This is a genomic window from Leekyejoonella antrihumi (assembly GCF_007845645.1).
GTDB classification, from domain to species: domain Bacteria; phylum Actinomycetota; class Actinomycetes; order Actinomycetales; family Dermatophilaceae; genus Leekyejoonella; species Leekyejoonella antrihumi.
Map to the genome: position 1 here is coordinate 56,131 of NZ_VCQV01000006.1, position 113,576 is coordinate 169,706.

The following is a 113,576-nucleotide window of genomic DNA, read 5'->3' on the forward strand; positions in this document are numbered from 1 at the left end:
GTCGGTCGTCGGTCGCGGCGCAGGTCAGCCGTCCGCTCGTCCAGCCTCCGTCGGATGGCCTGCAGGACAATGCCGAATGACCGATGAGCCGCTGGTGCCGCGCACCCGGTGCGCCCCGGACGAGTGGCTGGACACCCTGACCAGACTGCACGACGAGGGCTTCACCTTCTTCGACTTCTTGAGCGCGGTGGACCAGACCGATCAGGACGAGGATCCCGGATTCGACGTCGTGGCCCACCTCTACGCCTACGAGGCGGACGGGGTGCGCGAGGTGCTGGCCAGCACGCGGGTGCCCGATGGGCAGCCGGTCCGCAGCCTCACCGCGGTATGGCGTGGCGCCGCCTGGCACGAGCGGGAGACCCACGAGATGTTCGGCATCGACTTCGAGGAGTTCGATGACCGCACCGGCCTGGGGATGCGGCCGCTGCTGCTGCCGGACGGATTCGAGGGCACCCCGCTGCGCAAGTCGTTCATGCTCGCCGCGCGCGCGAGCAAACCGTGGCCGGGCGCAAAGGACCCATCAGACTCGCACGTCGGCGCGGCGAAGAAGGCCGGCCGGCCGGCGCGCCCGCGGCGCAAGCTGCTGCCGCCCGGTGTCCCTCCGGAGAGCTGGGGACCCCGATGAGCCACGACGTCGTCGAGGTCGTGCTGCGCGCGGTGTGCGTGCTCGCGGCGTTTCTGGTGCTGCCCCTGGTCGTCGGGCAGACCGAGCACAAGGTGATGGCACACATGCAGGGGCGGCTGGGGCCGATGTATCCGGGTGGGTTCCACGGCTGGGCCCAGCTGGTGGCCGACGGCGTGAAGTTCGCCCAGAAGGAGGACATCGTCCCGATCGCCGCCGACAAACGGGTCTTCCGACTGGCACCGGCCCTCGGCATCGTGGCCTACCTGCTGGCGCTCGCGGTCATCCCGCTGGACGCGCACGTCTTCGGCGCCAACGTCGACGACGGGCTGATCTGGGCGATCGCCGTCACCGGCATCGGCACCGTGGGCACCCTGATGGCCGGCTGGTCCAGCGGCAACAAGTACGCGCTCATCGGTGCGATGCGCAGCGCCGCTCAGCTCCTGTCATACGAGCTGCCGCTGATCCTGTCCTGCGCGTCGTTCGCGATCGCGGCCGGTTCGCTGTCGCTGGTCGGCATCGCGCACGCCTGGACGCCGTGGTGGCTGCTGTGGCAGCTGCCCGGCGCGATCGTCTTCCTGGTCGCCGCGACGGCCGAGCTTCAGCGGGTGCCGTTCGACGCGCCGGTGGCCGACTCCGAGGTCGTCATGGGGCCGTACACGGAGTACACCGGCCTGCGGTTCGCGTTCTTCCTGCTGGCGGAGTATGCCGGGATCGTCGTCATGTCCCTGCTGCTGGCTGTGCTCTACCTCGGCGGCTGGACCGGCCCGTTCGACGGGTACCTCGGCTGGTTGTGGACGCTGCTCAAGGGCTTCCTCTTCGCGCTGATCATCATCTGGATGCGGGTGTCCTGGCCGAGACTGCGCGAGGACCAGCTGCAACGGGTGGCCTGGCTCGGGCTGGTGCCGCTGGCGCTGTTGCAGCTGGCGATCACCGCCGTCGGCGTCGTGCTGACGGCCTGACCGGGCCGTCGAAGCTGACACCACGCGGCACGAGGCTCGATATCCTGAAGCGACTGGTTGTCCCGTGCAATCACTTTGAGGAGTGGCCATGCCCCGCACCCGAGTCCACAACATGCTCATCTCGCTCGACGGCTACGCCGCGGGCGAGCAGGTGACGTTCGATGCCCCGATCGGCGGTGCCGACCGACTCTTCGACTGGTTCGACGGCAGGGCAATCCATGGGGTCGACCAGGCGGACGACCCGATCACGCTGGATCGTGCCCTGACCAGTATGTGGGGCCAGGGCATCGGCGCCGAGATCATGGGGCGGCGCAAGTTCGGTCCGCAGACCGGCGACTGGCCCGACGATGGGTGGCGCGGCTGGTGGGGCGAGGAGCCACCGTTTCACACCCCGGTCTTCGTCATGAGCCACCATCCACAGGCCACGATGGAGTTCTCGGACGGGACCAGCTTCCACTTTGTCGACGGGACGCCGCAGGAGGTCCTCGACCTGGCGCAGCGGGCCGCCGGTGATCTGGACGTCCGAATCGGCGGAGGGCCCTCGACCCTGCGCCAGTTCCTTCAGGCCGATCTGGTCGACTTCATGCACCTGGCCATCGTGCCGATCACGCTCGGCCGCGGCGTGCGCCTATGGGAGGGCCTCCGCGGCATCGAGGGCCGTTTCACCGTCGAGACCGTCGTCTCGCCCAGCGGCCTCACGCATCAGTTCTGGAACAAGAACAACTGATCGTCAACCCGCGTCGAGATCGCAATATCACGCCCCAAACCCCTGGAATGGGGCGGAAAATTGCGATCTCGACGCGGCGTAGCCCGGCCGTCGAAGGACCTCCCCGGGAACGGCAGAGCCGTCAGGGAGTCGACCTGGGAGCGGAACCGGCCGTTGCCAGTTCGACGGGCAGCTCGGGCCCGGTCGGCCGGAAGTGGTCGGCATACGTGTCGGCAGCGCCGAGCCGGTGCTAGGTCTGACCAGCCAGGGACGATACGGTTCCACCTGCGGAGCAAAGCTCGAGCGAACGGAACGCGATGTCACGGCCCGACCAGCACAAGCACGGCCTCGTTCCGGGTCTGGTGAAGGGCATGGCGACCACGGCCCGGACGATGACCTCGCACGCCCACACCCAGGAGTACCCGGACGTCAAGCCGGAGCTGCCCCCGCGCTCGCGTGGCGTGATCGCGCTGCTTGCCGAGAACTGCACCTCCTGCATGCTCTGTGCCCGCGAGTGCCCCGACTGGTGCATCTACATCGACTCCCACAAGGAGACGATCCCGGCCGGGCCCGAGGGCGGCCGCGACCGGCAGCAGAACGTCCTCGACCGGTTCGCCATCGACTTCAGCCTGTGCATGTACTGCGGCATCTGCATCGAGGTCTGCCCCTTCGATGCGCTCTTCTGGAGCCCCGAGTTCGAGTATGCCGAGACGGACATTCGCGACATGCTGCACGAGAAGGACCGACTGGGGGAGTGGATGGCCACGGTCCCGCCGCCGCCCGCGACGGATCCGGGGGCCCAGTGACGACGCATGACGTCTTCTTCACGATCGTCGGAGTGATCTGCGCGGCCAGCGCGCTGCTCTCGGTCACCACCAAGCACCTGGTCCATGCCGCCCTGTGGCTGATGGTCGCCCTCGTCGCGCTTTCCGGGTGCTACCTGGTGCTCGGAGCCGAGCTGGTCGCTCTGGTGAACCTACTGATCTACGTGGGCGCAATTGTCGTGCTCGTGCTGTTCGCCCTGATGCTGACCCGTGCACCGATCGGCAGGAGTCATGAGCACGACACCAGCTTGGCCCAGCGCGCCGCCTCGATGGTGCTGTGCGCCGCCACGACGGCGCTGCTCGCGGCCGTGCTGATCAGTGGTCTGGGCAATAACGCGGTGAGGGTGTCGGCCGGCAGCACCCACACCCTGAGCGTCCAGCTGTTCGGCACCTGGGTCTGGCCCTTCGAGATGCTGTCACTGCTGCTGGTGGCCGCCCTGGTCGGAGCCCTGGCGGTGTCCCGACTGCCGAACGCCGCCATCGCACGGACCGAGAGTGGTGAGGGGTCGTGATCCACCTGTCGCTGCCGCTGGCGCTGGTCGCCGCCCTCTTCGGGATCGGCCTCTACGGGGTGGTTGCCCGCCGCAATGCCGTCCTCGTGCTGATCGGCGTCGAGCTGATGCTGTCCGCCGCGGGCCTGCTGTTCGTCACCGCTGGAACGACCATGCACGACCCGATGCGCGGCGGCCAGGTGCTCACCATCTTCCTGATCACCATCGCCGCGGCGGAGATCAGTGTGGCGCTCGCCGTGGTGGTGGCGGTCTTCCGCGCCCGCGGTGACATCGACATGGCTCGCGCGGGGGAGGACGAGTGATCACCCCACAAAGTCACTCGCTGCGCTCGCTACTTTGCGGGGGCCCCGAATGATCACCCCACAAAGTCACTCGCTGCGCTCGCTACTTTGCGGGGGCCCCGAATGATCACCCCACAAAGTCACTCGCTGCGCTCGCTACTTTGCGGGGGCCCCGAATGATCACCACCGGGTCGATCCAGCCGAGCCTCCTGGTCGTTGCCTTCCCAGCAGCAGTCGGGGTGCTGACCCTGCTGCTCGTGCGACGCAGCCGCCGGGCGGCCTACGCCATCGCCGCGCTGGGTGGCCTGCTCGGTCTGCTCAGTGCGGTCTGGCTGCTGAGCCAGCAGATGACCGGCGATGCCGCACCGTCTCCACGCACGATCGGTGCCCTGCCGACCGGCGGATCCTTCGCGATGCCGCTGCATCTGCAGATCGACGCGCTCACCGTGATCGTGGCGACCGCGGTCGCCCTCGTGTCATTGGTGATCCAACTGTTCACCCGCTGGTATCTCGCGGACGATCCGCGCTACCGCGTCTTCGCCGCCACCGTCGGACTGTTCACCGCCGCGATGCAGCTGGTCGTGCTGTCCGGCGACGTGCTGCTCATCATCGTCGGCTGGGAGCTGATGGGCTGGTGCTCCTATCTGCTGATCGGTCACGAGTCGGACCGGGAGAAGGCCCGGCGCGCGGCCTACAAGGCGTTCCTGGTCACGCGATTCGCCGACGCGCCGTTCTTCATCGGGCTGATCGCGCTCGCGGTCGGAGCGCACAGCACGTCGATCCCCGCGATCATCGCGCACTGGAGCACTCCTGGGCATGCGACCGCACTGTCCGCCGCACTGATCTGCGTGATCTGCGGGGTCGCCGGCAAGTCCGCCCAGGTCCCCTTCCAGGACTGGCTGCCCGACGCCATGGAGGGCCCCACCCCGGCGTCGGCACTCATCCACGCTGCCACGATGGTCGCCGCCGGCACCGTGGTCCTCTCGCGGATCGTGCCGCTGCTGGAGCAGTCCGATCCGGCCCGCTACGTGCTGGTCGTCGTGGCCTCGATCTCGACAGTGCTGGCCGGTGTGCTGGCCTTCTTGCAGAACGACCTCAAGCGGCTTCTCGCCTGGTCGACGGTGTCCCAGGTCGGCCTGATGCTGCTTGCGCTGTCGATCCTGCCGCCGGGCGCGACCCCCGATCTGGCGATCATGCACCTGCTGTCCCACGCGATGTTCAAGGCACTGCTCTTCCTGGCGATCGGGTGGCTGTCCGTGCTCGTCGGCGGCACCGTCGTCCCACGGATGTCCGGAGCGCTGCGGCGGCACCCTTCCGCGGACACCATGATGGCCGTGGGCCTGCTCGCGCTGGCCGGGGTGCCACCTCTGTCCGGGTTCGTGTCCAAGGACCTGATCGTCGACGAGGCAGCCCACCGAGGGGCAGCCGGCGACGGCGTCGCCCGCATCGGGTTCGTGGCCATCGTGGTCATGGTGGCGTTGACCGCGGCCTACTGCATGCGGGCCTGGCTGATCCTCGACCACCGCACCATCGCCGAACGGCGTCAGGCAGCCCAGACGATCGAGGACTCGCACGCGGTCCAGGAGGTCGGCATCCTGGAGATGCTCGAGACCTCCGCCCCGGTCGACGCGCGCGGACATGAGATCCGTCCCGTCGAGCCGGGGCCCGAGGCGGCGGTGGACGAGCTCGAGGTGGAGGAGGCGGAGGCCGCTCGCCGGCCACCCCGGCCGGGCCGGAGCGCACGATGGGGGCTCGCCACGCTGACTCTGCTCTCGGTCGTCGGGGGCGGGCTGGCCCTCGCACCCGTGATCGACGTCGACTGGTCGAACGTCAACGGCTGGCTGATCGCCGCGACCCTGCTGCTCATGGCGGCGGTCGCTCTGCTGGTGCGGGTGATGTCGCTCGGCACGATCTTCGGGGACGCCGCTGCGCGCGTGCCACAGGCCGTGCGCAACAGCGGCCTGCGCGGGTTCGGTGCCGACACGGCCTACGTCAACCTCGTCGGCCGCCCGGTGCTCGCCCTGGCCAGATCCGTCGCGGCGCTCGACGACCTGCTGGATCGCGGGGTGCGCGATCTGGCCTCGGATGCCTGGTCACTGAGTCTGCGCGGCCTGGCCGCACACAACCGGCGACCGACGACCGGTCTGCTCGCCCTGACCACCGGCCTGGTCGTTGTCGGCGTGCTGGGGGTGGCCCTGTGGTAGCCAGCCTGTTGATTGCACCACTCGTGCCGATCCTGGCCGGCATCGCGCTGATCGCCGGTGATCGTGCGTCTCGCGTGCCCGGCCGGCACACGACCTACGCCATCGCGCTGTGCGCCGCCGTCATCGGGGCGCTGGCGACCGGGTACGCCGTGTTTGCCCGTCCCGTGCTCAACGTCCAGTGGGTGCCCGCAATCGGGATGCGTCTACACCTCTCGGTGGACGGCATCAGCGCCCCGCTGCTCGTGCTGACCGCTGTCCTCGGTTTCCTCGTCGTGCTGCACGGTCGCCATGAGCAGCCGGGCGGTGGGACGCCCGGCACCTACTTCGGCTGTCTGCTGCTGGTGACCGGAGGCGCGCTGGCGACCTTCCTCGCGCAGGACGCGATCTCGTTCTTCCTCGCGTTCGAGCTGGTGCTCGTGCCGATGTGGGTGCTGATCCATCGGTTCGGAGACCCGCACCAGCCGGCCGAGCGTGCCCGAGCCGCAGCAATGTTCATTCTCTACACCGTGCTCGGCTCAACGCTGATGCTGGTGGGCATCCTTGCGCTGGTCTTCGCGAGCGGCACCTCCGACCTGGTCGCGCTCGGCCATGGCACCCACCTGTCCCAGGGCACCCAGACGGCGATCGCCGCGGTCCTGCTGATCGGGCTGGCGATCAAGGTGCCGATGTGGCCGCTGCACTCGTGGCTCCCACGGGCGCACACCGTCGCGCCGACCGCCGGGTCGGTCCTGCTTGCCGCCGTGCTGCTGAAGATGGGCACCTACGGCATCGTCCGCCTGGTCGTCGCACCGCTGCCGCTGGGCATGGCGCGACTGGCGCCGGTGGTCGGCACGCTGGCGGTTGTCGGCATCCTGTGGGGCGGGCTGGTGTGCCTGGTCGAACGCAGCCTCAAGCGACTGATCGCCTGGTCTTCGGTGGCGCACATGGGCTTCGTCATGCTCGGGATTGCCAGCGGCACCGCGCTCGGGCTCCAGGCGGCGCTGTTCGGCAACATCGCCCACGGCGTCATCTCCGCGCTGCTGTTCACCGTGGTCGGCGGGCTCAAGCAACGTTGGGGAGGCGACGATCTGCACGTGGTGCGTGACGCGTTGCGCGATGTCAGTCCACGTCTCGGATTTGCCCTCGTCGTAGGGTTTGCCGCATCCCTTGGGCTGCCCGGCCTCGCCGGCTTCTGGGGTGAGGTGCTGGCAATGTTCTCCGCATGGGGCGCGGCCGACGATCAGCCCGGCGGTTGGTTCAAGGGGCTGGCGGCCGCGGCCGCGGTCGGCACGGTCCTCGCCGCGGGCTACTCCCTGCGCGTGCTTCGACTGGTGTGGGTCGGAGGCGCCGACAAGGCCAACCATGTCCACCCCGCGCACGCCGGCGAACCGCTGCCCGCCGCGAATTCACCTGCGACAACCGTGCAGCGATTCGCCGACGCGCACGGGCCCGAGTGGATCGTCGTCGGCATTCTGGTCGCTGCAGTCGTGGCGATCGGCGTCGACCCGGTGCCCGTGCTGCATACGACGGACGCCGCCGTGGCGCGAATCTTCGCGGGGGTCACTCGATGAGCGTGACCTACAACTGGGCGCTGCTCGCACCGGTCGCGGTTCCGGCGCTCGGCGCCGTGCTGCTGCTGGTGATCGACCTGTGCCTGCCACGCCTCGGCAGGCTGCACTGGATCCTGGCCGCGATCATCCTGCTGGCCGGGGCGGCCTTCGCGGTCCCGCTCGCGCTGCCCGGTGCCGACAGTCCACGGCGCACGCTGTGTCTGCCGAACAAGGACTGCCTCTACCTGGTCGATCACGTAGGTGTGGGGCTGCAGCTGGCGGCCCTGGTGTCGGCGGCCGTCGTGGCCCTGTTGGCGTTCCCCATCAAGGTCCCCGGAGAACGGGCGCCGGTGCTGGGCGCGCTGGTCCTGACGGCCGCCGCGGGAGCCTCCGGAGTCGCGGCGGCCGGCGACCTGGGGTCCTGGCTGGTGATGCTCGAGGTCGCGACCCTGCCCACGGTCGTCCTGGTTGCGCTGCGGGCCCGACGCGCGGCGATCGATGGGGCGCTGTCCCTGCTGACCGTGTCCTTGGTCTCCTTCGCGATCCTCGCGATGGGCGCCGCCATGTGGTTCGCCGCGACGGGTGGCGGGCTGCTCAACGGTGGCGGACTTCTGCAGGCCGCAAAGACACCCGACTCGCACCGCATCCTGGTGCTCGCGATGATGTTCATCATCGCGGGACTTGCGTTCAAGCTGTCGCTGGCACCGTTCCACTCCTGGACCCCCGAGGCCGTAGGCGGCGCGTCGACCCCGATCGGCGCCTATCTGGTGGTGACCTCCAAGGTGGCCGCGCTCGCGGCACTGCTGGTGATGGTGCGCTCGATGAACGTCCTCGGGAACCCGGTGCTCGGGGTCCTGGGTGTGTTGGCGGCGGTGTCGATGACACTGGGCAACGTCATGGCGCTGCGTGAGCAGTCGACGCTGCGCTTCCTCGCCTGGTCGACCGTCGCGCAAGCGGGCTGGGTGGTGCTGCCACTTGCGACCGTCTCCTCCACGTCGTTGCGCTCGGCCGCGGGATACCTGGTGGTCTACTCGCTCGCGACGCTGGTGGCCTTTGCAGTGGTCACGGCCATCGCGCACGCGGACGGCCGCGGCGCGGCAACGCGACTGCGGTCCTTCGGAGGGCTGCTGCGTCGACGGCCGGTGCTGGGCGCGGCACTCGGCCTGGCCCTCCTGGTGCTCGCTGGCCTGCCCCCGGGCGTGGTCGGCCTCGTCGCGAAGGTGCTGGCCCTGTCGCCGGTCGCCGGAAACCGGCTCTGGGTGCTCGCAGTCGTCGCGGCCCTCAACGCCATGCTGGGCGTGGCGGTCTACCTGCGCTGGCTGCGGATCATTCTTGGTGAACGCCAGGAGCCGGTCGCGCGGGGGCGGATCCACCCGGTGCACACCGGTCTGGTGCTGGCCGGACTCGCGGGCCTCGTGGTGACCAGCTTCGCCCCGCAGCTGCTGCTCAGCATCGTGGGCGGATGACCCTTACCTCCGGAACAACACGTGATCGGTACGCGTTCCTCGGGTATGCACAGGCACTTCAACGGGCTCAAGACGACGGCGCTGTTTGCCGGCATCTGGGTCATCCTCCTGGCGATCGGCGCCCTGGTGGCCGGTGGACGGTTCATCTGGATCTTCGCGCTGATCGGCGTCGGTACGACCGCCTACGGCTACTGGAACAGCGACAAGCTCGCGATCCGCGCCATGAAGGCCTACCCCGTCAGTGAGGCGCAGGCGCCGGCGATGTACCGCATTGTGCGGGAGTTGTCGACGAAGGCCGGCAAGCCGATGCCGGGGCTGTTCATCTCGCCGACCCAGGCACCGAACGCGTTCGCGACGGGGCGCAGCCCCTCGCACGCGGCCGTCTGCTGCACCGAGGGCATCCTCGGCCTCATCGACGAGCGTGAGCTGCGAGCCGTCCTCGGCCATGAGCTGATGCACGTCTACAACCGCGACATCCTGACCTCCTCGGTCGCCGCGGCGCTGGCCGGCATCATCACCTCGGTCGGGCAGATGCTGATGTTCACCGGAATGTTCGGTGGTTTTGGCGGTGGCAACGAGGATGACCGGCCGAACCCGATCGCCATGCTGGCGATGGCGTTTCTCGCGCCGCTGGCGGCCAGCATGATCCAGATGGCGATCAGCCGGACCCGTGAGTTCGACGCGGACGAGGACGGGTCGAAGCTCACCGGCGACCCGCTGGCGCTTGCGTCCGCGCTGCGCAAGCTCGAGGCCGGGGTGGCCAAGGCGCCGCTTGCGCCGGAGCCGAAGGTGGTCAATGCCAGTCACATGATGATCGCCAACCCGTTCCGGGCGCAGGACGTGTCACGGATGTTCTCCACCCACCCTCCGACGGCCGAGCGGATCGCCCGGCTGGAGGATATGGTCAAGCACCCCGGCAAGCGCTGATCGGAGCGGTGCTGCGAGCGGCAAGCTCGGCCGCGCTGCGGCGGTGCTGCTTCCGGGACACCTGCTCGAGTACCTGCGTGAGGAGCGCTACGCCGACGGCGGGCGCTACGTGCTGACCACACCGAACTGCCGGTGGCACATCCTGAGGCTCATGGTTCTGATCGCCGCTACCGGCCACTTCCGGTGGCTCTGGCTGTGTTTCGCCCCCCAAGATCACCTACCTTGCGTGGTGGCGAGCGCCGGTCGCTTCGACGGCAAGCTGACCTGGCAAAGTGTGCTCATGGCCATTTTGCAGCGAAGTGAGGCGCAGCAGCGCTCGTCACTGATCGACGTCACCGCATACGACATCGCGCTGGATCTCGATCGGGGACCGGACACCTTCGAGTCCGTCAGCACCATCACCTTCACCAGTCGGACGCCGGGCGGCTCAACCTTCTTGGACGTGAAGGCGAGTGCAGTCGAGTCGATCACGATGAACGGCAGCAGCATCGATCCCGCTCGGGTCTCCGATGAGCGCCTCACACTTGCGGATCTGGCCGCTGACAACACCGTCGTCGTGCGCGCCACCATGAGCTACGGCCGCGACGGGCAGGGACTGCACCGCAGCGTCGACAACGCCGACGGCAAGGCCTACATCTATGGGATGTCGTTCCTGGACGCCGGCCCGCAGATCTTCGCGTGCTTCGACCAACCCGATCTGAAGGCACCCTATGACGTGCGCGTGCGCGCCCCGAAGGGCTGGATGGTGGCGGGCAATGGTGCCGCGACGCAGACAGCACCGGGGGAGTGGACACTGGCCACGACGAAGCCGATGGCGACCTACTACATGACGGTCTGCGCTGGGCCGTATGCAACCGTGGCCGATGAGCACGACGGCATCCCGCTGCGGATCCATGCGCGGGCATCTCTCGGGCGGCAGCTGATCGAGCAGGCCGAGGACCTCTTCCGCGTGACGAAGCAGGGATTCGACTACTACCACGGCCTGTTCGGGATCCGGTATCCCTGGGGTGAGTACCACCAGTTCTTCGTGCCGGAGTTCAACGCCGGAGCGATGGAGAATCCAGGCTGTGTGACGTTGCGCGACCAGTACATCTTCCGGGGGCGGGCGAGCCAGCAGGAGCTGCTGACGCGTGCCAACACCGTCACCCATGAGATGGCGCACATGTGGTTCGGCGACCTGGTCACCATGAAGTGGTGGGACGACCTGTGGCTCAACGAGTCCTTCGCGGAGTACATGGCGCACCGCACCTGTGTGGAGGCGACGGAATACACGGGGGCCTGGGTCGACATGGGCATCGTGCGCAAGAACTGGGGGTATGCGGCGGACCGGGCCCCATCCACCCACCCGGTCGCCGGATCGCCTGCGCCGGACTCGGATTCCGCCCTGGCGAACTTTGACGGGATATCCTACGCAAAGGGTGCCTCCGCACTGCGTCAGCTGGTCGCCTACGTCGGGGACGAGGCATTCCTGGCAGGAGTGCGAGACCATCTCGAGACACATGCCTACGGCAATGCGACGTTTGCCCAGTTCCTTGCGTCGATGGAGAAGTCCAGTGGCCGCCCGCTCGACACGTGGGCACACGCCTGGCTCGGCACGCCCGGAGCGGACAGGCTGGCCCTCGACATCGGCAGCGTGGAGGACAACATCGTGTCCGCGGTGCTGACTCGACGCACCCCCGAGCCGTACCCCGCGGAGCGACCGCACGTGCTCGAGGTAGCGGGGTTCACCGATGGTGCACCGGTGTGGCGCGAACGGATCGAGCTATCCGCGAGTGAGCAGCGGATCGACTCGCTGGTCGGGCAGACGTTGCCGAAGGTCGTGGTTCCGAATGTCTCGGACCTCACCTGGGCGACCGTCGTCTTCGACGATGGCACGCTCGACCAGCTGCCGGACCAGCTCCCGGGGATCAGGGACGACGATGCTCGCCAGGTCATCTGGTCCGGGCTGCTCGGTGGCATGGCACACGGCACCGTCGACCCCCGCACGGTGCTGGACGTCTTTGTCGCCGCATGGCCGACCGAGGACCACCAGTCCATCATCGCGACCGTTGCCGACATGGTGCGCAGCTCACTACCCGGCTTGTTTCTGCCGCCAGAGGAGTCGGATGATGCGGTTGCCGCGCTCGGTGGCGCCGCACAACGCATGCTCGATCGCCTGGATCCCGCGACGACCTCGGTGATTCCGGCGGCCCGTCTGCTCGTGTCGACCAGCACGGACGAGGCCCGGCTGGGCCGGTGGATGGCCGGCGAGGACCTGCCGACGGTCCTCGAGGGTGACCAGGACTTCCGGTGGGCGGCGACGCGGCGACTTGCGTCGCTCGACCTCATCGGAGACGCGCAGATCGACGCGCAGCTGGAGCAGGACAACACCATGTCCGGTGTGCTCGCCGCCTTGTCGGCAAAGGCCTACCGCCCGGTGCCATCGGCGAAGGCATGGGCGTGGAGCCAGCTGACCACGGACACGACACTGTCTGCCTATCAGGCGCTCGCGATCGCCAGCACGTTCTTCCGCAGCACCGATCTCGAGGTTGTCCGTCCCTACCAGGAGCGGTACTTCACGCAGATCCCACCGCTTGCGGACCACCTTGGTGAGTTCGCGGTCGCGAGGATTGCCACGGCATGTTTCCCCCTGACTCTCGTGGAGACCTCGACCGTGCAGGCCGCGAATCAGGCCGTCGCCCACGAGACCATGACGGCGGGCGTACGCCGATCGATGACCGACCAGCTGTCGGTTCTGCAAGAGGCGCTGCGCTCGCGTCGGCTCTTCCCGAAGGTCGCCTGAGATGGCCGTTCAGTGGAGCGTGTTCGTCGCGCCGGTGGGAGCGGCCGGGAGCCCGTGGATCTCCGAGTCGCCAGCGGACGTCCTGCGCACAGCGTCGATCGGCAAGATGCTGCTGCTGGGGCACGTCGCCGACTGCATCACCCGCGGCAGCCTTCGCGCAGATCAGCCGATTACGCGGCTGGAAGAAGACTTCATCCGCGACTCGGGTCTGTGGCATGTGCTCGATCAGGACACACTCGACCTGGCCGACGCGTGCCGGCTGATCGGTGCAGTGAGCGACAACCTTGCTACCAACGCGGTCCTGCGGACGGTGGGCCTGAACCGGGTGAAGGAGTATGCCGATCGGCTCGGCGCGGCGCCGATGGAGCTGCTCGACAAGGTGCGGACCCATCGCGACACCGCCACGGCTCCAGGCGCTGCGGAGACGCTTTCGCTGGCGAGTGCGCAGTCGCTGTGGCGGATGCAGGTTGCCATCCATGAGCGGCGCGTCGACCCGATGGTGGCCCAGTGGCTGTCACTGGGCACCGACCTGTCGATGGTTGCCTCGGCATTCGACCTGGATCCGCTGGCACACAACGAGATCGGCCTGACCGAGCCGCTGCCGTGGTCACTGGTCAACAAGACCGGCACCGACGACGGTGTACGTGGCGACACCGGCCTCGTGACACGCGACGGTGTGACGGTGGCGTATGCCGCTGTGGCCAACTGGACACCGGGCGCGCGTGAAGACCCGGACCGCGCGACGGTGATGACGCGAATGCGTGCCATCGGCAACGACATCCGAACACGACTGAACAGTTGAAACGCCTCACCCCGATACTCGATCAGCGGTTGGAGGCGGGTCTTCTCGACGGACCGTTGGTCGAGTAGGTGAGCCGTATCGAGGTCTGGTGACGGGTGCGCTACAGAAGACCCCGCTGTGCAGCGATCGCGGCTGCCTCGGTGCGAGTGGACGCCCCGAGCTTGCCGAGAATGTTGGAGACATGCACGCTTGCGGTCTTCGTGCTGATATAGAGTTTGGCGGCAATCTGCCCATTGGTGCGGCCCTCGACCAGGAGAGCGAGGACGTCGCGCTCGCGCGGCGTGAGTTGTGTCGTGTCACCGGACCCGTTGCCGCGAGGATGACTGGTGAGGGCGGCAACCAGGCCGCGCGCGCCGAGGGAGCGTGCCTCGGCCAGCGCCGCGGCGGCAACCTCACGTGCCCGCGAACGATGTCCGGAAGCGGCAAGCAACTCGGCAAGCCGCGCACGAGTCCGGGCTGCGTCATACCGCAGACCCAGAGTGTCGAAGATCTGCACGGCCTCCTGCGTGCAGTTCAGGGCCTCGGTGGGAGGAGATGCTGTGCCGTGCCACTCGAAACGTGCGTGCTCGGCCCGCGCCCTGCACAACCACGCCTGAGACTCGAGACCGAGCGATCGTGAGGATGACCGCAGCGCGATGACGCGCTCGACGTCGCCCATCAGGTCGGCGACCCGTGCGGTGTAGTCAGCGGGCCGTGCTTGCCGCGCGAGGACTGCGGTGGCGAGGAAGCCGATGATCTCCGCACTCAAGCGGATCTGTGCGTCAAAGGCGTTGAGCTGGAGCGAGGCCTGAAGCGCCGACACCAACTCGTCATACGACCGAAGCATCGCGGAGAGGTCTCCGCGTTCACCATGCACGAGTATGCAGATCGAGCCGGTGTGAACCGCGATGAACATGTCGCGCGTCCACATCGGTTGCAACGCCTGTGCCTCGGTGAGGGCGACCGCAGAACCGCCCCGGTGATGCAGCAGTGTCGCTCGGCAGGACCTCACCAGAGCGGACAAGAGCTCTGAGATGCGCAGTGGGCCGACCTCGAGCAGCCGGTCGGCCTGGTCCCATTCACCGGTGAGAATCGAGTAGTAGGCCGACAGGATGCGAGCGTCGAACGCGAATGGACCAGTCGGGAAGTGCTGAGCCACAGCACGGTCGACCGCCTCCGCCATGACACGTGCTGCCTCACCAGGCTTGTCCGCTCGCGCGAGCACAGTCGCCAGCTGATGGAGTGCGCGCACTTCGGCCGCGACGTCGCCGGTGGCTCGGGCCTGCTCGACCACCTCAGACAGGCTCGCGCGGGATGCGTCCGCGTCACCGGCAAAGTCATCGAGGAGGGCCAGCGTCGTGGTCGCGTTGGCAACCACGCGCGGCAGCTCCAGCTCGCGGGCCAGCCGCAGGGCTTCGGTCGCGGCGAGTGCTGACTGGTCGAGCGCTCTCTCGGACAGGAGCGCGCGTGCCCGGACGGCATGGAGAAACGCGAGTGTCATGTCGGGAGAGTGCTTCTCGAGGTCGCGGATTGATCTGTCAACAGCAGAGAGTGACAGATCGCGCACGTCCGCGATCAGCTCCGCTTCGAGGATCCGCGCCGCGAGCTTGGCCCGCTCAAAGATGTCATCCGATGACTCGGAATATGCCGCACGCAGCACCTCAGCAGCGCGGTGCGGGTCGCCCGCGGTCATGAGCGCGCTGCCGGCGCGGAGCGCAAGCGTCACGGGTGAGATCGCTGCATCGGTGGTAGGAGCCTCGGCCAGCAGGGCCAGCGCATTCTCGTAGTGCTGCGCCGCATCGGCCGGACCGGACGATGCCATCGCCTCGTCGCCCGCGGCGATGGAGGCACGGAGTGCCAGGTCACTCATCCCGGCCGCGCGCGCATGACCGGCCAGCGCCGCTGCTGCACCTGTGTGCGAGCTCTGCTGCCATGCCTCGGCATACCGACGATGTAGCCGGACGCGTTCGCCCGGGAGGAGGTCGTCTGCCACGGCCTCCGCGAGCAGTGCATGGCGGAACGCGTAGCCGCCCGAGGACGTGGTGTGGAAGATGTGGTGCTCGATAATGGACCGGAGCGCCTGGTCGAGCTCGGTGTCACTGAGGTCGACGACTCTGCGCAAGAGGTCATGCGAGATGAACTGTCCAGCGGCCGATGCGGCACGGACGACGGTGCGCGCATTCTCGTCGAGCGAATCGATGCGCAGGAGCAGCAGATCGGCCAGCTCGTCGGGTATGCCGGTCTGGTCCAGGCCGGCGACCGCGAGGAGCTCCTCGGCGAAGAAGGGGTTCCCGCCGGAGCGGGCGATGATGCGGTCGATGTGCAGCGATCCGAGGTCGGGCGCGAGGGTCTGCAGCAGATTGGTGACCTCGGTGTCGGTGAGGGGGCCCAGCGCAATACGGTGCACGGCCGGTAGCCGGGTCCACTCGGCCAGGTTGCGCCGCAGGGGATGCTTGCGGAAGAGGTCGTCGCTTCGGTAGGACGCGATCAGCGAGACCGGGCCGCGAAATCCGATCGTGAAGAGGTAGGTCAGTAGCTCACGGGTCGATCGATCGGCCCAGTGGGCATCCTCGATGACGACCAGCAGGCGCTCAGAGTCGGCGATGTGCTCCAGGTAGGAGTGGACCGATGCGAAGAAGGCGGACGGGTCCTGCATCGTGGCCGTGTCATCGACGGGGCCGGAGCGTGGCCCGGACGGAAGCAGCGGTGCGAGCAGCGGCCACGTTGCGCGGACGTTGTCGGCCTCGGCGCTGCCTTCCTGCACGAGTCGCCGGAGGATCTCGGATACGGGGAGGTAGGGTGCGCTGCTCTCCCCAAGGTCGAGGCAGTGGCCGAGGGCCACCACCCGTCCGGCAGCATTGGCGCGCAGCATGACCTCCGCCAGGAGGCGTGTCTTGCCGACTCCGGCGTCGCCTCCTACAAGTGTGATGGACGGCGAGTCTCCGCTCACCGCGCGAGTGATGAGCGCTTCCAGCACTTCGGCGCGCCCGATGAACGGGTGCGAGGGCGATGGCAGGGCGGGCACCCCGCCATCATCCCCCGGATCAGTGGGCCGTTGCACACCGAATACTGGGTTCCTCGCGCGACTCGTGGTGCGTGATCTGCCGGACGCGCGCACCGAGGGAGCGGGTGGCCCGGCTCCATCCGGCGGCGGCCATGTCCTCGGCGACCCGTTCGCGCCGGTAGTCAACCTGGGCTTGCACGTACTGCGTGGTCAGCGGGTTCATGGTGACTCCTCAATGACAATTGTGGTGATGTCATTCAGACTCGTCGCCTGAGGTAGTCGCAGACATCGGGCAGATGCCGCATCTTTGCTCGCATCCACCGTCTTAGGCTCGTTACGGTCTTAGCCGGGTCCCCGATCAGATGCGGGTGCTGGAGGAGCGGCCGACCGGAGCGAGTGATCGGACCGTCGCGCCATCGACCAACCGTTCGCGTTGGGCCGGGTCCACCGCCGCACGGGCAGCCGTCATCGCCAGGCCGAAGGCGCCGTCTAGTATCGCGTCGTCGGCTGACTGGGAGGTGCCGTAGGTCGCGAAGGCCGCCGTGTGCGGCCGCGCGTCGGCGACGTCGTAGCCGAGCAGCGGGTGGATGGTGGGCACCAGGTGCGAGACGTTGCCCATGTCCGTGGAGGCGACCGCGGCATCCGACAGCTCGACCGTGCGGCCACGAGCGATCATGGCATCCCGGTAGAACGTGGCCAGGGTCGCGTCCTGGCGAAGGTCGGCGAAGTCGTTGCCGACCGACGTGATGTCCATGGTGCAACCGGTGGCGATCGCACCCGCCTGCAGACAGGCGCGGACCCGCGCCTGGATGACCTGCAGGGCGTCCACGGAGGGCGAGCGCATCTCGATCGATGCTCTGGCCAGTTCTGGGATCACGTTGACCGCGCTACCACCTTCGGTTGTGATGGTGGAGACCACGGACTGCGGTGGGAGCTGTTGTCGGGCAAGCCCGATGGCCGTTTGGGCGATCACCAGGGCATCCAGGGCGTTGACACCACGCTCGGGTGCCGCAGCGGCATGCGATGCCGTCCCCGTGAAGGTGACATTCCACATGCACAGGGCCAAGGAGCGGCCGCCGACGGTGTCGTGGTGCGATGCGTGCGCCATCATGGCCAGAGCCGCGTCGTCGAAGTGCCCACTGTTGATCAGCGTGACCTTGCCCCCAAAGGTCTCCTCCGCAGGAGTGCCGAGCACCTTGACGCTGAGGTCCAGCTCGTCCGTGAGCGAGCCCAGTGACAGTGCCGCGCCGATGGCTGCAGCGGCGTTCACATTGTGTCCGCAGGCATGCCCGATGCCCGGCAGCGCGTCGTACTCGACACAGACCGTCACGACCATCGGCGACCGGCCCATTCGATAGCAGAACGAGGTCGGCAGATCCGTCGGCGTCTCCTCTCGTTCGAAGCCTGCATCACCCAGAAGGCGAGAGATGCGCTGCGCCGCTCGAACCTCCTCGCCACCCAGCTCCGGGTCGGCATGCAGGGCGTGGCTCAGCCCGACCAGTAGCGGCCGATGCTCCTCGAGGTGGGCGCCAACCCGCTCCAGCACGTCGCAGGGCACGCCGACAATGCCCGTCACGCGCTCACCTCGGCGGTCGAGGCGAGGACGGGTCGGGTATAACGCGTGGCGATCAGCGCGGCAACCAGGGCGGCCGCAGCGAGCGTCGTCCAGATCGCGACGAAGCCGTGCGACGTGATGTCCCCGCCCGAGAGGAACGCGGAGGAGAGCAGCTTGACGACGGCAGCACCCACGGCGATCCCAACCGAGAGCGCGAGTTCGTTGATGCCTGCTGCGGTCGCGGTGAGCGCGGGCTCCACCCCTTCCACGGCAAGGGCGCGAGTAGAGGCCTGGTAGATCCCGAGGCCGATGCCGAAGAGTGCGAGTCCCACGCAATATCCAGGCAAGGACTGGTGCAGCAGCGCCATGGCGGCGAAGGCGAGGCACAGCATCAGCCCCGCGCCGACCAGGGTGATGCGCTCGCCGACCTGTCGCAGCAGCCGGGTGGTCAGCATGGACGCCAGGAAGGACGTCAGAGACACGATGAGAAACAGTGAGGCGATCTGTAACGAGCTGAGGCCGAACCCGTAGCCGGCCTTGTTCGAGTCCGAGTAGAGGAAGATCGCATTGGAGCTGATGTAGCTGATTGACGCGAACCCGAAGAAGAACGTCGCGCCGGAGATCACGCGCACCTGTCGGATCTGGAACATCGCGAGATTGACGAAGGTGCGGCGCTGGGTCGAGTCCCATCGGATCCACACCGCGAGCAGCGCGAGCCCCAGTAGGCCCGAGCCGATGGTGCGCACGTCGGTCCATCCCCAGTCGGGCCCCATCGAGATGGCAGTGACGAATCCGATCAGACCCAGTGAGCAGGCCAGCAGCGGGACGATCGCCAGTCGCTCGTGGGTGGGGGTGTCGACGTCGGGCATCAGAACAACCAGGACGAGCGCTGCCACGGCGAACGGCACAGCAACCCAGAATCCCTTGGTGGGCGTGTTCATCCCGACGACGCCGGCGAGGAGGCCTCCCGTCCCGACCGTGACCATCAGCATGGCGATCATCGAGCTGACGCCGATGCGCATGTGGCTGGGGCTGGCCGTCCGCAGGATTCCCATCATCAGCGGGATGAAGCCGACGACGCTGGTGAGCAGGACGACGCCGATCATGATGGTCCACAGCGTGGGGAACATGGCCATGAGGAATACGCCGACGGCGACCACCAGGATGCTTCCTCGAAGGACCGGGCGATAGCCGAAGGAGTCGCCCATTCTGGAGATGATCGGGGTCAGCACCGCGAAGCCGACCTGGGACAGCAGGAAGATGCCGTTGATCGTCGAGTCGTTGATCTTCAGGACCGGTCCCAACGCCGGCAGAATCGGGTTGATGTACCCCTGGGTGATGCCGCTGAGCGCCTCGATCAGGGCCATCGCCACGATGACCGTGCCGATGCTGCGGGTGGTTGGCATTCGTACGGCGCTAGGCGTGTCCGTCACCATCGCGATCCTCACTCTCGTTCGGTCCGGCCGGTGCCGGTCGGATGCCTGCCCACGGTAGAGTGACGGCCGTCACAAACAAGAAAATCGTTTGAAACGGTGATGAAGAGAGTATTAATGGAAGAATCGTCCATTTTATCCGAGCTGGATCTGGCAATCATCAATGCACTGCAGATCCGGCCGCGCGGCGAGTGGGCCCGCATCGGGTCCGCCCTCGGCGTCACCGGGGCGACCGCGGCGCGGCACTGGGCACGACTGCGAAGCGAGCGCCTCGCCTGGATAGCCACCGTGCCCGGCCCTCAGTTCGCCGACAACGGCCATGCTGCGCACGTGTTCCTCTCGGCTGCACCCCGCGCCCACGAGACCCTGGCCGAGCGACTGTGCGCGGAACCGGCTGCGGCCACCGTCGCGCTGGTGACTGGTGGCCACGACTTCCGTATCGACTGCTTCTCCGGCACCCATGAAGATCTGAGTCGGACCATCTCTGAACGGTTTGCGTCCCTTCCGGGCGTGACCCGCACCGAGACGGCCTTTGTAACTCGAGTCCACCGGCAGAGCTCGTTGTGGCGCAGCGGCGTGCTCGACAAGCAGCAGTCCGCCTCCGTGGCGGCCGCATCGCAGACGGCGCTCCCACGGCGCACGACGGTCGACGAGATCGACTCAGCTCTCCTCGATGTTCTGGCGGGCGATGGGCGTCTCAGCTGGGCGGAGCTTGCCGCAGCGTGCGATGTCTCGCCGCAGACGGCTCGCCGGCGCGTCGAGCAGCATCTAGCCTCCGGGTATCTAGTGCTGCGCTGCGAGTTCGCAGGCTCCGCAGGCCAGCCGACTCGGGAGGCAAGCCTGATCCTCAGCGTTCCTGCGCGACATCTGGAGGAGGCCGGCCGCTATGTGGCGAGCCTGCCGAACTGTCGCATCAGTGTGCAGACCCTCAGCGTTCACAACCTTGTCGCGACCTTCTGGGTGCACGACCTCAGTGAGATTCACGCCTACGAAAGGGAGATCGAGGCACGTGCTCCGGGCACAGCGGTCCTGTCCCGGAGCGTGACCTTGCGCACCTACAAGCGAGTCGGGCACATCCTGGATCGCGAGGGACGTAGCGCCGGGCGGGTCCCGCTGTCGATGTGGGAGCCGCCACCTGTCGAGACCGGATAGTGCCGCTCAAGTGAACTGTTGGCGCAGCACTCGCTTCAACACCTTGTGCGACGGGCCAAGCGGCAGATCGTGCACAATCTCGACCCGTCGAGGGTACTTGTGCTTGCCCAGACGCTCACGCGACCACGCGATCAGCTCGTCGGCATCCACCTCGGAGCCCTCCCGGGGCACCACCACCGCGAGGATCTCCTCGCCGCGCTCGGCATCGGGTATGCCGATCACCGAGACCTGGGCGACCGCGTCGTGTCGACTCAGCGTCTCCTCGACCTCGCGGGGATAGACATTGAAGCCTCCGCGGATGATCAGATCCTTGGTGCGGTCGACGATCGAGATGAACCCGTCCGAGTCCTTGATCCCGATGTCGCCGGTGCGGAACCAGCCGTCCTGCAACACTTTGGCGGTGGCTTCTGGGTTGTCGAGGTACCCGGCGAAGATGTGATGCCCGCGCAGGACCACCTCGCCTCGCTCGCCGGTGGGCAGCAGTTCGATCCGGTCGGGCGTCTCGGGATCGGCGATCTCCGCCTCCGTTCCCCACACCGGGTGCCCGACAGTGCCGGCACGAGTGCCGAACGCCGGCTGGTTCGTCGTGGCGGTCGGGGACGTCTCGGAAAGGCCGTAACCCTCATAGATCTTGGCATTGAATTGGTGCTCGAATCCTTCGAGCACCGCGACCGGCAGCGATGCACCGCCGGAACACGTCCAGCGCAGCTGGGGCAGCTCCTCGGTGGCCGACTCGGCCGCATGCAGCAGCTGCACGAACATCGTCGGGACGCCGAAGAACAGGGTGATCCGCTCCCGGCGCATCAGGTCGATGGCGGCCGCTGCGTCGAAACGCGGCTGCAGCACGAGCGTTCCGCCGATCCGGAAGACACCATTGAGCGCAACCGACTGCCCAAAGATATGGAAGAGCGGCAGCGACCCCAGGGTGATGTCGTCGTGGCGGACGTCCTGGCAGTCGAAGGCGTTCACGGTCGCGTTCAGCACCAGGTTGAGGTGCGTCAGGACGGCGCCCTTGGGTCTTCCGGTGGTGCCGCTGGTGTAGAAGATCACCGCAGGGTCCTCGGGTGCCCTGCTCGTATAGGTCTGCACGGGCTCGTGGTCGTCCGCGAATCCAACGATCGAGGCGTCCTCGACACCCGCTGAGTTCGCAGCACCGCGTGCGGCATCGGTCAGGGCGGGATGATGCAGCAGCAGGGTGGCTCCTGAGTTCTCCAGCAGGTAGGCCGCCTCCTGAGGCTGGAGCAGCGTCGGCACCGGAATGACGACCGCGCCCAGCGCCTGCACGCCGTAGTAGGCGAGCACGAACTCGATCACATTCGGTGCCATGATCGCCACGCGGTCGCCCGCACCCACTCCACGAGCCTGCAACCCGCCGGCATACCGGCGCGCGAGATCCCACGTCTGCGCGTAGGTCAGTCGCCGATCACCTTCAATGACAGCCGTCTTGGTCGGGTATCGGCGGGCAGGCTCGGCCAGGACGGACGCGAGCGACAGCGTGGCGGTGAGCGTCACGGCACAACCACGGTCACTGTCTCGGCGACGCACGCCGGTCGGTCGCTGCCGTCGAGCTCGACAGTGACCTTGAAGACGCACTGCACGCCCTTGGGCCCGGGCGTCACCTCGGTGACCTCGACCCCGGCTCGCACCCGCGAGCCGACCAGCACCGGGGTGGGGAAGCGAACCTTGTTGGAGCCGTAGTTGATGCCCATGCTGACGCCTTCGACCTTGTAGACCTCCCACGCCAGCATCGGGATCATCGAGAGCGTCAGGTAGCCGTGCACAATGGTGCCGCCGAACGGGCCGGACTTGGCCTTCTCCGGGTCGACGTGGATCCACTGGTGGTCGCCGGTGGCATCGGCGAATGTGTTGACCTGATCCTGCGTGATCTGGTGCCACTCGCTGTAGCCGAGGTGCTCGCCGACGGCCGACTGCAGATCTTCAACGCCGTTGAATGTCCTCATGGAAGGCTCCTCAGTCCTTTGGTCCACCGGCGACGTAGAGCACCTGGCCGCTGACGAATCCGGCTTCCTCACTGCAGAAGAACGATGCGGCGGCGGCGATGTCCTCCGGCTCGCCTGCACGGGCCACCGGGATCTGGGTGGCCGCAGCCTTCTTGAACTCCTCGAACTCCATACCGACGCGCTCCGCGGTCGCCTTCGTCATGTCGGTGGCGATGAACCCGGGAGCAATGGAGTTGGCGGTCACACCGAACTTGCCGAGCTCGATGGCCAGCGTCTTGGTGAAACCCTGCAGGCCGGCCTTCGCCGCGGAGTAGTTGACCTGGCCGCGGTTGCCCTGTGCGGAGGTGCTCGACAGGTTGACGATCCGGCCGTACTTCTCCTTCGTCATGTACTTCTGAGCCGCACGGGTCATCAGGAAGCTGCCGCGGAGGTGGACATTCATCACCGTGTCCCAGTCATCGGCGGACATCTTGAAGATGAGGTTGTCGCGCAGGACGCCGGCGTTGTTGACGAGCACCGTCGGCGCACCCAGCTCGGAGGCCACGCGGTCGACGGCAGCGCCCACTGCGTCCTCGTTGCTGACGTCACAACCCACGGCGAGCGCCTTGCCGCCGGCCTCGGTGATCTGGTCGACGACCGCCTGGCAGGCCTTCTCGTCGAGATCGAGCACGGCAACCGCCATGCCGTCGGTGGCCAGACGCTTGGCCACGGCTGCGCCGATACCTCGTGCGGATCCAGTCACGATGGCGGTGCGGGAGATCTGGTCGGACACGTTGACTCCTTAGGAAGGTTGGTTGTCACTCAATGTAGTTGGGGTCTCTCACCGGTCGGTGAGAGGGCGGGCAGCGTCGAGCTTCGCCTGAAGGCTCTGCATTCCGCTCAGCCACTTGTCCGTGTGCGTGGCGCGGTAGCGGTAGTAGTCGGCGACCTGCGGGTGTGGCAGGACGAGAAAGGTCTCCCGCTCGACGGCATCGACCAAGGCCTGCGCGACATCCGAGGGTTGCAGGGCGCCATCGGCGGAGATGATGGCTGCTGCTGCCTCATCGATGCCGGCCAGCATGTCTGTCTGCACGCCCTGCGGACACACGGCATGCACCTTGATGCCGTGCGCGCCGTAGGTCGCGGCGAGCCATTCGGCGTAGGCCACCGCGCCGTGCTTGGTCACGGCATACGTGGGGCTGCCGAGCACCGTGAGCAGGCCGGCCGCCGACGCCGTCACGATGAAGCGTCCGCTGCCCCGCTCGAGCCATCGCGGGATCAGCAGGCGGGCGGCGCGAGCATGCGCCAGGACGTTGACCTGCCAGGACAGGTCCCACGACGCTTCGTCTGCGTGGAGTCCTTGGCCGGCGTCCACTCCGGCGTTGCCGATCCATACATCGATGTCGCCGAGGTGCTCTGTCGCACGATCGACCAGCTGCCGGATGCCCTCGGATGTGGAGCAGTCTCCCTGCACTGCAATGGCATTCGTACGTTCTGCAACCGACCGCAGCCCTTCTGGCTTCAGGTCCGCGAGGACCAGCCGAGCGCCCTCCGCCGCCAGGCGGTCGGCATACGCCGCGCCGATGCCCTGGGCCGCTCCCGTAATCACGACCCCTGCGCCGTCCCAGGTGCTGTCAGAGTCCGTGCCCCTTCTCGGCAGTTCCTCGTGCTCCGCTGCGGCCGCGTGCTCGCGAGCTTGCCCGCAACCTGCGCTGCGCCCTTCGTCACAGTCCGAGGTCACGACCGATCAGCTCCTTCATGATCTCGTTCGACCCCGCCCAGATCTTCGTCACCCGAGCATCGCGCCAGGCTCGCGCGACGCGGTACTCGTTCATGAACCCGTAGCCGCCGTAGAGCTGCACGCAGTCGTCGAGCACGTCGTTCTGCACCTCGGCGGAGAACCACTTCGCCTTCGCCGCGTCGATCGGCGTGAGCGTGCCCTCGGCGTGGGCCTCGATGCAGTCGTCGACGTAGGCCTCGGCGACCTCGATGCGGGTGACCATCTCGGCGAGCTTGAACTTGTTGTGCTGGAAGGAGCCGATGGACTGACCGAAGGCCTTGCGCTCCTTCACGTACTCCAGCGTCTCCAGCAGGATCGCCTTCGCGTGGGCCACGTTGGAGACCGCCGCACCGACCCGCTCCTGGGGGAGTCGCTGCATCATCGAGATGAATCCCATGCCCTCCTCACCCAGCCGGTTGGTGTCGGGCACGCGGACGTTGTCGAAGAACAGCTCGGCGGTGTCGGACTCCTCCTGGCCCACCTTGTCGAGCTTCCGGCCGCGGCTGAAGCCCGCCATACCGTCCTCGATCATGAAGAGGGTGATGCCCTTTGCACCCTTGCTCGGGTCGGTGCGGGTCGCCACGATGACCAGGTCCGCCTGGAACCCGTTGGTGATGAACGTTTTCGAGCCGTTGATAATCCAGTCGTCACCATCTCGGACGCCTGTCGTCTTGAGGGCAGCGAGGTCGGAGCCGCCGGACGGCTCAGTCATCGCGATGGCGCAGATCTTTTCACCCGTCGCCATGCCGGGCAGCCAGCGCTGCTTCTGCTCGTCGGTGCCGAGATCGATGATGTAGGGCGGGCAGACGTCGGAGTGGATGCCGAAGCAGGAGGACGTCGCCGCGTTGAAGGCGGACATCTCCTCGGCCAGCACGGCGTTGAAACGGTAGTCGGGGGAGCCGGCGCCGCCGAACTCCTCCGGGATCTCCAGTCCGAGCAGCCCCTTGGATCCGGCCTCGAGCCAGATCTCTCGTTCGATCGCCTTCGCCTTGAGCATCTGCTCGGCGTGCGGCTGCAACGTGCGCTGCACGAACTCACGCGCGGTCGAGCGGAGGGCCTCATGGTCCTCGGTGTAGATGTTGCGGGGCATGGAGGAGCCTTTCGACGTCGGACTGACTAAGCGCTTGCTTAGCGTCGCATCATGCGGCATGCTCGTCAATACCTGGCGGCGGGGACGTCCGCGGCCGTGCCCGACGTAGGAGTGGTGCTGGTGACCGAGCGCACTGAGAAGGGCGAGCTGGACTCTGCCCGTGCCCGGTTGCTCGAGGCTGCCCGGGATGCCTTTGCGGACAAGGGATTTTTCGGCACGACGACGCGTGACATCTCCGCCGCGGCGGGCATGAGTCCGGCAGCGGTCTATGTGCATCACCGGTCCAAGGAGGCGATGCTCTATGAGATCTCGCTGACCGGCCATCGTGACATCCTCCAGCGCATCCGAGCGGTACCGACGAAGGACCCGGCCCTGGCCCTGCGCGAGATGGTGCGGCAGTTCGTGCTCTCCCATGCCGAAGGGCACACGACGGCGCGAGTGGTCAACTATGAGCTGGGCGCGCTGTCCGCAGAGCACCGGGCCGAGATAGACGGACTGCGTCATGAGATCCAGGCGTCCTTCCGTGACTTGATTGCCGCCGGCGCGCGTGCCGGTGTCTTCGGGTGCGACGACATCGGGATGACGGCCAACGCGATCATGGGGATGGGCATCGACGTCGCCCGCTGGTATCACGATCCTTCGGCAGGCTCAGGACGGCGCGGCGGATCGTGGTCTCCCGGGCAGGTGGCCGAGCACCACGCACGGATGGCACTCCATATGGTCTCCGCGCACTGACCCGCAACGCTGGACGAGTAGCTCGCCTCCCGCCGACCCGCAGCCGGTCGAGTAGCTCGCGAGCCGACGCCCCGTCCCGCTGGTCGAGTAGCTCGCGAGGCGCCACCCCGTCCCGCTGGTCGAGTAGCTCGCGAGGCGCCACCCCGTCCCGCTGGTCGAGTAGCTCGCGAGGCGCCAGCCGAGCGGCGTATCGAGGCCCGGCAACCACCGACCTCAACCCGGCACGGATGGTCGAATCACCCTGCCCCACACCGCAACACCACCGATAAGCGATGCCCTTAAGCTGTTGACCTCAAACATTTGTTCGACATGTGATGGGTATGGAGTTCAGGGACGACGACCAGCAGCCACGGCGGGGAGACGCATTCACCCCACCGGACTCCGGCAGCCCCCGGCAATGGCTCACTGACCGCGCCCCGCACCTCGAACCGGGACAGGCCTCCCGGATCGTGACCGCGGCAGACGCGATCAACCAGCCCCGGAACGCCCCGGTGCGGGCCGCGCTGGATGCCGGCGAGATCAGCACCCGGGCCCTGATCGTCGCGCTCCGCGAGGTCGACAAGGCCCACCCGGTACTACCCGGCGCGTCCCGCCTGCAGGTGCTGGGCTACTACCTCGCGGTCGCCCACGACGGGACCAGCGCCGACCTGAAAGCCGTCACCGAACGAATCGTCGCGGTCTTCGCCGACGAGAAGGCACCCGTCGACGAAGTCAAAGCCCGCACCATGGAGTCACTGCGCTGGCACGACCTCCCCGGCGGAATGACCCGCATCGAGGGCGAGCTCTCCCCCGGCAACGCCGCGATCTTCGCCTCCGCCATCGAGACCCTGGCCTCACCCCGACACACCAACCACACCGACACCCACACCAGCACCGACACCGGTGACGTCACCAACCACGACGACGTGGAAGATCCCGCTCCGGCGGATCTGGGGTCCCCGGGCAAGCGCCGCGCGGACGCGGTGGGTGGGGGTACCCCCGCACGAAGCGAAGCGAGGCGGGGGAAGACCGGCCCGCACCCTGGTGCGAGGCCCACCACGCGATCCCTGGTGGGTCGGTGGCCACAGCGACCTAATCCAATGGGACGTTGTTGTGCTCACGACATCACCACCTAGTCCACGCCAACGGATACCTACCGATGGGGGTACCGCCCGCACGGAGCGAAGCGAGGCGGGGGAGATCAGCGCAACCCAAGTGACCTGGGACCTGACCACCGACCGAATGCCGACCCAGCCACTGCACCCGGACGACCCCCTGACCCACGGCCCCGGCGCACCACCAGACCACGCCCAAACCGCCTAACCCCCAGCACACGGCAGTCACACCAAGCTCGTGGTGTGACTGCCCCTGCGCGTCACCAGGCTTCGACCCTCCCCGCGCTACGCGCTCGTCTATTGACCGTCATCCTGAACGACGACGTTGGGGCTGGGTAACGGGGATTCACGAGCATGCCGTTCGGACGCCCCTGGCACCGTCGATCCTGCACCGACACTCCGGGGCGCGCCGAGGCCGTCGCTCGCATCGACTGGTGCATCAGCCAGTACGCCTTCGGCGTGATCACCGGCGAGGGCGGCGTCGCTAAGACCGTCGCCATCCGCGCGGCGACCGCCGCCCTGGACGCCTCCCGGCACGTGACCATCTACCTACGCAACCCATCGGTCGGCGTGCGCGGCATGCTGCACCACATCGTGGCCACCCTCGGGCACGTGACCAGCTGCTACACCGCGGCGCTGGCACCTCAGGCAGCCGAGGCCCTCGCCGCACTCGACCAGCGCATCGCGGTGCGCTACGCGATCGCCGGGATGCGCCCTACCGAGACCGGTGACTACATCACCCACCACCTGGGGCTCGCCGGACGGACCGACACCCTGTTCAGAGCGGACGCGATCACCCTGATCGACAACGCCTCCCACGGCTACCCGAGAGCGGTCAACAGCCTCGCCGTCAACGCCCTGACCGCCGCGTTCGCCAAGAACAGCACCATCGTCGACGAGAAGGCCGCGCGCGTTGCCATCACCGAGACCGGAGCCGACTAACCAGCCCAACCGTCACCACGCCGAGCACCCCGTCACCGCGCCGATCAAGGCCCCGCCCGCAACCCGCGGGCGGCGGAAACCGCGTCAGGTGCGAAGGGGCTTGGTGGCGCGGATGATTGCGGCGTGCATGCCGGGGGCGGCCTCGTGGGTGAACTCGACATTGGTGTCGACGAAGCCGGCCTCGGCAAGCCCGGTCAGGTACTCGGACCGCGACAGCGCGCCGGCGATGCAGCCGACATAGGAGCCACGCTCGCTGCGTTGTGCCGGCGTGACATCGTCCGCCGCGACCACGTCGGAGATCCCGATCCTCCCGCCAGAGACCAGGACTCGGAACATCTCAGCCAGCACGGCCGGCTTGTCGGTCGACAGGTTGATCACGCAGTTGGAGATGACCACGTCCACGGACCCATTCGGCAACGGCACGTCCTCGATGGTCCCCTTGAGGAACTCCACATTGGTTGCTCCGGACTTCGAGGCGTTGGCACGTGCCAGGTCGAGCATCTCATCGGTCATGTCGACGCCGTAGGCGAATCCGGACTCACCGACGCGTCGAGCCGAGAGCAGCACATCGATCCCGCCACCGGAACCGAGATCGAGCACTCGTTCTCCGGGGTGCAGGTCGGCGACCGCGGTCGGGTTGCCACAGCCAAGGCTTGCCGCCAGCGCCTCGGCAGGCAGCTCGTCCTGGTGGTCGACGCCATACAGGCCGGCACCGAACGCATTTTCCACCTCGACGTCAGCGGCGCCGCTGCAGCAGGAACTGGTGCCGCACTGGTCGATGATGTCCAGCTGGGTGTTGCCGGCGCCTTCCTGGACAGCCATTGCGGCCTGCGCATAGCGAACCCGGACCTGCTCGCGCAGAGCCGACCCGCTCACTTCTGTTGGGTCCGACATCCCCTGCTCCTTGCATATCGAAGGATATCAATGTATTGACCATCGCCGATTGATCGATGACTGTCAATGGGTGTGGCAGGATTGAGGCATGTCCACCGAGTTGTCGCTGCTTATGGATGCTGCGCTGGATGCGTGCTGCTCACCGGTCACGGGTGGCGTCCTTGACGCCGAGGCAGCCGAGCGGCTGGCCCACATCTTCAAGGCGCTCGGGGACCCCACGCGAGTCCGGTTGCTGTCCCTGATTGCAGCGCAGTCCGGAGGGGAGGCCTGCATCTGCGACCTCACGGAGCCGGTAGGGCTGTCCCAGCCGACCGTGTCCCACCATATGAAGCTGCTCGCGGACGCCGGACTGGTCGTTCGCGAACAACGTGGCCGGTGGGCGTTCTATCGCGTCGCCGACGACACGCTGGCGGCGCTCAGTCAGGCCCTCGTGCCGCCGGCTCCAGTCGCTCGATGACCTGCGACCTTGCCAGGTGGTCCACAACGCCGACCACGCACCTCCCAAGACAGGGACGCAGATGACCGCAAGCACGCCACACCGGGCCGTCCTGCTCATCGGCGCATCTCGGGGTCTCGGTCTCGCGATCACCGAGGAATATCTCAGGCGCGGGGCGAGCGTCGTTGCGACTGTGCGGGGGCCGGTCCACACCCCACTGCACGACCTGCGGGCCGGCTACGCCGACCGGCTCGAGATCGAAACGGTCGACATCACCGAGGTAGATCGGGTGGCGGGCCTGCGGGACCGATTGGCCGGACGCAAGTTCGACCTGCTGTTCGTCAATGCCGGTGTCACCAATGACGAGCAGGAGACTCCGGCCGATGTCAGCACCGATGAGTTCACCCGCCTCATGGTCACCAACGCGCTCAGCCCCATGCGTGTCATCGAGAGACTTGGCGACCTGGTGCCGCCGACCGGCACGATTGCGATCATGTCATCAGGTCAGGGGAGCGTGACCAACAACGAGCGCGGCGGCTTCGAGATCTACCGTGCCAGCAAGGCCGCGCTCAACCAGCTGATGCGCGGCTATGCCGCTCGGCATCGCGATGACTCGCGCACGCTGCTGCTGATGGCGCCGGGCTGGGTGCAGACAAGGCTCGGCGGGCCGCGCGCGAGGCTCACGATCGACGAGAGCACTCCCAAGCTCGTTCGGACCGTCGATGCCCAACATGGCACTGGCGGCCTTCAGTTCCTCGACTATCTCGGTCGCACCATCGCCTGGTGAACGGGCGAAAGTGCAATGACCGCACTCAGCGGTAGTTGGTGAACTGCAGCGCGAGGTCGAGGTCGGTCTCACGCAGCATCTGCTGCACCTGCTGCAGATCGTCGCGGGACTTGGAGGTCACGCGCAGCTCATCGCCCTCGATGCGCGCCTTGACCGACTTGGGCCCCTCGTCGCGGATGATCTTGGAGATCTTCTTGGCGTTCTCCTGGCTGATGCCGTCCTTGAGGCTGGCCTCCAGGCGGTACTCCTTGCCGGAGAGCTTGGGCTCGCCGTCACCCGCCAGGTCGAGGACCTTCAGCGACACCTTCCGCTTGACCAGCTTGGTCTGGAACACGTCGAGGACGGCGAGCGTGCGCTCCGGCGTGCTCGCCTTCATCAGAATGTTCTCGCCGGACCACTCGATCGAGGCCCCGACGCCACGGAAGTCGTACCGCGTGGAGATCTCCTTGGCCGCCTGGCCGAGGGCATTGCTGACCTCCTGCTTGTCGACCTTGCTGACGACGTCGAATGACGAATCGGCCATGGCATGCACTCCTTTTCCTGCTGTGGCGAAGACCTTCCTCGAGCGAGTATGCCGGACGACCGGGCGGTCTCTCGAGCGGCGTCAGACCGACGCGATTGGAGCGACCGGCCGCATCTTGTTATTCTTCTCGCGCACACCATGCCAGGTTGCCCGAGCGGCCAATGGGAACGGACTGTAAATCCGTCGCGAAAGCTTCGAAGGTTCGAATCCTTCACCTGGCACCACGTGCGAAGAGCGGGCCCGACGCCGTTGGTGGCGGGCCCGCTCTTGTTGTCAGCAGGTCAGCAGATCAACTTGGCCAGGTGGCGAGGGCAGCAGCGAGCGCGTCCTGCCAGGCGCGGATCTGTGGACCATCCCCGGGATGGTCCAGCACGCTGTACGCCGGTCGCGGCGCGGGCCGAGGAAACGCGGCCGTCGTGGTCGGCTCCACCCGGGAGGGGTCGAGGCCGCGCAGTCGGAAGATCTCCTGGGTGAACTCGCACCAGCTGACGCTTCCGGTGCTGGTCGCGTGGTAGTAGCCACCGGGTGCCTCGCCATCGGCGAGCTGCAGCACCGATTCGGCGACGTCCCGGGTCCAGGTGGGTTGCCCGACCTGGTCATCAACCACGGAGAGGGTCTCGTGTGCAGTCGCCAGCCGCAGCATCGTGCTGACAAAGCTGGAGCCGTGCGCGCCGTAGAGCCAGGCAGTCCGTACGATGCACGCACCGGGATGGGCCGCGCGCACGGCCCACTCGCCCGCGGCCTTCGTCCGGCCGTATGCGGACCGCGGCGCCTGGGGTGCGTCGACCGGGTAGGGCGACGTCGCGTGGCCGTCGAAGACGTAGTCGGTCGACAGGTGCACCAGTGGCAGATTCGCCCGGGCGCAGGCCCGCGCCACGTTGTGGGCGCCAACCGCGTTGAGCGTGAACGCATCCGGCTCGTGGGTTTCGGCATCGTCGACAGCGGTCCAGGCAGCCAGGTTGACGACGACGTCGACGTCAGCGAGCCGATCCTGCAGACAGTCGGGCTCGCGGATGTCGCACTCGGACGACCGAGGGGTCACCACGTGCCGACCCGCCGAGCGCAGCACGTCCTGCAGGTCTGTGCCGAGCATCCCGTGCCCGCCGAGCAGCAGCCAGGTGTGCATCTGGTTCCTCATCTGGAGGCGATGATCTGTTGGCCCGCGTACCGCTGCTCCGCGGCGGCCTTCTGCGGGCGCCACCAGGGTTCATTCGCCCGGTACCAGTCGATGGTGGCCGCGAGGCCGGAGCCGAAATCGGGATAGCGCGGCGTCCAGCCGAGCTCTGTGCGCAGGCGGGTGGAGTCGATCGCGTAGCGCCGGTCGTGGCCCGATCGGTCGGTGACGTGGTCGAAGTCGTCCGGGGCCCGCCCCATGTGCCGCAGGATGTCGCGGACCACCGCAAGATTGCTGCGCTCGCCGTCGGCGCCGATGAGATAGGTCTGACCGACCTCGCCCCTGTCGATGATGGTCCAGACGGCTTCGTTGTGGTCGTCGACGTGGATCCAGTCACGCACGTTGAGCCCGTCGCCGTAGAGCTTCGGGCGGCCGCCGTCCAGGATGGTGGTGATCTGCCGGGGGATGAACTTCTCCACGTGCTGGCGCGGCCCGTAGTTGTTCGAACAGTTCGACAGGGTTGCCCGGACACCGAAGGAACGCACCCACGCCCGCACGAGCAGGTCGCTGCCGGCCTTTGTCGACGAGTAGGGGCTGGACGGGTTGTAGGCGGTGTTCTCGGTGAAGCGTTGCTCATCGTCCAGCTCGAGGTCGCCATAGACCTCATCGGTGGAGATGTGGTGATAGCGCACGTCGTGCCGTCGGACTGCCTCGAGCAGCGTGAAGGTGCCAATCAGGTTGGTGCGGACGAACGGCGACGGATCGTCGAGTGAGTTGTCGTTGTGCGACTCGGCGGCGAAATGCACGACGACGTCGGCCTCCGCGACCAGCGGGTCGACGACGGCTGCGTCGGCGATGTCGCCCTCGATGACTCGCACCCTGTCGAGCCCGGCAAGCGAAGCGTGGTTGCCGGCATACGTAAAGGCGTCGAGCACCGTGATCTCTGTGTCAGCACGGTTCTTTCGGGTCAGATGAACGAAGTTGCTGCCGATGAAGCCGGCCCCGCCGGTCACAAGAAGTCGCACGGGTTGACCCTATTGCGTCCTAGGCGCGCAGTACACGCCGATAGGGTGTTTCGAATGAAAGGGATAGTGCTCGCCGGCGGCTCCGGCACGCGGCTGCATCCGATCACTCGAGGCATCAGCAAGCAGCTCATGCCGATCTATGACAAGCCGATGATCTACTACCCGCTGTCGACGCTCATGATGGCGGGCATCCGCGAGATCCTCGTCATCACCACCCCGGACGACAGCGCCCAGTTCCGTGGGCTGCTCGGCGACGGGTCGCAGTGGGGGGTCGAGCTGACCTACGCCGTGCAGAAGTCGCCGGACGGCTTGGCGCAGGCCTTCGTCATCGGCGCGGGCTTCATCGGATCGGACAGTGTGGCCCTGGTCCTGGGCGACAACATCTTCTTCGGTGCGGGCGTCGGGACGGCCCTGCACGGGAACGCCAGTCTGCGTGGCGGGCTGGTCTTCGCGCACCACGTCACCAATCCCACCACTTACGGCGTGGTCGAGTTCGATGCGGACGGCGTCGCTCTGTCGATCGAGGAGAAGCCGGAGCACCCGAAGTCGGCGTATGCCGTGCCGGGGCTCTACTTCTACGACAACGAGGTCGTGTCCATCGCCCGGGAGCTGCGGCCCAGCGTCCGTGGCGAGCTGGAGATCACCGACGTCAACAACCACTATCTGCGCCGCGGGGACCTGCGGGTCAAGGTGCTGCCGCGAGGTACCGCCTGGTTCGACACCGGCACGTTCCAGGGACTGATGTCGGCGACCCAGTTCGTGTATGCGGTGGAGCAGCAGCAGTCACTGATGGTCGGCTGCGTGGAGGAGATCGCCTGGCGCAGCGGCTGGATCAGTGACGATGTGATGGCGGCGCATGGGGACGCACTGGCCAAGAGCGGGTACGGCGACTACCTTCACCAGGTGCTGCGCGAGCGGGTCTACTGATGGAGATCTCGCCGCTGTCGATCTCTGGGGCGTTCGTCGTCACGCCGCGCCAGTTCCCGGATGAGCGAGGGGTATTCCTCGAAGGATTTCGCGTCGATCACCTGGCGGAGGCGATCGGGCACAATCTGCAGGTCATGCAGGACAACATCTCGGTGTCGGCTCGTGGCACCGTGCGCGGTGTGCACTTCGCCGACGTGCCTCCCGGACAGGCGAAGTACATCACCGCGGTGCATGGCGCGCTCATGGACTACGTGGTGGACCTACGCGTCGGGTCGCCCACGTTCGGCCGGTGGGAGTCGGTGCTGCTGGACACCACCACCCGGCGCGCGGTGTATCTCGCCGAGGGACTGGGCCACGCGTTCTGTGCCCTGGAGGATGACACAACGGCACTTTACCTGTGCTCGACGGCCTACAACCCGCAGCGCGAGCACGGCGTGAATCCGTTGGATCCGGACCTCGGACTGACCTTCCCGGAGGGCATCACGCCACTGCTGTCGCCCAAGGACGAGGCGGCTGCGAGTTTGGCGCAGGCCCGCGACGACGGGCTGTTGCCGAGCTGGCAGGTGTGCCGCGAGTTCGAGCGGTCCCTGCGGTCGGGGTAAGGATTTGGTCGCAGGAGACGCGTCCGGCTATTCTTGATCCTCGTGTGTGGCTCTGCCCTGCCTGCGCAGCGATGAGCGATCAGCGCTTCGATGCGGATGCACCAGACCACCACGCGCCCTCGCCGGGCAGTCGTCGCATCGCCAGTTTGCCAAAGTAGCCCCGATCCGGGACTCCAGTGGCCGACTGATGCGGCGGAAGTGCGGGGGAGGGCGCCGGATCGACACACCCGACCTCGGGGGTAACACCCGGGGGTTCCTGCGAAGTAACGAAATGGACTTCGTGGGGTGCTCGAACCGGTCATAACCCAAGGAGCTGGTGCACGGCGGCGACGCCGGAGCCAGCAGACAAGACTCGACATCAGACGGAGACCAGGTTGCCTACCATCAACCAGCTCGTCCGAAAGGGTCGGCAGGACAAGACCACCAAGGTCGCCACGCCGGCACTCAAGGGCAGCCCCCAGCGACGCGGAGTTTGCACCCGCGTCTACACCACGACCCCGAAGAAGCCGAACTCGGCGCTGCGCAAGGTGGCCCGCGTTCGGCTGACCTCCGGCATCGAGGTCACGGCCTACATCCCCGGCGTGGGTCACAACCTGCAGGAGCACTCGATCGTGCTCGTCCGTGGTGGCCGTGTGCGCGACCTGCCGGGTGTGCGCTACAAGATCATCCGCGGCTCTCTCGACACCCAGGGTGTCAAGGGTCGTCAGCAGTCCCGTTCCCGTTACGGCGCGAAGAAGGAGAAGAAGTAATGCCTCGCAAGGGCCCCGCTCCGAAGCGCCCCCTCGTCGTAGACCCGGTCTACGGTTCTCCGCTGGTCACTCAGCTGGTCAACAAGATCCTGCTCGATGGCAAGAAGTCCATCGCCGAGCGCATCGTCTACGGCGCCCTGGAGGGCTGCCGTGAGAAGACCGGCACCGACCCGGTCGTCACGTTGAAGCGCGGACTGGACAACATCAAGCCGTCCCTCGAGGTCAAGAGCCGCCGCGTCGGCGGTGCGACCTACCAGGTGCCGATCGAGGTCAAGCCGGGCCGCGCGACCACGCTGTCGCTGCGCTGGCTGGTGGGCTACTCGCGTCAGCGTCGTGAGAAGACGATGACCGAGCGGCTCATGAACGAGATCCTCGACGCGTCCAACGGTCTGGGTGCCGCGGTCAAACGCCGCGAGGACACCCACAAGATGGCCGAGTCCAACCGGGCCTTCGCTCACTACCGCTGGTGAACCGCCGCCGTCCTGGGTGCAACGCACAGCGGTGCACCCAGGCGGCACATCTCGCGTAATGCGAGGTGGCGCACCAGCCCCAAGCTCACTATTCAGCACACGAACGAGACGAGAGAGACACCGTGGCACTCGACGTCCTGACGGACCTCACCAAGGTCCGCAACATCGGCATCATGGCGCACATCGATGCCGGCAAGACGACGACGACTGAGCGCATCCTGTTCTACACCGGGATCAACTACAAGATCGGCGAGACGCACGACGGCGCCTCGACCATGGACTGGATGGAGCAGGAGCAGGAGCGCGGCATCACCATCACGTCGGCCGCGACGACCACTTTCTGGAAAGAGCACCAGATCAACATCATCGACACTCCCGGACACGTGGACTTCACGGTCGAGGTGGAGCGCTCGCTGCGCGTCCTGGACGGCGCCGTTGCCGTCTTCGACGGCAAGGAGGGTGTCGAGCCTCAGTCCGAGACCGTCTGGCGTCAGGCCGACAAGTACGGCGTGCCGCGCATCTGCTTCGTCAACAAGATGGACAAGCTCGGTGCCGACTTCTATTACACCGTGCAGACGATCATCGACCGCCTCGGGGCAACCCCCATGGTGCTCCAGCTGCCGATCGGCTCCGAGTCCGACTTCATCGGCGTCGTGGACCTGCTGCGGATGAAGGCTCTGGTCTGGCGCGGCGAGACCAAGCTGGGCGAGGACTACGAGGTCGAGGACATCCCCGCGGACCTGCAGGCGAAGGCCGAGGAGTACCGCAACGTCCTCGTCGAGAAGGTTGCCGAGTCCGACGAGGAACTGCTGGAGAAGTATCTCGGTGGCGAGGAGCTCACCATCGATGAGCTCAAGTCCGGCATCCGCCAGCTGACGCTGGCCGGCGAGGTCAACCCGGTGATGTGTGGCACGGCGTTCAAGAACAAGGGCGTCCAGCCGATGCTCGACGCGGTGCTCGACTACCTTCCCAGCCCCCTGGACGTGCCGCCGATGATCGGCCACAAGCCGGGCGACGAGGAGGTCGAGGTCATCCGGAAGCCGAGCGAGGACGAGCCGTTCTCGGCGCTGGCGTTCAAGGTTGCCACCCACCCGTTCTTCGGCACGCTGACCTACGTGCGGGTCTACTCCGGCCGCCTGGCGACCGGTGCGCAGGTCATCAACACGACCAAGGGCCGCAAGGAGCGCATCGGCAAGCTCTTCCAGATGCACTCCAACAAGGAGAACCCGGTCGACCACGCCTCGGCGGGTCACATCTACGCGTTCATCGGGCTGAAGGACACCACGACCGGTGACACCCTGTCCGACCCGAACCAGCAGGTCGTGCTGGAGTCGATGACGTTCCCGGAGCCCGTCATCCACGTGGCGATCGAGCCGAAGACCAAGGGCGACCAGGAGAAGCTCTCCCTGGCCATCCAGAAGCTCGCGCAGGAGGACCCGACCTTCACCGTTCGTCAGGACGAGGAGACCGGCCAGACCGTCATCGGCGGTATGGGCGAGCTGCACCTCGACATCCTGGTGGACCGGATGAAGCGGGAGTTCAAGGTCGAGGCCAACGTCGGTGCACCGCAGGTCGCTTACCGCGAGACGATCCGTCGCAAGGTCGAGAAGTACGACTACACCCACAAGAAGCAGACCGGTGGTTCGGGTCAGTTCGCCAAGGTGCAGGTGACCATCGAGCCGCTGGACACCAGCGAGGGTGAGCTCTACGAGTTCGTCAACGCCGTCACCGGTGGTCGCATCCCGCGGGAGTACATCCCGTCGGTCGACCAGGGTATGCAGGAGGCCATGCAACTCGGCGTCCTGGCCGGATACCCCCTCGTGGGTGTCAAGGCGACGTTGCTTGACGGTGCCTACCACGACGTCGACTCCTCGGAGATGGCGTTCAAGATCGCCGGTTCGATGGTGCTCAAGGAGACCGTCCGCAAGGCGGACCCCGCACTGCTCGAGCCGATGATGGCCGTCGAGGTTCGTACACCCGAGGACTACATGGGTGACGTGATCGGCGACATCAATGCCCGCCGTGGCCACATTCAGGCCATGGAGGACATCAGCGGCGCCAAGATCGTTCGGGCGATCGTGCCGCTGTCCGAGATGTTCGGGTACGTTGGCGACCTGCGAAGCAAAACGCAGGGCCGTGCCAACTACACGATGCAGTTCGACTCGTACGCCGAGGTTCCCCGGAGCATCGCGGACGAGATCATCAAGAAGATCCGGGGCGAGTGACGCGGGTAGACTCCCGTCGGTCCACCCGTTAGTCCCATATATAAGAAATCCGAAAACGCCGACCCGTGCCTTCAAGAGGAAGTCTGCGGCGGTTAGTAACGACAAGTCCTGAGGAGGACCCCCAGTGGCGAAGGCGAAGTTCGAGCGGACGAAGCCGCACGTCAACATCGGCACCATCGGTCACATTGACCACGGTAAGACGACGCTGACGGCTGCGATCTCGAAGACCCTGCACGACCGGCTTCCGGAGCTCAACCCGGGCTCCAAGGCGTTCGACGGAATCGACAACGCGCCGGAGGAGAAGCAGCGCGGTATCACGATCTCCATCTCGCACATCGAGTACCAGACGGAGCAGCGTCACTACGCGCACGTTGACTGCCCCGGTCACGCCGACTACGTCAAGAACATGATCACCGGCGCTGCCCAGATGGACGGCGCGATCCTCGTGGTCGCCGCGACCGACGGCCCCATGCCGCAGACGAAGGAGCACGTGCTCCTGGCTCGCCAGGTTGGCGTGCCCTACATCGTCGTGGCGCTCAACAAGGCCGACATGGTCGACGACGAGGAGATCATGGAGCTCGTCGAGATGGAGGTCCGCGAGCTGCTGTCCGACTACGAGTTCCCGGGCGATGACCTGCCGGTCGTCAAGATCTCGGCGCTGAAGGCGCTCGAGGGTGACGAGAAGTGGGCCGACTCGATCATGGAGCTCATGGCGGCCGTGGACGAGAGCATCCCGTCCCCGGAGCGCGACGTCGAGAAGCCGTTCCTGATGCCCGTCGAGGACGTCTTCACGATCACCGGTCGCGGCACCGTCGTCACCGGTCGTATCGAGCGCGGTGTGCTGAAGGTGAACGAGGAGGTCGAGATCGTCGGCCTGCGCCACGAGGCGGCCCCGGCCAAGACCACCGTGACGAGCATCGAGATGTTCAACAAGATGCTGGACACCGGCCAGGCCGGTGACAACGCGGCGCTGCTGCTGCGTGGCATCAAGCGTGAGGACGTCGAGCGCGGCCAGGTCATCGCCAAGCCGGGCACCACGACGCCGCACACCAACTTCGAGGGCAGCGTCTACATCCTGTCCAAGGACGAGGGTGGCCGGCACACGCCGTTCTACGACAACTACCGTCCGCAGTTCTACTTCCGTACGACGGACGTGACTGGTGTCGTGACGCTGCCCGAGGGTACCGAGATGGTCATGCCCGGTGACAACACCGACATGGCGGTTGAGCTCATCAACCCGATCGCCATGGAGGACGGGCTGAAGTTCGCGATCCGTGAGGGTGGCCGCACCGTCGGCGCCGGTCGGGTCACCAAGATCCTCAAGTAGTAGTAACTCCCGCTTCCGCAAGGAAGCGCTAGGAGGGCCCCGAGTCTGCGGACTCGGGGCCCTTTTGTGCGCGAGACTCCCCGACGAGAGTGCGCGGCCATGCGCAAGGATGTCCCGGTGATACAAGACAGGTATGCCGCGCCGTTGCCGGTGCGTGGGCGACGGGTTGTCGTAGTTGGGGCGGGGCCGGCCACGCTGGGACAGGTTTCCGCACTGGTCGACGCGGGTGCAGTGGTGTCGGTGGTCGCCGGGCAGGCGGCCGCCGCGATCGACGACCTCGCCGACCGCGGCGTGATCACCTGGCATGAGCGCGAGTGGCACCCGGATGACCTTGTCGACACATGGCTGGTCATTGCCGCCGTGGACGACGACCGGCTCGTGCATGAGTGCGAGACACGACGGCTGTGGTGCCTGCCCGTGTATCCGGTCGCGACTCCGAGCGGTCAGCCGTCGACGCAGGGCCGCGTGACGCTCGTCGGCGGGGGCCCGGGCGATCCCGACCTGCTGACCGTCGGAGGTATGGCGGCGCTCCGGTCGGCCGACGTGGTGGTCGTGGACCGCCTGGCACCGCTCGCGGTACTGGCGGACCTCCCGAAGGCCCCGACGGTCATTGATGTCTCAAAGATTCCGGGCGGACGGTCAACGTCTCAGGAGCGCATCAATGCGCTGCTCGTCGAGCACGCCGAACGCGGCGCCCAGGTCGTGCGCCTCAAGGGAGGCGACAGCTTCGTGTTCGGGCGCGGGGGCGAAGAGGTCATCGCCTGCGCGAAGGCCGGTGTGCCCGTTCGGGTCATCCCCGGAGTCACCTCCGCGGTGGCGGCCCCGGAACTGGCCGGCATACCGGTGACGCACCGGGGCCTGAGCCAGGGCTTCACCGTCGTGTCGGGGCACCTGCCGCCCGGGCACCCGGACTCGACCATCGACTACGGCGCGCTGGCGCGCGGCGGCACGACCCTGGTGCTGCTGATGGCCGTCGCCAACCTGCAGGCGATCTCTGTGGCGCTGATCGACGGTGGCCTGTCGCCGGCGACGCCTTGCGCGGTGGTGGCCGACGCGGCGATGGCGTCGCAGCGCAGCATACGGTCGACACTCGATCAGGTTGCCGCGGACGCGAGTGCGGCGGCAGTGGTTGCGCCGGCGGTCACGGTCATCGGAGACGTGGCTGCTCTCATCTCCGACGCGGGGGCGGGGGCCGCCGACGTCCTGGCCCGGTAAGCCACCCGCGTCGAGTCAGCGGGGTCCGGAGGGGATGAAGGGGGCACCGGCCGGCACGCCGTGCCTGACCAGGTCGACCAGGGCGTCCACGTCTACGTGCTGCTCCAGCAGGTCGGCCAGTCGGTCGATCCGCGTCAGTCTCGCGGCCGCGAACGACAGCTGGGGGTCGGGCCGGAAGCTGCGGCGGCCGACCTGCCCCGCCACCTCGGTGAGGAACGCCCGGCGGAAGCCGTCGCTCTCCAGCACGCCGTGCCACATCGTCCCGTAGACCGTGTGGTTGCGTGCCCCGTCGAGGAACGGCTCCGCGTGAGCGCCGCGCCGGATCCGGCCGTGGTGGATGAGATAGCCGGTGGCCTCCGTGCCCAGCTCGACGCCCTCGACGAGCCGAAGTGTCTTCTGGGCCTCGAACGTCGTGCTGACGTCGAGCAGTCCGAGACCGGTGACCCCCGCCCTCGATTCACCCTCCACTCCGTCGGCGTCGCTGATGGCGCTGCCAAGCATCTGGCATCCCCCGCAGATGCCGAGGACCGGCCGGCCGGCGCGCGCATGTGCCCGGATGGCACGGTCCAGACCGCGGGAGCGCAGCCAGCCCAGGTCCTTCACCGTGGCGCGAGTGCCGGGAATCACGATCAGGTCGACGTCCACCAGCCCGGCCGGACCGCGCACGAAGGAGACGTCGACGTCCGGCTCGAGCGTGAGCGCGTCGATGTCGGTGAAGTTGCTGATTCGGGGCAGCAGCATCACCGCCACGCGTAACGCGCCCGAGTGGTCTTCGGGTCGTCTCGGGCGCGAGTCGAGCGCAAGGGCATCCTCCGAGTCCAGCCACATCCCGTCGGCCCAGGGGACCACGCCGTAGGTCGGCCGGCCGGTGAGCGCCCGCAGCCGATCCAGCCCGGGTGTGAGCAGGGTCGGGTCACCCCGAAAGCGGTTGATCAAGAATCCTGTGACCAGCCGCTGGTCCGCCTCGTCCAGCACCGCCAGCGAGCCGTAGAGCGAGGCGAACACGCCGCCCCGGTCGATGTCGCCCACGACGATGGTCGGGATCGAGCCGTGTTGGGCAAGGCCGAGGTTCACGTAGTCCCAGGGCCTCAGGTTGATCTCGGCGATGCCGCCGGCTCCTTCGCAGATCACCGCGTCGAAGCGTGTGCTCAGGTCGTCGAACGCGGCAAACGCAGCATCGCGCAGGTGCGCCCGGCCGCCGGCATACTCCTGTGCCTCCAGGCGTCCGGCCGCCTCGCCCATGACGACGACCTGACTGCGCAGGTCGCTGCTGGGCTTGAGCAGCACGGGGTTCATGGCCGGCTCCGGCGTCGCGCCGGCGGCCACCGCCTGGATCCACTGAGCCCGGCCGATCTCCGCGCCGGCCCGCGTGACCATGGAGTTGTTCGACATGTTCTGGGCCTTGAACGGCGCCACCCGCATCCCGCGTCGCGCCAGCGCGCGGCAGATCGCGGTGGTGATGACGGTCTTTCCGGCATCGGAGGTCGTCCCGGCGACCAGCAGGCTGTGCGACACGTGATGAGGGTATCCGGCAACGTTCCCGCTCACCCCTCCGTCACGCGTGGGATGCAGTGGATGCGTTGGCCATAGCGCGCGGAACCACCGCATCCTGAAACGGCCGCGCCGGTGCTGCAGTGGATGCGTTGGCCATAGCGCGCGGAACCACTGCATCCTGAACGGCCGCGCCGGTGCTGCAGTGGATACGTTGGCTATAGCGCGCGGAACCACTGCATGGCGTGGTGCCGCGAGTTATACAAGAGGCATTGTGTATAGCTGGGAGCGCGCCTAGCGTCGTCGTCATGCCACGCAGACCTGCCGACGAACGGCACGCCGACTCGCGGCCGACCACCGCTGCTGACGAGACCACGGCGCTGATCGATGACCTGGTCGCGCTGCACCATCCGACCCGGCGGATGCTCTATGACGCGCTGCTGGTCCACGGGCCGATGCCGGTAGGCCAGATCGCCGAGCTGACCGGGCTGGCCGTCGGAAGCGTCAGTCATCACCTGAAGCCCTTGCATCGCACCGGCTTCATCGAGCCCGCACCCGATCTCGCACGAGACACCCGGGAGTCCTGGTGGCGCCACGTGCCGCGCCGGTTGTCCTGGAGCAGCGACGACTACGAGCCGGGCACGGCAGCACACCAGGTGACCGAGACCGCGGAGCAGCTCAACACGTCCTACAACCACCGAGCCCGGCGCCAATGGCAGGCGGACCGACAGCACCTGCCGCAACCCTGGCGCACGTTGGGTCTCGCCAGTGACTCGCTGGTCATGGCGACGCCGGAGCAGTTTCGCGGGCTGGGTGCTCGTCTGGAGGACCTGTTGAAGACCTGGCGGCAGGAGTGCCTCGAGGATGAGAAGGCGCACCCGGACGCCGACCGCAGGCCGGTGAGATTCGTCGGCACTGCCTTCCCGAGCGGACCAGTTCGCCCAGGACCCCGGTCGTGAACGCCGCTGCCTCCACCGATCTCGCGGAACCGGTGCTCATCGATCGGGACCCGCCGCCGATCTCCCGCGACCGGATGATTCTCGCCTGGCTCGGGGTCGTGACGGTGTCGTATGCCGGGGACGCGGCCTGGCTGGTAGCCCTCGCCTGGACGGCGGTGCGGCACCTGGACCCCACCATCGCCGGGCTCGTGGTGGCGATCGGCACAGCGCCTCAGGCGTTGCTGATGCTGGTCGGCGGGGTCGTCGCGGATCGGTTCGACCCCCGCCGGGTGCTGGCTCTCGGCGCAGTGGGGCAGGGGCTGACGCTGGTCGTGGGCGCGACGCTCTGGCCGGCCCGGACGCAAAGTGCCGGGGTGCTCTTCGGCATCGCGCTGGCCTTTGGCGTCGCGGCCGGTCTGACCCTGCCATCGCTGAACACGCTGCGGCGGCAGATTGTGCGCGCGGAGGACCTGACGACCTTGAGCGGCTGGACCCAGGTCGCCGGCCGACTGGCTCGGCTGCTCGGCGCACCGGTCGGAGCCTTCCTGGTGGCTCGCGCCGGTCTGGCCGTGGTGATGCTGGTTGACGCCGCGACGTTCGCGGCTGTCGCCCTGGTGATGTGGCGAGTGGTGCGGCCGAGATATCGGCTGCCCAAGGGCGTGGGGCAACCGCACTGGTTTGCCAGCCTGCGCGACGGACTGCACTACCTGGCCACAACGCCCGTCGCGCGGACCTTCGTGATCGGGCTGTCCAGCCTGAATGTCTTCGTCAGCCCGGTCATCGGCATCGGTGTGGCCCTGAGCGTCAACGGCTCGCACTGGTCGTCGACCTGGCTGGGCTGGGCGGAGGCCGCTTTCGCCGCAGGTGCGATCGGCGGCTCGATGCTCGGCATCCGGTGGCGGCCGCCCCGGATGGCCGCCGCAGGTTTTCGAGCGCTGATCGTGCAGGGCGCCGCAATCGCCCTGGTCGGAGTGAGCAGCCGAGGCACCCTGCTGGGCGCCATGCTGCTGCTCGGCCTGACGGCAGGGCTGGCCAGCGTGTGGCTGTCGTCGACCTTCCTGCTGGCGATCGCGCCCAGCCATCTCGGGCGGGTCTCGTCCGTCAACAACCTCGGGGACCTGATGCTGCTGCCGCTGGTCACACCGGCTTTCGCGGCCTGCGCGCAGCTGGCCTCGGTGCTCGCGGCCACCGTCACCTGCGGCGCCGCGATGGCCCTGCTCTGCGCCGTGTTCGCGATGCGACCTGAGATCAGGTCGTTGCGGCAACCCTGAAACAATGAGGCCGCGGGACCCCGCGCACTCAGTCCAGAGTTGAGAGGCCAATGTGTCATCGTCCGAGCTGTCCGCCCTGTCTCCTGCCGATCTGACCACCTTCGTGGCGACCCAGCGCACCGCCTACGACGCGCTGAAGGCCAAGGAGCTGAAGCTGGATCTCACTCGCGGCAAGCCGTCGGCTGCGCAGCTGGACCTGTCGGAAGAGCTGCTGTCGCTGCCCAACGGTCACACGTCCGCCGCCGGCACCGACGTGCGCAACTACGGCGGCCTGGAAGGTCTGCCGGAGCTGCGCGAGATCTTCGCGGAGCTGCTGGGCGTCGAGCCGTCGCAGATCATCGCCGGCGGCAACGCCAGCCTGACGCTGATGTCCAACACGCTGATCAACGCTCTGCTGCACGGCGCCGTGGACTCCGAACGTCCCTGGTCGCAGGAGGAGACGATCAAGTTCGTCTGCCCGGTTCCTGGCTACGACCGCCACTTCGCCCTGCTGGAGTCACTCGGCATCGAGATGGTGACCGTGCCGATGACCGACGACGGTCCGGACCCGGTGGCCACGGCCGCCCTGGTCAAGGACGACCCGAGCATCAAGGGCATGTGGATCGTGCCGACGTATGCCAACCCGGCCGGCTCGGTGTGCACCCAGGAGGTGGCCGCCGCGCTGACCTCGATGCCCACGGCCGCACCGGACTTCAAGATCTTCTGGGACAACGCCTACGCGCTGCACCACCTGACCGCCGCCGAGACCAAGAGCGCCGACGTGCTGTCCCTTGCCACCGCGGCCGGCAACCCGCACCGACCGGTGATCTTCGCCTCGACCTCGAAGATCACCTTCGCCGGGTCCGGGGTCGCCTTCCTCGCCGGCTCCGTCGACACCATCGCGTGGTACCTCAAGCACCTCTCGAAGTCCTCCATCGGCCCGGACAAGGTCAACCATCTGCGGCACGTGCAGTTCTTCAAGGACGCGGCCGGTGTGCGCGCTCACATGGACAAGCACCGCGCCATCATCGCCCCGAAGTTTGCCGAGGTGCAGCGGGCGCTGACGGACGGCCTCGAAGGGCGCGGGATCGCGGAGTGGACCAAGCCCGCGGGCGGGTACTTCGTCAGTCTCGATGTGCTTGACGGCACGGCATCCCGGGTGGTCGAGCTCGCCAAGGGGGTCGGCGTTGCGCTCACTCCTGCCGGTGCGTCCTTCCCGCACGGCGATGACCCGCGTGATCGCAACATCCGTCTCGCCCCGACGATGCCCCCATTGAGCGAGGTTGCCGCAGCGATGGAGGTCGTGGTCACCTGCGTGCTGCTGGCCGCGGGGGAGAAGCTCACCAGCGGCCTGTGAGCCGGCCCACATAGGACGTGGTCGACCATCGGGTCACAGATGTGGGAATCTGACCCCATGACCCTGTCCAGCACGCCCGAGGCGACTCCGGTCTTCTTCCTGGCCGGAGGCACCGGTATCTCCGCGGAGACACTGGGCAACACCATCCTCCAGCAGTTTCCCAGCGTGCACTTCGTGCGTCAGAAGATCCCCTTCGTGACAACCGTGGAGCAGGCGCGCAAGGTGGTCGCCACGTTGGACGCGGCCAAGACGGAGACCGTGACGCCCCTGGTCTTCTCCACCGTCGCCGTGGAGGATGTGCGCGCCGAGCTGGCCACGACCGAGTGCGCCATGATCGACCTCTTCGGTTCTCACCTGTCCACGGTGGAACGCATCCTGCACGTGAACGCCGTCCGGCTCTCCGGCAGCGCCCACGGGGTGGGCGACCCCGGCGAGTACGACGCCCGGATGAAGGCCATCGAGTTCGCGATGGAGCACGACGACGGTCAGAGTATGCGGGCGATCCACCGCGCGGATCTGATCCTCACCGCGCCGTCGCGATGCGGCAAGACGCCGACCACGATGTATCTCGCGTTACAGCACGGGCTCCTGGTGGCCAACTACCCACTGGTCGAGGAGGACTTCGACACCACTCAGCTCCCGGCGCCGATTCGCGACCTGAGCGACAGGTGCTTCGGCATCCTGTCCACGCCTGCCAGACTGAGCCAGGTGCGCAACGAACGCCGACCCGGCACGCGATATGCGTCCCTCGCGCAGTGCCAGTACGAGCTGCGGCGCGCCGAGGCACTCTTCCATGCGCACCGCATACCGTCCATCAACTCTGCCGCGATGTCGGTCGAGGAGATGGCCGCCGTCATCATTGAGACTCGAAAGCTGAAAACAGCTCACTGAGCACGAAGATCCTTGAAAGGACCTGCAATGACCAACAACGTCGAGTGGTTTGCCGACCTCGGCCTCGATGACGTCGAGACCGTGGGCGGCAAGAACGCGTCGCTGGGCGAGATGGTGCAGCACCTGTCTGCGGCGGGGGTGCGCGTCCCGAACGGTTTTGCGACCACGGCGGCGGCCTATCGCCGGTTCCTTTCCGAGACGGGCCTTGCCGACACCATCAACGCGCGGCTCGATGAGCTGGATGTCGACGATGTGCAGGAGCTGGCGAGGGTAGGCCGGGAGATCCGTGCCGAGGTCGAGCAGCGGCCGTTCCCGCCGGACCTGGAGAGCGACATCCGTTCGGCCTATGAACAGCTGGTCGGCGATCAGTCCCCGTCCGAGGTGTCCTGGGCCGTACGCTCCAGCGCTACTGCAGAGGACCTGCCCGATGCGTCCTTTGCCGGGCAGCAGGAGACCTTCTTGAATGTCAACGGCATCGACAACATCCTGCAGGCGATCAAGTTGGTCTTCGCCTCCCTCTACAACGACCGGGCGATTGCCTACCGCGTACACAGCAACTTCGATCACGCATCAGTGGCGCTGTCCGCCGGCATCCAGCGGATGGTGCGGTCGGACATCGGTGCGTCCGGCGTGATGTTCACGATCGACACCGAATCGGGGTTCGCCGACTCGGTGTTCATCACCTCGAGCTACGGGCTGGGCGAAGCCGTCGTGCAGGGTGCGGTCAACCCCGACGAGTTCTACGTCTACAAGCCGGCGCTGCGCGCGGGGCGGCCCGCGATCCTCAAACGCGGAATCGGCAGCAAGGCCACCAAGATGGTCTACACCGATGACCCCTCCATCGGGAACACCATCCACTTCGTCGACGTCGACGAGGCAGACCGGCGGCGCCTCAGCCTCACCGATGACGAGGTCGAGGAGCTGGCCCGGCACGCGCTGGCGATCGAGGAGCACTACGGCCGGCCCATGGACATCGAATGGGGTCGGGACGGCACGGACGGCAAAATCTATGTCCTGCAGGCCCGCCCGGAGACCGTGAAGTCTCGCCAGGGTGGGTCGCGGCTCGAGCGCTACGTTCTGGGCTCGCGCGGGCAGATCATCATCGAGGGGCGCGCCATCGGCCAGAAGATCGGTGCCGGCGCGGTGCGCAAGATGACCTCCATCGAGTCGATGCACGAGTTCGTGCCGGGCGAGGTGCTGGTCGCCGACATGACCGACCCGGACTGGGAGCCGATCATGAAGCGCGCCAGCGCGATCATCACCGACCGGGGCGGACGCACCTGCCACGCGGCGATCATCGCCCGCGAGCTCGGCATACCGGCCGTCGTCGGCACGGGCAACGCGACCAAGGTGCTCGAGGTCGGTGCCGACGTCACCGTGTCCTGCGCCGAGGGCGACACCGGGTTCGTCTATGCGGGCAAGCTGGACTTCGAGGTCCAGGAGACTGCGCTCGACGCGATGCCGGAGATCCCGGTGAAGATCATGATGAACGTCGGCACGCCGGAGCAGGCGTTCGAGTTCGCGCGACTGCCCAACAAGGGGATCGGGCTGGCTCGGCTGGAGTTCATCATCAACCGGCAGATCGGCATCCACCCCCGAGCCCTGCTCGAGCTGGATGACCAGGAGCCGGAGATCAAGGCGCAGATCGGGGAGCTGATCTCGGGGTATGCGAGCCCTCGTGAGTTCTTCGTCAACCGCGTCGCCGAGGGGGTCGCCACCCTGGCCGCCGCCTTTGCGCCGGAGCCGGTCATCGTGCGGATGTCCGACTTCAAGTCCAACGAGTACGCCGGCATGGTCGGCGGTGAGCGCTACGAGCCCGACGAGGAGAACCCGATGCTCGGCTACCGCGGAGCCTCGCGGTATCTCTCGGAGAACTTCGCCGAGTGCTTTGCCATGGAGTGCGAGGCCCTGCGGTTCGTGCGGGAGCAGCAGGGACTGACCAATGTGAAGGTCATGATCCCCTTCGTGCGTACCATCACCGAGGCCAAAGGAGTGCTCGACCTGCTGGCCAAGAACGGGCTGAAGCGCGGCGAGAACGGCCTGCAGGTCATCATGATGTGCGAGGTCCCCTCCAACGCCGTAGCGGCCGAGGAGTTCCTGGAGTACTTCGACGGGTTCTCGATCGGCTCCAACGACATGACCCAGCTGACCCTGGGGTTGGACCGGGACTCGTCGCTGGTCGCGGCCGGCTTCGACGAGCGCGACCCAGCGGTCAAGAAGATGCTGACGATGGCCATCCAGGCCTGCCGCAAGCAGGGCAAGTACGTCGGCATCTGCGGGCAGGGGCCCAGCGACCACCCGGATCTTGCGGACTGGCTGCTGGACCAGGGCATCGAGTCGATGTCCCTCAACCCCGACACCGTCGTCGAGACCTGGCTGCGCCTGGCTAAGCGGGTCGCGGCCAAGAAGGACGCCAAGGCCTGAGCGGCCACACCGCCGAGAGGCATACTTAGGCATCGAGAGGTCCACAAAATGTGTGGACCTCTCGATGTGTATGTGGGCCTCTCGGCACCAGGTGAGCGGCAACGTGACGCAGATCGCGTGGCCCCGTCCGGGCTCGATTTGGACCAGCTGGCACCTCTCTGGCACACTGATCAGGTTGCTTGACGCGCGCTGGTGACGCATGTGCCCGAAGACTCGGGTCCATACGTCATGGGCGCCGCTCCGGAACCACCGGCGCTTGATCGCTCACGGTCGGCGCCAAGGATTCGGAAAGTTCAAGCCCTGGTCCCTTCGGGGTGCGCAGGACAACCACTCGGATGAATCGTTCGGGTGTGCCGTGAGGCACACACGACACACCCGAACGCGGGGGTCGGATGCGGACCGTGGGGGGAGCAGCCATAGACAGCAAATTGATGTACGGCGAGAGAGAGACGCACGCGAATGGCGGGACAGAAGATCCGCATCCGGCTTAAGTCGTATGACCACGAGGTCATCGACAGCTCGGCGCGCAAAATTGTCGACACGGTGACTCGTGCCGGTGCAACGGTGGTCGGCCCGGTGCCGCTCCCCACGGAGAAGAACGTTTTCTGCGTGATCCGTTCACCGCACAAGTACAAGGACAGCCGCGAGCACTTCGAGATGCGCACGCACAAGCGACTGATCGACATCGTCGACCCCACTCCCAAGGCGGTTGACTCGCTCATGCGTCTGGACCTGCCGGCCGACGTCAACATCGAGATCAAGCTCTGATCGCGAAGGGCGGAATGACTCACAATGACTCACACAACTGAGCGCCCCGTGAAGGGCGTCCTGGGCGAGAAGCTCGGCATGACCCAGGTCTGGGATGCCGACAACCGTCTCATCCCGGTCACCGTCATCCAGGCCGGCCCCTGCGTCGTCACCCAGCTGCGCGGCGACGACGACGGCTACCACGCGGTCCAGATCGCCTACGGTGCGATCGACCCGCGCAAGGTCAACAAGCCGATGACCGGCCACTTCGAGAAGGCCGGGGTCACCCCGCGCCGCCACCTCGCGGAGATCCGCACCGCCGATGCCTCGTCCTACGAGCTCGGCCAGGAGATCACCGTCGAGACCTTCGAGGCCGGCCAGTCGATCGACGTTGCCGGTCGGACCAAGGGCAAGGGTTTCGCCGGTGTCATGAAGCGGCACGGCTTCCACGGCGTCAGCTCCTCGCACGGTTCGCACAAGAACCACCGCAAGCCGGGCTCGATCGGTGGCTGCGCCACCCCGGGCCGCGTGTTCAAGGGCATGCGTATGGCCGGCCGCATGGGCGGCGTGCGCCAGACCACCCAGAACCTCACGATTCACGCCGTGGTTGCTGACAAGGGCCTGCTGCTCGTCAAGGGTGCCGTTCCCGGCCCCAAGGGCGGTCTCGTTCTGGTCCGCACGGCTGCCAAGGGAGCCTGAGCGACATGACGACTGTTGACATCTTGAGCCCGTCCGGGTCGAAGGAGGGGACCGTTGAGCTCCCCGCCGAGATCTTCGACGTGCCGACCAATGTGCCGCTGATCCACCAGGTTGTGGTGGCCCAGCTCGCAGCGGCCCGTCAGGGCACGCACTCGACCAAGACTCGCGGCGAGGTTCGCGGCGGTGGCCGAAAGCCGTTCCGGCAGAAGGGCACCGGCCGCGCCCGCCAGGGTTCGACCCGCGCACCTCAGTACAACGGTGGTGGCATCGTGCACGGCCCCGTGCCGCGCGACTACAGCCAGCGCACGCCCAAGAAGATGAAGGCGGCCGCCCTGCGCGGTGCCCTCTCGGATCGGGCCCGCCACGGCCGCATTCACGTGCTGACCGGTGTCGTCGAAGGCGAGAAGCCGTCCACGCGCTCGGCTTCCGGCGTGCTGAGCGGCCTCACCGAGCGCCGCAACCTGCTGGTTGTGCTGGAACGGGACGACAACGTCTCGGCGTTGAGTGTGCGCAACCTCTCGGACGTCCACGTTCTCGAGGCAGGCCAGCTCAACACCTACGACGTGCTGTGCGCCGATGACGTGGTCTTCACGCAGGCCGCGCTGGAGCGATTCCTCAGCACGGTGAACAAGCCCGGCCAGAAGGCCGCTGCAGGCGTAGCGACCGACGGCGCCGACTCCGCCGAGCCGCTGGCCGACGGCAGCTCGCCGGACGCCGCAACGTTCACCGTCAAGGGCAACAAGGACTCGATGAAGTACCACGTGCCCGGTTCGCGTTGGTTCGACGCGACTGTCGCCGAGGTCTGGTTCACGACGGCACAGGCCGCCGAGACGGCCGGCTTCGCGCCGGCCGGTGGCGCCGCCGCACAGCAGGTCAAGGAGGACGACAAGTGAGCAGCATCCAGAGCACCTCGGTGAAGGACCCGCGCGACATTTTGATCGCGCCGGTCGTCTCCGAGAAGTCCTACGGTCTGCTCGACGAGGGGAAGTACACCTTCATCGTCGACCCGCGGGCCAACAAGACCGAGATCAAGATCGCTGTGGAAAAGATCTTCGACGTCAAGGTCGAGTCGGTCCACACGATGAACCGCAAGGGCAAGACACGTCGCACCCGCTTCGGCATGGGTAAGCGCAAGGACACCAAGCGCGCGATCGTCTCCCTCAAGGAAGGCTCGATCGACATCTTCGGCACGGTGGGCTGAAGGTCGGGCGACAGGACTTAAGGACAGACAATGGGTATCCGCAAATACAAGCCGACGACGCCTGGTCGCCGCGGCTCGAGCGTGGCCGACTTCGTCGAGATCACACGCTCGACGCCGGAGAAGTCGCTGGTGCGTCCGATCAACAAGACCGGCGGTCGCAACGCCTCCGGTCGGATCACGACGCGGCACATCGGTGGTGGCCACAAGCGCGCCTACCGGGTGATCGACTTCCGTCGTGCCGACAAGGACGGGGTCAACGCCAAGGTCGCACACATCGAGTACGACCCGAACCGCACCGCGCGCATTGCGCTGCTGCACTACGCCGACGGCGAGAAGCGCTACATCATCGCGCCGACCAAGCTGCAGCAGGGCGACACGATCGAGAACGGTTCGTCCGCCGACATCAAGCCCGGCAACAACCTGCCGCTGCGCAACATCCCGACCGGTACGGTCATCCACTGCATCGAGCTGCGGCCCGGTGGCGGTGCGAAGATCGCCCGCTCGGCCGGTGCGCGCGTGCAGTTGGTTGCCAAGGACGGCCCCTACGCCCAGCTGCGTATGCCGTCCGGCGAGATCCGCAACGTCGACGCGCGCTGCCGCGCGACCGTCGGCGAAGTGGGTAACGCCGAGCAGAGCAACATCAACTGGGGTAAGGCCGGCCGCATGCGGTGGAAGGGCAAGCGCCCGACCGTCCGTGGTGTCGTGATGAACCCGGTTGACCACCCGCACGGTGGTGGCGAGGGCAAGACCTCTGGTGGTCGACACCCGGTCAGCCCGTGGGGTCAGCCCGAGGGCCGCACCCGTCGCCCGAACAAGCAGAGCGACAAGCTCATCGTGCGTCGCCGGCGTACTGGAAAGAAGCGGTAGAACATGCCACGTAGCCTGAAAAAGGGTCCCTTCGTCGACGATCACCTGGTCAAGAAGGTTGACGCCCAGAACGAAGCCGGCACCAAGAACGTCATCAAGACCTGGTCCCGCCGGTCGATGATCACTCCGGACATGCTTGGCCACACGCTGGCCGTGCACGACGGCCGCAAGCACGTTCCGGTCTTCGTGACCGAGTCGATGGTCGGCCACAAGCTCGGTGAGTTCGCACCGACCCGGACCTTCAAGGGTCACGAGAAGGACGACCGGAAGGGCCGCCGCCGCTGACGCGGGGGAGTGAGGACTCATGGCAAAAGAGACAGTTGAAGGGACAGCGATGGAAGCCAAGGCGCAGGCGCGGTATGTCCGCGTGACGCCGCAGAAGGCTCGCCGTGTCGTGGACTTGATCCGCGGCAAGCAGGCCGCCGAGGCGATCTCCCTGCTCACGTTCGCGCCGCAGAGTGCGAGCGAGCCGGTGCTGAAGGTGCTGAACAGCGCCATTGCCAACGCTCGTGTGCGGGCCGACAAGCTGGGCGTGGCGTTCGACGAGCGCACGCTGCGGATCAACGAGGCCTTCGTCGACGAAGGCCCGACAATGAAGCGTTTCCGCCCACGGGCGCAGGGCCGTGCGAGCCAGATTCTGAAGCGCACGAGCCACATCACCGTTCATGTGACACAGCCGGAGCGAAAGGACGGTGGCCGCTGATGGGTCAGAAGGTCAACCCGAATGGTTTCCGTCTCGGCATCACGACCGAGCACAAGAGTCGCTGGTTCGCTGACAGCAGCAAGCCCGGTCAGCGATACCGCGACTACGTCAAGGAAGACGTTGCGATCCGCAAGCTCATGTCCACGGGCATGGAGCGCGCCGGCATCAGCCGTGTCGAGATCGAGCGGACCCGGGATCGGGTGCGGGTGGACATCCACACCGCACGTCCGGGAATCGTCATCGGTCGCCGTGGCGCCGAGGCCGACCGGCTGCGCGGAGAACTCGAGAAGCTCACTGCCAAGCAGGTGCAGCTGAACATCCTCGAGGTCAAGAACCCCGAGGCGGACGCTCAGTTGGTTGCGCAGGGCATTGCCGAGCAGCTCTCCGCTCGAGTGTCCTACCGGCGCGCGATGCGCAAGGGTATGCAGTCTGCGAACCGAGCCGGTGCCAAGGGTATTCGGGTCATGGTGTCCGGTCGTCTGGGCGGCGCCGAGATGAGCCGCACCGACTTCTATCGCGAGGGTCGGGTGCCGCTGCACACGCTGCGCGCCAACATCGACTACGGCTTCTACGAGGCTCGCACGACCTTCGGCCGCATCGGCGTAAAGGTCTGGATCTACAAGGGCGACCTGACGGCGAAGGAGCTTGCCCGCGAGCAGGCTGCTGCACCGTCGCGCCCCGCGCGAGGCCGTCGTGACGAGCGCGGTGGTGGCCGAGGTGGCGACCGTGGGGCCCCCCGTGGCCGTCGTGACGCCGCCCCGCGCGATGCCGAGAGCACCGCCGCTCCGGCAACCGCGGCGCCCGCTGAGCAAGCACCGGCCGCGGCCGAGAGCAGCGCGCAGGGAGGTAACGCCTGATGTTGATTCCTCGTCGCGTCAAGCACCGCAAGCAGCACCACCCGAAGCGCGGTGGTATGTCCAAGGGCGGCAACACGGTGGCGTTCGGTGACTTCGGCATCCAGGCTCTGGAGCCGGCCTACGTCACGAACCGCCAGATCGAGGCCGCTCGTATCGCGATGACCCGCTACATGAAGCGTGGCGGGAAGGTCTGGATCAACATCTACCCGGACCGCCCGCTGACCAAGAAGCCGGCAGAGACCCGGATGGGCTCCGGTAAGGGCTCACCCGAGTGGTGGATCGCCAACGTCAAGCCCGGCCGGGTCATGTTCGAGCTGTCGGGTGTCTCCGAAGAAGTTGCACGCGAGGCCCTGCGCCTGGCGATGCACAAGCTGCCGATGAAGTGCCGCTTCATCGCGCGTGAAGGTGGTGACTTCTGATGGCTACTGGTTCCAAGGACCTGATGCCACAGCAGCTGCGTGAGCTCGACAACGACGCACTCGCGGCCGAGGTGACGAAGGCGAAGCAGGAGCTGTTCAACCTGCGTTTCCAGTCGGCGACCGGCCAGCTCGAGAACAACTCGCGTCTGCGCGCCGTGCGCAAGGACATCGCGCGCCTCTACACGGAGATGCGCGAGCGCGAGCTGGGTATCGGCCGCGCCGGGTCCACCGACGAGAAGAAGGTGGGCTGACCATGAACGACAGCAAGACGGAGCACGCAGTGGACCAGAACGCCATCGACCGCAACCATCGCAAGACGCTGCGCGGCTATGTCGTCAGCGACAAGATGGACAAGACCGTCGTGGTCGAGGTCGAGGACCACGTCAAGCACGCGCTCTACGGCAAGGTCATGCGTCGCACCAGCAAGGTCCAGGCTCATGACGAGGAGAACTCGGCCGGTATCGGCGACCTCGTCCGACTGATGGAGACCCGCCCGCTGTCCGCGCGCAAGCGCTGGCGCCTGGTGGAGATCGTCGAGCGCGCCAAGTAGACCAACCGGTATGAAGTGACTTCCGTCACGAGTACCGCAATTCGACCATCATCCCCTTGGGGTCCCCGCGAAATGCCGAGCGAGGGACGAGCGAGGACCTCGCGGGGTAAGAGTTCCGCAAGGCTTGGGCTCTGGCCTGAGAACCAGTGAGACAGGAGAAGAACTGTGATCCAGCAGGAGTCGCGACTTCGTGTCGCCGACAACACCGGTGCCAAGGAGATCCTTTGCATCCGTGTGCTCGGCGGCTCGGGCCGTCGCTACGCCGGCATCGGTGACACCATTGTGGCGACCGTCAAGGACGCCATTCCGGGTGGCAACGTCAAGAAGGGCGACGTCGTCAAGGCCGTCATCGTCCGCACCCGCAAGGAGAGGCGTCGCGCTGACGGCAGCTACATCCGTTTCGATGAGAACGCGGCCGTGATCCTCAAGAGCGACGGTGACCCACGTGGCACCCGCATCTTCGGCCCGGTGGGCCGTGAGCTGCGCGAGAAGCGCTTCATGAAGATCATCTCGCTTGCTCCGGAGGTGCTCTGACCCATGGCAACGAAGAGTCCGAAGATGAAGATCAAGAAGAACGACCTGGTGCAGGTCATCAGCGGCCGCTCGCAGCAGAACGGCGGCGACAAGGGCAAGCAGGGCAAGGTTATTGCGGTGTTTCCCGAGAACCAGCGGGTGCTGGTCGAGGGCATCAACCGGATCACCAAGCACGTGCGGGCCGGTCAGCCCGGCGGTGGCTCCGGCGGTATCGAGGTCACTGAGGCACCGATCCACGTCAGCAACGTGGCCGTTGTCGATCCGGAGGACGGCAAGCCGACCCGGATCAGGATCCGCACCGAGACCGTCGACCGCGACGGCCGCTCCAAGACCGTCCGGACCCGTGTGTCCGCCCGTTCCGGGAAGGACCTGTGATGACAACGCAGACCACCGCAACCGCACCCCGCCTGAAGTCGCGTTACCAGGAGGAGATCAAGGCTGCTCTGCAGTCCGAGTTCGCCTTCGGCAATGTGATGCAGGTGCCGTCGGTGACCAAGGTCGTCGTGAACATGGGCGTCGGTGATGCGGCGCGTGACTCGAAACTGATCGAGGGCGCGATCCGCGACCTGGCGGCCATCACCGGTCAGAAGCCCGCAACGACCCGGGCCCGCAAGGCCATCGCCCAGTTCAAGCTGCGCGAGGGTATGCCGATCGGTGCGCACACGACGCTGCGCGGCGACCGCATGTGGGAGTTCCTGGACCGCCTGGTGTCCGTGGCGCTGCCGCGGATCCGCGACTTCCGGGGCCTGTCGCCCAAGCAGTTCGATGGGCACGGCAACTACACGTTCGGTCTCACGGAGCAGTCGATGTTCTATGAGATCGATCAGGACAAGATCGACCGCGTCCGCGGTATGGACATCACGGTCGTCACCACCGCGAGCAACGACGACGAGGGCCGCGCACTGCTGCGCCACCTCGGCTTCCCGTTCAAGGAGAACTGACCGTGGCTAAGACCGCACTGATCAACAAGGCCAACCGCAAGCCCAAGTTTGCGGTGCGTGGCTACACGCGCTGCCAGCGCTGTGGCCGCCCGCACTCGGTCTACCGCAAGTTCGGCCTGTGCCGTATCTGCCTGCGGGAGATGGCGCACCGGGGCGAGTTGCCCGGTGTCACCAAGAGCAGCTGGTAGATACCCCACGAAGTTCTCCGCTCGTGGCTCGCTCGAATACTTCGCGAGGGCCCGAGTCGAGGAACTCACCGAATCGAAATCTCACACTAACTACACCGTAGGTCGGTCCACGAGACCGTGAACTGAAACCCCGGTGAGGGAGCAGGCAAGCCCAATGACCATGACCGACCCGATTGCGGACATGCTGACGCGAGTACGGAACGCCAACTCGGCGCACCACGACTCAACGTCAATGCCGTACTCGAAGCTCAAGTCTCATATCGCAGAGATCCTCCAGGCGGAGGGCTACATCGGTGGCTTTCACGTGGAGGAGGCGGAGGTCGGCAAGAAGCTGACCGTCGACCTGAAGTACGGCCCGAACCGGGAGCGCTCCATTGCGGGTGTGCGCCGGATCTCGAAGCCGGGACTGCGGGTCTACGCCAAGTCGACCAACCTGCCCAGGGTGCTCGGTGGCCTTGGCGTGGCAATTTTGTCCACTTCGTCCGGCCTGCTGACTGACCGGCAGGCGGCCGACAAGGGTGTTGGCGGGGAAGTCCTCGCCTTCATCTGGTGACCAGGAACAAGTAAGGAGATCCACGATGTCACGTATCGGACGTCTTCCGGTTCCTGTGCCCAGCGGTGTCGATGTCACGATCGACGGCCAGTCCGTTGCGGTCAAGGGACCGAAGGGTGAGCTGTCGCTGACGGTTCCGTCGCCCATTGCCGTCGCCCGGAGCGAGAATGACACCATTGCGGTGTCTCGCCCCTCCGACGACCGTGAGGCGCGCAGTCGGCACGGCCTGACCCGCACACTCATCAACAACATGGTCATCGGTGTCACCGAGGGCTACACCAAGAAGCTGGAGATCCACGGCACCGGTTACCGCGTGACCGCGAAGGGCTCGGACCTGGAGTTCGCTCTGGGCTATAGCCACTCGATCCTGATCAAGGCGCCCGAAGGCATCTCGTTCGCGGTAGAGAACCCGACCCACTTCTCGGTCTCGGGCATCGACAAGCAGCAGGTCGGAGAGGTCTCGGCCAACATCCGCAAGCTGCGTCGTCCCGACCCGTACAAGGCCAAGGGCGTGCGCTACGAGGGTGAGCACATCCGCCGCAAGGTCGGAAAGGCTGGTAAGTAAGCCATGGCAAAGATCATTAAGCGCGCGAAGGGCAAGTCCGCCGCACGAGGCCGTCGCCACCTGCGCCTGCGTAAGCGGGTGTCGGGCACGACGCAGCGGCCGCGTCTGGTCGTCAACCGTTCGGCCCGCCACGTCTTCGTCCAGGTGATCGATGACACCGTCGGCAAGACGGTGGCCTCGGCCTCCACGATGGAAGCGGACCTGCGGGCCCTGGACGGCGACAAGACGGCGAAGGCCCAGAAGGTCGGCGAGCTCGTCGCTGCTCGCGCAAAGGCGGCCGGCGTGGACACCGTGGTCTTCGACCGCGGTGGCAACCGGTATGCAGGTCGCGTCGCGGCCATCGCCGACGGTGCCCGCGAGGGTGGCCTGACCCTGTGATGACCCCGGTCGAGATGAACATTCCCGAGAAGATGAGGAACCACTGATGCCTGGACCCCAGCGTCGTGGCGCCGCTGGCCAGGCCAGCGGCACCAGCAACGACAACAAGTCGAACGACGGCCGCTCCGGCGGCCGCTCCGGCGGTCGCGGTGGCCGCGACAACCGTCGTGGTGGTGACGACCGCAACCAGTATCTGGAGCGCGTCGTCGCGATCAATCGTGTCTCCAAGGTCGTCCAGGGTGGGCGTCGATTCAGCTTCACGGCGCTCGTGGTCGTCGGCGACGGTGACGGCACCGTCGGCGTCGGGTACGGCAAGGCCAAGGAAGTGCCGTCGGCCATCGCCAAGGGCGTCGAGGAGGCGAAGAAGAACTTCTTCCGCGTTCCGATGATCCAGGGCACCATCCCGCACCCGGTGCAGGGTGAGGCCGCCGCGGGCGTCGTGCTGATGCGTCCGGCAAGCCCCGGTACCGGTGTGATCGCCGGTGGTTCGGTGCGCGCCGTGCTGGAGTGCGCGGGTATCCGCGACATCCTGTCCAAGTCGCTCGGCTCGAGCAACTCGATCAACGTCGTTCACGCGGCGGTCGCGGCCCTCAAGGGCCTCGAGCGTCCCGAGGCCGTGGCAGCACGCCGTGGCCTTCCGCTGGACCGCGTTGCACCGATCCAGATGCAGCGGGCGATGGCCGAGGGCGCAGCCGAGAAGGCAGGTGCGTGATGTCCCTGAAAGTCACGCAGATCCGTTCAGACATCGGTGGCAAGCCGCAGCACCGTGAGACCTTGCGTTCGCTCGGGCTCAAGCGCATCGGCCACACCGTCGTGAAGGAGGACCGCCCGGAGTTCCGGGGTATGGTCCGCGCGGTTGCCCACCTGGTGACCGTTGAGGAGGTTGACTGATGAGCGAGAAGCGGGAGCACGCACTCAAGGTGCACCACCTGCGTCCGGCCCCCGGAGCCAAGACCGCCAAGACCCGTGTGGGTCGCGGCGAGGGCTCCAAGGGTAAGACTGCGGGCCGGGGCACCAAGGGTACGAAGGCGCGTTACCAGGTGCCGGCGAACTTCGAGGGTGGCCAGACACCGCTGCACATGCGGCTGCCGAAGATGCGGGGCTTCAAGAACCCGTTCAAGATCGAGTACCAGGTCGTGAACCTGGACAAGATCTCGGCGCTGTTCCCCGATGGGGGACAGGTGACCGCGTCGGAGCTCGTCGCCAGGGGCGCGGTTCGCAAGGGCCAGCCGGTGAAGGTGCTCGGGACCGGTGAGCTGACCGTGAAGGTCGAGGTGACCGCGGCCAAGTTCTCGGCCACGGCCAAGGAGAAGATCGAGGCTGCGGGCGGTTCCATCACCGTGTTGTGATGGACGCCGACCAGGCTGCTTGACCAAACGCCCCGGGCGAGAGGGACCGACAGGGTCCCACCCGCCCGGGGCTGACGTCATCCAGGTAAAGTTCTGCACGACGCCCCGGTCGGGTCGGCATACGGCTCAGCCCGACCGCTGGTGACCGTGATCCGGTCCGCCAGCACATATTCGCCGCGCGCCCACGTGGCACCAGGAGGAGTAGTTGCTAACCGCCTTCGGTCGCGCTTTCAAGACGCCTGAACTGCGCAACAAGATCCTGTTCACTCTCGGGGTCATGGCCCTGTTCCGTCTTGGCTCCCAGCTGCCCACACCCGGCATCTCCTACTCCCTGGTGCAGCACTGTCAAAAGGGTGCGACCGGGTCGGGCCAGAGCCTGCTCGGGCTGGCGAACCTCTTCTCCGGCGGCGCACTGCTGCAGCTGTCGGTGTTCGCGCTGGGGATCATGCCCTACATCACCTCGAGCATCATCGTGCAGCTGCTCACCGTGGTCATTCCACGGTTCGAGGAGCTGAAGAAGGAGGGACAGTCCGGCCAGACGAAGATGACGCAGTACACGCGTTATCTGACGATCGGCCTGGCGCTCCTGCAGTCCTCGACCTTGGTTGCCGTGGTGCGTGCCCGCCCGTCGACGCTGATCGGTGGCAGCTCGTCGTCCTGCCCGACGGTGATGCCCAACAACGACCTGCTGCACGTCGCGATCATGGTGCTGGTGCTGACGGCGGGCACCGGACTGATCATGTGGCTGGGCGAGCAGGTGACCGAGCACGGTGTCGGCAACGGCATGTCGCTGCTGATCCTTACGGCGATCGCTGCGCGGGTGCCCGGCTCGGTCTGGGCCATCCACGACCGCGGCTGGGGCACCTTCTTGCTGGTGCTGGCCATCGGCCTGGCGATCATCGTTGCGGTGGTCTTCGTCGAGAACTCCTACCGGATGATCCCGGTGCAGTACGCCAAGCGGATGATCGGCCGGCGGATGTACGGCGGTACGTCGACCTACATACCGCTCAAGGTCAACATGGCGAACGTGATCCCGATCATCTTCGCCTCCTCGCTGATCGCACTGCCGATGATGGTGGCGCAGTACATGCAGCCGCAGAACGGGAAGCCGGCCCCGGGATGGGTCATCTGGGTGACGAACAACCTGGCGCAGGGTGACAGCAAGAGCTACATGCTCATCTATACGGTGCTGGTGCTGTTCTTCACGTTCTTCTACGTGCAGATCACCTATCAGCCCGACGAGGTCGCGGACAACCTGAAGCAGGCCGGATCGTTCATCCCCGGAGTGCGGGCGGGCAAGGCCACGGCCCAGTACCTGGCTTACGTCCTGAACCGCATCACCGTGGTCGGCGCGATCTATCTATCGGTGCTGGCACTGATCCCGCTGGTCGCACTCGGTATTGTGGGGGCCAACACCAACTTCCCGTTCGGCGGGGCGTCGATCATTATTCTGGTTGGTGTCGGCCTGGAGACGGTCAAGCAGATCGACTCCAAGCTTCAGCAGCACCACTACGAAGGGTTCCTTCAATGACCCCACGAAGTTCTCGCTCGTCCCTCGCTCGATACTTCGCGGGGCCTCCGGCATTGGCTGCTGGGGTCCGCGTTCTGCCCGACCTTGCAGGAGTTTTCGCATGCGTCTGATCATTCTTGGACCTCCCGGAGCCGGAAAGGGCACGCAGGCGGAGCAGATCGCCGCGTCCCGCTCGATCCCGCACATCTCCACCGGAGACATCTTTCGGGAGAACATCAAGGATGAGACGCCCCTGGGGCTCGAGGTGAAGCACATCCTGGACGCCGGTGGCTACGTCACCGACGACATCACCAACAAGATCGTTGCCGACCGGCTGCACGCGAAGGACTGCGCTGCCGGGTTCCTGCTCGACGGATACCCGCGCACCACGGCGCAGGTGGAGGCGCTGGACTCCGTCCTCGCGGCCGACGGGCACCGGATCGACGCGGTGATCGAGCTGGCGGTCCCCGAGGACGAGCTCGTGCGGCGACTGCTGGCCCGCGCCGAGACCAGTGATCGCAGCGACGACACCGAGCATGTCATCCGAGAGCGTCAGGCGCTCTATCGTCGCGAGACTGCACCCCTCACCGACATCTACGGCTCCCGCGGTGCGGTTCACCAGATCGACGGTCTGGGCACGGTTGAGGAGGTCAGCAAGCGCGTGCTGTCCGCGCTCGACGAGGTGGCTGACGGCGTCGACGCCTGAACCGTCGGATGTTTTCTCGCAAGGAGCGGCTGGAGCTCAAGACCCCCGATCAGATCCTGGCGATGCGCCGTGCGGGACTGGTGGTGGGCCGGTGCCTGCAGGAGGTCCGCGACGGCATCCGGGACGGTATGACGACCGGCCGGCTCGACCGGCTGGGCGAAACCTTCATCCGGGACCAGGGCGCGACCCCCTCGTTCCTCGGGTATTCAGGCTTCCCGGGATCGTTGTGCATCAGCGTGAACGACGAGGTCGTGCGCGGCATACCGGGGGAGCGGGTGCTGCAGGACGGCGACCTCGTGTCGATCGACTGCGGCGCGATCGTGCAGGGCTGGCACGGGGATGCGGCGCTCACGACGGTGGTCGGTGGTGACGGTGCCGCGCGGCCGCAGGACCTGCTGCTGTCCGCGGCGACCCGGGACGCCATGTGGGCGGGCATCGGCGCCTTCCGCCCCGGGACGGGGGTTTATCAGATCGGTGGCGTGATCGAAGACGCCCTGATGGCTGCCGAGCAGGACCTGCGTGAGCGTGGCGGGGCGGGCACCCCGGTGCACTTCGGCATCGTGGACGGCTACACCGGTCACGGCATCGGCGCCGAGATGCACATGGAGCCCACCGTGTTCAATGAGCGGGTGCGCCCCAAGGGTCCGCAGATCAAGGTGGGAGCGACCGTCGCGATCGAGCCCATGGTCACTCTTGGCACCCACGAGACCCATGAGCTGGCTGATGACTGGACGGTCGTCACGGACGACGGTGCCCGGGCGGCGCACTGGGAGCACACCGTGGCGGCCACCGAGCACGGGCTCTGGGTGCTGACCGCAATCGACGGTGGCCGCGAGCGGCTGACCGCTGCCGGCCTACCCTTCGGCCCGCTCGACTGACCTTCGCTGCTCCGTCGAGGACAACCGAGCCGGTCGCCACCTTGAGTTCGATCGGGGTGAGAGGTTAGCCTGTCCTAAAGTTGGTGTAGTGAGGCTTGCCTCAGTCGTTCGGAAGGTGGGTATGTCGATCGGAACCCTGCGCTTGCACGAACGGCACGCGCGCGTGACCCCTGCGGCCCGTCAACCGGGCGCAGAGGGTCGACTGGCCGACCTCCGCAAGGGCATGACCGCCGAGATCGTCGACCTCGATCTCGCGCTCGGCGACAGCACCGCCCGCCGGCTCTTCGACCTGGGCTTTGTGCCCGGTGCCCGGGTGAGTGTGCTGCGAAAGGCGCCCATGGGCGACCCGGTGATCTTGCAGGTGGCCGGCTACGAGGTTGCCCTGCGCAAGGCGCAGACGCAGAGCGTCCGGGTGCGACGCCTCTCGTGAGCGCCCACCGCAGCACAGTTGCCGCGGCGGTCACCGGCCAGGCCCGGCTGGCGCTGGTCGGCAGCCCGAACTCGGGCAAGACCACGTTGTTCAACGCCCTGACCGGGTTGCGCACGAAGACGGGCAACTACCCGGGAGTGACCGTTGCACGGTATGAGGGTGTAGCGCGAGCCGGCGGCCACGACCTGGTCATCGAGGATCTGCCGGGGACCTACAGCCTGGCGCCGATCAGCCCGGACGAGCAGGTCGTCGCCGATGTGCTCGACCCGGACAACGCCAACATCACGACGCCCGATGCCGTCCTGGTGACTCTCGACGCGACGACACTGGGCCGATCGCTGGGTCTGCTGGCCCAGGTGCTGCAGACCGGGCTACCCGTCTGTGTCGTGCTCACCTTCACCGATGAGCTGGCCCGACGCGGCGGCACCCTCGACGTCCCGGCGCTGCAGCGGGCGCTTGGCGTGCCGGTGGTCTCGGTGACCTGCGGGTCTCGCGTCGACCTCGGACAGCTGCAACGGCTGCTGGCCGACTCGGCGGACTGGCAGCGGCCCGTCATCGCGCCCCCGACGGAGCCCACGGCCGCGCACGCCTGGGTCAAGTCGCTGACCCTGCGGGCCTGCTACACGGTGCCCGTGGCCGATCGACGCACGCAGCGCATCGACGCAGTGCTGTTGCATCCCGTCTGGGGGACCCTGGTCTTCTTCGCGACGATGTTCGCGTTCTTCCAGATCATCTTTACGGTCGCCGCCCCGCTCCAGGACGGCGTGCAGAGCGGATTCAGCTGGCTGGGCACACTGGTCGCCGATCATGTCTCCAACCCGTTGCTTGCCGGCTTCCTCGGCAATGCGCTCATCGGTGGGGTGGGCAGCGTGCTCACCTTCGTGCCGCAGATCGCGCTGCTGTTCTTGATGATCTCGCTGCTGGAGGGGACCGGGTACCTCTCCCGGGCGGCATTCTTGATGGACCGGTTGATGGCACAGGTCGGCCTGGAGGGGCGGGCCTTCGTCGCGCTGCTGTCCTCCTTGGCCTGCGCCATCCCGGGAATCATGGCGACGCGCTCACTGCCGTCCGCGAGGGACCGGTTCGCCACAATGATGAGCGCGCCGCTGATGACCTGCTCGGCCCGGTTGACGGTCTACGTGCTGCTGATCGGCATCCTGGTCAACCCCGACGCGAGCGTGGGGCCGTTCGGGGCACAGGGCGTGGTCATGTTCACGCTGTACCTCGTCGGCGCACTCTCGGCGATGGCCACGGCGTGGGTGTTCAAGGCGGTCAGCAGCCGCGGTGGGCCGGCGCTGCCGTTCTACATGGAGATGCCGTCCTACCGCCTGCCCCGTGCGCGGTCGATCGCCCTGTCGGTGTGGGACTCCTGCCGGGGCTTCCTGCGCAAGGTCGGGCGGATCATCCTGGTGGTGACCGTGGTGCTGTGGCTGCTGCTGAACCTGCCCATGCGGGGTGACGCACAGCTGCGCTCGGCCGGCGTCAACCCGGCCGACAAGCCGGCGGCGGCGACGTCCTACGTGCTCGACCACAGCTACGCGGCCAACGTCGGGCACGCCGTCGAACCGGCCTTCGAGCCACTGGGATTCGACTGGCGGATCAACATCGGAGTGCTGGCATCCCTGTCGGCGCGAGAGGTCTTCGTGGCCACGCTCGGGCAGGTGGCCGCAGCCGAGAACCCCGATCAGCCCACGAAGGTTCTGCAGCAGATGACATATACCGACGGGCCGCATCAGGGCAAGAAGCTGTTCACCCCGGCAACCACCGCCGCCCTGCTGGTCTTCTTCCTCTACGCGCTGCAGTGCATGTCGACCATCGGGGTCATGCGCAGGGAGACCGGTGGCTGGCGATGGCCGGCCGTCGCCTTCGGCTACATGTTCGTCCTGGCCTGGACCATGGCACTGCTCACTCACGTCATCGTGGGGGCGCTGACGTGAACCCGGCGCCGGTCCCCATGCACCCGGAGGCCACGCTCGACCCCGCGGTGATGCGCTGGATCATTCCGGCGGGGACGCTGCCGGTCGTGGGCGAGATCGCCGACGTGCCGGCGCCGCTGGGTGACCTGTGGTCCTCGGGCCGGATTGCCTCGATCACGGTGGAGACCCGAGCGGTCCTCATCGGCCTCCCGGGGGAGCGCAGCTGGGCGCTCGAGGGCGCCCAGGTACGGGACGCCCTGGCGAGCGCCCTGCAGGAGCCGCACCGGTGGCAGTCCGTCGAGGTGGTGACCGAGGACGACATGTTGCGCGCCGCGCTCCAAGACGTCCTGAACGGCGGGGCCGGTGACTACATCCGCTCGCACGGGGGCGAGGTGGCCATCGTCGCTGCCCAGGACCGTCGGGCGCGGGTGCGGATGTCCGGTGCCTGCTCACACTGTCCGGCGGCCGGCTTCACCTTGCACTCTCGGCTCGAGTCGGAGCTGCGCGAAAGATTTCCCCAGCTCGTTGAGCTGTGCGCGGAGGAGGACCCGGGCGGGTCCGGGCGCGCCCGCCGGCCCACCTGGCTCGCCTGGCATCGCGCCGGCTCCTGACCTGTCGATCCGGGGCGGTCGGCGCACCCGATTTGGGCGCAATGGTGCGGGGCGGTAGGCTAGTGCTTCGGTTCACGAGCGTCTTGTGACGTCCGAGCATCTACTCCTCGCAGACCGGTCGGACCTCCACTTTATTTTGGGGTGTCCCACTCGGGGTGATGAGTCTGTGCCGGCGCGGGATCTGGCGAACCGAACCCAGGCGAAAGTCAACAGGACTTTGGCTGAATCAGCAGGTTGTGGAGGATATGGCCAAGAAGGACGGTGTCATCGAGATCGAGGGCACGATCGTTGAGGCGCTCCCGAACGCAATGTTTCGGGTGGAGCTGACCAACGGTCACAAGGTGCTCGCGCACATCTCGGGCAAGATGCGGCAGCACTACATCCGAATCCTCCCAGAGGACCGGGTCGTGGTGGAGCTGAGCCCGTATGACCTGACCCGTGGCCGCATCGTTTTCCGCCACCGCTGACGCAAGAGAACACCGCCCATCAGCTCCGCCCAGTGGGTGGGGCCCGACTTCAAGACAGTAGGCAGATGAAGGTCCAGCCGAGCGTCAAGAAGATCTGCGACAAGTGCAAGGTGATCCGCCGTAACGGTCGGGTCATGGTGATCTGCGAGAACGCCCGCCACAAGCAGCGGCAGGGCTGAGCACGCTCCACCAGCACGAATCGCGTCTTCCAACAGGCGCACAGATAGTCATCATCCGCAGCACCCGGCCCCTGGGCGACCAGGACGTCACCTTCGGTTCGAAGGCCGAAGACCCGCAGGAGCCACTCCGGCTCGACACGGGACTGGTGCCTGCACCACACCTTCGAGAAGATTCAGGAGATTCGCCGCTATGGCACGTCTGATCGGTGTCGACCTACCGCGCGAGAAGCGCGTCGAGGTCGCCCTTACGTACATCTTTGGGGTGGGTCGTACCCGCGCCCACGAGACGCTGGCTGCAACCGGCGTCAACCCGGACACCCGTGTCCGTGACCTCAGCGAGGAGGAGCTGGTCCAGCTCCGAGACCACCTGGAGGCCAGTTTCCGCCTCGAGGGTGACCTTCGCCGTGAGGTGGCCGCCGACATTCGCCGCAAGGTGGAGATCGGCTCTTACCAGGGTCTGCGCCACCGCCGAGGACTGCCCGTCCACGGCCAGCGCACCAAGACCAATGCGCGCACCCGCAAGGGCCCGAAGCGCACGGTCGCAGGCCGTAAGAAGGCCAAGTAGTCCGCTGACCAGCAACCGCTGGTCACTCTCGGTGATCCGACGAGCAGGCCGGATTGCACAACCTCATTCGCTGAGTTCAACAAGGAGTTACAGCTATGCCTCCCAAGAGCCGGACGGCTGCGGGCGCCAAGAAGGTGCGTCGCAAGGAGAAGAAGAATATTGCGGCGGGCCACGCCTACATCCGCAGTACGTTCAACAACACCATCGTGTCCATCACCGACCCCAATGGGGCGGTGATCGCGTGGGCCTCGGCCGGCCAGGTCGGCTTCAAGGGCTCGCGCAAGTCCACTCCGTATGCCGCACAGATGGCCGCTGAGGCTGCCGCGCGTCGTGCGATGGAGCACGGTATGCGCAAGGTCGATGTTTTCGTCAAGGGTCCGGGTTCGGGCCGCGAGACCGCCATTCGCTCGCTGGCCGCTGCCGGCCTCGAGGTCGGCGGTATCCAGGACGTCACGCCCCAGCCGCACAACGGTTGCCGTCAGCCCAAGCGCCGCAGCTGACGCCTGACGACTTGCCCTAAGGAGAACAGACACAATGGCCCGTTACACCGGCCCCATCACCAAGAAGTCCCGTCGCCTGAAGACCGACCTGGTCGGCGGCGACAAGAACTTCGAGATGCGCCCCTTCCCGCCCGGCCAGCACGGCCGTGGCCGGATCCAGGAGAAGGAATACCTGTCCCAGCTGCAGGAGAAGCAGAAGGCTCGCTTCACCTACGGCGTCATGGAGAAGCAGTTCAGCCGCTACTACAAGGAGGCCGCCCGCCGGTCCGGTAAGACCGGCGCCGAGCTGCTGACCATCCTCGAGTCGCGTCTGGACAGCGTGGTCTACCGCGCGGGCCTGGCCCGCACCCGCCGCGCCTCGCGCCAGATGGTGACCCACGGTCACTTCGAGGTCAACGGCCAGCGCGTCGACGTGCCGTCCTACCGCGTCTCGCAGTACGACATCATCACGGTCCGCGAGAAGTCCCGCGAGAAGTTCCCCATCCAGCTGGCACGGGAGACCTTCGGCGAGCGTCAGCCCCCGGCCTGGATGCACGTGAGCGACGGCACGCTGCAGATCCTCATCCACCAGCTGCCGACCCGTGAGCAGATCGACACGATCCTCACCGAGCAGCTCATCGTGGAGTACTACTCCAAGAACTGATCCGCTCCTTCGTCGCGGATCGGTTCTTCTCGTCGATGTCTTTTGGGCCGACTCCTCGCGCGTCCCGTGGCGGTGCTCGCAAGTTCGCCTCGCCACGGGCCGCGGTCGTCGTCGGCCCGCCGGTCGGCTTCCAGCCTGGCTGGGGTGGTCTGGGCCCTCACCGGCCCGCACCACACACGCTGGTCGTATCGAGACCTCGTGAGCCGTACCAAAAACTGAAAATCGCCGGACGTCGACAGATGCGGCCGGCTGCTTCGCGAGGCGTCAAATAGCGGACGCCCGTGGGAAGGAAACGTAACCGTGCTTATCGCACAGCGCCCCATTCTCAGCGAGGACGTGGTCTCCGACTACCGCTCGCGGTTCGTCATCGAGCCGCTCGAGCCGGGATTCGGCTACACCCTCGGCAACTCCCTTCGTCGCACCCTGCTGTCGAGTATCCCCGGTGCCTCGGTCACCAGCATCCGGGTCGACGGCGTGCAGCACGAGTTCTCCACGATCCCCGGTGTCAAGGAAGACGTCACCGAGATCATCCTGAACATCAAGCGTCTCGTGGTCTCCTCGGAGCACGACGAGCCGGTCGTGATGTACCTGCGCAAGCAGGGCCCGGGTGCGGTCACCGCAGCCGACATCGCGCCGCCCGCCGGCGTCGAGGTGCACAACTCCGACCTGCAGCTCGCCACTCTCAACGAGAAGGGCAAGATCGAGATGGAGCTGACCGTCGAGCGCGGTCGCGGCTACGTCTCGTCGCAGCAGAACAAGTCCGCGGACAATGAGATCGGCCGGATCCCGGTCGACTCCATCTACAGCCCGGTGCTGACCGTGACCTACAAGGTCGAGGCGACCCGTGTCGAGCAGCGCACCGACTTCGACAAGCTGATCGTCGACGTCGAGACCAAGAGCTCGATGGCCCCGCGGGATGCGATGGCCTCCGCCGGCAAGACCCTGGTGGAGCTGTTCGGCCTGGCCCGTGAGCTCAATGTCGAGGCCGAGGGCATCGACATGGGTCCGTCGCAGGCCGACGCCGCAATGGCCGCCGACATGGCGCTGCCGATCGAGGACCTGGACCTGACCGTCCGCTCATACAACTGCCTCAAGCGCGAGGGCATTCACACCGTGGGTGAGCTCGTCGGGCGCAGTGAGGCCGACCTGCTGGACATCCGCAACTTCGGTGCCAAGTCCATCGATGAGGTCAAGGACAAGCTGGTCGAGATGGGCCTGCAGCTCAAGGACAGCCCACCCGGGTTCGACGCGAGCGCCATCGCCGACCGTTACGACGAGGACGAGGCCGGCGATGCCGGCTTTGCCGAGGACGAGCAGTACTGAGCCGCCTAGGGCAGCGCTCCTGACATTGTCGGGAGCGCTCCCTCGACCAAGGAGAAAGCATGCCTACCCCAACCAAGGGCCCCCGCGTCGGTGGCGGCCCCGCGCACGAGCGGCTCATCCTGGGCAACCTGGCCCGGGCGCTGTTCGAGCACGACCGCATCACGACCACCGAGGCCAAGGCCAAGCGGCTTCGTCCGCTCGCCGAGCGTCTGGTCACCTTCGCCAAGCGTGGCGACCTGCACGCCCGTCGCCGGGTGCTGACGGTCGTTCACGACAAGGGTGTGGTGCACCGGCTGTTCACCGAGATCGCCCCCGACATGCAAGAGCGTGCGGGCGGCTACACCCGCATCACCAAGATTGCGCCGCGCAAGGGTGACAACGCACCCATGGCCGTGATCGAGCTGGTGCGCGAGCCGGTCAACGCGAAGCCGAAGCGTGCCGCCGTCGCCGAGGCGGAGGGCGTCACCAGGCGCGCCGTCAAGGAAGAGACCGCGGCGGCTGCCGAGGCCCCCGAGGCCGCCGACGGCGGGCACGGCGCGGACTCCGCGGCCCCGCTCGAGGGTGGCGCGTCGCCCGATGCGGAAAAGTTCACCGTCAAGGGCAACGCCGACTCGATGAAGTACCACGTGGCAGGGTCGCGCTGGTATGACTCGACCGTCGCCGAGGTCTGGTTCACCACCGCCGAGGCGGCCGCTGCTGCCGGCTTCGAGCCGGCCGGTGGCGAGGCCGCCCAGCAGGTCTCCGAGGACGCCGAGTCCGACGACGAGCAGGGCTCGAACGACGCCTGATCCTGTCGCATCCCGACGAGGGGCCCGGTGCATGTGCGCCGGGCCCCTCGGCATACCCGCCGTGTGGAGTAGGTAACGCTCGAGTGGCGTAGAAATAGGTACTCCACTGGACGGATAGGTACTCCACTCCGCGGGTGTGGGGGGTGCGGTGGGGACCGAGCAGGTCAGCGGGTCCGGCGGTTGCCGAAGTGCTTGGCCAGTGGCAGGATCCCGAGCACGAGGATCATCGGCACCGCAAAGCCGTAGCGCAGCGAGTCGTTGCCGACGGCGCCGGTCATGACCGAACCGAGAATTGCGCCGAGATAGTTGAACTGGTTGAAGCGCGCAATCACCGCGTCGACCTTGGCCCGGACGGCGATGGGGTCGTCGCTGTCCACCGACTCGCGGGCGATCAGCGCCGCCGCCGAGTAGCTGAGGGGCGCGATCACGGCAATGCCCGTGCCGAGGATGAGGAAGCCGACCATGACGAGGGGCCACGCGGGGGCGAAGACCACGGTCGCTAGGCCGACGACGGCGATGAGCGTGCCGCCGCGGAGCAACGGGGCGGCCCCGAAGCGGGCGGTCAGCCCGTCACCGAGGCCGCGCGCGGCAAGGGACGCCAGCAGGTAGGGCAGGGTCGCCACGGCAACGATCGCGTTGGACGCACCGAACGTCTTGTCCAGGTAGGTCGGGCCCCAGGTTGTCGTCGCTGTGTCGACCATGTAGAAGAGCACGATCGCGGCACCGACCAGGAGGATGCGCCGCCACGGGACCGGGGCGCCGTCGTCGCCGATCGGCACGATGACCCCACCGACCTTCAGCAGTGGGGCCCCGAGTATCAGCAGCGGCAGCACGACGAGAATCGTTGCGCTGGCGCCGAGCGACAGGTCCTTGGTCGCCAGCGACACGAGGGTGCCGAGAATTCCGCCGAGGGTCCACGCGCCATGGAAGGTCGGCATGATCGGCCGGCCGTAGTCGTGCTCGAGCGCGACGCCCTGCATGTTCGTGCCGGCGTCGACCATTCCCAGGCCGAGCCCATAGACCGCCATCGCCAGGCCCAGCCCCCACAACGAGCCAGAGAGGCCGAGCACCGGCAGTGCGATGACGATCAGCACGAAGCCGACGCGCAGGCCGAGTGCACTACCACGGCGGGGAGCCAGCCACTCGGCGGACAATGAGCCGACACCGGCACACAGCACGAGCATCAGCATGAGCCCGGAGAAGGCCAGCGGTGACAGACCGAACTTGTCCTGGATGGCCGGCAGCTTCGTGGTCAGCGCGATGAACACCATGCCCTGGACCAGGAATGCTCCGGCGATCGCCGCACGGGAGCGGCGTGCCTCTGGTGCGGGGGCGGCCAGGTGGGTGGTGCGGATCACTCCGGCATCCTGGCACGTCCGCAGCCGGCATGGGGACCAATTGGACGACCGTCCTAGTTCGTGCGCGCGGATCACCGCGTCCGTGACCGTCAGGGCAGGACCACCGTAAGGTTCACGGGCGCGGGACGGACGCTGGGCGGGTGGCTGCGGGCCGCCTGGTCGGCGGGCGTTATCGTGCTCCTGTGCGACTCCGGATCGACTTCGCCTACGACGGCACCGACTTCTCCGGTTGGGCAGCCCAGCCCGGCCGGCGCACGGTCGAGCAGCTGCTGTCAGAGGGGCTGGGCACGATCCTGCGGCTGCCCCAGCCGCCCCGTGTGACCGTCGCCGGCCGCACCGACGCCGGGGTGCATGCGAACGGCGCGGTCTGCCATGTCGACGTGGACGACCAGGCGTATGCCGCGCTGCCGGGCCGGTCCGACCACACTGCCGACGAGGCGGCGCGCGCTCGACTGACCGGAGTGCTGCCGCGTGACATCGTGGTGCATCGGGTTGCGGTGGCACCCCCTGGGTTCGATGCACGGTTCTCAGCGGTGCGACGCCGCTATCGCTACCGGCTGCTCGATGACCCAGCGCTCGCGGATCCGCTGCGGCGTCGCGACACGGTGATCGTGCGGCGGGCGTTGGACGTCGAGCGGATGAACCTGGCCGCCCGAACACTGGTCGGCCTGAAGGACTTTGCGGCGTTCTGCAAGAAGCGCGACGGCGCCACCACCGTGCGCACGCTGCTGGAGTACACCTGGCGGCGAATGGACGACGGGGTGGTGGAGGGGACAGTGGTCGCCGATGCGTTCTGCCACTCCATGGTGCGCGCCCTGGTCGGCGCGGTCGTCCCGGTGGGTGACGGGCGCAGACCCGCACAGTGGCCCGTGCAGGTGCTCACGGGCGCGCGGCGACATCCCGCCGTCACGGTGATGCCACCGCACGGCCTGTCGCTCATGGAGGTGACCTACCCCCCGGACGACCAGCTGGCGGCTCGCGCGCACGAGTCCAGGACGGTGCGGACGCTCGGCGTGCCGCCGAATCCGCCCGGGTAGGACTCGGGCTCGCTACGGCATCCCGGCGCTCGCCCGCGTGCGGTCGTGCTCCAGCCAGCGGGCGCGCCGCAGATGCAGTCGCAGGCGTTCACCCGGGCGCAGTTGCGCGAGCCGGTCGGTGTCGGCGTCGTCCATGACCGCGACCACGGGATAACCCCCGGTGGTCGGATGATCGGCCAGAAAGACGACCGGCTGACCGGACGGCGGCACCTGCACGGCGCCACGCACGATCCCTTCGCTGGGCAGCTGCTCAGGGCCGCCGCTGCTCAGGGCCGGACCAGCTAGGCGGACGCCGACCCGGTCCCCTTCGGCGGTGACTTCCCACGCCGCGGCGCCCAGCACTTCGACCGACTCGGGGGTCAACCAGTCATCGCGCGGTCCGAGAGTGGCATGCAGATCCAGCTCGCCACCGGAGCTCCCTACCGGGGGCACCTCCAGGTCGTAGCGCGGGTTGCCTGCGACGACCGCACCCACCTCGATCCGGTCACCGGCGGCGAGCGGCGCCGGTCCCAGACCCGAGGTCGGGTCACTGCTCGAGCTGCCGAAGTGCCGCGTGTCGCTCGACGCGAGCAGTCCGCCGCGCACGACGAGATAGCTGCGCAGCGCAGCAACCGGCACCCCGAGCCGCAGCACCTGCCCGGGGCGCAGTGGCAGGGCGGCGCCGAACCCTACCGGGCGCCCATCGATCGAGAGGGGACACGGGGCGCCGGTCACGACGAAGACGATGGTCTCGTCCACGCTCACGGCAAGGCCACCGAGCAGCACCTCGATCCCTGCGGCCTTATCCGGGTTGCCGAGCAGGCGGTTGCCCTGTGCCAGTGAGACCCGATCGACCGCGCCCGAGGGGGGTACGCCGATCGCGGCCAGGCCGGGTCGACCCTTGTCCTCGAGCATGGCCAGTGGGCCGACGGCGTGCACCTCAAGCGTGGCCATGACCGGATCCTTTGTCGGTGAAATCGGATGCGCGCGCCAGGGGTCAGCACTGCGGCTGGATCCCGAAGCGGGTCGAACATCACCTCGTCGGTGTGGCCGATGAGTTGCCAGCCGCCGGGTGACGGCGAGGGATAGACGCCGCTGTAGCTGCCGGCCAGGGCAACGGATCCGCGGGGGACACGGGTGCGTGGGGAGCGATGCCGGGGCACCTCGAGCCCGCCGTCAGCGCCGGTCAGATAGCCGAAACCCGGTAGGAATCCGGCAAATTCCACGGTCCATACCTGATCGGTGTGCCGGGACACGACCTCGTCGACCGCGATGCCGAGGTGCCCTGCGACCTCGGCCAGATCCACGCCGTCATACGTCACGGCGATCTCGTGAAGGTCGCCGACGGCCCAGGCCGCTCGGCCGCTGTCGGTCAGGTCGATCTCCTGCAGCCGGCGCACCAGAGGGAGCAGATCTGCGGGTCGGCCGGCGCGCACGAGAACCGTGCGATCTCCTGGCACCTGCTCAACGACCTGTGGCGGTGGGGCGTCCCGCAACGATGCCTCCAGGGCCCGACGCTCGTGCCTGGACTCGAGTTCGACCAGCACGGCGGACTCGCCATATGGCCGAATCCGCATCGAGTGAGGACTTCGCCGGCTGGTCATGTGAAGGCCTCCACCTCGATGTGAGCCAGCGTCAGGGCGCTGCGTACGGCCTTGGCCATGGCGACCGCACCGGGCGAGTCGCCGTGCAGGCAGACGGAGTCCGCGTCGATGTGCAGTTGCGTGCCGTCGACTGCCTCAAGAGTGTGCGTGGTGACCAGGCGGACGACCCGTCGAGCGACAACTTCTGGGTCATTCAGGAGGGCGCCGGCCTCCTGGCGGGGCACCAGCGTGCCGGCTGCGGTGTATCCGCGGTCCGCGAATGCCTCTGCAACGGTGGATTGTCCGAGCGATGCAGCGTGCTGAAGCAGAACCGAACCGGGTAGGCCGAGCAGCGGCAGCCCGGGGTCGACCGCGCGCACTGCGGCGACCACCGCCTCGGCCTGCTCACGGTGGGTGACCACCGTGTTGTAGAGCGCGCCGTGCGGCTTGACGTAGGTGACACGGCTTCCCTGGCTGCGGGCGATCGCGTCGAGCGCGCCGATCTGGTAGACGATGTCGGCGAACAGGTCGGCCGGGGCGACATCGATGAATCGCCGCCCGAACCCGGGCAGGTCGCGGTATCCAACCTGGGCGCCGACACGCACATCGCGCTCGGCGGCAGTCGCGCACGTGCGCACGAGGGTTGCGGGATCACCGGCGTGGAACCCGCAGGCGACATTTGCCGAGGTCACGGTCGCGAGCATCGCACCGTCATCGCCAAGCTCCCAACGGCCGAACGACTCACCAACATCGGCGTTCAGGTCGATCCGAGCATCGCTCATGACCCGATTGTGCCCGATTGCCAGGGAAGAGCAAGGGCCCTGCGAACTCCGGGAGCCCCCGCTCTGCGGTCCTGTTCATGGCGCCGCCCCTGGCGCGAAGGGGTGTCAGCCCAGTTTGGACTCAAGCGCCGACGGGTCGGTCGCCGCGACGGCAGGAGAGTCGGCGGCGCGCTGATGGCGCACATTGCGCCGGGCGAACACGCCAAGCTCACGCAGGGCGCTGCGTGCCTCGGGCAGGAAGGAGGCTGCCGCCTGAAAGACATGCACCTGCCCCCGCCAGACCTGCAACTCGCAGGGGACCCCGGCGTGGCCGAGTCGCTCCACCATCTCCTCGGCGTCCGGACGCAGGATCTCGGGGGAGCCGATCTGGATCAGCGTCGGCGGCAGGTCATGCAGGTCGGCGTCGATCGGCGAGACGCGTGGGCCCGTCACCTGGTGTGAGGCGTCCACCGAGGCGGTGTATCGGGCCAGGCCGTCACAGGCGCGCACGGTGAAGACATCGCACCGGTCGTGGAATGGACTGGCGGCCTTGCGCGTGCAGTCGAGATCCAGCAGTGGTGACATGCAGGTGAGCGCGGCCGGCCGCGGCAGGCCCTCGTCGCGGATGACGAACGCGGTGAGAAAGGCGAGGAAGCCGCCGGCGGAGTCTCCCGCGATCACGATCTGGTCGCCGTCATAACCGCGAGCGAGCAGCCAGCGGTATCCGTCGAGGCAGTCGCTGACCATGTCCTCGATGGTGACCTGGGGCATCATCCGGAAGTCCACGTTGAGGGCCGGCGCACCGCATACGCGGGACACGTCTGAGACAAGGCCACGATGCGTGGCCAGGCTGCAGGTGATCAGTGCACCGCCGTGGAGGTAGAGCACCGCAGTGTCGTCGCGTGCCCCGCGGCCGTGGATCCACTCGGCCTTGCAGCGGCCGAGGTGAACCGTCTCGATGCTGGTGCCCGGCGATGGTGGCAACTGCTCGGCGAGGCGATCCAGAGCCCGCATCGGCCAGATGGTGGACGGTGCGTAGCTCCAAGCGTGCAGGACCGGCTTGGCCGTCACTCGCAGCACCTTCGCCAGCGCCTGTGAGCGCAGGCCGCGGTGCGTGCGCTTGCTGTGGACGGGGGATACCAGCGCGACGTGTGCCAACTCCCTGCCTCCTTTGACGGAATTCGAGACGGTGCGACATCTGTGAGCCACACCACATTAAGTCCGGGGTAAGGTTACTCATTGGTAGCCAGGCACGACAACGGAGGTGGGGCGGATGCCCGCGATGGGACCGATCGATTCCGGATTCCTGATGGTCGAGACGCGCGAGCACCCGATGCACGTCGGCGGCTTGCAGCTGTTCACCCCGCCGGACGGTGACGGCGGGCAGTTCGCGCGCGACCTGGTGCAGACCATGCACGACAGTCCGGTGGGCAAGCGCTGGCGGATGCGCCCGGCGACGCCGGTCAGCAGCCTCGGCAACTTCCGCTGGCAGGTGGACGACCAGGTCGATCTCGACTACCACGTGCGCCGTTCGGCTGTCCCCAGCCCGGGCCGCCTGCGCGAGCTCTTCGAGCTGACCTCCCGCTGGCAGAGCGGGTTGCTGGATCGGCATCGTCCACTGTGGGAGGTGCACGTCGTCGAGGGCCTGGAGGACGGCCGGGTCGCGGTGTTCACCAAGGTGCACCATGCGCTGGTGGACGGGGTGTCCGCGCTACGGCTGATGCAGCGCGCGTGCAGCCCCGATCCCGATGCGCGGGACTGCCTTCCGCCGTTCGGGCTGCCCGACTCGAGCAGCGCGGCTGTGCAGAGCTCGGGGCTGCCGATCCCCTCCCTTGGCGACGTGATGCGTGGCGGTGGGGGCCTGGCGAAGGAGCTGGTAACGCTTGCACCCAACGCCCTCAAGGTGGCGTCGCGTGCGCTTCGGGACACCGGCTACACCACGCCGTTCGAAGCGCCCAGGACCGTTTTGAACGGAAGGGTAGGCGGGGCACGACGGTTCGTGGCGCAGAGCTTTGCCATGAACCGGTTCCGCACGATCGGCAAGGGCGCGGGGATGTCCTTCAACGACGTGGTCCTGGCGGTCTGCGGCGGCGCGCTGCGCGCCTACCTTGAGGAGATGGGCGAGCTGCCGGACACCTCGCTGACGTCGATGGTGCCGGTCAACCTGCGCAACGATGTGAATGACGTCGGCGGCAACAACATCGGTGCCATCATCGTGAGCCTCGGCACGGATGTTGCGGATGCGGCACTGCGGCTGCAGGTCGTGCACGAGTCGGCCCTTGCGGCGAAGACCACGATGCGCGAGCTGGGCTCACGGCAGATCATGCTGCTGTCGGCGCTGAATGTCAGCGGTCTCGGGCTCGCCGGCATACCCGGCTTCCTGTCCGTGGGTCACCCGCCCTTCAACGTGGTGATCTCCAATGTGCCCGGCCCCAAGAAGCAGATGTACTTCAATGGCGGTCACCTGGAGGGCACCTACCCGGCGTCGATCGCCTGCGACGGGATGGCGATCAACATCTCCCTGGTGACCTATGACGACCAGGTCGACTTCGGCATCACTGCCTGCAGGTCGAGTGCACCCTCTGTGCAGCGGCTGATTCATCACTTGGAGGACGCGCTCGCGGACCTGGAGGCCGTGTACGCCTGACCGCCGCAGTCGGAATTGAGGTGACGCGCGGACGGTCATACGTCACAGTGGGCGCGTGGGACACCTGGAGATCAACTCGATCGAATACTTCCTGCCCGACGGGCGCCCGTTGCTCGGTGGGGTGAACTTCCGGGTCGGCGACGGCGCGAAGGTGGCGCTCGTCGGCCCGAACGGTGCGGGCAAGACCACCCTGCTGCGGATCGTCGCCGGTGAGCTCACGCCGCACGACGGGGCGGTCACCCGCAGCGGCGGGCTGGGTGTCATGCCCCAGTTCATCGGTAAGGTCGGCCGCTCCGGTGACTCCATGACGGTGCGCGACCTGCTGGTGAGTGTTGCGCCGCACGCGGTGCAAGAGGTGGCGCGGGAGGTGGACGCGGCCGAGCTGGCGATGATGGAGCGCGATGACGAACCGGCGCAGATGGCGTATGCGCAGGGGCTCGCCGACTGGGGCGAGGTCGGGGGCTACGAGCAGGAGACGCAGTGGGACGTGTGCACGGTTGCCGCTCTCGGGGTGGCCTACGACAAGGCCCAGTGGCGCGACGTCAACACCCTGTCCGGCGGTGAGCAGAAGCGGCTCGTGCTCGAGTCGCTGCTGCGCGGGCCGGAGGAGGTGCTGCTGCTCGACGAGCCGGACAACTATCTCGACGTGCCGGCGAAACGCTGGCTGGAGGATCAGCTGGTCTCCTCGCCCAAGACGGTGCTGCTGGTCAGTCACGACCGTGAACTGCTCGATCGCGTGGCAACCCGGGTCGCCACCTTGGAGCCGGGCGCTGCGGGAGCCACCGCCTGGGTCCATCCCGGGCGGTTCGCGACCTATCACCAGGCGCGCCTCGACCGGAACGCCAAGCTGGAGGAGCGGCGCCGTCGCTGGGACGAGGAGCACGTCAAGCTCAAGGCCCTCGTGCAGCGGTTGAAGGTCAAGGCGACCTTCAACGACAGCATGACCAGCCGATACCGCGCCGCACAGACCCGACTGGCGAAGTTCGAGGAGGCCGGACCTCCGGAGGCGGTGGCGTTCGAGCAGCACGTGACGATGCGGCTGAAGGGTGGTCGCACGGCCAAGCGTGCGGTGATCTGCGAGCGGCTGGAGTTGTCCGTCGGCGATGGTGGGTCGCCTGCCGAGTCGGGGGAGCCCGGTGACGTGCGACCCTTCGACGCGGAGCTCTGGTATGGCGAGCGGGTGGCCGTGCTCGGGCCGAACGGGTCGGGCAAGTCCCACTTCCTGCGCCTCCTGGCGGCGGGCGGCAGCGACCCCGCACCCGAGCATCGCCCGGTGGGCGACGTGCTGCCTCCACCGGTGCGGCACCGCGGCGTCGCGCGGCTCGGATCGCGTGTGCGCCCAGGCTGGTTCGCGCAGACCCACCAGCATCCGACCATCATGCAGCGGACGCTGCTGGAGATCCTGCACCGTGGCGACAGCCACCGCGACGGTATGCCGCGCGAGCAGGCCGCGCGGGCGCTGGACCGCTATGAGCTCGCCCGGTCGTCGGAGCAGACCTTCGCGTCCCTGTCGGGCGGCCAGCAGGCACGCTTCCAGATCCTGCTGCTGGAGCTCAGTGGTGCGACGCTGCTGCTGCTCGATGAGCCGACCGACAACCTCGACCTGCACTCGGCGGAGGCGCTGGAGGACGGCCTGAACGCGTTCGAGGGCACGGTGGTCGCGGTGACTCACGACCGGTGGTTCGCGCGCGGCTTCGACCGGTTCCTGGTATTCGGCGCCGATGGCTTGGTCATCGAGTCGGCCGAGCCGGTCTGGGATGTGCGTTGACGAGCCGGGCAGGCGGCATACCGCTCAAGCGCTGCTGCAGCCCCGAGCCGGTGTTGGCGCAGGGCTGACTCACCAAGGATCGCTAGGGAAACGCTGATTTATTGCCGGGTTGGGGCTCCGGGTCGCTGGGAGGATTGGGGTGTGCCTGGATCTGATGCGCAGCAGCCGAGTTTTGCCGATGTGGAGTACGGGAATCGTCGTCGGCGGACGCGGCGGGATGAGTTTCTGGGGATGATGGTGAAGGTGATCCCGTGGGATGAGTGGACCGGCTTGGTCGTGCCGTTCTATCCCACGACGGGTCGTCGTGGCCGGCAGCCGGTCCCGGTGGAGACGATGCTGCGGATGTACTTGTTGCAGGTTTGGTTCTCCTTGTCGGATGAGGGCACCGAGGACGCGATCTATGACTCGTCCGCGTTCTGCACGTTCATGGGTTTGGACTTCACCCGGGCGCAGGTGCCGGACGCGACGACGATTTTGCATTTCCGGCACCTGATCGAGGAGCAGGACTTGGGTGCGGCGTTCCTGGAGGCGCAGACCCGGTTCTTCGAGTCTCATGGGTGGATCATGCGGGGTGGGTCGGTGATCGACGCGACGATCATCAACGCCCCGTCCTCGACGAAAAACGCTGCCGGTGCGAGGGATCCGGAGATGCATCAGACGGCCAAGGGCAATCAGTGGTTCTTCGGGTTGAAGGCGCACACCGGCGCGGACGCGGGCACCGGGTACGTGCATACCGTGCGGGTGACCGCGGCGAACGCCAGTGACATCACCCAGGCCGCGAATCTAGTGCGCGGCGATGACGAGGTCGGCTACGCCGACTCCGGGTACCAAGGCGTGCAGAAACGGCCGGAGATCACCGGTGATGAGCGGCTTGCTCGTATCGAGTGGCGGGTCGCGGCACGCAAGTCAAGGCTGAAGGCGATGCCTGCGTTCGATCAGCAGTTGGAGTCCAGGAAGGCGTCGGTGCGGGCCAAGGTGGAGCATCCGTATCTGATCGTCAAACGCGACTTCGGGTTCACCAAGACCAGGTACCGCGGGTTGGCCAAGAACCATAACCTGCTCAAGCGTGCCCGTGCTGTCCGTCTTTAAACCGCGCTGGCCGGGCGGTAGCCTGCCCAAAACCTGCCAGCCGGCCCCGCAAACCGGGGCCACCGGCCAAAACCACGGCATACCCGCCCGATTCATCGACACCCCACCCGGTCATCACGCCCGGAACCACGTCGATTGCCCTTAGACCAGCGATTCCCTAGTGGATGGCTCGTACCGCCACGACTCCAGGTCCGGGAAACCACTGCCACAAGGGGTAGAGCAGGTAACTCTGATCGTAGAGGTGGAGCGAGCCTCCGAGGAAGCCGATCATGGTATCCCCGCTGGTCCAGTAGGCTGGCGCCACTATCGCGGGATGCTGACCGTAGGCGTCCTTGGGTGTCACGGATTCCTGCTGCCACTGGAATCCATTGGCCCTCAGGAATGCGAAGGCCTTGTCCCCGAGTCCTGGGGTCAGTGCGGCGAATTGGGCGTAGGACGGAATGGTCCATCCGGTAAGGCCATCGATGACCGTGGCGGGAGCCGGTAGGACTGAAGCCGACCAGTTGCATTGTGTCCAGCAGAAATATGCACTGCCGGCTAAGGTCAACCTCGAGCGCGACCACATGAGGCCGGTCGTGGTGTCAGCAACGACGCCCTCGGGAAGCCGCCCGACCCCGCCGGTGGCCAGCTGGCTCCAGTGCGCCAGCTGCGTCGGCACGAGGTTTGCGTACGTCTGCACGACTGCGTCATTGGCGGCGAAGGGGGTGCCGCCAGTGGTCCAGCTGAGATGGTTGACCTCGGCCAGCATGTTGAATGCCTGGACGGTCAGGCTCTCGTAGTAGTCCAGCATGTCGGACATGGGAGTGGTGAAGTCACTGGTGTAGAAGCGATCTGTCGGATACGGCGTTTGGTCTTGGATGACGTTTCGGTAGATCGCGATCAGCCCTCGGGAGCCCGTAGCGCCGGTCATGGCGAGGTTGATGTGCTGGATGATCACTCCCAAAGTGCTGCGCATGGTCTGCAGCTCGCTGCTCTGCGAGCCATCTACTGCGGTCCCGGGGGCTCTCTTCAGCCAGGAGTCGAGCTGGATCTGGTAATCGGCCAGCTCGGCCGCGTCCGTGTTGGCCTGGGCTGCCACTTCGTCGTAGGTGTTCCGGTCGGCCTGCGTCATCAGTTTTTTGAGGGAGTCATCCAGCTTGGCATCCAGGCTGTGCACCTGAGTCTGGAGATCGGTCATCTGGTTTTGTAGCCCGTCGAGCTGTGCCTTGAGCTCATCGGTGGGTGTGGCGGAGGACCCGAAGATCGAGTCGAGGGCCCACCCCGCGAGCGCTCCGCCGATCTTGTTCCCCGCCGACTTGGCCAACGTCGAAAGGAGTGTTTCGGCCAAGGATGTGGCGTCGATCGACGACATTGCGCCGGCAGCTGGGCTGGTCGGGCTGGTCAGGCAGGGGGAGCCCGGCCGGTGGTGGTCATGGCGGTGCTGGTCCTGGCGGCGCTGATCAGGGTGTCGGCAGGACCGTTCCGACGACGCGGCTCGGGCGTTGCTCATGCTGGCGGCGCTGGCATCGGTGGCGAACGGGTAGCTGATCAGCATCGCGAGGACGAGCACGGTGATAGAGACCAGCATGCTCACTCTCACCCGTGTCCCTCCTCGAGGGTCAGGGACTCTGAGCTGCATCACTGCTCCTCCTCGATTGAGGTGCGGTCGCTGTCTGCATACCGCGCGATGTCATCTAGCCTGCAGCCCACGCGAGCGTCCGGCTACGGTGTCGACCCCCTGACGTACCCCCTGAAATTGGGCGGAGCAGTGGTCCGTGCGCGCGTCGGGCAGCGGCTCGGCCTCCTCGGCCCGCACGCTCAATATTCCTGCTCAGGCCGCGCGCTCAACATTGTTGACGGGATGCCTCGTTGCGGACCTACGATGCCCCATGGTGGCGATTGGACCAAGTGGCCGGGCGTGAGCGATAGCGGCCCGCTGTTCGAGCGCGATCGTGAAGTCGAGGTGCTCGAAGGGCTGGTCCGGAGCGCCCTTGGGGGAGACGCCGTTCTGGCGCTGGTCGAGGGTCCGGCCGGGATCGGGAAGAGCCGCCTGCTGGCCGAGGCGCGTGAGCGGGCGCGAGCTGCCGGGTTCCGCGTCCTCGCGGCGCGCGGTAGTGACCTCGAGCAGGAGCTGCCCTACGGCGTGGTGCGGCAGCTGTTCGAGTCGCTGTTGCTGGAGCCCGAGCGCCGCGAGCGTTGGCTGCGCGGCTCGGCCGGCGGGGCGGCGCGCGTGTTCGCGCCGCCGCAGGACGAGGACCATGCGGTGGGCCCGGGCTCGTTCGGGATGCTCCACGCCTTGTTCTGGTTGACGGTCAACGCGGCGGCCGACGGTCCGCTCTGCCTGGTGATCGATGATCTGCGGTGGTGCGACCGCGCGTCGTTGCGGTTCATTGCCTACCTCGAGCATCGGCTCGAGGGACTCGGGGTGCTGGTGGTGGCTGCCACCCGCATGGAGGAGGCCGGATCGGAGTCGCAGCTGGTCTTCGACATCATCGAGGATCCGGCCGCGGTCCTCATTCGCCCGTTACCGCTGAGCGAGGGTGGGGCCGCGCAGATGGTCCGCGACCGGCTGGCAGAGGATGCCGAGCGCCGGTTCTGTGCGGCGTGCCACCACGCGACCGGCGGCAACCCGCTGCTGCTGCGCGAGCTGGTCAAGACGCTGCAAGCCGAGAACATCCGGCCCGACGCCGCCCACGCGGACGCGATCCGGAAGGTCGGACCCCGCGCCGTGTCGCGCACCGTGCTGCTGCGGCTCTCGCGTCTTCCGTCGGATGCGGTCACGATCGCGCGGGCCGTCGCGGTGTTGGGCGATGGCGCGAGCCTACCGGCGACAGCGGCTCTGGCGGGCCTGGACGAGGGCAAGGTCGCCGAGGCCACCCACACCCTCGTGGCCGCGGAGATCCTTCGGGCAGAAGCCCCGCTGGGTTTCGTCCACGCGATCGTAGGCGACGCCGTCTACCTCGAGCTGTCGCTGTCTGAGCGCGAGCTGCTACACCAGCATGCCGCCAAGGAACTTGCCACTCTGGGCGCTGCACCCGAGGTGGTGGCCGGCCAGTTGCTGCTCGTGCCATCGCGCGGCGACCCATGGGTCGCGATGGTGATGCGTGACGCAGGCCTGCTGGCCATGCGCCGCGGCGACGCCGACAGCGCGGTGTCCTACCTACGGCGCGCCCTGGAGGAAGGCGTTGCGGATGAAGATCGACTGCGCCTGTTGTGGGAGCTGGGCGCCGCCGAGGCGCGCGTCGACTCGGAGGCTTCCGCCGAGCGTCTGCGAGAGGTGCAGGGTCGACTCGACGACCCGCTACAGCGGGCACTGGTCGCCGACGTGCTCGCGCGATCGCTGCTGTGGACGGGACCGGCCCACGAAGCGGTGACCGTGGCGCAGCATGCGATCGTCGAGCTCAAGGAGACACACCCCGATCAGAGGCGGGCATTGGAGGCGATCGAGCTCTACGCCGTCTTCTTCGGAGGCGCTCGCGTCGCGCATTGGGAGACAAGGCTTGCGCGCGTGCGTGCCGACGGTGTTCCTGAGCATCTGGGCGCCAAGATGCTCGCTGCGGTGGCGGCCTGGGACTGGGCGCTCAACGGCGGGTCCGCGCGGGAGTGCTCGGCGTTCGCCCAATCGGTCCTGGCCGACGGCGCGCTGATCGCCCGGGATCCAGGCTTCGGCGCCGCGGTGGCCGGCGCGGCGCTCGCGTTGGCCGATCACGACGAGGCGCTCCGGGTGTGGGAGGAGGCAATCAGCGCGTCGCGCCGACTCGGCTCTGCGCCCTACGTCTGCTCGGTGAACCTCTGGCGCGGCTGGACCTGGCTCCGGCGTGGTGAGCTCGCCGAGGCCGAGGCATCGCTACGCGAAGCCAACGAGCAGCTGCGGAGAGGGTTCGGCAACAACGGCCCTTCCCTCGCCTACGGTGCCGCGTTCCTGGCCCGGACGCTGATTGAGCGAGGCGACCTTTCCGGTGCGCGTCGTGCCCTGGCCGGTCGGGGCCGCCCCAACCCGCAGTCCGACGGCGACTGGTTGGTCAACCGGGCCGGGATCGAGCTTCTGCTTGCCGAGGGGCGATGGGAGGAGGCGCTCGCCGCGGGCGAGCGTCACAGCCCGCCTCCACGAGGAGGGGACAACCCCGCATGGGCGCCGTGGCGCTCGCTCGCGGCCCGCGCCCTGGACGGCCTGGGCCGGCACGACGACGCGCTCGCGCTGCTCATCATCGAGCTCGACGCGGCACGACGTTGGGGTGCGCCAGGAGCACTAGCCCACACGCTCAGGCTGCTGGGGACACTGCGCCAGAACGACGACCACGAGCTTCTGCGCGAAGCGGTGGCCGTGACCGAGGCGTCGCCGGCACGGCTCGAGCATGCCAAGGCGCTGACCGCCCTCGGGTCCGCGATGCGCCGCAGCAACCAACGGTCCGACTCACGCGATCCACTGGGTCGGGGCCTCGAGCTCGCGCTTCGCTGTGGTGCCACGGCGCTGGCTGAGACGGCCAGGACGGAGCTCTACGCGGCCGGCGGCCGTCCTCGCCGGGAAGCGCTCAGCGGACCAGCGTCATTGACCCCGAGCGAGCGGCGGATCGCAAATCTCGCCGCGCAGGGCCAGACGACGCGCGACATCGCGCAGTCGCTCTACGTCACGCCGCGAACGGTCGAGGGGCACCTCACCAACATCTATCGCAAGCTCGGCGTCTCGACCCGCACTGCACTGCCCGGCGCCCTGGCCGGCCAGGTCTCCGCCTAATTCCGGGGGTCCGTCAGGGGGTCGCCACGGTGCCGGGGGTTCGGGTCCGGCCGCACGCTGGGGTGATGAGCGATCAGCTGCTGCACATCACGATCGATGTGACCCTCGCCGAGGACCAGATCCACGGCCTGGTGGGCGACGGCGTGGCGCAGCCTACGCCGTTCCGCGGATGGCTCGCGCTGATCGGACAGCTCGACGAGATGCTCGGCTCCGTGCCCCGACCGGTGGCCGCCACCGGCGACCTCGTGCCCTCCGAGGAGGAGCAGTGATGCAACGAAGTGTTCGCGTCCGTCGAGGACGCTCATCGGCCACCCTTTCGATGCTGGCGTGCATCATCGCGCTCATCGTCTCCACGCTGATGATCTTCTCGTCTCCCGCCAATGCTGTCGTCACGCTGAAACAGAGCGCCTCGGTCACCCAGGACGTTGCGGGCCCCGCCAAGAAGCACAACGCGGGCGTGGCCCAGGGCGTTGCAGGCACCGCGAATCAGCACAACGGGCCGGCAGACCCCTCCACCAAGGTGTTCGGCGCGGCGTTCGCCTCCTGGCTGCTGGACAAGGCGGGAGGAGCCACGGCAGCCCAGGGGGTCGGCATGATCTTCAGCCTGAGCGGGCTCAACCGGGTGCTCTCGCCTGACCCCAATACCGTGCTGCTGCGAGAGATTCTGCGACAGCTCACGCAGATCCAGGGCGATATCAGGGATCTCAGGAGGAGCCTCGACGGCCTGATCAACCAGCTCAGCCGAGACAACCTGGACAGGTTGCTGGTCCAGCTTCGCGACACCGTGACGACGCCGCTGGACCACCTCTTCCGGGAGGAGTTCGCCCGGGTCGTCAGCGCGGCCGAGGCGTACGCCAACGCCAGGGAGCACGACCCGGTGCAGATCACGCCGACCTACGACGCCCTGATCCAACGGCGCAACGAGTTCTACATGGCATTCGACAGGTGCTGCACGACGGCCACCGCCCAGATCCATCACTTCCTGGTGCCCGGGCCGAGCTCGGTGCTCGCGGCGATGGGCCGCGTGCTGGCCGGCGAGCACCGCTACCTCACGGCGGCCGACTCGGCAGACCTGCGCAACCTGCACAACCAGTTCGCCGACTGGGAGGCGCTCGCGGCGTGGATGAAGATGGAGCGACTCCTTCCCTCGGTCGACCCGAGCCGAGTTCCGGCCGGGGTCTTCCCGGGCGACCTGGCCGCCTACAACCAGGCTCGTCGCGACTTCCTCGGCTACCGGCGTTCGGAGGCGCAGAACCTGGTGCCCGCGATCCCGCGCGACGTCGTGATCGATGGCTCGACGGCCGGCTCCACCACGACACTGACCGGCGCCAGGATGTACGTGCCGGCGTCAACCGGGCTCACCTATCAACCCGCCGTGGACCGGGCCGGATCGGTGCCGCGCGCCGTCACCGAGCTCAACGCCCGACACGCGGAAGGTCTCAACCACTGGCGGGTGCCGTCCCAGGCAGAGCTCACTCAGCTCCTCACCGGGAGGCCGACCCAACCGCCCACGACCGGTGTCGACTTCCTCAGGTCGCTCAATCCCACAAGTCGTGCGTGGGGGCAGATCGTGGGTGGGTCCTGGCCGTTTCTCTGGTCCAGCGACGAGGTCACCCGAACCACGTGGTGCTGGGTGTACGACGGCAGGGGGAGCCCCGTGCTGGATCAGTACCACCCCGTTCGCACCCACACCGCCGTCTCGATCGCGACGGCGAACCCAGCCTGGACCGCACGACCCCTAGTGCCACACCGTCCGACCGATCCGCAGGCCTGCGTCGCCCTGATCGCGTCGCAGTTCGCCGCCAACACGGGTGCACTGCTCGCTACCCGCACCGTCGGCGCGATGCCGATCGACTATCTGGGGCGGGGCGGGGGACCGACGCTGCGGCCCAGCGCCCACCTGCGCAACGCCGATCTGTCGGGGTTGGATCTGACCGGCACGAACCTGACCGATGCCGACCTGACCGGCGCGACCCTCACCGGCGCGTATTTCACCGACGACGAGGGTGCCACGGGCGTGAACCTGACTCGGGCGCGGCTGGCCGGCGTGACCTCGGGCGGGATCGTGGGTGACGCCACCCTCCCCACAGGCTGGCAGCTGACCAACGGCTACCTGGTCGGCCCGCAGGCGAACCTGACCGATGCGGACCTGCGAGGTGCGGACCTGAGCGGTGCCGACCTCAGGGGGGTGACCTCGGGCGGAGTCGACTGCACCGGATGCAAGCTCCCGGTCGGCTGGCACTGGACCGGGCTGAAGTCCGGTGGCTTCCTCGTCGGCCCGGGCGCCGACCTCCGAGGCGCTGACCTGCAAGGCCTCGACCTGAGCGGCGTCGACCTCACGGGCGCCCAGCTGGCCGGCGCGAACCTCACGCACGCGAACCTGAGTCGTGCGGTGCTGAGCGACCTCAGCCTTGCGGGGGTCAGGCTCACGGGAAGCAACCTGACCGGTGCCGAGCTCTCGCGCTCGACGATCTCCGGCGTCGGCTTTGCCGGTGCGACCCTGACCGGTGTGCGGAGCTTCTCCCTGGTCGACACCCCTGTGCCGGCCACGCTGCCGTCGCCCTGGCGCGTGCGGGCCGGATCACTCTTCGGTCCGGGCGCGAATCTGAGTGGCTTGGCGTTCATCGGCGCCGACCTGCGAGGCATCAAGGCGACCGGGGCTGACTTCACCGGCGCGAACCTGACCTTCGCCAACCTGACCGGCGTGGACCTGACCGGTGCGAGCTTCACCGGCGCGAACCTGACGAACCTCAACCTGACCAACGCGATCTTGGTGAACGCCCGGCTCACGCAGGCGACCGTCACCGGCGCGACGTTCACGACGGACAGTGACAACACGTTTGCCGGGATAGTCTCCGGGGGGCTGGTGGGCACGCCGGCCTCCCTTCCTGCCAGTGGCCGCTACCGCCTGGTGCAGGGTTACCTGGTCGGTCCGAGCGCGAACCTGGCCGGCGCAACGTTCACCAGCGCCGCCCAGCTAGGCGCCTCGTTGAGCGGGACCAACTTCACCGGCGCCACGCTCTCGGGCGTGAACCTCACCGGCGCGGCGCTGCGAAACGCGATCCTCACGGGGGCGCGACTGACGGGCGCGACCCTCAGCGGGGCCGACCTGAGCCATGCCATGCTCGACGGCGTCTCGTCGGGCGGGATCGTGGGGACGCCGAGTCTTCCCATCCGGTGGACGGTGAACGGGGGATACCTGGTGGGACCACGGGCGAACCTGCGCGATGCGAACCTGAGTGGTGCCCACTTCCTCTTCAGAGACCTGCGGGCCACAGACCTCCACGGTGCCAACCTGACGGATGCCCACCTGGGCGCCGCGAACCTCGACGGGGCCGACCTCACCGGAGCGGTGCTCACCGGGGTGCAGTGGGGGGTGACGATGTGTCCAGACGGCGTGCGCAGGGTGGGTGCCACACCGTGCGCCGCAGCCGTCTGGCGTGGCTCGTCGACGACCTCTGCGAGCGCGAACAAGAGCGCGGGGACCCTGATCGTCGATGTCGGACCCGGACTGCCGGACGGCGCCTTGTGGGAGGTCATCGTGCAGCGGCTCTCCGACAGCGGCGGTTGGGTCACTCTGAGCACCCACACCACCAAAGGTCCCGGCAACCCCCTGCGGCTCAACCTGCCGGCAGGTACCTATCGAGCCATCACGTGGCCACAGAAGAACTACCACGGGAGCGCGAGTCAGTCGATCGGGCTGGTGAAGTAGCGCGTCCTCACGGCCTGCCGGCTGTGCTTCCGCGGGGCGGGTCCACCGGCAGCAGGCAGGTGTATGCCGCGACACGGCGAGCGCCGGGCGTGCCCGCGCCCACCCGCCGGTAGCGGTCCATGACCTCGCCGATCTCTGCGGCGAACGCGGTCAGCTGCTCGGTGGTCACCAGGATCGGGTGATCGGACAGGCCGCAGGTCTCCTGCCAGGTATCCGGCCACTGCTCCTGCTTGGTGATCCACTGGTCGGCTCGTTCGGTGAAGTACTGCACGTAGTCCCGCTGCAGCCACAGGGCCGCGGCCGCTTCGTCCTCGTCGAGCGGCTCGGGGTTCGCGTCGGCAGGGGGCTGGGCCGCCGCCCATACCCGGCGTCGCCCCGTGCCGTGGCCGGTGTCCGCGACGAGACCGGCGGCCTCCAGGCGTCGCAGGTGATAGCTCGTGGCGCCGGTGTGGGTGCCGAGTGCGGTGGCGAGCGATGTCGCGGTGGCCTCGCCGTGCACGCGCAGCTGGGCCAGGATGCGTGAGCGCAGCGGATGGGCGAGGGCCCGTAGGCTCTCGGCACGGTGGGGCCCGGAAGTCGCCATGATAGCCACAATAGTTGTGCATAATCGCGCTGCGCAACCGGCCCGCGCGGCATCGTGGTCGCGGATTTTCCCGTTGTGACAGGGATGTCCCTCGATTTGGACTGCGCCTGTCGGGTCCGTAAACTGGGAGACCGTTGCGCTTTGCGCCCACTGACGTGGCCTTGGCGACTCGATGGCGGTGACGTGATCCGCCCATCATGAGCCACCGGCCGATCAAGGCCCAGCTCCATACGACAGAGAAGGTAACCAACAAGTGCGTACCTACACGCCCAAGCCGGCGCAGATCCAGGAGGACCGCGCCTGGCACGTCATCGACGCGTCGGACGTCGTCCTCGGCCGCCTGGCGACCCACGCAGCCAACCTGCTGCGCGGCAAGCACAAGACGATCTATGCGCCGCACATCGACACCGGCGACTTCGTCATCATCATCAACGCCTCGAAGGTCGCTCTGACCGGCGCCAAGCTGGAGAAGAAGAAGGCCTACCGCCACTCGGGCTTTCCGGGCGGTCTGACCACGACCTCCTACACCGAGCTCATGGCCAAGGACCCGGCTCGCGCCGTGGAGAAGGCGATTCGCGGGATGGTGCCCAAGGGTTCCCTCGGCCGCGAGCAGCTGACCAAGCTGAAGGTCTACGCAGGCGCCGAGCACCCGCACGCGGCTCAGAAGCCCGTCCCGTACGTGATTTCCCAGGTCGCGCAGTAAGCCGCGCCGACAGACTTCGCCGAAAAAGCACCCAAGGAGAACCGTGGCTGACCAGACCACCGAGCTCGACGCCCTAGAGGCGGACGAGCCCCAGCTGACCGAATACACCTCGGAGTCCCAAGAGGCTCCCACCGACGCTCCGGTAAGGCGCCCGAGCGCCTCCGCCCCCAGCGCCGGCACGGGCCGCCGCAAGCAGGCCATCGCCCGCGTGCGCATCGTCCCGGGCACCGGCGAGTGGAAGATCAACGGCCGCACGCTGGCCGAGTACTTCCCCAACAAGGTGCACCAGCAGATCGTCAATGATCCGCTGACCATCCTCGAGCTCGACGGGGCCTACGACGTCCTCGTGCGCGTGCATGGCGGTGGCCCCTCCGGCCAGGCCGGCGCGGTCCGCCTCGGTGTCGCGCGGTCGCTGAACGCCGTGGACCCCGAGCTGAACCGGGCAACCCTCAAGAAGGCCGGCTTCCTGACCCGTGACCCCCGTGTCCCGGAGCGCAAGAAGGCCGGTCTGAAGAAGGCCCGTAAGGCGCCGCAGTACAGCAAGCGCTAAACCTCACGAAGCGCCGCTGAGGTGGCTCGGCCCCGGACTCTTGCCAGGAGCAGAGGTCCGGGGCTGTTCGCATCTTGGGTTAGCGTTTGACGAGCGAGCCGGGATATCCCGGCTCCCGGGAGAAGGTTGTGGTTGATGGGTCGCATGTTTGGCACCGACGGAGTGCGAGGAGTGGCGAACAAGGTCGTCACGGCAGAGCTGACGCTTGGCCTGTCCGTGGCGGCAGCCCGCGTGCTGTCCGAGAAGGGCGAGTTCGCCGGGCACCGCCCGGTCGCCGTGGTCGGGCGGGATCCGAGGGCCTCCGGGGAGTTTCTCGGTGCGGCCACGGTGGCCGGCCTGGCCTCGGCCGGCGTCGACGTCTACGACGCGGGCGTGCTGCCCACCCCGGCCATCGCCTACCTCACGGCCGCGGTCGGCGCGGACATCGGCGCGATGCTCTCGGCGTCCCACAACCCCATGCCCGACAACGGCATCAAGTTCTTCTCGCGCGGTGGGCACAAGCTGCCCGATGCCACCGAGGATGCGATCGAGGCGCGGCTCGGCGACGAGTGGGAGCATCCGGTCGGGGCGGCGGTAGGCCGGGTCCTGCCCTACCCGGAGGGCGCCACCCGATACGTCGAACACCTGCTGTCCACCCTGCCGCATCGTCTGGACGGCATGCGTATCGTGCTGGATGCGGCCAACGGGGCCGCGAGTACGGTCGGTCCCGAGGTCTTCCGGCAGGCGGGCGCGCAGGTCATCGTGATCGGTGCCGAACCCGACGGGCTCAACATCAATGACGGTTATGGTTCGACCCACCTGGAGCATCTGCGGGACGCGGTGACCCGCGAGCACGCCGACATGGGACTGGCCTTCGACGGCGACGCGGACCGCTGCCTGGCGGTTGACGGGTTCGGGCAGGTGGTCGACGGCGACCAGATCATGGCCGTCCTGGCGATCGACCTCAAGGAGCGTGGTGTGCTCGCCGGCAACACGCTGGTGGCCACGGTGATGAGCAACCTCGGGATGCTGCAGGCGATGGAGCGCGAGGGTATCCAGGTGCTGCAGACCGCCGTGGGTGACCGCTACGTTCTGGAGGGTATGAAGGCGGGGTCCTACTCGCTCGGCGGCGAGCAGTCGGGCCACGTCATTCTGCTCGAGCACGGGACGACCGGTGACGGGATCCTCACCGGCCTCACCCTGGCATCCCGCGTGGCGGCCACCGGCAAGTCGCTCGCGGACCATGCGGCATGCATGACCCGGTTGCCGCAGGTGCTGGTCAATGTGCCGGGGGTGGACAAGCACGCCGTGGACGACCATCAGGTGGTCCAGGCCGCGGTCGATGCCGCCCGGGCTGCACTCGGCGATCTGGGCCGGGTGCTGCTGCGCAAGTCGGGCACCGAGCCACTCGTGCGGGTCATGGTCGAGGCTGACACGGCCGAGCGGGCCGAGCGGGTGGCTGACGACCTGGCGCTCGTTGTCCAGCGCGAGCTGTCCCTCGGCTGACAGCCGACCGGCGACGCACACCAGTTAGTGGGGCCCGTTCGTTAATGCGCCCGACGCGCAATCCGGGCAACATCGTCGATTGGTGGCTGTGTCCAGGTGCCCGGTGGCTAGGCTCATCAAGGGTTCTACCGTGTCCGCGGTCACTCCCTATGACGCGCGGCGGGGCCCACGAAGGGCGGCCCCATGAGCAAACCCACGATCCTGACGGTCGATGACGACCCGATGGTGTCGGCGGCGATCACCCGGGACCTGCGTGACCGGTATGCCGCCGACTACCGGGTCGTCCGCGCGGCCTCCGGCCCGCAGGCGCTCGAGGTGCTGGCCACGCTGGCTCTTCGTGGAACTCCGGTGGCACTGATCTGCTCCGACCAGCGGATGCCCCGGATGACCGGCATCGAGCTGCTCGAGCAGGCCCGCGTCCACGCACCGGGCGCGAAGTGCCTGCTGCTGACCGCATACGCCGACACCGAGGTCGCCATCAAGGCGATCAACGACATCGGCCTGGACTACTACCTGCTGAAGCCCTGGGACCCGCCCGAGCAGCGGCTCTACCCGGTCGTCGACGGCCTGCTCGACGACTGGCGGCAGGCCAATCCGGACCACACTTCGGACGTGCGGGTCGTGGGGCACCGGTGGTCCGACCGCAGTTATGAGATCAAGACCTTCCTGGCTCGAAACCACGTGCCCTACGCCTGGTTCGACGTGGTGCTCGACGCCGAGGCGCAGCGGCTGTGCGCGCTGGCGAACGCGACCCCGGATGATCTGCCGCTGGTGCTCGTGCCCGACGGTGACGCGCTGCGGTCACCGTCGACACTCGAGCTGGCCGAGGCGCTCGGGTTGCGGACAGCCGCCGCGCAACCCCTCTATGACCTGTGCATCGTCGGTGGCGGTCCGGCGGGTCTGGCCGCCGCGGTGTATGCCGCGTCCGAGGGACTGAGCACGGTGGTCATCGAGCGTGAGGCGCCGGGTGGTCAGGCGGGCCAGAGCGCAGCGATCGAGAACTACCTCGGGTTTCCCAAGGGTCTGACCGGTGCCGATCTGACCCACCGAGCGGTCGCCCAGGCCAGTCGCTTCGGCGCGGAGATGGTGCTTGCGCGATCGGTGGTGGGATTTGAGACCCGTGGGCCCGTGCACGCGGCCATGCTCGATGGCGGGGGAGAGATCGAGGCGCGGGCGCTGGTCATGGCCACCGGGGTGTCCTACCGGCGGCTGGCGGCGGACGGACTCGAGCAGCTCACCGGTCGCGGCGTCTACTACGGAGCGATGGCCAGCGACGCGGCGCAGTGCCAGGGTGACGACGTCTACATCGTCGGAGCTGCCAACTCCGCAGGGCAGGCGGCGATCAACCTGGCGGCCTTCGCGAAGCGCGTGGTGCTGGTCGTGCGGGCCGCAAACCTGACGGACTCGATGTCTCGCTATCTGATCGAGCGGATCACCGCGGCGCCCAACATCGAGGTGCGCTATCGCAGCGAGGTCAAGGCATGCAAGGGCGCCGGTCATCTCGAGACCCTGGCACTGATGAATAGGGATTCCGGCGAGGTGGAGGAGGTTTCGTCCAGCTGGCTGTTCATCTTCATCGGCGCATCGCCACGTACCGACTGGCTCGGCGCCGACATCGTCAGGGATGACCACGGGTTCGTGGTGACCGGTCAGGACCTGCATCGCCCGGGCCTGGCGGCGTCGTGGCCGCTGCCGCGTGAGCCCCTGGCCCTGGAGACGAGCGTGCCCGGGGTGTTCGCTGCCGGCGACGTCCGGCTCGACTCGATGAAGCGGGTGGCCTCGGCCGTCGGGGAGGGCGCGATGTCCGTCTATCTGGTGCACCGGTACCTGGCGATGATCTGATGCACGTCGGCGATCTCCGGGGGCTGGACCTCTTTACCGGGCTCAGCGACGGTCAGCTCGAGGAGCTCCTCGCGGGAGGCACCGAGGTCCCCATCGAGGCCGGGGTCGACGCGTTCCGGGAGGGAGAGCACGCGGACTTCTGGTGGGTCCTCGTCGATGGGTCGCTCGACCTGCTGCGCCATATCGGGCCGGAGGACGTGGTGGTCGGCAAGATGGACGTTCCGGGCCGCTGGTCCGGCGGTTTTCGTGCCTGGGACGAGGGCGGGTTGTATCTCGCAACGGGTCGGGGAGTCGTGCCGGGGCGGATGCTGCGTGTGCCGGCCGACGTGTTGCGCAACCTGGCCGATGCCTGGTTCCCGTTCGCCGGCCACCTGATTCAGGGGGTGTATGGGACCGCGCGCACCATCGAGGCGACGGCACGACAGCGCGGGGCCCTGGTCACGCTGGGCACACTCGCCGCCGGGCTCGCTCACGAGATCAACAATCCGGCAGCCGCTGCCACTCGGGCGATCGACTCCCTCGAGAGCGTCTGCGCGACCCTGCTCTCCTCGCTCGGACGACTTGCCGAGGGGGAGATCTCGGCCGGCCAGTTCATCGCGCTGGATGCGCTGCGGCAGGAGATCGTGCCGCGGGCCGTCCCCGCGGACCCGCTGGTGATCGCCGACCGGGAGGACGAGCTGTCGTCCTGGATGAGCGAGCATCGGGTAGGGCGGGACTGGGTCATCGCTCCGCCGCTGGCGGCCGCGGGTGTCGACCGTGCGTGGTGCGAGCGCGCAGCAGGCCTGCTCGAGGGTCCGGCCTTGGAGCACGGTCTGGAGTGGGTCGCGAGCACCTTCTCGGCGGTGACGCTGCTGTCCGAGGCGAAGGAGTCCACCCGTCGCGTGTCCGACCTGGTCGCGGCCGTGCGGTCGTATACGCAGATGGACCGAGCCTCCATGCAGCGCATCGACATCACCGAGGGTCTCGAGAGCACCCTGGTGATGCTCGGACACAAGCTCCGGGACGGGGTCACCGTGGTTCGCGACTACAGCACCGAGGTGCCGCAGATCGAGGCCTTCGCGGGCGAGCTCAATCAGGTGTGGACCAATCTCATCGACAACGCGGTGGACGCGATGGACGGAGCGGGAACGCTGCGCGTGAGCACGCGGGGCGCGGGAGGGGCCGTCATCGTCGAGATCGGCGACACCGGGCCCGGGATGACGCCCCGGGTCGCCGACCGCGCGTTCGAGGCGTTCTATACGACGAAGGAGGTCGGTCGAGGGACGGGTCTCGGCCTCGACATCGCCCGACGCATCGTCGTGCAGCGGCATGGCGGCACCATCGACATCGCCACCGGACCGGACGGGACGACCATGCGGGTCAGCCTCCCGATTCGTCCACCGGAGGCGAAGCCCGTGCCCGAGGACGCCGCCGACTAGGGCGACGGGTGGGGTCGGGCCGGGTCTACCTCGACCTGGTCCCCGGTCAGAGCGCCGGAACGCGGGGTGTGCACGGCAGGACCGGGATCGACGAGCCCAGCCCCCTGGCCATCAGCGCCATGACCCGCGGTGAGTAGATGCCGGAGACATGGTCGCTCAGGTCGATCGGGCACCCGTCCTGCAGCGTCACGTTGTGCACCGTCGCGCCCGGGCCGGCGGTGAGGAAGGTCCTCGTGTAAGGCGTGGTGACCTCATCGGCGCGGCTGCCGATGATCGTGTAGGTGATGCCGGGCTCGGTGTCCCCGCCGGCGTTGAGATCGGTGAGGTAGGCCGAGCCGATCTCCTGGTCGACCGCCGCCTGGCCCAGAGTGGACGGTATAACGGGGTTCAGGCCGGTCCCCTGGGCGAGGGTGGCCAGCCCGGACAAGGTGGTGCCGTGGTTGGTGGCGCCGTAGGTCACGACATTCTGAACCTGGTTCTTCGCGGGGTTGCTCGGGTCTGCGCCGCTGTAGAACTTCAGGAATCCGCGCGCCACGATGCCGCCTTGGGACCAGCCGAGCAGGTCGACCTTGACGGCACCGGTCTTCGCGCGAACCGTGCTCACGAAGGTCTGGAGCTCCTTCGCCGACTGCATGACCGGGCCGGTCGCGTCGACCCCGGGGATCTTGCCGATGGCCGCGTCGCTCTGGCCGTAGTTGAAGTCGAAGAGGCAGTACCCACGGGCCTTCAGGGCCGGCGCGATGCCCGCAAACGAGTCGTAGGCGTTGGACCAGGTGCCGGGAATGAGCACAACCGGTCGGGGGTGGGCCTGGCTGCGGCAGGACCAGTCATTCACGCCGACCGGCATCAGGTCCGGCTGGACGAGGGTCAGTGCCTTCGCGGCGAGAAAGGACGACTGTGGGGGTCCGCTTGGCATGGTCTGGGCGGAGGCACTCGGCGCTGCGACGGTAATGACGAGGCTGGTGGCGGCAGCAGCGCACAGGGCGGTGGTGAGGATTCGCATCGTGTTGTCTTTCGGCAGGACTCCAGCTGGCAGATCGAATGTTACCGCTCAGTAGGATGTGGTGGGGGCGCTACGAGCCACCGAAAATTAGTCCAGCACCGTGACCGGATCGCCGACGCGGATGATTCCCTCGGTGTCGGGGATCAGGTGACGCGCAAACCACGTCTTGCCGTCCCATCGGCGGTGTCGAGCGAGGGTGCGGATCGGCTCCTTGCCCTTGGTCAGGGCGGCGATGTCGATCGTGGTCATCACGCAGCGGTCGATCGACTTGGCCACCCGCAGCTCGACCTGCCCGACGCGTATGCGGTGCCAGCCGTCCTCCTCGAAGGCCTCGGCGATGCCGTCGACCACCAGGTTCGGGCGGAACCGCTGCATCGGCAGCGGCTTTGGGGCCGGTTCGCCCCGGTCGGCCGCCTCCTGTGCGATCCACCGATTCAGCTGCGCCAGTGACGTGGTGGAGGCCAGGGTGATCGGATACCCATCGGCGAACGCGGTGTAGTCGTCCGGCCGGCTGTGGGCCGGGTTGAGTCGGCGCGCCTGCGGGTCGTGGCACCACACCAGGTGGACGTCGTCGCGGCCGATCACCTGTTGCACCCAGGAGTCGGCACGCTCTCCGGCCGGGCGAGCCAGCAGGTCGTGCCGGTGCAACCGGACGGCGACCGGTTCCGCGTCCGGCGTGTCGAGCTCCAGCGCCTCCACTCCCGCTGCCTGCAGCCGAAGGCTGCGTAGCACCGCCGTATCGGTCGTCGGAGTGTCGGCGACGATCGAGAAAAGCGCAGGACACTCGCGGGCGGTCAGGAGGACATGATCGGCGGTCACCACCATCCACTCGCGGTCGCCACACAGGCCGGGCCGTGCGGCATACGCCGACTGCAGCGGGCGGATGGCGGTGCTCTTGACCGGGTGCACGTTGAGCGCGGTGATCTGCATGCGGGCTCCGAGCGGTCTCAGTCGCGACGCCGGGTGCCGGGAAGGACACCGGCGTCGATGAAGGCCTTCACGAACGGCCGGGCCCTTGCGAGCAGGTGCTCCGCGTCGTGCTGGTCGCACCAGACCGCGGCCGCAGCGTCATCCGTCTGCGCCTCGAGGGCGTCGAAGAGGGCCGCACCCTTGGCGGTCATGGAGCCGGTCCCCAGCTGCAGCAGGTCGCGATCCTGCAGACGTTCGGTGGCCGAGTCCCACTGTTGTTCCGACCAGCGACGGGTGCCCAGCAGCGCGGCCTTGCCCATTGTCCGGCGGCGCAGGTGAGGGTCGGGATGCTCGGCCTCATGCAGCACCAGGGCCTCGACCGGATCGAGCCCGGAGATGACCAGCGCCGCAACGTGCCCGTCACCGCGCGACTCGCGCAGCAGCGCCGTGGCGTGCCAGAGCTCCAGGTGCGGTGCCCGCGGCCACGACAGGGCGGCCCACGCCGCGCTGAGCGGACGGCCGACGAGTGGCAGCTGGTCGGTCACGTGCCGCAGGTCGGCGGCCAGCTGCGCCAGCTCGGGGGAGTCCACCGCGTCGCCCAGTGCCTCCCGTAACGTCCGGTCGACGGTGCGCTCGCGGATCGCCATCGTCTCGGTCAGCCCGACCCCGCCGGCCTCCTGCCACTTGCGCTCGACGGTCTCCGGGTTGAAGTTGAAGAACGTCGCCGCGACGACGGCCGGCGCGCAGTCCCCGAGCGGCCCACCACGGGCGCCGATGTAGAGCGCCAGCTCGGACAGCCCGGCCTCGTGCGCGGCGTCCCGCAGGTAGGGGTTGAAGTAGGCGGCCAGGTGTAGCGGCTCCAGCGTCTCGTAGGCCGACCGGGCGATGGCTCGGGCATGATCGTCGTGACGCAGCGGGATCGGCATGCGTGCTCCTGTCAGAGGTGCTGGGTCAGCAGGCCGGTGTCCACGTCGTAGCGGAACCCGCCCACGCTCACATTGTCCGGTACAAGCGGGTGTGAGCGCACGACGGCGACGTCGTCGGCGAGCGCCTCCAACTGGTCGGCGACGACACTGAGCGGTTGCCACCGGACGTCCTGCCCGCTGGACTCCGCGATCCGGGAACGCATTTCCGCCTCGGTCGAAGACGCCATCGCGCACCGGGTGTGCGGGATGATCATGACGCGGGTTGCCTTGAGCAGGTTCACCGCCAGCACGACCCCTTCGAGTGCATCGGGGGTGACGCGGCCGCCGGGGTTGCGCAGCACCTTGGCATCTCCGGCGCTGAGGCCGAGGATCGCCAGCGGGTCGATACGCGAGTCCATGCAGGTGACGATCGCGACTCCCGCGGCAGCAACACCCGGGATGCCGTTCAACGCGAAAGAGCCGGCATATGTCCTGTTCGCGTCGAGTAGATCGTCGAATCCGTCAGCTGTGCTCATCTCAGTTCTTCTCCTTCGTGGGGTGGATACCGGGGCGTGTGGTGATGGTGAATGCGGCGGGTTTCGCCGTGGCCGCGAAGAAGTCGTTGCCCTTGTCGTCGACGATGACGAACGCCGGGAAGTCCTCGACCTCGATCTTCCAGATCGCCTCCATCCCCAGCTCGGGGTATTCGAGCACCTCGACGGACTTGATGCAGTCCTGTGCGAGGCGGGCCGCCGGGCCGCCGATCGAGCCCAAGTAGAAACCGCCGTGTGCCTTGCACGCATCAGTGACCTGCGTGCTGCGGTTGCCCTTGGCCAGCATGACCATCGAACCGCCCGCGGCCTGGAACTCCTCGACATATGAGTCCATTCGTCCGGCCGTGGTCGGGCCGAACGAGCCGGAGGCATAACCTTCGGGTGTCTTGGCCGGGCCTGCGTAGTAGACCGCGTGCCGCTTCAGGTAGTCGGGCATCGGCTCGCCGGCGTCGAGCCGCTCCTTGATCTTCGCGTGGGCGATGTCCCGCGCGACCACCAGCGGGCCGGACAGTGACAGTCGGGTCTTGACCGGATGCTGGGTGAGCTCGGCGCAGATCTCGACCATCGAGCGGTTCAGATCGATCCGGACCACCTCGTCGGGCGCGTCGTCGTCGGCCAGCTGGGCGTGCGTGGTGTCCGGCAGGAAGCGGGCCGGGTCGGTCTCCAGCTCCTCGATGAAGACACCCTCCGACGTGATCTTGCCGAGGCACTGGCGGTCGGCGGAGCAGCTGACGGCGATCGCGACCGGCAGTGACGCTCCGTGCCGGGGGAGGCGAATGACGCGCACGTCGTGGCAGAAGTACTTGCCGCCGAACTGTGCGCCGATGCCGAAGCTGCGCGTCAGTTCGAGGACCTTCTCCTCCAGTTCGGTGTCGCGGATGCCGTGCGCGGCCATGGTGCCCTCGCGCGGCATACTGTCCAGATATTTGGCACTCGCGTATTTCGCTGTTTTGAGGGCGAATTCGGCGCTGGTGCCGCCGATCACGACGGCCAGGTGGTAGGGCGGGCACGCGGCGGTGCCGAGCGTGCGCAGCTTCTCGTCGAGGAAGCGCATCATTGCGTCCGGGCTCAGGATCGCTTTCGTCTCCTGGAAGAGGAATGACTTGTTGGCCGAGCCGCCACCCTTCGCCATGAAGAGGAACTTGTACGTGGTCTCGTGCCCGGGGATCGTGTCGGCATACAGCTCGATCTGCGCGGGCAGGTTGCTGCCGGTGTTCTTCTCCTCCCACGTGGTGATCGGCGCCATTTGCGAGTAGCGCAGGTTGAGACGGGTGTAGGCGTCGTAGACACCGTGCGCGATCGACTCCTCGTCGGTGCGCGTGCCGTCGCCGACGAGCACCTGAGCGCCCTTCTTGCCCATGACGATCGCGGTGCCGGTGTCCTGGCACATGGGCAGCACACCGGCCGCGGCGATGTTGGCGTTCTTCAGCAGGTCGAGGGCCACGAACTTGTCGTTGTTGCTGGCCTCCGCGTCGTCGATGATGCGCCGCAGCTGGGTCAGGTGGGCCGGCCGCAGGTAGTGGGCGATGTCGTGCATCGCGGTGCTGGTCAGCAGGCGCAGCGCCTCCGGGTCGACCTCCAGGAAGGTTCGCCCGCCGGGCCCCGCAACGGTGCGGACACCGTCGGAGGTGAGCTTGCGGTATGCCGTGAGGTCGGCGCCGAGCGGCAACAGGTATTCGTAGGCAAAGTCGGCCATGTGAGGTTCTCAACTCCTTGCAGGTCCAGGTGATCGCAGCGTATCGGGGGGCCGGGCAGGTGCGTCGCGCGGTCAAAGGTAACGATCTGCGACCTGCGCGAGAGTCGGCCTCGCGTTTGCGTGCAGGAGCCGTGTGGTCGGAGTAGCGTTCGGGTGACGTACATCACAGTAAGCACATGAGTTCCATCATCAGTACGGAGCGGATGTCTATGAAACGTCTCAGGTCACGGCGGCGGGCCACTGCGCTCGCGGTCTCGGTCTCGATGCTGGCCAGTGTGGGCATCGCGGCGTGCGGCAGCAGCAGCGGCGGCGGCGCCGGGCAGGCAAGTCTCACCTGGTTCATCAACCCCGACGGTGGCGGATCCAACCCGAAGGGCGGCGGACAGGCCCAACTGGCCGCCGAGTGCTCCACCAGCAAGTACAAGATCAACATCCAGCTGCTGCCCAACAGTGCGAGCGATCAGCAGACTCAGCTGCTTCGGCGGCTCGCGGCCGGCGACTCCTCGGTCGACCTGATGAGCGTCGACCCGGCATACGTGACACAGTTCGCGGCGGCCAACTACTTCGCGCCGGTGCCCGCGGCCATGGTCAAGCAGATCAAGAGCGGTGGCACGGTGCAGTCGTCTGTGACCGCCTCGACCTACAACGGCAAGATCATCGCGGTCCCGTTCTGGGCCAATACACAGGTGCTGTGGTACCGCAAGAGCGTGGCCAAGAAGGCCGGTCTGGACATGAGCAAACCGGTGACCTGGGACCAGATCATTGCGGCGGCACAGAAGACACACACGGATATCGGTGTGCAGGCAGCGCTCTACGAGGGCTATTCGGTGTGGATCAACGCGCTGGTCGCGGGGGCCGGCGGCAGCATCGTCGACAACCCCAACGCGGACTACCAGCACATCAAGATGGGCCTCAACAGTGCGGCCGGTCGCACGGCCGCACAGATCATCCGGAAGGTGTCCGACACCGGGGTCGGCGGCCCGGCCCTGTCCTCCTCGGAGGAGACGCAGGCGCTGAACCTCTTCCAGGCCGCGTCATCCAGCGGTTTCCTGGTCAACTGGCCGTATGTCTGGGCGGCGCTCAACACGCCGCCGAAGGTCCCGTGGATCAATGACGTCGGCTGGACGGAATACCCCGAGTCGGTCGCGGGCCAGCCGGCCAGGCCGCCTTTCGGTGGTATCGAGCTGGCCGTCGGCAGGAGCAGCGCGCATGTCGGTCTGGCCTATCAGGCTGCGCAGTGCATCACCAGCCCAAGTCATCAAGCGCAGTACATGATCGGCACCGGTAACCCGGCAGCGGCCAAGTCCGTCTACAACGAGCCGGCGATCAAGAAGGCGTTCCCGGGCGGTCTGGCCGCGCTCATCGTGCAGTCGCTGGACAAGGCGGCGACCCGGCCCCTGTCGCCCTACTGGGGTGACATCTCCACTGCGCTGCAGCAGCGGTTCAGCCCGCCCAACAACGTCACCTCCAAGACACCGGCCACCACGCAGCAGTTCGTTCTCAAGGTCCTGAACGGAAAGGCGTTGCTATGAGTGCAGCGGTCGAAACCGCCAAGCATGCGAGTCCGCAGAAGAGGCAGCGGGCGCACCTCACTGATCGCGCGAAGGCGGAGCGTTCGCTGGGCTGGAAGCTGGCCGGTCCCGCATTCGTGGTCATGCTGTTCGTCACCCTGTGGCCGATAGCCGACGCAGTCTGGTTGTCGTTGTTCAACTATCGACTTACGGACCCGGCGGGTAAGACGTTCGTCTGGTTCCAGAACTACATCACCGCGCTGTCCGACCCGCTGTTCTGGCAGACTTTCGTGACGACCTTCGCGATCGTGATCTTCACCCTCATCTTCGAGCTGATCTTCGGGATGGCGCTGGCGATGGTGATGCACAAGATCGTCATCCCGCGCAAGACGCTGCGGACCATCGTGCTGATCCCCTACTCGATCATCACGGTCGTCTCCGCGTTCGCCTGGACGTATGCGGTGTCCGTGTCCAGCGGATTCATGAACTACTGGCTGCACTTCATCACGGCGGGTGGGTTCCCGCTCGACTACGACTGGTTCGGCGGCCGCTGGTCGTCGCTGTTCATCATCTGCCTCTCGGAGATCTGGAAGACCACCCCGTTCATGTCCCTGCTGCTGCTGGCCGGTCTGGCGCAGGTGGACAGCTCGATGGAGGAGGCCGCCCAGGTGGACGGCGCCACCTGGTGGCAGCGGTTCTACAAGGTCGTCCTGCCCAACATGAAGGCCGCGTTGATGGTTGCGGTGCTGTTCCGCACCCTGGACGCCATCCGCATCTATGACAACCCCTACGTGATGACCGGTGGTGCGCACGAGACGACGACGTTGTCGATGCTGGTGTCCAACGAGACGATCACTCGGGTGGAGATCGGGATGGGTTCCTGTCTGTCAGTGATCTTGTTCATCATCGTGCTGATCGTGGCGGCGATATTCGTCAGAGGATTCAAAGTCGATCTCACCTCGAGCGGAGGGAACTAGCCATGGACGACAACCTCAGCACCAAGGTCAAGAGCTGGCTCGGAGTCGCGGCGATCCCGATTATCCTGTGGACCTGCGTCCCGCTGCTGTTCATCCTTGCCGAGTCACTGAAGTCGACCACGGCCCTCGGTGACCCGACGCAGAACACCTTCGGAAACTTCTGGCCGAAGGACATCAGCTGGGCGAACTACCAGCTGATCTTCACCGGCGGCGCCAAGGACCTGTTCCTGCCGGCCCTGTGGCACTCCGTCGTCGTGTGTCTTGCCTCGACGGTCATCAGCGTCGTGCTCGCGATGTTCTGTGCCTACGCCATCTCACGGCTGGACTTCCCGGGCAAGAAGGTAATCCTCACGACTGCTCTGGCCGTGTCGTTCTTCCCGGTGATCGCCATGGTGACGCCGATCTTCAACCTGTGGCGTCAGATCGGGCTGTTCGACACGATTCCCGGCCTGATCATTCCCTACCTGGCGCTGACGCTTCCGCTGTCAATCTGGATCCTGTCGGCCTTCTTCCAGCAGATTCCGTGGGAGATGGAGCAGGCGGCGCAGGTCGACGGCGCGACACACTGGCAGGCCTTCGTGAAGGTGGTCGCACCGCTGGCCGCTCCGGGGGTCTTCACGACCGCGATCATCGCGTTCTTCACCGCCTGGAACGACTTCGTCTTCTCGTTGAACCTCACCGCGCAGAACGCACGGACCGTGCCCGCGGCACTGGCGTTCTTTACCGGCGCGAGCCAGTTCACCCAGCCGACGGGGGCGATCTGTGCGGCGGCCGTCGTCGTCACCATCCCGGTGGTCATCCTGGTGCTGGTCTTCCAGAAGCGAATCGTCGCGGGCCTGACCTCTGGTGCCGTCAAGGGCTAACAGTCAGCACCTCCTACGCCGTGAATCGTCAGCGTCCCTGAACAAGGAGCAGTCAATGTCAAGCATCGAGCTCAAGAACCTCGTCAAGAAGTATGGTGACGGCTTCCCGGCCGTCAACGACGTGTCCCTGGACATCGCCGACGGTGAGTTCATGATCCTGGTGGGTCCCTCCGGTTGCGGCAAGTCGACCCTGCTGCGGATGATCGTCGGTCTGGAGGACATCACCAGCGGCGACCTGCTGATCGGCGACAAGCGCGTCAACGACCTGGCGCCGCGCGACAGGCATCTGGCCATGGTGTTCCAGAACTACGCGCTGTATCCGCACCTCACCGTCTTCGACAACATCGCGTTCCCGCTACGACTCTCCAAAGGCAAGCACACCGAGGAGGAGATCAAGGCCAAGGTCCACGACGCGGCGGGCATGCTCGAGCTCGAGGAGCATCTCGACCGCAAGCCGGCCAACCTCTCCGGTGGCCAGCGGCAGCGGGTGGCCATGGGCCGAGCGATCGTGCGTGACGCGGACGCGTTCCTCTTTGACGAGCCGCTGTCCAACCTGGACGCCAAGCTGCGTGGGCAGATGCGCACCGAGATCGCCCGGATGCAGCGCCGGCTGGGCGTGACGACGGTGTACGTCACGCACGACCAGACCGAGGCGATGACTCTGGGCGACCGGGTGGCGGTGCTCAAGAAGGGCATCTTGCAGCAGTGCGCCTCGCCGCGTGAGCTCTACGACCAGCCGGTGAACCTCTTCGTGGCCGGCTTCATCGGGTCGCCTCCGATGAACTTCCTGCCGGCACGAGTCGAGGGCAGCACGCTGAAGCTGCCGTTTGCCGATGTGCCGGTGACCGGCGAGTTGGCCCAGAGGGTCAGCGGTCTCGAGGTGGTCATCGCGGGCCTGCGACCGGAATACATCAAGGACGCCACGCTCGGGGACCAGCCGCAGGGCGCCGCAACCTTCAGCGCCGTCGTCGACCAGACCGAGTGGCTCGGCAATGAGCAGTACGCCTACATACCGTTCGAGACCGACCCGAGTGTGCACGCGCAGCTCGAGGAGTTGGAGCGTGACCTGGACGGTGAGGGGATGCGCACCCAGATGATCGTCAATCTGGATGCTCGTTCTCGGGTGCTCGAAGGCGATGACACACCGCTGTTCTTCAGCCCGGCGGACATGCACGTCTTCGATCCGAACACGGGCGAGAACCTCACGCGTGACGAGGCAAAGGCAAACCAGATCGCCCAGGACAGCGAGGAGCAGCGCAAGGCCGCGCTGAAGCGTGCCAAGGCGCGCGAGGTGCGCCAGGCGCAGGACGCGTCGAAGGCCTCCTGACCCAGGCACCGCCTTCGAGGTTGTCTAGTCTGAGAGGTATGTCTGACGATGCAGGGCTGCCCGTTGTCCTTGTCACCGGTGCCAACCGAGGGATCGGTCGTGCCGTTGCCGTCGATCTGGCGACGGACCATCGCCTGCTGATCGGCGGCCGTGACGCCGACGAGGTGCAGCAGGTATGTGCCCAGTTGTCATCGGCGCAGCCGTTCGTTGCCGACCTGGCCGATGAACAGGCCACCGCACGGGCTGCGGGCAGTGTGCAGCGCGTCGATGCGGTGGTGCATTCGGCGGGGATGCTCGGCAGCGGTCTGGCAGGCGACCTGAGTCGCACCGACTGGCGACGAGTGCTGGAGCTGAACGTGATCGCGGTCGCCGACCTGACGCGACTGCTGCTCCCGCAGCTGCGCGAGAGGAAGGGCACCGTCGTCTTGATCAACTCCGGTTCAGGGTTAAGCTCGACCGCAGGGGGAGGCCTCTACGCGGCCTCGAAGTTTGCGCTGCGGGCGTATGCCGATGCGTTGCGCGAGGAGGAACGCGCTCATGGCGTGCGGGTGTCGTCGATCCATCCCGGACGGGTGGCCACCGACATGCAGCAGGAGCTCAACAACTTCGAGGGCCGGGACTATGACGAGTCGCGTTATCTGACACCGGAGTCCGTCGCAGCCGCCGTCCGTCTGGCGATCACCGCCCCGCGTGGCGCGACTGTCGAGATGCTTTCGGTCCGCCCAGGGCCGAACTAGGCCAGCTCAGATCGGGACGGCGGCTGGGCTCCGGCCCGCGAGACGGTGATCGCGGAGGCATCGATGGCGCGCTGCACCGCGGGCAGCACCGCGCCCGCGTCCGCGGACAACAGGCGTTGCCGCGCCTCGACTCCACCCAGCAGGCCCGCATCCAGCAGCCCCGAGATCAGGCCGGACTGGAACGAGTCGCCGGCTCCCACCGTGTCCACGAGTTCCACTGTGCGTCCGGGCAGCTCGATCGTCTCACCGGTAGCGGTGAGGTGGACCAGGGCGCCGTTGCCGCCTCGGGTGGCCACCACGACGGACGGCCCGAGTCGTGCCCACAGCGGCAGGATCTGATCCACCGGTGCGGCACCGCCGTAGAGCCAGCTGATGTCTTCGTCACTGGCCTTGACGACATCGGCCAGACCGATGAGCTGCTCCAGCACCGCGCGGTTGTCGGCGGCGGAGCCGATCAGGGTGGGCCGCACGTTGGGATCGAAGGAGGTTGTGGCCTGCGCGCGCGCGCTGAGCATCCAGTCACGCACCCGCTCCGCGCCCGGTTGCAGCGCCGCGGCGATCGACCCCGTGTGGAAGTGGTCGAAGTCCGTCGGCATGCGATAGGGAAGATCCCACATGAGATCGAACTCGTAGGTTGCAGAGCTGTCTTCGTCGAGCGTGGCAGTTGCCGTAGGCGTGTGGTCGGCGGTCGTGCTGCCGGTCGTGAGTGCCACCCCGTCCACCCGCAGGTGGTCCAGGATGGCTTGTCCGTGCGCATCCCGCGCGAGGTAGGTCGACAGTTCGACAGGATGCCCCAGGCGGGCCAGGCCGACGGCGACGTTCAGCGGACTGCCCCCGACGTGCTCCGCCGGGGGAAGCCCCGGACGGTGCACGATGTCGACCAGTGACTCGCCGACGACCAGAGTGCGTGCGGTGCCCACCTCGTCTACTGCTCGAAGTCGACCGCGCTGTACTCGCGCAGCTTGGACAGTTGGTGGTGCCCGTCGATCAGCCGAATCGTCCCGCTCTTGGACCGCATGACCAGTGACTGGGTCGTGCAACCGCCGGCGCGGTAGCGGACGCCCTTGAGCAGCTCACCGTCGGTGATCCCAGTGGCGACGAAGAAGCAGTTGTTGCCCTTCACGAGATCGTCGGTGGACAAGATGGCGTCGACGTCCAGGCCCGCGTCGATGGCCTTCTGCCTCTCGTCGTCGTCGCGCGGCTCGAGCTTGCCCTGGATGGTGCCGCCGAGGCACTTCATGGCGCAGGCGCTGATGATGCCCTCGGGGGTGCCGCCGATGCCGAGCAGTAGGTCGATGCCCGTATCGGGTCGGGCCGCCATGATCGAGCCGGCGACGTCACCGTCATAGATGTAGCGGATCCGTGCGCCGGTGTCCCGGATCTGCGCGGCCAGGCCCTCGTGGCGTGGGCGGTCCAGCAGGACCACGGTGACGTCCGACGGATGGGAGTGCTTCGCCTTGGCCACGCGCCGAATGTTCTCGGCGACCGGCAGGCGGATGTCCACGACGTCGGCGGCTTCTGGACCCACGGCCAGCTTGTCCATGTAAAACACGGCACTCGGGTCGTACATCGAGCCGCGCTCGCTGACCGCCATGACGGAGACGGCGTTGCTCATGCCCTTGGAGGTCAGGGTCGTGCCGTCGATCGGGTCGACGGCCACGTCGACCTCGGCGCCCGTGCCGTCACCGACGTGCTCACCGTTGAAGAGCATCGGGGCCTTGTCCTTCTCGCCCTCACCGATGACGACGACGCCGTCCATGGCGACCGACGAGATGAGCATGCGCATGGCCTCCACGGCGGCCCCATCCGCGGCGTTCTTGTCACCGCGGCCCACCCAGCGTCCGCCGGCCATGGCGGCGGCCTCGGTGACTCGAACGAGTTCCAGGGCCAGGTTCCGGTCGGGCACCTCGGGCGTGCGCTGTGCTGCAGATTCGGTGGACATGGATCTCCTTCGTTGCAGGAGCCGCGGGTGGCCCCCGGCGGCGGTGGGCAGCTGCCTGTGGACCCGACTCTATCGGTCGTGGGCAGCCCAGGTGACGGCCCGCGAGGCCGGTCAGGGACCATAGGGGGGTGAGTGACCAGAGCTCGGCCATGCCGTCGTCGACGCCGCACCGTCCCGCGGACGCCCCGGGTCAGGCTGTGGACGGCGCGGCGGCACCGACCGAGGCCGAGCAGGCACCGACGCCGCCGACGCGGCGGGGGATGAGCGGCACGGTCAAGAGCATGATCATCTCCATGATCGTGGTCCTGGGGGCGTGCCTCATCTGGATCGCCATGGTGCCCCGGGTCAGCTCGGTCAGCACGCCGGTCACGGATCTGCCGGGACTCGTGCGTGAGACGGTCCGGTCGCAGCACTGGGACGTGGCCGTTGCCGACGGACTGCCGTCCGGATGGGAGCCGACGAACGTTCTCCTGTTGACGCCCGCCGGTCGCCCGGTGACCTGGCAGGCGGGCTACCAGGGCCCGAACAATGCCTACGCCGCGGTGCTGCAGACCCGAAACGGCGACGCCGCCTGGCGCAGCGATCAGACCAGTAACGGCAGCCGGGCGGGCACGGTGACGATCGCCGGCGTGACCTGGACGAAGTATCAGCAGTCATCGAACAGCCAGCTCAGCCTGGTGCGGTCGACACCCGTCGGCGGACTGTCGACGGTGGTCACGGGCACGACCGACTGGGCTCAGCTGAAGATGTTCGCCGCGGCCCTGGTGCCATTCAGCCAGAGCACCGAGGCAAGGCTCCCGACGGCGACCGTCGCGCCGTAGGCGTCACTCGCCGTCGGCCGTATCCGCATCGGTCATCTGGGCAATCCGCTGCTGCGCGCCATCCAGCCAGGACTCGCAGTGCGCTGCCAGCGCCTCCCCGCGCTCCCAGAGCCGCATGCTGTCCTCCAAGGTGGCGCCGCCACTCTCCAGCCGCGTCACGATGGATGCGAGTTCGTCGCGAGCGGCCTCATACCCCAGCTGAGCGATGTCGCTGTTCGCGTCGTCGGGTGCGTCGGTCGAGGTGGATGCTGTTGCCATCTGCCCACCCTAGGCGGGTCCGCGCGGGCGGAGAAGTCAGTGGGGTGGCTCGCTGACCGGGCGGACGCCGAAGTCGCCCGAGGCCACCGTGACGTGCAGCAACTCGTCCACCGCAACCTGGGCGGGGTCGGTGATGATGGCGCCGTCGATGTCGCGCACCACGGCATATCCCCGCTCGAGCGTCTGCAGGGGGGACAGCGATCGCACCTGCCCTCGCAGGTGCCCGACCTGGTCCCGCGCGCGGCCGAGGCGATCGGTCATGCGGTAGGTCGCGCGTTCACGCAGGCGAGTGACGTCGGCGCGGCGTGCATCGACCATCACCTCGGGCCGGATCAGCACGGGCCGGGTCCGCAGCGCCTCCAGGTGCCGGCGCTCGACGGTGACCCGATGCTGCAGCGCACGGGCACCGCCGCCCCGCATCGCGCGCAGCTGGGAGGTCTCCTCGGCAAGGCTGGGCACGATGGCCTTGGCCGCATCCGTCGGGGTCGACGCGCGCAGGTCGGCGACGAAGTCCAGCAGCGGGGTGTCGACGTCATGGCCGATCGCGCTGACGACCGGGGTAAGCGCCTGTGCGACGGCGCGCACCAGCGCCTCGTTGCTGAACGGCAACAGGTCCTCCAGCGATCCGCCGCCGCGGCTGATGACGATGACGTCGACGGTGCGGTCTGCGTCGAGCTCCTGCAGGGCGCGGGTCACCTCGGCGACGGCGCCGGGACCTTGCACTGCCACCTGGCGGATCGCGAACGTTGCGGCCGGCCACCGGCGGCGCGCGTTCTCGACGACGTCCTTCTCGGCCGCGCTCGCTCGGCCGACGATCAGACCGATCGTGCCCGGCAGGAAGGGCAGGCGCCGTTTGCGGCTCTGGTCGAAGAGTCCCTCGCTGCGCAGCACCGTCTTGAGGTGCTCGAGTCGCGCCAGCAGGTCGCCGACGCCCACCGCCTTCATCTGACGGGCTTGCAGGTGGAGGCTGCCGCGCTTGGTCCAGAACGTCGGCTTGGCCTGCACGACCACCCGCGCACCCTCACGCACGGCGGGCCCCATTGCGTTCAGCGTGTTGACGTGCACGGTGACCGAGAAAGACATGTCGACCTCGGTGTCCCGCAGCGTCAGGTAGCAGGTCGGGGCGCCCGGCCGGCGGTTGAGCTGCACGATCTGACCCTCGACCCACAGCGGAGACATGCGGTCGATGTAGTCGCCGACCTTCATCGACAGGGTGCGGACCGGCCACGGGGACTCCGGGGTCGTGTCGGCGGCCTTATCGGGTAGGGATGCGGTCACGGCCATCAGCCTAGGGGTCGCTGCCCACCTCCGGCGGCTATGGCACCCGTCGGCGGCGCCGAGTGGTGCGGTGGGGGCAAAGGACGCGTCGAACCGGGACGTAGCATGAACGTATGAGTGACACGACGACGTCCGCGGAGCCCACGGCACCAGCTAAGCGGGTCCTGCTGGCCGCGCCGCGTGGCTACTGCGCGGGTGTGGACCGCGCAGTTGTCACCGTCGAGAAGGCCCTCGATCTGTACGGCCCACCGGTCTATGTCCGCAAGCAGATTGTGCACAACAAGCACGTGGTGACGACGCTGGAGAAGCGCGGCGCGATCTTCGTGGACGAGACCGACGAGGTGCCCGAGGGCGCCACGGTGATCTTCTCGGCGCACGGCGTCGCGCCGTCGGTGCACCAGGAGGCCCAGACCCGCCGCCTCAAGACTATTGATGCGACCTGCCCGCTGGTGACCAAGGTGCACCGCGAGGCCAAGCGGTTCGCCTCCGATGAGTTCGACATCCTGCTGATCGGGCACGAGGGGCACGAGGAGGTCGTCGGCACCTCCGGTGAGGCTCCTGAGAACATCACGCTCGTGCAGGGGCCCGAGCACGTCGACGAGGTGGAGGTCCGCGACCCCGACAAGGTGGTTTGGCTGTCCCAGACCACGCTGTCGGTCGACGAGACCATGGAAACCGTGCGACGGCTGCGTGAGCGGTTCCCCAACCTGCAGGACCCGCCATCGGACGACATCTGCTACGCCACCCAGAACCGGCAGCTGGCCGTCAAGCAGATGGCGCCCAAGACCGACCTGATGATCGTGGTCGGCAGCCGCAACTCGTCCAACTCCGTGCGACTGGTCGAGGTCGCCATCGAGCACGGTGCCCGCGCCGGGCACTTGGTGGACTACGCCGACGAGATCGACGAGTCGTGGCTGGACGGCGTGGCCACCGTGGGAGTGACCTCGGGCGCCTCCGTGCCGGAGGTGCTGGTGCGCGACGTGCTGGACTACCTGGCGAGGCGCGGATATCAGGACGTCGAGGCCGTCACGGCAGCCGAGGAGAGTCTGCTCTTCGCGCTGCCGACCGACCTGCGGCGCGACCTGAAGGCGCGCGACGGGGCCGAGGCGACCCAGGTCCGGCATGACGCTGGATCGCTGCGCTGAGCGCAGCGGGCGGTCGCTGACGTCCGTGACCGCTGGCTAGGCCGTACCTGTCCCTCCGCGCCGGTCGGCAGCGTGCGGCCGGTCGACCCGCAGGTCCAGCTGCGGGCGTGCGACGTCCTCGTCCAGCGCCTCGAGCAGTTCGGCTGCGGTGAGCGGGCGTGGGGCAGCGTCAACGGGAGTCAACACCGGCGGGGCGTCGGTGGCCATACCGAGCTCATGCATCTTGCGCGAGGTCACCAGGACCCGATTCTCGAGGGTGCCGACCATCAGATTGTAGGACTCCACCGACTTGCGGAGCGAGGCGCCGAGCGCCGTGGTGTGCTTGCCGAGCGTCGCCAGCCGCTCGTAGAGTGTGCGGCCGAGGTCGAGCAGCTCACGAGCGCCGGAGTTGAGATTGTCCTGTTGCCAGGCGAATGTGGTCGATCGCAGGAGGGCGAGCAGCGTGCTGGGGGAGGCGAGCACGACATTGCGGGACATGGCGCGGTCCAGCAGCGACGGGTCCGATCGCAGCGCGGAACCCAGGATCGCATCGGCGGGCAGGAAGCAGACGACCAGCTGGGGCGACTGCTCGAACGCGCTCCAGTAGTCCTTGCCTCCAAGGGCGTCGATGTGGCGCACGAGGGCGCTCGCGTGCTCGGCGAGCAGCGCCGTCTGGTCCTGTGGCCGCAGGTCGTCGGCCTGTGCTGCGAGGAACTTGCTCAGGGGTGCCTTGCTGTCGATGACCAGCACCTTCGCACCGGGCAGCCGCACCACCACGTCCGGGCGCACCGTCGCCTGGTGTCGGCTGATTGCGGTGACCTGCTCGTCGAAGTCGCAGTGCGGCAGCATCCCCGAGTGCTCCAGGATTCGGCGCAGCTGCATCTCTCCCCAGGTGCCCCGCGCACTGGAAGAGCGCAGCGCACCGGCCAGCTGAGAGGTCTCGTGCTGCAGCACCGCGGTGGACCGGCCGACCTCCTGCAGGCGGGCGCCCAGCTCACCGAACTGCTCGACCCGGTCCCGCTCCAGCACGGCGACTTGTCGTTCGACCCGCTGCAGTGCGGCGCCAAGGGGTGCCAGCACGGAGGCGGTCTGTCGGTCGTCGCCGACGGCGGCCTCGAGATCCACGACGCGCTCGCGCAGCAGGTTGCGCTCGGTCGAGACGGATGCCGCGCGCACGGCATACGCCGTGCGCAGCACCAGCCAGGTGGCGAGCGCGCCGAGGACGAGGCCGATGAGGACGCCGATCAGGATCTGCATACGGGTCACTGTGACAGGCACCACCGACAGCATCCCGAGCCGGAATAATGCCGACGGCGGACTTCGGACGTGCCAAACTCAGAAATCGGGGTTGTACAGATCGACCGGCATCTCGCGGACGGGCACGCAATGAACAATCACCGAATCATGTGGCGGCCGTTTCTCGATCGTCCCCGGCACCCCCATCGACCGGCTCGGACCGTCATCGCGATCGCGGTCTCGAGCCTGATGGTCGCCGCCGGAATGCTGTCGCTACCGGGCAGGGCGTGGGCGGACACCACGTCCACCGTGACCATCGCGACCACCGTCAATGGCGTTGTCGGTGGGTCGGCCACCCCCGGAGCAACGACGTCGGTCTCCTTCGCGGTGACCAATGACGCCAGTAGCCCCGACCTGCACGCCTTCGCGATCACGGTTCCGCTCGGCGCGACCGACGTGACTGCGACGGGTGTCACGGGCTGGACCCAGCACGTCGTCACGTGCACGACGGACCAGGAGTGCAGCGCCAAACTCCAGATGTCTGGGGGGTCGCTGGCCGCGGGCGAAACCGTCACAGTGGGCTTGAGTTTCACCGCGCCCACCAGCCCCGGCACGCTGACATTCGGGTTCTCCGGCGGCACGGACTTCGACGGGGACGGCGACGATCCCTTCACCGCCTCAGGGGGTAACCCGACCATCCAGGTGGTGGCCGCGGTTCCCATGTCGTTGTCCATCACGAGTGTGGCCGACACGTCGCAGAATCCTCCGCTGCCCTCTCCCGCAGCAAATCAGCCGTTCGCCGTGTCGTTCACCGTCAACGACCAGTTCGGTAACGTGGCCACGACGCCGGTGCTTGTCACCCTGACTGCGGTCAACCCGGCGTCGGGCGCATCGTTGACGTCCACGGCGGTCACGTCTTCCAATGGGACGGGTGTCATCACCGCGACCTACTCGCAGGCGCAGAGCGGACTGCAACTGCAGGTCGGTTCGCCCGGCCTGACCCCCGGGACCGCGACCGTCGACGTCGTCACGGCGGGTGTCTCGGGCACTGGCAGTCCCGGAACGCTCAGCGTGGCCAACACGACGGCCACCCTGTCGGCCGGCTCGGTGGGACCGGAGTTCCTGACGGTGGAGCCGTGCAGCACGACCGACTCGACGTGCCCGGCGGGCTCC

Annotated in this window: 115 protein-coding genes, 1 tRNA gene and 1 pseudogene (2 of these 117 only partly in view); 86 read left to right on the forward strand and 31 right to left on the reverse strand. The window is 67.5% G+C overall.

What is annotated here, in order from left to right; translation table 11 throughout:
- From FGL98_RS06115 to FGL98_RS06175, 13 genes are all read left to right on the forward strand, one after another.
- Positions 1-80, forward strand: partial view of an NADH-quinone oxidoreductase subunit B gene (locus FGL98_RS06115; RefSeq protein ID WP_146315848.1) — the end only. The gene continues 523 nt to the left of window position 1, outside the view; the window shows 80 of its 603 coding nt (coding positions 524-603); the start codon falls outside the window, past its left edge; the stop codon is at positions 78-80.
- Positions 77-625 (forward strand): NADH-quinone oxidoreductase subunit C, encoded by a 549-nt coding sequence (locus FGL98_RS06120; RefSeq protein ID WP_146315849.1) that lies wholly within the window; start codon positions 77-79, stop codon positions 623-625. The genes FGL98_RS06115 and FGL98_RS06120 overlap by 4 nt, the downstream gene beginning before the upstream one ends.
- Positions 622-1,584, forward strand: coding sequence for a complex I subunit 1/NuoH family protein (locus FGL98_RS06125; protein ID WP_146315850.1), 963 nt, complete (start codon positions 622-624; stop codon positions 1,582-1,584). Before FGL98_RS06120 ends, FGL98_RS06125 begins: the two co-directional genes overlap by 4 nt.
- An 88-nt stretch (positions 1,585-1,672) precedes the next feature.
- Positions 1,673-2,311, forward strand: coding sequence for a dihydrofolate reductase family protein (locus tag FGL98_RS06130; protein WP_146315851.1), 639 nt, complete (start codon positions 1,673-1,675; stop codon positions 2,309-2,311).
- 296 nt (positions 2,312-2,607) lie between these two features.
- On the forward strand, positions 2,608-3,096 hold the full coding sequence (locus FGL98_RS06135) for a NuoI/complex I 23 kDa subunit family protein (protein ID WP_146315852.1): 489 nt from the start codon (positions 2,608-2,610) through the stop codon (positions 3,094-3,096).
- Positions 3,093-3,626 carry an NADH-quinone oxidoreductase subunit J family protein gene (locus FGL98_RS06140; protein ID WP_146315853.1) on the forward strand — a complete coding sequence of 178 codons (534 nt, stop codon included), beginning with the start codon at positions 3,093-3,095 and terminating at the stop codon, positions 3,624-3,626. Before FGL98_RS06135 ends, FGL98_RS06140 begins: the two co-directional genes overlap by 4 nt.
- Entirely contained in the window at positions 3,623-3,928 is a 306-nt protein-coding gene (nuoK, locus tag FGL98_RS06145) for an NADH-quinone oxidoreductase subunit NuoK (protein WP_146315854.1), read from the forward strand. The genes FGL98_RS06140 and nuoK overlap by 4 nt, the downstream gene beginning before the upstream one ends.
- A 155-nt stretch (positions 3,929-4,083) precedes the next feature.
- Positions 4,084-6,111 (forward strand): NADH-quinone oxidoreductase subunit 5 family protein, encoded by a 2,028-nt coding sequence (locus tag FGL98_RS06150; RefSeq protein ID WP_146315855.1) that lies wholly within the window; start codon positions 4,084-4,086, stop codon positions 6,109-6,111.
- Positions 6,112-6,119: 8 nt separating this feature from the next.
- Entirely contained in the window at positions 6,120-7,661 is a 1,542-nt protein-coding gene (locus FGL98_RS06155; RefSeq protein WP_186526021.1) for a complex I subunit 4 family protein, read from the forward strand.
- Positions 7,658-9,106, forward strand: coding sequence for an NADH-quinone oxidoreductase subunit N (locus FGL98_RS06160; RefSeq protein ID WP_146315857.1), 1,449 nt, complete (start codon positions 7,658-7,660; stop codon positions 9,104-9,106). The genes FGL98_RS06155 and FGL98_RS06160 overlap by 4 nt, the downstream gene beginning before the upstream one ends.
- Positions 9,107-9,151: 45 nt before the next feature.
- The gene (htpX, locus tag FGL98_RS06165; protein ID WP_146315970.1) at positions 9,152-10,033 is read left to right on the forward strand and encodes a zinc metalloprotease HtpX; all 882 of its coding nucleotides are present in this window, start codon (positions 9,152-9,154) and stop codon (positions 10,031-10,033) included.
- 43 nt (positions 10,034-10,076) lie between these two features.
- On the forward strand, positions 10,077-12,815 hold the full coding sequence (gene pepN, locus FGL98_RS06170) for an aminopeptidase N (protein ID WP_342779949.1): 2,739 nt from the start codon (positions 10,077-10,079) through the stop codon (positions 12,813-12,815).
- A 1-nt stretch (position 12,816) separates the two neighbouring features.
- Complete coding sequence (locus FGL98_RS06175) at positions 12,817-13,617, forward strand: serine hydrolase (protein ID WP_146315858.1); 801 nt, start codon at positions 12,817-12,819, stop codon at positions 13,615-13,617.
- A 100-nt stretch (positions 13,618-13,717) separates the two neighbouring features.
- Here FGL98_RS06175 and FGL98_RS06180 read toward each other — a convergent pair whose 3' ends face one another.
- The 4 genes from FGL98_RS06180 to FGL98_RS06190 all read right to left on the reverse strand — a co-directional run bounded on the left by FGL98_RS06180 (position 13,718) and on the right by FGL98_RS06190 (position 19,561).
- Positions 13,718-16,621: a helix-turn-helix transcriptional regulator gene (locus FGL98_RS06180; RefSeq protein WP_186526008.1), complete on the reverse strand. Its 2,904-nt coding sequence runs from the start codon at positions 16,619-16,621 to the stop codon at positions 13,718-13,720.
- Positions 16,622-16,640: 19 nt separating this feature from the next.
- A complete protein-coding gene (locus FGL98_RS25290) occupies positions 16,641-16,823 on the reverse strand; it encodes a hypothetical protein (RefSeq protein ID WP_186526009.1) in 183 nt (60 codons plus the stop codon).
- A 135-nt stretch (positions 16,824-16,958) separates the two neighbouring features.
- Positions 16,959-18,176 carry an amidohydrolase gene (locus FGL98_RS06185; protein WP_146315860.1) on the reverse strand — a complete coding sequence of 406 codons (1,218 nt, stop codon included), beginning with the start codon at positions 18,174-18,176 and terminating at the stop codon, positions 16,959-16,961.
- Complete coding sequence (locus FGL98_RS06190; RefSeq protein WP_186526010.1) at positions 18,173-19,561, reverse strand: MFS transporter; 1,389 nt, start codon at positions 19,559-19,561, stop codon at positions 18,173-18,175. The genes FGL98_RS06185 and FGL98_RS06190 overlap by 4 nt, the downstream gene beginning before the upstream one ends.
- 144 nt (positions 19,562-19,705) lie before the next feature.
- On the opposite strand from FGL98_RS06190, the gene FGL98_RS06195 reads away from it, so the two are divergent.
- Entirely contained in the window at positions 19,706-20,740 is a 1,035-nt protein-coding gene (locus FGL98_RS06195; protein WP_186526011.1) for an Lrp/AsnC family transcriptional regulator, read from the forward strand.
- A gap of 6 nt (positions 20,741-20,746) precedes the next feature.
- Here FGL98_RS06195 and FGL98_RS06200 read toward each other — a convergent pair whose 3' ends face one another.
- From FGL98_RS06200 to FGL98_RS06220, 5 genes are read right to left on the reverse strand one after another with little or no spacing between them, the layout of a single operon-like run.
- Entirely contained in the window at positions 20,747-22,252 is a 1,506-nt protein-coding gene (locus tag FGL98_RS06200; RefSeq protein ID WP_146315863.1) for a long-chain-fatty-acid--CoA ligase, read from the reverse strand.
- The gene (locus FGL98_RS06205) at positions 22,249-22,701 is read right to left on the reverse strand and encodes a MaoC family dehydratase (RefSeq protein WP_146315864.1); all 453 of its coding nucleotides are present in this window, start codon (positions 22,699-22,701) and stop codon (positions 22,249-22,251) included. Before FGL98_RS06205 ends, FGL98_RS06200 begins: the two co-directional genes overlap by 4 nt.
- A gap of 10 nt (positions 22,702-22,711) precedes the next feature.
- Positions 22,712-23,473 (reverse strand): 3-oxoacyl-ACP reductase FabG, encoded by a 762-nt coding sequence (gene fabG / locus FGL98_RS06210; protein ID WP_146315865.1) that lies wholly within the window; start codon positions 23,471-23,473, stop codon positions 22,712-22,714.
- Between the two features lie 48 nt (positions 23,474-23,521).
- Positions 23,522-24,421, reverse strand: a complete 900-nt coding sequence (locus FGL98_RS06215; RefSeq protein ID WP_246136399.1) for an SDR family oxidoreductase — start codon at positions 24,419-24,421, stop codon at positions 23,522-23,524.
- Positions 24,405-25,550, reverse strand: coding sequence for an acyl-CoA dehydrogenase family protein (locus FGL98_RS06220; protein WP_146315866.1), 1,146 nt, complete (start codon positions 25,548-25,550; stop codon positions 24,405-24,407). The genes FGL98_RS06215 and FGL98_RS06220 overlap by 17 nt, the downstream gene beginning before the upstream one ends.
- A 51-nt stretch (positions 25,551-25,601) precedes the next feature.
- Between FGL98_RS06220 and FGL98_RS06225 the strand changes: the two genes are divergently transcribed.
- The 3 genes from FGL98_RS06225 to FGL98_RS06235 all read left to right on the forward strand — a co-directional run bounded on the left by FGL98_RS06225 (position 25,602) and on the right by FGL98_RS06235 (position 28,321).
- Positions 25,602-26,285: a TetR/AcrR family transcriptional regulator gene (locus FGL98_RS06225; protein ID WP_146315867.1), complete on the forward strand. Its 684-nt coding sequence runs from the start codon at positions 25,602-25,604 to the stop codon at positions 26,283-26,285.
- A gap of 320 nt (positions 26,286-26,605) precedes the next feature.
- On the forward strand, positions 26,606-27,400 hold the full coding sequence (locus FGL98_RS06230) for a DUF222 domain-containing protein (RefSeq protein WP_186526012.1): 795 nt from the start codon (positions 26,606-26,608) through the stop codon (positions 27,398-27,400).
- A gap of 333 nt (positions 27,401-27,733) precedes the next feature.
- A complete protein-coding gene (locus FGL98_RS06235; protein ID WP_186526013.1) occupies positions 27,734-28,321 on the forward strand; it encodes an AAA family ATPase in 588 nt (195 codons plus the stop codon).
- A gap of 84 nt (positions 28,322-28,405) precedes the next feature.
- Here FGL98_RS06235 and arsM read toward each other — a convergent pair whose 3' ends face one another.
- A complete protein-coding gene (arsM, locus tag FGL98_RS06240) occupies positions 28,406-29,215 on the reverse strand; it encodes an arsenite methyltransferase (protein WP_146315869.1) in 810 nt (269 codons plus the stop codon).
- Positions 29,216-29,303: 88 nt separating this feature from the next.
- Between arsM and FGL98_RS06245 the strand changes: the two genes are divergently transcribed.
- Together FGL98_RS06245 and FGL98_RS06250 are read left to right on the forward strand one after the other, a co-directional pair.
- On the forward strand, positions 29,304-29,672 hold the full coding sequence (locus FGL98_RS06245; protein ID WP_146315870.1) for an ArsR/SmtB family transcription factor: 369 nt from the start codon (positions 29,304-29,306) through the stop codon (positions 29,670-29,672).
- Between the two features lie 61 nt (positions 29,673-29,733).
- Positions 29,734-30,438: an SDR family NAD(P)-dependent oxidoreductase gene (locus tag FGL98_RS06250; protein WP_146315871.1), complete on the forward strand. Its 705-nt coding sequence runs from the start codon at positions 29,734-29,736 to the stop codon at positions 30,436-30,438.
- 25 nt (positions 30,439-30,463) lie between these two features.
- Here FGL98_RS06250 and FGL98_RS06255 read toward each other — a convergent pair whose 3' ends face one another.
- The gene (locus FGL98_RS06255; protein ID WP_146315872.1) at positions 30,464-30,961 is read right to left on the reverse strand and encodes a YajQ family cyclic di-GMP-binding protein; all 498 of its coding nucleotides are present in this window, start codon (positions 30,959-30,961) and stop codon (positions 30,464-30,466) included.
- Between the two features lie 140 nt (positions 30,962-31,101).
- On the opposite strand from FGL98_RS06255, the gene FGL98_RS06260 reads away from it, so the two are divergent.
- Positions 31,102-31,185 (forward strand) — tRNA-Tyr (locus FGL98_RS06260).
- 65 nt (positions 31,186-31,250) lie between these two features.
- Here the strand turns inward: FGL98_RS06260 and rfbD are convergent.
- Both rfbD and rfbB read right to left on the reverse strand, forming a co-directional pair.
- On the reverse strand, positions 31,251-32,099 hold the full coding sequence (rfbD, locus tag FGL98_RS06265) for a dTDP-4-dehydrorhamnose reductase (RefSeq protein WP_246136400.1): 849 nt from the start codon (positions 32,097-32,099) through the stop codon (positions 31,251-31,253).
- A complete protein-coding gene (gene rfbB / locus FGL98_RS06270) occupies positions 32,096-33,100 on the reverse strand; it encodes a dTDP-glucose 4,6-dehydratase (protein ID WP_146315873.1) in 1,005 nt (334 codons plus the stop codon). Before rfbB ends, rfbD begins: the two co-directional genes overlap by 4 nt.
- A 54-nt stretch (positions 33,101-33,154) precedes the next feature.
- Here rfbB and rfbA point away from each other — a divergent pair, with 54 nt between their 5' ends.
- The 7 genes from rfbA (at position 33,155) to cobA (ending at position 40,615) form a co-directional block, all read left to right on the forward strand.
- Positions 33,155-34,027: a glucose-1-phosphate thymidylyltransferase RfbA gene (rfbA, locus tag FGL98_RS06275; protein ID WP_146315874.1), complete on the forward strand. Its 873-nt coding sequence runs from the start codon at positions 33,155-33,157 to the stop codon at positions 34,025-34,027.
- On the forward strand, positions 34,027-34,629 hold the full coding sequence (locus FGL98_RS06280) for a dTDP-4-dehydrorhamnose 3,5-epimerase family protein (protein WP_146315875.1): 603 nt from the start codon (positions 34,027-34,029) through the stop codon (positions 34,627-34,629). The genes rfbA and FGL98_RS06280 overlap by 1 nt, the downstream gene beginning before the upstream one ends.
- 374 nt (positions 34,630-35,003) lie before the next feature.
- Entirely contained in the window at positions 35,004-35,378 is a 375-nt protein-coding gene (gene rpsL / locus FGL98_RS06285; RefSeq protein WP_146315876.1) for a 30S ribosomal protein S12, read from the forward strand.
- Complete coding sequence (gene rpsG, locus FGL98_RS06290) at positions 35,378-35,848, forward strand: 30S ribosomal protein S7 (RefSeq protein ID WP_146315877.1); 471 nt, start codon at positions 35,378-35,380, stop codon at positions 35,846-35,848. The genes rpsL and rpsG overlap by 1 nt, the downstream gene beginning before the upstream one ends.
- Positions 35,849-35,970: 122 nt before the next feature.
- Positions 35,971-38,073 carry an elongation factor G gene (gene fusA / locus FGL98_RS06295; protein WP_146315878.1) on the forward strand — a complete coding sequence of 701 codons (2,103 nt, stop codon included), beginning with the start codon at positions 35,971-35,973 and terminating at the stop codon, positions 38,071-38,073.
- Positions 38,074-38,197: 124 nt separating this feature from the next.
- The gene (gene tuf, locus FGL98_RS06300) at positions 38,198-39,400 is read left to right on the forward strand and encodes an elongation factor Tu (protein WP_146315879.1); all 1,203 of its coding nucleotides are present in this window, start codon (positions 38,198-38,200) and stop codon (positions 39,398-39,400) included.
- Between the two features lie 117 nt (positions 39,401-39,517).
- Positions 39,518-40,615, forward strand: a complete 1,098-nt coding sequence (gene cobA / locus FGL98_RS06305) for a uroporphyrinogen-III C-methyltransferase (RefSeq protein WP_246136401.1) — start codon at positions 39,518-39,520, stop codon at positions 40,613-40,615.
- 15 nt (positions 40,616-40,630) lie between these two features.
- Here the strand turns inward: cobA and FGL98_RS06310 are convergent, their stop codons facing one another.
- Positions 40,631-42,130, reverse strand: a complete 1,500-nt coding sequence (locus FGL98_RS06310; RefSeq protein ID WP_146315881.1) for a cobyric acid synthase — start codon at positions 42,128-42,130, stop codon at positions 40,631-40,633.
- Positions 42,131-42,414: 284 nt separating this feature from the next.
- On the opposite strand from FGL98_RS06310, the gene FGL98_RS06315 reads away from it, so the two are divergent.
- The 39 genes from FGL98_RS06315 (at position 42,415) to rplQ (ending at position 70,033) form a co-directional block, all read left to right on the forward strand.
- Entirely contained in the window at positions 42,415-43,065 is a 651-nt protein-coding gene (locus FGL98_RS06315; protein ID WP_146315882.1) for an ArsR/SmtB family transcription factor, read from the forward strand.
- Positions 43,062-44,315, forward strand: a complete 1,254-nt coding sequence (locus FGL98_RS06320) for an MFS transporter (RefSeq protein WP_146315883.1) — start codon at positions 43,062-43,064, stop codon at positions 44,313-44,315. The genes FGL98_RS06315 and FGL98_RS06320 overlap by 4 nt, the downstream gene beginning before the upstream one ends.
- Positions 44,316-44,367: 52 nt before the next feature.
- Complete coding sequence (locus tag FGL98_RS06325; RefSeq protein WP_146315884.1) at positions 44,368-45,651, forward strand: aspartate aminotransferase type Ic; 1,284 nt, start codon at positions 44,368-44,370, stop codon at positions 45,649-45,651.
- 57 nt (positions 45,652-45,708) lie between these two features.
- Entirely contained in the window at positions 45,709-46,542 is an 834-nt protein-coding gene (locus FGL98_RS06330) for a pyruvate, water dikinase regulatory protein (protein ID WP_146315885.1), read from the forward strand.
- Positions 46,543-46,569: 27 nt separating this feature from the next.
- A complete protein-coding gene (gene ppsA / locus FGL98_RS06335) occupies positions 46,570-48,966 on the forward strand; it encodes a phosphoenolpyruvate synthase (RefSeq protein WP_146315886.1) in 2,397 nt (798 codons plus the stop codon).
- A gap of 459 nt (positions 48,967-49,425) precedes the next feature.
- Positions 49,426-49,734: a 30S ribosomal protein S10 gene (gene rpsJ, locus FGL98_RS06340; protein WP_006946210.1), complete on the forward strand. Its 309-nt coding sequence runs from the start codon at positions 49,426-49,428 to the stop codon at positions 49,732-49,734.
- A gap of 24 nt (positions 49,735-49,758) precedes the next feature.
- Complete coding sequence (gene rplC, locus FGL98_RS06345) at positions 49,759-50,412, forward strand: 50S ribosomal protein L3 (protein WP_146315887.1); 654 nt, start codon at positions 49,759-49,761, stop codon at positions 50,410-50,412.
- A gap of 5 nt (positions 50,413-50,417) precedes the next feature.
- The gene (gene rplD / locus FGL98_RS06350) at positions 50,418-51,305 is read left to right on the forward strand and encodes a 50S ribosomal protein L4, sunset domain variant (RefSeq protein ID WP_222432037.1); all 888 of its coding nucleotides are present in this window, start codon (positions 50,418-50,420) and stop codon (positions 51,303-51,305) included.
- A 5-nt stretch (positions 51,306-51,310) separates the two neighbouring features.
- A complete protein-coding gene (gene rplW / locus FGL98_RS06355; protein WP_186526019.1) occupies positions 51,311-51,613 on the forward strand; it encodes a 50S ribosomal protein L23 in 303 nt (100 codons plus the stop codon).
- Positions 51,614-51,643: 30 nt separating this feature from the next.
- Positions 51,644-52,480, forward strand: a complete 837-nt coding sequence (gene rplB / locus FGL98_RS06360; RefSeq protein WP_146315889.1) for a 50S ribosomal protein L2 — start codon at positions 51,644-51,646, stop codon at positions 52,478-52,480.
- 3 nt (positions 52,481-52,483) lie between these two features.
- Entirely contained in the window at positions 52,484-52,765 is a 282-nt protein-coding gene (rpsS, locus tag FGL98_RS06365) for a 30S ribosomal protein S19 (protein WP_146315890.1), read from the forward strand.
- Positions 52,766-52,814: 49 nt separating this feature from the next.
- Positions 52,815-53,183, forward strand: coding sequence for a 50S ribosomal protein L22 (gene rplV, locus FGL98_RS06370; protein WP_146315891.1), 369 nt, complete (start codon positions 52,815-52,817; stop codon positions 53,181-53,183).
- Positions 53,183-54,040, forward strand: a complete 858-nt coding sequence (rpsC, locus tag FGL98_RS06375; RefSeq protein WP_146315892.1) for a 30S ribosomal protein S3 — start codon at positions 53,183-53,185, stop codon at positions 54,038-54,040. Before rplV ends, rpsC begins: the two co-directional genes overlap by 1 nt.
- The gene (gene rplP / locus FGL98_RS06380) at positions 54,040-54,459 is read left to right on the forward strand and encodes a 50S ribosomal protein L16 (RefSeq protein WP_146315893.1); all 420 of its coding nucleotides are present in this window, start codon (positions 54,040-54,042) and stop codon (positions 54,457-54,459) included. Before rpsC ends, rplP begins: the two co-directional genes overlap by 1 nt.
- Complete coding sequence (gene rpmC, locus FGL98_RS06385) at positions 54,459-54,710, forward strand: 50S ribosomal protein L29 (RefSeq protein WP_281289155.1); 252 nt, start codon at positions 54,459-54,461, stop codon at positions 54,708-54,710. Before rplP ends, rpmC begins: the two co-directional genes overlap by 1 nt.
- A 2-nt stretch (positions 54,711-54,712) precedes the next feature.
- Positions 54,713-55,009: a 30S ribosomal protein S17 gene (rpsQ, locus tag FGL98_RS06390; RefSeq protein ID WP_146315894.1), complete on the forward strand. Its 297-nt coding sequence runs from the start codon at positions 54,713-54,715 to the stop codon at positions 55,007-55,009.
- A gap of 165 nt (positions 55,010-55,174) precedes the next feature.
- On the forward strand, positions 55,175-55,543 hold the full coding sequence (gene rplN / locus FGL98_RS06395) for a 50S ribosomal protein L14 (protein WP_146315895.1): 369 nt from the start codon (positions 55,175-55,177) through the stop codon (positions 55,541-55,543).
- A 3-nt stretch (positions 55,544-55,546) separates the two neighbouring features.
- On the forward strand, positions 55,547-55,918 hold the full coding sequence (rplX, locus tag FGL98_RS06400) for a 50S ribosomal protein L24 (RefSeq protein ID WP_146315896.1): 372 nt from the start codon (positions 55,547-55,549) through the stop codon (positions 55,916-55,918).
- Complete coding sequence (gene rplE / locus FGL98_RS06405; protein WP_146315897.1) at positions 55,918-56,484, forward strand: 50S ribosomal protein L5; 567 nt, start codon at positions 55,918-55,920, stop codon at positions 56,482-56,484. The genes rplX and rplE overlap by 1 nt, the downstream gene beginning before the upstream one ends.
- Positions 56,485-56,486: 2 nt before the next feature.
- A complete protein-coding gene (locus FGL98_RS06410) occupies positions 56,487-56,672 on the forward strand; it encodes a type Z 30S ribosomal protein S14 (protein WP_146315898.1) in 186 nt (61 codons plus the stop codon).
- Positions 56,673-56,826: 154 nt separating this feature from the next.
- Positions 56,827-57,225, forward strand: a complete 399-nt coding sequence (rpsH, locus tag FGL98_RS06415; protein ID WP_146315899.1) for a 30S ribosomal protein S8 — start codon at positions 56,827-56,829, stop codon at positions 57,223-57,225.
- A gap of 25 nt (positions 57,226-57,250) precedes the next feature.
- A complete protein-coding gene (gene rplF, locus FGL98_RS06420; protein ID WP_146315900.1) occupies positions 57,251-57,790 on the forward strand; it encodes a 50S ribosomal protein L6 in 540 nt (179 codons plus the stop codon).
- 3 nt (positions 57,791-57,793) lie between these two features.
- The gene (gene rplR, locus FGL98_RS06425; RefSeq protein ID WP_146315901.1) at positions 57,794-58,168 is read left to right on the forward strand and encodes a 50S ribosomal protein L18; all 375 of its coding nucleotides are present in this window, start codon (positions 57,794-57,796) and stop codon (positions 58,166-58,168) included.
- Between the two features lie 46 nt (positions 58,169-58,214).
- On the forward strand, positions 58,215-58,880 hold the full coding sequence (rpsE, locus tag FGL98_RS06430; RefSeq protein ID WP_146315902.1) for a 30S ribosomal protein S5: 666 nt from the start codon (positions 58,215-58,217) through the stop codon (positions 58,878-58,880).
- Positions 58,877-59,059: a 50S ribosomal protein L30 gene (gene rpmD, locus FGL98_RS06435; RefSeq protein ID WP_146315903.1), complete on the forward strand. Its 183-nt coding sequence runs from the start codon at positions 58,877-58,879 to the stop codon at positions 59,057-59,059. The genes rpsE and rpmD overlap by 4 nt, the downstream gene beginning before the upstream one ends.
- Positions 59,059-59,517, forward strand: a complete 459-nt coding sequence (gene rplO, locus FGL98_RS06440; RefSeq protein ID WP_146315904.1) for a 50S ribosomal protein L15 — start codon at positions 59,059-59,061, stop codon at positions 59,515-59,517. Before rpmD ends, rplO begins: the two co-directional genes overlap by 1 nt.
- Before the next feature lie 205 nt (positions 59,518-59,722).
- On the forward strand, positions 59,723-61,048 hold the full coding sequence (gene secY, locus FGL98_RS06445; RefSeq protein WP_146315905.1) for a preprotein translocase subunit SecY: 1,326 nt from the start codon (positions 59,723-59,725) through the stop codon (positions 61,046-61,048).
- Positions 61,049-61,148: 100 nt separating this feature from the next.
- Positions 61,149-61,733, forward strand: a complete 585-nt coding sequence (locus FGL98_RS06450) for an adenylate kinase (protein WP_146315906.1) — start codon at positions 61,149-61,151, stop codon at positions 61,731-61,733.
- Between the two features lie 8 nt (positions 61,734-61,741).
- Positions 61,742-62,611, forward strand: coding sequence for a type I methionyl aminopeptidase (gene map / locus FGL98_RS06455; protein WP_146315907.1), 870 nt, complete (start codon positions 61,742-61,744; stop codon positions 62,609-62,611).
- Between the two features lie 121 nt (positions 62,612-62,732).
- Positions 62,733-63,041 carry a FeoA family protein gene (locus FGL98_RS06460; RefSeq protein ID WP_146315908.1) on the forward strand — a complete coding sequence of 103 codons (309 nt, stop codon included), beginning with the start codon at positions 62,733-62,735 and terminating at the stop codon, positions 63,039-63,041.
- Positions 63,038-64,978: a ferrous iron transporter B gene (gene feoB / locus FGL98_RS06465; RefSeq protein WP_146315909.1), complete on the forward strand. Its 1,941-nt coding sequence runs from the start codon at positions 63,038-63,040 to the stop codon at positions 64,976-64,978. Before FGL98_RS06460 ends, feoB begins: the two co-directional genes overlap by 4 nt.
- Entirely contained in the window at positions 64,975-65,568 is a 594-nt protein-coding gene (locus FGL98_RS06470) for a NifU family protein (RefSeq protein ID WP_146315910.1), read from the forward strand. The genes feoB and FGL98_RS06470 overlap by 4 nt, the downstream gene beginning before the upstream one ends.
- Before the next feature lie 245 nt (positions 65,569-65,813).
- Positions 65,814-66,035, forward strand: a complete 222-nt coding sequence (gene infA / locus FGL98_RS06475; protein WP_146315911.1) for a translation initiation factor IF-1 — start codon at positions 65,814-65,816, stop codon at positions 66,033-66,035.
- Between the two features lie 65 nt (positions 66,036-66,100).
- Positions 66,101-66,214, forward strand: a complete 114-nt coding sequence (gene rpmJ / locus FGL98_RS06480; protein WP_019286332.1) for a 50S ribosomal protein L36 — start codon at positions 66,101-66,103, stop codon at positions 66,212-66,214.
- A 190-nt stretch (positions 66,215-66,404) separates the two neighbouring features.
- Positions 66,405-66,779, forward strand: coding sequence for a 30S ribosomal protein S13 (gene rpsM, locus FGL98_RS06485; protein WP_146315912.1), 375 nt, complete (start codon positions 66,405-66,407; stop codon positions 66,777-66,779).
- A gap of 95 nt (positions 66,780-66,874) precedes the next feature.
- Positions 66,875-67,279 (forward strand): 30S ribosomal protein S11, encoded by a 405-nt coding sequence (gene rpsK, locus FGL98_RS06490; RefSeq protein WP_146315913.1) that lies wholly within the window; start codon positions 66,875-66,877, stop codon positions 67,277-67,279.
- 34 nt (positions 67,280-67,313) lie between these two features.
- Positions 67,314-67,922 (forward strand): 30S ribosomal protein S4, encoded by a 609-nt coding sequence (gene rpsD, locus FGL98_RS06495; protein ID WP_146315914.1) that lies wholly within the window; start codon positions 67,314-67,316, stop codon positions 67,920-67,922.
- A gap of 300 nt (positions 67,923-68,222) precedes the next feature.
- The gene (locus FGL98_RS06500) at positions 68,223-69,245 is read left to right on the forward strand and encodes a DNA-directed RNA polymerase subunit alpha (protein WP_146315915.1); all 1,023 of its coding nucleotides are present in this window, start codon (positions 68,223-68,225) and stop codon (positions 69,243-69,245) included.
- A 59-nt stretch (positions 69,246-69,304) separates the two neighbouring features.
- Complete coding sequence (rplQ, locus tag FGL98_RS06505) at positions 69,305-70,033, forward strand: 50S ribosomal protein L17, sunset domain variant (RefSeq protein WP_146315916.1); 729 nt, start codon at positions 69,305-69,307, stop codon at positions 70,031-70,033.
- 164 nt (positions 70,034-70,197) lie between these two features.
- On the opposite strand, the gene FGL98_RS06510 is transcribed toward rplQ, so the two are convergent.
- A complete protein-coding gene (locus tag FGL98_RS06510) occupies positions 70,198-71,391 on the reverse strand; it encodes an MFS transporter (protein ID WP_246136402.1) in 1,194 nt (397 codons plus the stop codon).
- Positions 71,392-71,573: 182 nt separating this feature from the next.
- Here FGL98_RS06510 and truA point away from each other — a divergent pair, with 182 nt between their 5' ends.
- Entirely contained in the window at positions 71,574-72,428 is an 855-nt protein-coding gene (gene truA / locus FGL98_RS06515) for a tRNA pseudouridine(38-40) synthase TruA (protein ID WP_146315917.1), read from the forward strand.
- Between the two features lie 12 nt (positions 72,429-72,440).
- Here truA and FGL98_RS06520 read toward each other — a convergent pair whose 3' ends face one another.
- The 4 genes and pseudogenes from FGL98_RS06520 to FGL98_RS06535 form a co-directional block, all read right to left on the reverse strand.
- Entirely contained in the window at positions 72,441-73,361 is a 921-nt protein-coding gene (locus FGL98_RS06520; RefSeq protein WP_146315918.1) for a 5-oxoprolinase subunit C family protein, read from the reverse strand.
- Positions 73,362-73,465: 104 nt separating this feature from the next.
- A pseudogene (locus FGL98_RS06525) lies at positions 73,466-74,011 on the reverse strand (5-oxoprolinase subunit B family protein); the annotation flags it as partial.
- Positions 74,008-74,772 carry a LamB/YcsF family protein gene (locus tag FGL98_RS06530; RefSeq protein WP_146315919.1) on the reverse strand — a complete coding sequence of 255 codons (765 nt, stop codon included), beginning with the start codon at positions 74,770-74,772 and terminating at the stop codon, positions 74,008-74,010. The gene FGL98_RS06530 and the pseudogene FGL98_RS06525, both read right to left, overlap by 4 nt.
- Before the next feature lie 105 nt (positions 74,773-74,877).
- Complete coding sequence (locus FGL98_RS06535; protein ID WP_146315920.1) at positions 74,878-75,909, reverse strand: alpha/beta hydrolase; 1,032 nt, start codon at positions 75,907-75,909, stop codon at positions 74,878-74,880.
- A 115-nt stretch (positions 75,910-76,024) separates the two neighbouring features.
- On the opposite strand from FGL98_RS06535, the gene FGL98_RS06540 reads away from it, so the two are divergent.
- From FGL98_RS06540 to FGL98_RS06550, 3 genes are all read left to right on the forward strand, one after another.
- Positions 76,025-77,398 (forward strand): WS/DGAT/MGAT family O-acyltransferase, encoded by a 1,374-nt coding sequence (locus FGL98_RS06540; protein WP_146315921.1) that lies wholly within the window; start codon positions 76,025-76,027, stop codon positions 77,396-77,398.
- 55 nt (positions 77,399-77,453) lie between these two features.
- Complete coding sequence (locus FGL98_RS06545; RefSeq protein ID WP_146315922.1) at positions 77,454-79,166, forward strand: ABC-F family ATP-binding cassette domain-containing protein; 1,713 nt, start codon at positions 77,454-77,456, stop codon at positions 79,164-79,166.
- 141 nt (positions 79,167-79,307) lie between these two features.
- A complete protein-coding gene (locus tag FGL98_RS06550; protein WP_146315923.1) occupies positions 79,308-80,255 on the forward strand; it encodes an IS5 family transposase in 948 nt (315 codons plus the stop codon).
- Between the two features lie 157 nt (positions 80,256-80,412).
- Here FGL98_RS06550 and FGL98_RS06555 read toward each other — a convergent pair whose 3' ends face one another.
- Entirely contained in the window at positions 80,413-81,822 is a 1,410-nt protein-coding gene (locus tag FGL98_RS06555; RefSeq protein WP_186526014.1) for a hypothetical protein, read from the reverse strand.
- Positions 81,823-82,152: 330 nt separating this feature from the next.
- On the opposite strand from FGL98_RS06555, the gene FGL98_RS06560 reads away from it, so the two are divergent.
- The 3 genes from FGL98_RS06560 to FGL98_RS06570 all read left to right on the forward strand — a co-directional run bounded on the left by FGL98_RS06560 (position 82,153) and on the right by FGL98_RS06570 (position 88,681).
- Positions 82,153-84,969 (forward strand): helix-turn-helix transcriptional regulator, encoded by a 2,817-nt coding sequence (locus FGL98_RS06560; RefSeq protein ID WP_186526015.1) that lies wholly within the window; start codon positions 82,153-82,155, stop codon positions 84,967-84,969.
- 65 nt (positions 84,970-85,034) lie between these two features.
- The gene (locus FGL98_RS06565) at positions 85,035-85,238 is read left to right on the forward strand and encodes a hypothetical protein (protein ID WP_146315926.1); all 204 of its coding nucleotides are present in this window, start codon (positions 85,035-85,037) and stop codon (positions 85,236-85,238) included.
- Positions 85,238-88,681: a pentapeptide repeat-containing protein gene (locus FGL98_RS06570; protein WP_186526016.1), complete on the forward strand. Its 3,444-nt coding sequence runs from the start codon at positions 85,238-85,240 to the stop codon at positions 88,679-88,681. The genes FGL98_RS06565 and FGL98_RS06570 overlap by 1 nt, the downstream gene beginning before the upstream one ends.
- Positions 88,682-88,688: 7 nt before the next feature.
- Here the strand turns inward: FGL98_RS06570 and FGL98_RS06575 are convergent, their stop codons facing one another.
- Positions 88,689-89,264 carry an ArsR/SmtB family transcription factor gene (locus FGL98_RS06575; RefSeq protein WP_146315928.1) on the reverse strand — a complete coding sequence of 192 codons (576 nt, stop codon included), beginning with the start codon at positions 89,262-89,264 and terminating at the stop codon, positions 88,689-88,691.
- A 253-nt stretch (positions 89,265-89,517) separates the two neighbouring features.
- Here FGL98_RS06575 and rplM point away from each other — a divergent pair, with 253 nt between their 5' ends.
- The 5 genes from rplM to FGL98_RS06600 all read left to right on the forward strand — a co-directional run bounded on the left by rplM (position 89,518) and on the right by FGL98_RS06600 (position 95,262).
- Positions 89,518-89,967 carry a 50S ribosomal protein L13 gene (gene rplM, locus FGL98_RS06580; protein ID WP_146315929.1) on the forward strand — a complete coding sequence of 150 codons (450 nt, stop codon included), beginning with the start codon at positions 89,518-89,520 and terminating at the stop codon, positions 89,965-89,967.
- Positions 89,968-90,010: 43 nt separating this feature from the next.
- Positions 90,011-90,517, forward strand: a complete 507-nt coding sequence (rpsI, locus tag FGL98_RS06585; RefSeq protein ID WP_146315930.1) for a 30S ribosomal protein S9 — start codon at positions 90,011-90,013, stop codon at positions 90,515-90,517.
- A 135-nt stretch (positions 90,518-90,652) separates the two neighbouring features.
- The gene (gene glmM / locus FGL98_RS06590) at positions 90,653-92,002 is read left to right on the forward strand and encodes a phosphoglucosamine mutase (protein WP_146315931.1); all 1,350 of its coding nucleotides are present in this window, start codon (positions 90,653-90,655) and stop codon (positions 92,000-92,002) included.
- Between the two features lie 183 nt (positions 92,003-92,185).
- The gene (locus FGL98_RS06595) at positions 92,186-93,844 is read left to right on the forward strand and encodes an NAD(P)/FAD-dependent oxidoreductase (protein ID WP_146315932.1); all 1,659 of its coding nucleotides are present in this window, start codon (positions 92,186-92,188) and stop codon (positions 93,842-93,844) included.
- Complete coding sequence (locus tag FGL98_RS06600) at positions 93,844-95,262, forward strand: sensor histidine kinase (protein ID WP_146315933.1); 1,419 nt, start codon at positions 93,844-93,846, stop codon at positions 95,260-95,262. Before FGL98_RS06595 ends, FGL98_RS06600 begins: the two co-directional genes overlap by 1 nt.
- Before the next feature lie 46 nt (positions 95,263-95,308).
- On the opposite strand, the gene FGL98_RS06605 is transcribed toward FGL98_RS06600, so the two are convergent.
- The 5 genes from FGL98_RS06605 to FGL98_RS06625 all read right to left on the reverse strand — a co-directional run bounded on the left by FGL98_RS06605 (position 95,309) and on the right by FGL98_RS06625 (position 100,329).
- A complete protein-coding gene (locus FGL98_RS06605; RefSeq protein WP_146315934.1) occupies positions 95,309-96,265 on the reverse strand; it encodes an esterase/lipase family protein in 957 nt (318 codons plus the stop codon).
- An 87-nt stretch (positions 96,266-96,352) separates the two neighbouring features.
- Complete coding sequence (locus tag FGL98_RS06610) at positions 96,353-97,195, reverse strand: MOSC domain-containing protein (RefSeq protein ID WP_146315935.1); 843 nt, start codon at positions 97,193-97,195, stop codon at positions 96,353-96,355.
- A gap of 17 nt (positions 97,196-97,212) precedes the next feature.
- Positions 97,213-98,100, reverse strand: coding sequence for an SCO6745 family protein (locus FGL98_RS06615; protein WP_146315936.1), 888 nt, complete (start codon positions 98,098-98,100; stop codon positions 97,213-97,215).
- An 11-nt stretch (positions 98,101-98,111) separates the two neighbouring features.
- The gene (locus FGL98_RS06620; RefSeq protein WP_146315937.1) at positions 98,112-98,615 is read right to left on the reverse strand and encodes a beta-class carbonic anhydrase; all 504 of its coding nucleotides are present in this window, start codon (positions 98,613-98,615) and stop codon (positions 98,112-98,114) included.
- 1 nt (position 98,616) lies between these two features.
- A complete protein-coding gene (locus tag FGL98_RS06625) occupies positions 98,617-100,329 on the reverse strand; it encodes a fumarate hydratase (protein WP_146315938.1) in 1,713 nt (570 codons plus the stop codon).
- A gap of 176 nt (positions 100,330-100,505) precedes the next feature.
- Here FGL98_RS06625 and FGL98_RS06630 point away from each other — a divergent pair, with 176 nt between their 5' ends.
- From FGL98_RS06630 to FGL98_RS06650, 5 genes are read left to right on the forward strand one after another with little or no spacing between them, the layout of a single operon-like run.
- A complete protein-coding gene (locus tag FGL98_RS06630; RefSeq protein WP_246136403.1) occupies positions 100,506-101,861 on the forward strand; it encodes an extracellular solute-binding protein in 1,356 nt (451 codons plus the stop codon).
- Complete coding sequence (locus FGL98_RS06635; RefSeq protein ID WP_146315939.1) at positions 101,858-102,817, forward strand: carbohydrate ABC transporter permease; 960 nt, start codon at positions 101,858-101,860, stop codon at positions 102,815-102,817. Before FGL98_RS06630 ends, FGL98_RS06635 begins: the two co-directional genes overlap by 4 nt.
- 2 nt (positions 102,818-102,819) lie before the next feature.
- A complete protein-coding gene (locus FGL98_RS06640; RefSeq protein ID WP_146315940.1) occupies positions 102,820-103,680 on the forward strand; it encodes a carbohydrate ABC transporter permease in 861 nt (286 codons plus the stop codon).
- Positions 103,681-103,735: 55 nt separating this feature from the next.
- Positions 103,736-105,007, forward strand: a complete 1,272-nt coding sequence (locus FGL98_RS06645) for an ABC transporter ATP-binding protein (protein WP_146315941.1) — start codon at positions 103,736-103,738, stop codon at positions 105,005-105,007.
- Between the two features lie 38 nt (positions 105,008-105,045).
- Entirely contained in the window at positions 105,046-105,744 is a 699-nt protein-coding gene (locus FGL98_RS06650; protein ID WP_146315942.1) for an SDR family oxidoreductase, read from the forward strand.
- Here the strand turns inward: FGL98_RS06650 and FGL98_RS06655 are convergent.
- Positions 105,741-106,664, reverse strand: coding sequence for a carbohydrate kinase family protein (locus FGL98_RS06655; RefSeq protein ID WP_146315943.1), 924 nt, complete (start codon positions 106,662-106,664; stop codon positions 105,741-105,743). The genes FGL98_RS06650 and FGL98_RS06655 overlap by 4 nt on opposite strands.
- 5 nt (positions 106,665-106,669) lie before the next feature.
- Positions 106,670-107,686: a class II fructose-bisphosphatase gene (glpX, locus tag FGL98_RS06660; RefSeq protein ID WP_146315944.1), complete on the reverse strand. Its 1,017-nt coding sequence runs from the start codon at positions 107,684-107,686 to the stop codon at positions 106,670-106,672.
- 128 nt (positions 107,687-107,814) lie between these two features.
- Here glpX and FGL98_RS06665 point away from each other — a divergent pair, with 128 nt between their 5' ends.
- The gene (locus FGL98_RS06665; RefSeq protein WP_146315945.1) at positions 107,815-108,507 is read left to right on the forward strand and encodes a DUF4245 domain-containing protein; all 693 of its coding nucleotides are present in this window, start codon (positions 107,815-107,817) and stop codon (positions 108,505-108,507) included.
- 3 nt (positions 108,508-108,510) lie between these two features.
- Here the strand turns inward: FGL98_RS06665 and FGL98_RS06670 are convergent, their stop codons facing one another.
- Together FGL98_RS06670 and xseA are read right to left on the reverse strand one after the other, a co-directional pair.
- A complete protein-coding gene (locus tag FGL98_RS06670) occupies positions 108,511-108,765 on the reverse strand; it encodes an exodeoxyribonuclease VII small subunit (protein WP_146315946.1) in 255 nt (84 codons plus the stop codon).
- Positions 108,766-108,801: 36 nt separating this feature from the next.
- A complete protein-coding gene (gene xseA, locus FGL98_RS06675) occupies positions 108,802-110,049 on the reverse strand; it encodes an exodeoxyribonuclease VII large subunit (RefSeq protein ID WP_146315947.1) in 1,248 nt (415 codons plus the stop codon).
- A gap of 107 nt (positions 110,050-110,156) precedes the next feature.
- Between xseA and FGL98_RS06680 the strand changes: the two genes are divergently transcribed.
- Positions 110,157-111,188 carry a 4-hydroxy-3-methylbut-2-enyl diphosphate reductase gene (locus FGL98_RS06680; RefSeq protein ID WP_146315948.1) on the forward strand — a complete coding sequence of 344 codons (1,032 nt, stop codon included), beginning with the start codon at positions 110,157-110,159 and terminating at the stop codon, positions 111,186-111,188.
- A 36-nt stretch (positions 111,189-111,224) separates the two neighbouring features.
- Here FGL98_RS06680 and FGL98_RS06685 read toward each other — a convergent pair whose 3' ends face one another.
- On the reverse strand, positions 111,225-112,445 hold the full coding sequence (locus FGL98_RS06685; RefSeq protein ID WP_246136404.1) for a DNA recombination protein RmuC: 1,221 nt from the start codon (positions 112,443-112,445) through the stop codon (positions 111,225-111,227).
- A 48-nt stretch (positions 112,446-112,493) separates the two neighbouring features.
- Here FGL98_RS06685 and FGL98_RS06690 point away from each other — a divergent pair, with 48 nt between their 5' ends.
- Positions 112,494-113,576, forward strand: partial view of a hypothetical protein gene (locus tag FGL98_RS06690; protein WP_146315949.1) — the 5' portion only. It continues 438 nt past the right edge of the window; the window shows 1,083 of its 1,521 coding nt (coding positions 1-1,083); it begins with the start codon at positions 112,494-112,496; the stop codon falls past the right edge of the window.

What these genes read in the sequence shown, in the direction of transcription:
- FGL98_RS06120 (WP_146315849.1), top strand. Translation starts at nt 77, where the DNA reads ATGACCGATGAGCCGCTGGTGCCGCGCACCCGGTGCGCCCCGGACGAG.
- FGL98_RS06125 (WP_146315850.1), top strand. Translation starts at nt 622, where the DNA reads ATGAGCCACGACGTCGTCGAGGTCGTGCTGCGCGCGGTGTGCGTGCTC.
- FGL98_RS06130 (WP_146315851.1), top strand. Translation starts at nt 1,673, where the DNA reads ATGCCCCGCACCCGAGTCCACAACATGCTCATCTCGCTCGACGGCTAC.
- FGL98_RS06135 (WP_146315852.1), top strand. Translation starts at nt 2,608, where the DNA reads ATGTCACGGCCCGACCAGCACAAGCACGGCCTCGTTCCGGGTCTGGTG.
- FGL98_RS06150 (WP_146315855.1), top strand. Translation starts at nt 4,084, where the DNA reads ATGATCACCACCGGGTCGATCCAGCCGAGCCTCCTGGTCGTTGCCTTC.
- FGL98_RS06160 (WP_146315857.1), top strand. Translation starts at nt 7,658, where the DNA reads ATGAGCGTGACCTACAACTGGGCGCTGCTCGCACCGGTCGCGGTTCCG.
- htpX (WP_146315970.1), top strand. Translation starts at nt 9,152, where the DNA reads ATGCACAGGCACTTCAACGGGCTCAAGACGACGGCGCTGTTTGCCGGC.
- FGL98_RS06175 (WP_146315858.1), top strand. Translation starts at nt 12,817, where the DNA reads ATGGCCGTTCAGTGGAGCGTGTTCGTCGCGCCGGTGGGAGCGGCCGGG.
- FGL98_RS25290 (WP_186526009.1), bottom strand. Translation starts at nt 16,823, where the DNA reads ATGAACCCGCTGACCACGCAGTACGTGCAAGCCCAGGTTGACTACCGG.
- FGL98_RS06190 (WP_186526010.1), bottom strand. Translation starts at nt 19,561, where the DNA reads ATGCCAACCACCCGCAGCATCGGCACGGTCATCGTGGCGATGGCCCTG.
- FGL98_RS06195 (WP_186526011.1), top strand. Translation starts at nt 19,706, where the DNA reads ATGGAAGAATCGTCCATTTTATCCGAGCTGGATCTGGCAATCATCAAT.
- FGL98_RS06205 (WP_146315864.1), bottom strand. Translation starts at nt 22,701, where the DNA reads ATGAGGACATTCAACGGCGTTGAAGATCTGCAGTCGGCCGTCGGCGAG.
- FGL98_RS06220 (WP_146315866.1), bottom strand. Translation starts at nt 25,550, where the DNA reads ATGCCCCGCAACATCTACACCGAGGACCATGAGGCCCTCCGCTCGACC.
- FGL98_RS06225 (WP_146315867.1), top strand. Translation starts at nt 25,602, where the DNA reads ATGCGGCATGCTCGTCAATACCTGGCGGCGGGGACGTCCGCGGCCGTG.
- FGL98_RS06230 (WP_186526012.1), top strand. Translation starts at nt 26,606, where the DNA reads ATGGAGTTCAGGGACGACGACCAGCAGCCACGGCGGGGAGACGCATTC.
- FGL98_RS06235 (WP_186526013.1), top strand. Translation starts at nt 27,734, where the DNA reads ATGCCGTTCGGACGCCCCTGGCACCGTCGATCCTGCACCGACACTCCG.
- arsM (WP_146315869.1), bottom strand. Translation starts at nt 29,215, where the DNA reads ATGTCGGACCCAACAGAAGTGAGCGGGTCGGCTCTGCGCGAGCAGGTC.
- FGL98_RS06245 (WP_146315870.1), top strand. Translation starts at nt 29,304, where the DNA reads ATGTCCACCGAGTTGTCGCTGCTTATGGATGCTGCGCTGGATGCGTGC.
- FGL98_RS06250 (WP_146315871.1), top strand. Translation starts at nt 29,734, where the DNA reads ATGACCGCAAGCACGCCACACCGGGCCGTCCTGCTCATCGGCGCATCT.
- FGL98_RS06255 (WP_146315872.1), bottom strand. Translation starts at nt 30,961, where the DNA reads ATGGCCGATTCGTCATTCGACGTCGTCAGCAAGGTCGACAAGCAGGAG.
- rfbD (WP_246136400.1), bottom strand. Translation starts at nt 32,099, where the DNA reads ATGAGGAACCAGATGCACACCTGGCTGCTGCTCGGCGGGCACGGGATG.
- rfbA (WP_146315874.1), top strand. Translation starts at nt 33,155, where the DNA reads ATGAAAGGGATAGTGCTCGCCGGCGGCTCCGGCACGCGGCTGCATCCG.
- FGL98_RS06280 (WP_146315875.1), top strand. Translation starts at nt 34,027, where the DNA reads ATGGAGATCTCGCCGCTGTCGATCTCTGGGGCGTTCGTCGTCACGCCG.
- rpsG (WP_146315877.1), top strand. Translation starts at nt 35,378, where the DNA reads ATGCCTCGCAAGGGCCCCGCTCCGAAGCGCCCCCTCGTCGTAGACCCG.
- FGL98_RS06315 (WP_146315882.1), top strand. Translation starts at nt 42,415, where the DNA reads ATGCCACGCAGACCTGCCGACGAACGGCACGCCGACTCGCGGCCGACC.
- FGL98_RS06330 (WP_146315885.1), top strand. Translation starts at nt 45,709, where the DNA reads ATGACCCTGTCCAGCACGCCCGAGGCGACTCCGGTCTTCTTCCTGGCC.
- ppsA (WP_146315886.1), top strand. Translation starts at nt 46,570, where the DNA reads ATGACCAACAACGTCGAGTGGTTTGCCGACCTCGGCCTCGATGACGTC.
- rpsJ (WP_006946210.1), top strand. Translation starts at nt 49,426, where the DNA reads ATGGCGGGACAGAAGATCCGCATCCGGCTTAAGTCGTATGACCACGAG.
- rplC (WP_146315887.1), top strand. Translation starts at nt 49,759, where the DNA reads ATGACTCACACAACTGAGCGCCCCGTGAAGGGCGTCCTGGGCGAGAAG.
- rplD (WP_222432037.1), top strand. Translation starts at nt 50,418, where the DNA reads ATGACGACTGTTGACATCTTGAGCCCGTCCGGGTCGAAGGAGGGGACC.
- rplB (WP_146315889.1), top strand. Translation starts at nt 51,644, where the DNA reads ATGGGTATCCGCAAATACAAGCCGACGACGCCTGGTCGCCGCGGCTCG.
- rpsS (WP_146315890.1), top strand. Translation starts at nt 52,484, where the DNA reads ATGCCACGTAGCCTGAAAAAGGGTCCCTTCGTCGACGATCACCTGGTC.
- rplV (WP_146315891.1), top strand. Translation starts at nt 52,815, where the DNA reads ATGGAAGCCAAGGCGCAGGCGCGGTATGTCCGCGTGACGCCGCAGAAG.
- rpsC (WP_146315892.1), top strand. Translation starts at nt 53,183, where the DNA reads ATGGGTCAGAAGGTCAACCCGAATGGTTTCCGTCTCGGCATCACGACC.
- rplP (WP_146315893.1), top strand. Translation starts at nt 54,040, where the DNA reads ATGTTGATTCCTCGTCGCGTCAAGCACCGCAAGCAGCACCACCCGAAG.
- rpmC (WP_281289155.1), top strand. Translation starts at nt 54,459, where the DNA reads ATGGCTACTGGTTCCAAGGACCTGATGCCACAGCAGCTGCGTGAGCTC.
- rpsQ (WP_146315894.1), top strand. Translation starts at nt 54,713, where the DNA reads ATGAACGACAGCAAGACGGAGCACGCAGTGGACCAGAACGCCATCGAC.
- rplX (WP_146315896.1), top strand. Translation starts at nt 55,547, where the DNA reads ATGGCAACGAAGAGTCCGAAGATGAAGATCAAGAAGAACGACCTGGTG.
- rplE (WP_146315897.1), top strand. Translation starts at nt 55,918, where the DNA reads ATGACAACGCAGACCACCGCAACCGCACCCCGCCTGAAGTCGCGTTAC.
- rpsH (WP_146315899.1), top strand. Translation starts at nt 56,827, where the DNA reads ATGACCATGACCGACCCGATTGCGGACATGCTGACGCGAGTACGGAAC.
- rplF (WP_146315900.1), top strand. Translation starts at nt 57,251, where the DNA reads ATGTCACGTATCGGACGTCTTCCGGTTCCTGTGCCCAGCGGTGTCGAT.
- rplR (WP_146315901.1), top strand. Translation starts at nt 57,794, where the DNA reads ATGGCAAAGATCATTAAGCGCGCGAAGGGCAAGTCCGCCGCACGAGGC.
- rpsE (WP_146315902.1), top strand. Translation starts at nt 58,215, where the DNA reads ATGCCTGGACCCCAGCGTCGTGGCGCCGCTGGCCAGGCCAGCGGCACC.
- rplO (WP_146315904.1), top strand. Translation starts at nt 59,059, where the DNA reads ATGAGCGAGAAGCGGGAGCACGCACTCAAGGTGCACCACCTGCGTCCG.
- FGL98_RS06450 (WP_146315906.1), top strand. Translation starts at nt 61,149, where the DNA reads ATGCGTCTGATCATTCTTGGACCTCCCGGAGCCGGAAAGGGCACGCAG.
- map (WP_146315907.1), top strand. Translation starts at nt 61,742, where the DNA reads ATGTTTTCTCGCAAGGAGCGGCTGGAGCTCAAGACCCCCGATCAGATC.
- FGL98_RS06460 (WP_146315908.1), top strand. Translation starts at nt 62,733, where the DNA reads ATGTCGATCGGAACCCTGCGCTTGCACGAACGGCACGCGCGCGTGACC.
- infA (WP_146315911.1), top strand. Translation starts at nt 65,814, where the DNA reads ATGGCCAAGAAGGACGGTGTCATCGAGATCGAGGGCACGATCGTTGAG.
- rpmJ (WP_019286332.1), top strand. Translation starts at nt 66,101, where the DNA reads ATGAAGGTCCAGCCGAGCGTCAAGAAGATCTGCGACAAGTGCAAGGTG.
- rpsM (WP_146315912.1), top strand. Translation starts at nt 66,405, where the DNA reads ATGGCACGTCTGATCGGTGTCGACCTACCGCGCGAGAAGCGCGTCGAG.
- rpsK (WP_146315913.1), top strand. Translation starts at nt 66,875, where the DNA reads ATGCCTCCCAAGAGCCGGACGGCTGCGGGCGCCAAGAAGGTGCGTCGC.
- rpsD (WP_146315914.1), top strand. Translation starts at nt 67,314, where the DNA reads ATGGCCCGTTACACCGGCCCCATCACCAAGAAGTCCCGTCGCCTGAAG.
- rplQ (WP_146315916.1), top strand. Translation starts at nt 69,305, where the DNA reads ATGCCTACCCCAACCAAGGGCCCCCGCGTCGGTGGCGGCCCCGCGCAC.
- FGL98_RS06520 (WP_146315918.1), bottom strand. Translation starts at nt 73,361, where the DNA reads ATGGCCACGCTTGAGGTGCACGCCGTCGGCCCACTGGCCATGCTCGAG.
- FGL98_RS06530 (WP_146315919.1), bottom strand. Translation starts at nt 74,772, where the DNA reads ATGAGCGATGCTCGGATCGACCTGAACGCCGATGTTGGTGAGTCGTTC.
- FGL98_RS06540 (WP_146315921.1), top strand. Translation starts at nt 76,025, where the DNA reads ATGCCCGCGATGGGACCGATCGATTCCGGATTCCTGATGGTCGAGACG.
- FGL98_RS06555 (WP_186526014.1), bottom strand. Translation starts at nt 81,822, where the DNA reads ATGCTGGTCTCTATCACCGTGCTCGTCCTCGCGATGCTGATCAGCTAC.
- FGL98_RS06565 (WP_146315926.1), top strand. Translation starts at nt 85,035, where the DNA reads ATGAGCGATCAGCTGCTGCACATCACGATCGATGTGACCCTCGCCGAG.
- FGL98_RS06570 (WP_186526016.1), top strand. Translation starts at nt 85,238, where the DNA reads ATGCAACGAAGTGTTCGCGTCCGTCGAGGACGCTCATCGGCCACCCTT.
- FGL98_RS06575 (WP_146315928.1), bottom strand. Translation starts at nt 89,264, where the DNA reads ATGGCGACTTCCGGGCCCCACCGTGCCGAGAGCCTACGGGCCCTCGCC.
- glmM (WP_146315931.1), top strand. Translation starts at nt 90,653, where the DNA reads ATGGGTCGCATGTTTGGCACCGACGGAGTGCGAGGAGTGGCGAACAAG.
- FGL98_RS06595 (WP_146315932.1), top strand. Translation starts at nt 92,186, where the DNA reads ATGAGCAAACCCACGATCCTGACGGTCGATGACGACCCGATGGTGTCG.
- FGL98_RS06600 (WP_146315933.1), top strand. Translation starts at nt 93,844, where the DNA reads ATGCACGTCGGCGATCTCCGGGGGCTGGACCTCTTTACCGGGCTCAGC.
- FGL98_RS06605 (WP_146315934.1), bottom strand. Translation starts at nt 96,265, where the DNA reads ATGCGAATCCTCACCACCGCCCTGTGCGCTGCTGCCGCCACCAGCCTC.
- FGL98_RS06610 (WP_146315935.1), bottom strand. Translation starts at nt 97,195, where the DNA reads ATGCAGATCACCGCGCTCAACGTGCACCCGGTCAAGAGCACCGCCATC.
- FGL98_RS06615 (WP_146315936.1), bottom strand. Translation starts at nt 98,100, where the DNA reads ATGCCGATCCCGCTGCGTCACGACGATCATGCCCGAGCCATCGCCCGG.
- FGL98_RS06620 (WP_146315937.1), bottom strand. Translation starts at nt 98,615, where the DNA reads ATGAGCACAGCTGACGGATTCGACGATCTACTCGACGCGAACAGGACA.
- FGL98_RS06625 (WP_146315938.1), bottom strand. Translation starts at nt 100,329, where the DNA reads ATGGCCGACTTTGCCTACGAATACCTGTTGCCGCTCGGCGCCGACCTC.
- FGL98_RS06630 (WP_246136403.1), top strand. Translation starts at nt 100,506, where the DNA reads ATGAGTTCCATCATCAGTACGGAGCGGATGTCTATGAAACGTCTCAGG.
- FGL98_RS06635 (WP_146315939.1), top strand. Translation starts at nt 101,858, where the DNA reads ATGAGTGCAGCGGTCGAAACCGCCAAGCATGCGAGTCCGCAGAAGAGG.
- FGL98_RS06640 (WP_146315940.1), top strand. Translation starts at nt 102,820, where the DNA reads ATGGACGACAACCTCAGCACCAAGGTCAAGAGCTGGCTCGGAGTCGCG.
- FGL98_RS06645 (WP_146315941.1), top strand. Translation starts at nt 103,736, where the DNA reads ATGTCAAGCATCGAGCTCAAGAACCTCGTCAAGAAGTATGGTGACGGC.
- FGL98_RS06650 (WP_146315942.1), top strand. Translation starts at nt 105,046, where the DNA reads ATGTCTGACGATGCAGGGCTGCCCGTTGTCCTTGTCACCGGTGCCAAC.
- glpX (WP_146315944.1), bottom strand. Translation starts at nt 107,686, where the DNA reads ATGTCCACCGAATCTGCAGCACAGCGCACGCCCGAGGTGCCCGACCGG.
- FGL98_RS06670 (WP_146315946.1), bottom strand. Translation starts at nt 108,765, where the DNA reads ATGGCAACAGCATCCACCTCGACCGACGCACCCGACGACGCGAACAGC.
- xseA (WP_146315947.1), bottom strand. Translation starts at nt 110,049, where the DNA reads ATGGCCGTGACCGCATCCCTACCCGATAAGGCCGCCGACACGACCCCG.
- FGL98_RS06680 (WP_146315948.1), top strand. Translation starts at nt 110,157, where the DNA reads ATGAGTGACACGACGACGTCCGCGGAGCCCACGGCACCAGCTAAGCGG.